The sequence below is a fragment of the Paenibacillus sp. OAE614 genome (assembly GCF_040546645.1).
In the GTDB taxonomy this organism is placed as follows: Bacteria; Bacillota; Bacilli; order Paenibacillales; family Paenibacillaceae; genus Paenibacillus_AQ; species Paenibacillus_AQ favisporus.
This window is the reverse complement of the sequence record NZ_JBEPOD010000001.1, coordinates 3,588,120-3,703,462: the sequence shown is the minus strand read 5'-3', so window position 1 is coordinate 3,703,462 and position 115,343 is coordinate 3,588,120. Positions and strand designations below refer to the sequence as shown.

Below are 115,343 nucleotides of genomic sequence, written 5' to 3'. Positions count from 1 at the left end.
CTATAAAATTTGATAGGTGATTGCTATGCCGCAAATAGACCGACACAAACATCGTACCGTGAACATTGAGTTTGCCGCTGTGGAGGATCTCAGCATGCTTCCTTATCCTGAGCGTTATACTCTCATTCTCTTCACATCCGGAAGGATGAGCGGAACGTTAAACGAACGGCCGATATCGATCGTAGCACCTGGTATCCTTTGCTTGGCCGAGGATGATGAGATGGAAGTGATAGAAAAACAAAACGTTGCTGCACAATCCTTTCGTTTTCATCCCGAATTTCTTAACACGATCACTCTCTCCGAAACGCGGGGCTACTTCCCGACGGGTCCGAGAATCCAAACAGGCCGTTCCCTTTTTCAAAGGGAGGATGCATATACAGCTGTGCCCCGTATCACCGAGAAAGCATATCCGCTTTTATTTGAATGGTTTTTTATACTCGGCATGGAAGTGCAGGCGCAAAGTGATGCCCGCTGGGTGTGCAGAATCAAGAAATACCTCATCCAGATTTTAGGTTTGCTCGAGGATTTAAACCGAAATGGCGCACATTCCCCTGTCGATTTGGTGCTAGAGTATATTCACACGAACTATTCCAGAAAGATTTCTCTGGAAGATCTGACGAGCTGCGCTCATTTAAACCGAGTGACGCTTAATAAGCTGTTTCAGGAAAGATGCGGTCTTACAGCCATGGGTTACTTGCTGTCATACCGTTTAAAAGTTGCAAGTGAACTTTTAACGCACACCGGGATGAAGCTTGACGAAATTGCTCACGCTGCCGGATTTGAGTATGACACTCACTTGATCAAGCAATTTACGGCTAAAAAAGGTATCTCACCCACAAAATACAGGACCATCTCCCGCAAGTTCTCCACGGTTCAATAAAAGACGGAGAGCCCTTGAGCCTCCATTGACAGTGATCCGCTTAACGATTAAGGTAGTGGAGGATATGAAGTAGAAAGTCTTATTTTTGGAGGATATTTATGAATCAACGCTTTCGAATTACGAGATCGATGCAGCCGGACTCCGGTGATCAAGACATTTCATTGGAAGAATGCAAAGCTTATTTTTCAACCAAGGCTGATTTTACTTACCAAACGGTGCTGACTGTACAAGGGGAAGAAAGTACCATGTCGATCGAAGGGGATTTCTTTATGTGGCAGCATGGAGACGCCCTCATTCCTTTTAGGCACTATATGGGGGAGTTGTATGCAGCCGTCTCTCACCAAGACGTCGTACCCCTTATGATCGAAATTGCAGGAGATTTGCGGGCGGATATCGTGGAAGGGTAATGGACAGCTGAAGGTAGAAAATAAATATACAAACTTAAAGCCGCATTGCTGCGGCTTTTTGCGTTCGAACGGGGATGACTCTAGGCGGAAATTTGTTGTGATGGACTACTCGTGAAATTCCTTAAAATAAGGATAACCAAACTAAGGATTAATGATAGGATTCCCGTTAAAACGACATATTTCGTACCCATTTCAGTTATCAACAGCCCACCTGCGGCTGAGCCCAATGTTGTTCCTACGTTACAGGACGAAATAAATAATCCATTCGCAAAGTCAGGTGCCTCAGGGGCTGAAGATGCAATCAAATATTGATTAATATTGGCCATGATTCCTCCCGCTAATATACCCCAAATGAAAGCAGTCACTGCTGTCGGTAAAGCAAACTGACCTGTGAAAAATAAAATGACATACACCGCGCCCATTAACAAAGGAAACGTTACTACAGATACAGCGGCACGGCGTGTAAGCAGTCTCCCCGCCACTATGTTCCCAATCATATTGGCTCCACCGAAGATGAATAATGTTATAGTGATCCCATTCGGAGACATATCGGTTACAGCTGTCAGATATTCGGTGAGATAACTATACACCCCAAATACAGCTGCGTTCAATAAAATGACGGCCACGATGGATATCCACAGTATTGGTTTTTTGAGTACGGAAAATTGTGTACCGTAAGATAGCTTTTGCTCAACCGGCATAGCGGGTATGAAAAATAAAGTAGCGAGAAATACGATGGCATTAACGACTGCGAAGAAGGCCATTGCCATTTCATACGAAACAGCACTATTGATAAAGCTTGCGATCGGAACGCCGGCAACCATTCCAGCTGATACGCCTATAAACACTTTAGAAACCGCTTTTGGAGCTTCTTCTTTGCTTACCGAGGAAGCTGCGGCTGTAAACGCCAAAGAACAATACACAGGGTGAAAAAGGGCTGGAACAATACGGGCTATTAATAAAACGATAAAGCTGGAAGTCAAAAGGGATACCATGTTTCCGAGAACGAATACGCCCAATACAAGCAGCATGACCTTTTTGCGGTCGAATCCTGAAAACATCAATGGCAAGACCGGTCCTGATAAAGCAATGCCAAGGGCAAACAAGCTTACCAGCAGCCCGGCTTGAGTTACACTGACATGAAAGTGCTCAGCCAGAGAAGGCAATATCCCGATCACGCCCATTTCGGTATTCAATATTCCAAATACGCCGATAGTCAATATAAAAATAAGTAGTTGATTACGTTTAGCCAATTAAGCAACCCCAATCCTTAAAAAAGTAACTACATGCTGAGTAAATAGGTCAGTGCGACGAAAGACTACGATTGATGTTTTCTCGACAACTGTCTATAATTTATATTACTAACATGTTGAATACAAGGGTTGCTACTCGTTAATTTGATCGATTTTATCGTATAAACAACAAATCAAATAAAAATTGTCGAATAACTCTTGGAAGTATGGGGGGATACAAGATTGGCTAAAGTGGATAGAAGAGTTGTCAGAACTCAAGAAGCTATTAAGAAGGCATTTCTTGAATTAATGGCTGAGAAAAACTTTGATAACATAACGATTCAGGATATTTCGGACCGGGCAAATATTAACCGTGCAACGGTGTACCTTCATTACACGGATAAATTTGATCTGCTGGATAAGATCATGGAAGAACATATCAGCAATATGAGCGACTTTTGTGAGTCCGAAGCGGATATGGAATGGATCGAAGCAACTGCACACTGCATGGAATATCTTGAACAAAATTATTTGTTTTTTTCGACGATGCTGGCGAGTGAAGGTGCCCGTTTTTTTCGAACGCGGTTTGTTCAGCATAATATCGAAGAGTTCAGAAAAGAAGTGGATGTAACCCAAGGGAAAAACCTGGGTCAAAACGAAGAGGTAGTTGCCGAGTTTGCAGCCAATGCCTACGTAGGCATTGTAGAATGGTGGCTTAAAAATAAAATGCCTTATTCTCCGAAGGAGATGGCTGAAAAAGTGGGGGACCTGCTGGAGAGGATTATATAGATGTAAGATACCAGCGGTATCTCCATCGTTGTAAATTAGGAGGGGAGACCATGGAAGTTTTTGAAGAATATTTAACTCGGGTTGATAACCCCGAGCATCGTGCCCGGTTGGAAGAAATACTGGGCTGGATCATGAAGACATTCCCGAATTTAACGCCAAAGATTGCGTGGAATCAGCCAATGTTTACCGATCACGGCACATTTATCATTGGTTTCAGCGTTGCCAAACATCATCTGGCTGTAGCCCCTGAAAGGGCGGGAATTCTTCATTTTTTCGATGTAATTGTACAATCTGGCTATGATCACACCAAGGAGTTGGTACGGATCCGGTGGGATCGTCCTGTTGATTACTCCTTACTTGAAAAAATGATCAAATATAACATTTTGGATAAGGCAGACTGCACAACGTTTTGGCGGGCATAGCTTATTCATAAGGCGCAAATCGCAGGATTACGAGAATACACATTAGTTAAAAAAGCCGCAGCAATGCGGCTTTTTTATTTTAATTCCATTTGCAGAAACCAGGCTGATCCAATCGCTGCTTACTTAAACTTTGTTCTTCTTAAAATAGGCTCGCGCATCTTCCCGGGTTTCCTTGGGCAAGGTGCGCTCCAGTTCCTCGTTCATCCACTGCAATGTCCGGCTTCGCAGAGAATTCCGCATTTTCTCCTCCGCATCCAGCATGACCATATTGATCAAGCAATCCGAAGGCGTACAGGAAGCGCACGCATCGTTGTTTTCCTTGCTCCGGTAGAAATAATTTTTATCTTTAATGTTCTGGCATTGAAAAATGGGCTGATCTCCTTCGACTGCCGTTACGACGTCCCAGAAAGTTATCGCATCCGGGGATTTGGCCAGCTTGTAGCCGCCCTTCACCCCTGGTACCGAATCCACAATACCCGCTTTGGACAGCTTCCCGAAAATTTTGGACAGATACGTCTCCGACAAACCTTGGTAGGCGGAAAGTTCTTTGATCCCGATCGGACTGTCCACCGGGAGATCAATCAAATATACGAGGCAATGCAAAGCATATTCGACCCCAATACTATACTGCATGCAAGCCACCTGCCTCCCGACAAATTCACTAACCATAATGTTAAAAGCAAACATTTTTGATGTCAAACGTAACGCGATTGACAAACGGAATGATTGCAAGTTATAATGTCGACAGAATTAATCGACGATTAATGTTATCGACAATTATAAATGAGTAGGAGAGGAAGCATCATGAATAAAATGCTGGTTCTAAATGCCCATCCGGACGTAGAATCCACCACCTCGGTGACTTTAAACGTGCTCGAGTCTTTTTTACAGCGTTACAGAGAGCTTGTCCCGGATGGTGAGGTCGAACAACTCAATCTTTATCGTGACGAGGTACCACTGCTGGATCATGTTGCTCTATCGGCCCGCAGCAAGTCCGCAGCAGGAGAATTGCTTACACCGGAGGAGCGGGCCGTTACGGACCGGACGAACGAACTGCTGCGGCAGTTCAAAGGTGCGAAGAACATCGTCATTGCGATGCCAATGCATAATTTCAATATCCCGTCCAAACTCAAAGACTACATGGACGCCATTCTCATTCCGCGGGAAACGTACACGTTTACCCATTCGGGATCCGTAGGCTTGCTCAAAGACGGACGGAGCGTCCTCGTTATTCAGGGAAGCGGATCGATATACACCAATAACGACTGGTACACGGAAGTGGAATATTCCCATCGATATCTACGATCGATGTTTACCTTTATGGGATTTGACAGCTACGAGATCATTCGCGCGCAGGGAAACGCTGTTTTACCGAAAGAGAACGTACTGGAGCAGGCCAAGCAGGAGGCCCTTCAGGCGGCCGAACGTTTCGCACATCGCATGTCTGGCAGCGTGACGAGATAAGGGCTCGTATTAAAGATCGTGTTGGGGGATACGATAAAGATCAACTCGGATCTGAAACCCCGCCATCTTTAGGCCAGGAAGGAAAACTGTCATGGAATGCGTCATTTTCACTGGGATACAGGCTTCCGGAAAATCAACATTTTATAAGGAAAGGTTCTTTGCAACTCATATGAGGATTAATCTTGATGTGTTGAGAACAAGACACCGGGAGAATGTTTTTCTGGAAGCATCCGTCCGAACTATGCAATCCTTTGTGGTAGACAATACGAATCCCACCGTGGAGGATCGAAAAAAATATATCGATTTCGTGAAAAAACATCATTATAAGGTTATAGGGTATTATTTCGAACCTGACTATGAATTATCCCTTAACCGTAACAACAAGAGGGAAGGGAAAGAAAAGGTTCCTGAGATCGGAATAATTAGCACTTTGAAGAAGCTGCAACGGCCGTCTTATAGTGAGGGTTTTAATGAGCTGTATATAGTCAAGTCACTAAACGATGCGTTTGAGATTCAAAAATTACCTTTATGAAGGATAACGCAATCTTACCGTGCGCCGTTAGGCGACACGGTTTTTTGCTAATCCCTTCCGGTCAACAGTCGTCTTCCCAGCTGCAGCCTCGCTTCAAGCTCGATCCTGCTTTTGCAATCCTCGCAGTAATACATTCCGTTTCTGTTACGTTTCGCGCGGTCATATGCTGGAGTGCCCTCGAAGGCGTTAAATGCCCTTTTGCACCCATAACAGATCAGTTGCACACGAAATCCATTAGATTGCTCCTGCACAGAATTCCTCCTACTGTAATTGATAAAAAGTCCAGCTCCCTTGACTTGGTAACCACGGCACGGTATAACTGAAAAATGAAATAACACACTGTGCTATTTATTATAATACAGTGTGTTAAAATAAAATCAAGGGGCGTTTTCACCGTGCCAAAAATTGTGGACCATGACCAAAAAAGAAAACGGATCGCCGAGTCGGCATGGAAAATTATTGAAACAAAGGGGATTGAGCATGCGTCTATCCGTGCCGTCGCCGCTGCGGCAGGTGTGTCGCCTGGAGCCTTACGGCATTATTTTTCAACGCAGGACGAGCTGCTGCTATTTATCGTGGATTATTATTTGACGAGGGGAGCCGACAGAGCAAAAGGAATCGAGATAAGCCGTATTCCGATGAAAGCCGCGCTGGAAGTGGTATTAGAGCTTCTCCCCATGGATTCGGACAAACGAACGGCAGCCGGCGTCTGGTGGGTATTCGCCATCCGTTCCCTTACGAGCTTGGCGTTACAAGATAAAAAGGATGAACTCACGGACGGGCTTCATTACCTGACCAGAACCGTCCTAGATCTTCTGGCTAAGGCAGAGCTTCTTCCCTCATCAATCGACATGGAGCTCGAAAGCTTGAGATTGGCCGCGGTGATTGAAGGCTTGACGGTCCTCGCATTGCTTCGGCCGGAAATCTACGCGCCGGAGACCATTGAACGGATCATCGTCCGCCACCTTCAGCAGCTGTGCGGGCACGAAATCGATCAATAATCTAAAAAGTGAGTTCATCAAATTCAACATAGCAAAGGAAAAGAAATTGTAGTATTTTCTATGTGGTAATATACGGATGAGCTTATTGCGTCATTCAAACGGGTTTTGCAGCATTATTCCACGGATGAAGGAGATGTGCGAGATGAAGGTCAATAAAATAGATCATGTAAGTATAAACGTAAATGATCTCTCGGCCGCAAAAGCGTTTTTTCTCGATATAGGCTTTGAAGTGCGAGCGGAATGGGAGATGGAAGGCGAGCTATTGGATCGGGTCCTAGGGCTCCGCGACGCAAAAACAGCCTGCGTAGCATTGGGGGCACCAGAGAGCCAGGCATGGATCGAGCTGGTCAAATATTATCATCCGTCAGATGAAACCGAAATTCAGCAGTCTTATCCCTATACGCTCGGTATCCGGCATATGGCCATTGAGGTTGAAGACATTGAAGCCATCGTATCCAAACTGAAACAGAAGGGCACGGAAACCTTCAGTGAGATCCAGCAATATGAACAAAGTTACAAGTTATGCTATGTTCGTGGGCCGGAAGGAATCATTTTGGAGTTGGCAGAGAAGGTCAAATGACAGGAGATCAAGTCTCTGACGTACGGAAGGTTGGATGCGCAGACAACCAGGGTTACTCGAATTTCGAAGGAGGCACGTTGTAGTATTTTTTGAAGGCTTTTGAAAAGGTAAACGGATCAGGATACCCGAGAAAGCCTGCGATCTGTTGGATCGTGTATTTTTTGGCGTAGAGATAGTCTCGTGCCCGGTTCATTTTGATTTGGGAAATGTACTGTCCCGGTGTAATGCCTACGCTTTTCTTGAAATAGGAGATAAAATACTTTTCAGAGACGCCGACAAGCGCAGCGAGCTCATTCATCCGAACGGAACGGTGCAGGTTTGCATCCACGTATTGAAATACGTCCTGCAGTACACTTAGACTTCCTTCGGTTTTACCCGGTTTCCTGCCGTTGAGGAATGTGCCGGTGTAGGCGCCTTGCCCGTGAAGCTCAAGGATCTTTGCAATGAAAGCGAGGAGGCAGGCTTTCAAGTAAAGCTGGTTCCCCGGTGTGCCGCTGACCTGTTTCAACCGGCGATAGGCCTGTGTGAACAATACCGCTTCCTCCTGGATCAGGCCGCTGGGCACGATTCCAGGGAGTTCGAACTCACCTAGTATTCGCTGTTGTTCGCCGATACCGAAATTGAAATGAATGTAAATGAATCGGCAGCCGTCCTCGGACGTCGTAGCGATATAGGGCATATCGGGATAAAAAAACACCGCATCTCCCGGACCCGCCGTATGTTCGGACGCGCCGATCGTCACCCTCACGGAGCCCGATTGAATGAACCACAGATCGTAATCGGGATGAGACTTGTGCTCGATCCAATTTTTATCGTGAGCTTGTTCTAAATAAGAGCTTATGCCGAGCGTGACATACTCCGAGAGTTCGTTGAGAATACTCATGTTTGCATTCATCGGGTTGCTTGGCCCCCTCTACCGCATGACATCTGTGGTTTTAAACTTAGTATAACAAAGGGTTTACGAGTTGTTAATTATAATACTTTTTGACATGTACTTGAAACTATCTCACATTCCGTTTTCCGGTCATCCTCCTATAATGGACTTATATCATACGAGGAGGGTTATTTGTGAACGGTGTGAACATGCAGCAGCCGAAGGTCGTCGTCATTGGAGCAGGCAGTCTGTTTTTCGGTCGTCAGTCCATTTGGCAGATGGTCCATTCTCCATACTTGAATCAGGGAACGCTTGCTTTGGTGGATACGGACGAAGAACGATTATCGAAAATGGTCAAACTGGCGGAGATGGTGGCCCGGGAGAACAACGTATCTTTGAAGGTGGAGGGCTCGACGGACCGAAGACAGCTGCTTCCGGGGGCTGACTTTGTCGTACTCAGCTTTGCGGAGCAATCGGTCAAATACCGGGGCATCGACTGCCAAGTGTCATTAAAATACGGCATTCGCATGTGCTCCGGGGATACAATCGGTCCAGGCGGTATATTTCGGGCGATGCGGGAGCTGCCGGTCATTATGGAATGTGCCAGAGATATTGAAGAAATGTGCCCCGACGCCTGGGTGATCAACTATATTAACCCGTCTACCGTACACGGGATCGCTTTACACCGGTATGCGCCGAAGCTGAAATCTTTCGCGCTGTGCGACAGCCACCATATGCCGCATAAAAAGGCCTATTACGCAGTACGGGCTGGAATTATTGAGGACAGAAGCGGGTTCAACGAGGAGATCGACCGGAAGTTTGACTTCCGCGTCGCCGGCGTCAACCATTTCACGTGGCTGCTGAAAGCGGAGTTCGAAGGCAAGGATGTCATGCCTACGATCGCGGAAGCGATGCGCAAAGCGGCTGGCGAGGAGAACAACGGGGGAGACCATGGGGCAAAGGCGCTTCATAACGACGCCATTACGTATGAGCTGTACGATATTTTCGGGTATATCCCTACGTGTACGGCCCATACCAAGGAATACGTCCGTTATTGGCAAGGTCACGGCAAGACGCCGGACGCCATTCCGCCGTTATCGATATGGGAGACGGAGGATCGGTATCAGCGTCACGCCGAGATGTGGCGGCAGGTCGACGACTTCCTCACAGGAAATATTCCGATTGTCGATTACATGAGTACCTTCGGCCCGGATCATGCGACGGACATTATCGAAAATATGGTGGGCAACTTGGGCAAACGGTTCTTCATCAATACGCTGAATCGCGGCGCGGTCACAAATATGAGCGACGACTCGTTCCTGGAACTGCTGTGCGACGTGAGCATGGACGGGGCGAAGCCGGTTCACGTAGGCGAGATGCCGCGGGGAATTCGGGGCATGCAGGAGCTTGTGCTGGATACGCATGAGCTTACGGCGGAGGCCGTCGTGGAGCAGAGCTACGAGAAGTTAAGGAGAGCGATGCTGACGGATCCGCTTGTGAACTCGATCAGCGACGCAGACCAGATCATCAAAGAACTGCTAACACTTGAGCGAGAGATGATCCCTGATGCCTGGTACCAACACTTGTCTTAACCAGGTTTGGCGTCATGAAGCATCAGTATATAGGCGAAAAAAGCCGCATGGTTGCGGCTTTTTGTATTTTCTTAAACGACCCTTGCTGTTCCAAATGCATAATGATGCCATAAAATATCTTCCACCGTATCAGCCTGCTCCTCCTCGCACTCAATCAAGAGGATCACTTCCGAATTTTTGCCCCGTAACAGACGCCGCTGCTTTTTAATGACTTTGTAGTAGAACAAGTCGATGCAAACCCCAAGGATAAAACCAACTGACGTGCCAATCAGGCCGCAGTAGATCGGCCCCCAAGCCAGCTTAAAACCGACACTGGCACCAATGACGGCAAACGCCGTTCCAAGCGCAGCTCCTGTGCTGATCAATGAAATGCCGTCCGCGTTGTGAATGCTGTCAAACAATCGCCGCTCTGTTTTGCGATTCGTTAAAGGTACAGCGAAAATGTTCTCTTTGTTGATTCCGTTTTTCTCCAGAACCGTGATCGCTAATTCCAAATTGGTGGAATGCTCAAACGTTGAAAATATTTGTACCATTTAGTTTATTTCACTACCTTTCCCTTTTTTACTTGAAACGAAGGGCTTTGGTAATGCTTGATCAGGTAGCTCTTCTGCTCGTTGTTAAACAGCTTGTTGTTTTCCACGGTGTTTGCATATGAATCGTACGCTGCAAATCCCCACATGGAAGGCATGAACAGCAGCCATTGTTTGTCAAGCACGGCCGTTGACTCCGTTAATTGACCAAGGAACAGGTACTGGACGGACAGAAGCAGTTTGGAGAAATATAAAAATACGATCGTCCAAGCAAGTGCGAAAAACGCGGTGACGATGCGGTGAATGTGCAGCTGTCCAAGCCCTGGCATAAATAAGGACCAGATGACCGACATGACGGGTTGCCGTTTATCCAAATAATTAATCTCCATCGCTCCGATGGTAAAAGAGTTAAATGGCGCATTTTCTTTTTCAGCGAGCAAATAAACTTTGTTCATATCGACGGATGTTCGGTAACTATCCCATATGCCAAACAAATAAACCGGAATATACATGAGCATCCACCTTGGTTCCAGGACCTCTTTCGCTGCCTCAATATTCCCGCAAAACGAATGTACCATCGCCAGATTAATCTTTGCGTTGTAATTGACAATCACTTCCCACATAAACAAGGTGAGCCCACGTAAATATTTGCTTAACAGGAGGTGCCCAAAACCCGGAAATGCCGCAGACCACCAAGCAATGATATACGGATTGCGGATATGAAACTGGGTGGTGCCGGCAATGGAAATAAGGGCTTTGTAGCGGCGGAATTTGTTTTCGACATTCCTGTAATTATCCACGAACTTTCCTCCATAAATACACTTAACGATTGGCTGTTTGCCTTCTCACGAGTTTCAGATTACACACAAGAATTAAGAATATAAAGGGATATAATACAGCTGAATACCACAGCTTCCAACCGTTGTAATAAAAAAAGTCAGTCTGTAAGGTTAGCCATTCAAAGCTGATCGAAAATGCGGACCACACTAAAATATATATGATTTTGGACCACATTCTCTTATGAAAAGGGAAAAAATTCAAGAACAGAAAGCTGACGGACGGGAAATACATGATAATCGCCAACATAGACAGCCACTGGAAACCTGGCAACAGATAACCATAGAGATCATAGTGCAGGTCAAACACCACATCCGTTGTAAGACCGAATGCGTAGGCAAAAAAGGAAGTCGCATAAACCTCAATCCTGCTTAAATTTTTGGGGACAGAAAAAGAGACAATGTCGAGTAATAAAAAAAATAATAATACATAGACCATGCTTATTGACCACATCCCGTTTTGATCCGGCGCAGTTTCTGTGCCTGATTAGCATTATTGGATGATTGAGATGATAATAAACCCCCTTCTTTGAAGAGATACAAAAGCCCAAGGACTTATCCGATTTATCATCGGTGAAGCCATTGTGATACGATTTCTGTTGTGCAATATTAGTCTCCTAAGAAGATCATACTTTTGGCCGGGTCGTGTTTCTACCCAAGCACTACCATAGGGACAGCATACATTAATAGAGTCAACTTATGATGATTAAGGAGGAGATTTGATGGGGAACAACAATATTCACGGCTGTCCCGCTCCACAGAATATTACATTGGTGCAGCGCTTGCAGGCGCTTGTGGGACGAACGGTTACGGTGTTCCAGCCCGGGTTTCCGAGATTAACCAAAACGACAGGCAAGCTCTCCAATGTGACCAAGTCCTCGTTTACAGTTGGCAAGACTGTAGTCGCAATCCAAACCTCCTTCTATATCGTCACGAACGAAAGGGTTATACGGACGAAACCCTTTGACTTGACGGCCACCGCAGAAGATATCGGCGAACTGAACGGGATTTTAATCCGCGTGGGCCGGGGGTTTGTCGAGTTTGTCCAGACCCCGGGCCGAAGAGTGCCTACCATTTTTCCATTAAATATATTTACTGAAGTGATTTGCGAAAGCGAAGAGGAATAAGAACCGAACCAAAGCGAAAACCTTCAATCCGTTGTGACATGGATTGAAGGTTTTTTGGAGTTTAGACGCTACTATTTTATTGTAAGATGCAATGCAGTTTTTTTACCCTTCTTCCGTCGAGTACGTCTTCAGGTTCCGAAGAACAGGGAAAAGCCAATACATCCAGATTACGGCAACAGCTAAGGTGCCAACGCCGCCGATGATGGTTGCCGGCACGGCGCCGACCAACCCGGCCATCGTACCGGATTCAAATTCGCCGAGCTGATTGGAGGTGCCGATGAAGAGCGAGTTAACGGCATTGACCCGGCCCTGCATCTCTTGGGGCGTGTTCACCTGTACAAGCGTCGAACGGATCACGACGCTGACGACGTCGGCTGCGCCGGTGAGAAACAACGCGAAGAGCGAAAGCCAGATGCTGCGGGAGATGCCAAACAGGATGGTCGCCAAGGCGAACACCACGAGCGATGCAAACAGCGTTTTGCCAATGGCTTTCTCAATCGAAATTCGCGTGAGAATCAGCGAAACAACGATCGCGCCGACAGCTGGCGCTGCGCGAAGCAGGCCGAGACCGGTGGGACCGGTTTTCAGGATTTCGTCGGCAAAGATGGGCAGCAATGCCGTCGCGCCGCCGAGCAGAACGGCGAACAGATCGAGCGAGATGGTGCCCAGGATGATTTTACGGGCGAATACGAACCGCAGACCGCTGAAAAAGGTGTCGATCCCGACGGCATCCAGCTTTTTAACGAAATGAACGGTCTTCACGAAGAAAATCAATACGACGGATATAAGGAGCGCGACCAGCGTTGTGATGTAGGCCGTAGAGATGCCCCAGATCACGAGTACGCCTCCGAGCGACGGGCCAACGATCATCGCCGTTTGCATCCCCGAGGCGGACCAGGCGGCCGCCTGCGGCAGCTGCTCGCGGTCGACGATATCCGGCACGAGGGCGGCAGAAGCCGGGCCCTCGAAGGTACGACAAGCGCCAAGAATGGCAGCGGCGATCAACAAATGGACAGAGGTGATCCAGCCCTCAATGCTGCTGATGACGAGAAAGACGACGACAGCGCACTCCATGAGTTGGCAAATATAAACGATGGTACGGCGATCATAGCGGTCCGCCGTCTGCCCGGCCGGCAGCGTCAGCAGCAGCATAGGCAGGAACTGGGCCAGCCCGACAAAGCCGAGCTGAAAGGCGCTGTCCGTCAGTGCGTACATCTGCCAACCAATGACGACGGACAAAATTTGAAACGCGCTGGCCGAGAAAATCCGCGCGATCCATAAGTGCAAAAATGAGCGGTTATGGAGCACGGACGAAGTGTTCACATTCAATGCAAGTCATCCTTTCTCGATGTGAAAAAAATGCCGAACGTATAGTTTCGGTAAAGCGAAACTATGTATTTGCTTACATAGTGCTAATTCATTTTATATGAAATGAAAAAAAGAAGGAAGGGAGGGGAAGAAAAACATTCTCAGAACCGCCAAGGCTGTCTTATACTTGGAGGCCACTGGAGATGTAATGCATACGTTACTTGGACGATTCAATGTTTAGGGGTTGTTAAAGTAAACCGGATCTTAAGTAACGGCGAACTATAATGTGAAGATTACAAGGAAGCCCCTCACGATAATGATCGAGAGGGGCTTGCTTATTATTCGTGCTATTTCCGAAAGTTACCTTTTCCCCAGGGACTATTGCAATGGAGCAGAAATCATAGCTTTCAGGCTGTCTTCCGGGAGTTTGTCCATTCCCCAGAAAACGGCAGTATAATAAATATCGTCCTCCTTCCATAAGTAATAAGGAAGTTTTATTTTATCGTCTGATGATAAGTAGACATGATTTTTGTCTTCATAAGCCGAAATTTCGATGCCGTCCATCTCCATTGTCCGGGTGAGCGAGAGTTGGGACGCGTCGAAAAGCGGCTCTTTGCTCTGATATAGCGAGACAACGGTTGAGGAATCGGAAGGTCCGTGATAAGTTGTCCATAGTGCGTCCGCCGCTTGTCTGAAACCATACCTGGTATTCTGGTCGCCGGCTCTAAGCAGTACCGAACCGCTCAGTTTATGTTCGGGCAATTCCTGAGGGATTTTCACCTTAAAGCCGAGAATGTTCTTCGCCGCAAGCAAATCTTTCTCATCATACAGGGGAAATGAGTTTCCAGCTCCGTCGTAGCGGACATGCTGTACTTCCTTCGGCATAACAAAAGATTGCACCATTTTGGTGAGATCTTCCTGCGACATATACTCGCTATAATAATTGATTTCGTACCATACGTGGTCATCCTGCCAGTAGAAGCTTCTGCCGGTTTCCGGCCTTTTCTTGTCGCGTCTCATATCCGTGAATAACGTGCCTTTGACATTGCCGATCGTGACAGCTTCCTGTCGGTATTCAAGCGGCTTGTTCGGATTTGGGGGAATCTGAGAATAAGGAGCTCCCTGCAATTCACCTTCCTCCAACAAATTTCCCTTGCCCTTAGAAGCCTTGACCTCTATGGTTTGTTCATTTTTTTGGCCAAAGTTAGATACAAAAGTAATGGATACTCCGTCGATAATAGGATCGGTATCATGAATGTTGGTGACGTTCTTAAAATATATGATATCCTCCAATTGATAACCTTCAGGAAGATAGTCAGGTACTTTATAGTTATATTTTGGGAAATCGAGTGCCCGATCCAGACTATGAAACCATCTGAATCTGTCGTTGTATGTTGGATAAAGATTCAAACCAGTGTTTACGGATGGTTCCTCCATATCCAACTTAGTATCCTTCCCGGCATCCGACGCATTGGTGAGCAAGATGGCTCCCAAGACCATAACCAAAAGAATCGCAGCGGCGGATAGCTTATACGAACCTTCCTTAAACTTGGTAATCATCTTCATTCTCCGTTTCGCTTCATATTTGCTGTCCCCAAAATGCGACAGGTTGATGCCAGGAGGAGGTTGATGGGAAAATGAACGCGATAGCATGAGTAACGTCTTGCCATATGGCAAAGCTTCGCGCACTCCCAGTGTTTCAAGAACTTTTGCGTCGCAGGCCACCTCCTGATCGGCCTTCATCTTTCTTATGGAAAGCCACACCAAAGGGTTGTACCAATGCATCCCGACGGAAAGAGCCCACAGGGAATTGAACCATAGGTCCTTACGTTTGTAGTGCACCAGCTCGTGCATCAGGATATGCGTCAGCTGGTTTGGGTCGGCGATCGTGCAAATATCTTCAGGCAAATAGATCCTTGGCTTCCATAAGCCATAAAGACAAGGACTGCGAAGATGGCTTGTTTCATAGGCGTATATTCGTTTTTTTATGTTCAGCTTTCGTTTACACGCTTCAAGAACGTTGAGTACTTTAGTTTCCTCAATCTTTAGGGAGTTTCCAACTCTTTTTCTGAAAATGAGCGTGCTCAGCAGGTAATATCCTCCCAAGCATAGAAGCCCTACAAGCCATACCAGTGAGCCGATCGATAGCCAAGTCAGTCCATTCGTAGTGCCTGTGGAATGATCTTGAGAAGAACGTGTTACGAAGGAAGACCCAAGTTCCTCCGCCGGATATGGAGTGAGTTCAGGAAGCTGTTTTTTTACATCAGTTTCATTGTATTGAATTTCCGTGCTTGATCCGTTCTCACTTTGATGAGTAGGTTGTATACTATCCGAATTCCATTCCATCGGGAACGTTTGCGGCAGCACATTAAACAGGCTCACCGGACTCTGCGGAGCAATGGGAACCAGAAGCTTAATTAACACAATAAACCACAATATATAAACAACTCTAGGTTTAAGATGCTTTTGGAACAGCTTCCGGATTATAAGCAATAACAGTAGGATTACCGTCGATGCCACTGACGCTGCGAACAGAAGAGAGAAGGCCGTTTCCAGATACTTCATGACTTCTTCTTGTTCTCCAAGATTTGTTGAAGCTCCTCAATATCTTTCTCCGAAAGTGTCTCTTCTTCGAGAAATTTTGCGCACAGCATCCCTACAGCTCCTTTATAAACTCTATTCAGGAATGAGCGATTCTCGGCTTTCAAGTATTCATCATGCGAAACCAGCGGATAGTAGAGGTAATTCCGGCCGGACTTTTCAAATCGAATGGCCTTTTTCTTGTGAAGCCTATTCAGGAAGGTTTTAACTGTCTGGTCTGACCATTGCATTTGCTGGGTTAATTCGGAAATGATCTCGCTGGCGGACATAGGCTCCTTTTGCCAGAGAAGCTTCATCACTTCGCTTTCGGCTTCGGTAATGTGCGGGGATTCGTGCATGGTATTCACCTTTCTTGGTTTTTTGTTTACAGCTGTAGACGATATTTAAAGTTTACAAATGTAAACGTAACGTGTCAAGCGCAAATCGAGCCCCCTGAAGGCAACAAAATACTCATACTTTTAACGCCCGCATCCTTGACAACGGCATACAGTTGACGATTAATCTTTGCAAATGTTATTTTGTAATAATACCCATTTTATGGGTCACAAATTAAGGGGTGCTTGGAATGAAGTTACCTTTACACGATCGATTCATTAAACAAGCAATTGAACATGTAAGCAAAGATCAACGTTTTATGGGCCTGCTCGCGGGCGGATCTATGATGCATGGAGAAATGGATGAGTATAGTGATCTGGATTTAATTATCGTCTACGACGATGCTTTTCAAAAAGAGATCATGGAACAACGCATCCAATTTGCCGAAAGGCTTGGTCATTTACTTTCTGCATTCACAGGCGAGCATGTTGGGGAACCCCGATTGCTTATTTGTTTATATGGACCAGCCCCTCTCCATGTCGATTTAAAATTTGTTCATTTGGAAGAGCTCGAATCCCGGGTCGAGAACCCACTGATTCTTTGGGAGAGAGGTAGTGGAATTTCAACAAAACTCAATAATACAAGTGCATCTTTCCCCTCCCCTCAGCCTCAATGGATCGAAGATCGCTTCTGGGTATGGGTTCATTACTGTGCTGCAAAATTAGGGAGAGGCGAATTTTTCGAAGTGATCGATACGATAACATTTATGCGGAATACAGTGTTAGGACCATTGGTACTCATCCACAACGGTCGTTCCCCGAGAGGAGTCCGAAAGCTCGAAAAGTATGCCCTCAAGGAAATGGAGGAATTACAAGGAACGATCCCTATCCATAGCTTTGAAAGCTGCTATCATGCGTTAAAAAATACGATCAAGATGTATCAGCGTCTGCGCCAAGGTTCGGAAATTGTGCCAAGGAACGAAGCAGAACGCGTTTCCATCGAGTTTCTTGACTGTATATATTCAGAAAATTCCAATGGCAGCTCGTTCAACGAACGGAAACTATAGCGCAGCATAACACAACAGCAGCCGATCCAACTGATCGGCTGCTGTTGTTACTATAACTAGGGTTTGTTAAGTTAGGTGTTATGAGCTCAATGATCTATTCATTTACGCGAATCGCCAACAGGCGTTTTAGGTTGTCATCAATAAATTGATTATCTGGAGGATTGATTCCGCGGCCGGCAAAATGGCCCCAGATCGACTCGATCGGTTTAAAAACCGCATGAGGTATAAGCTTAGCCTCATATTCATTATCGTCCGCCGGACAGAAGAGATCCGTACTTCCCGGCATGATGCAGGCATGTGCCTTAATGCTTCCCAGCGCCTTATCGAAATCCCCGTTATAAGCGGGGTTTGCACTGATATCCGCATGTTGGCCGGTCCATAACATGGCCAGCACGTTGTGCGGATCCATCTTCATAAAGCTATCTTCCCAGACGCCAGCCATAAAATCTGCCAAAGAGCTGAATCCCATCTCACGATAAATTTCCTCTCTGTAAAAGGCTTGAGATACGCCCCATCCTGCATAGACATGGCCAACGGCGCGCATGTCAGCAGAAGTCAACACGTCAAGTTTACTGGAATCGAATCGGACTGCAGCCATGAGCGCGGCTTTCATTCCGCCGAGGACCACATACGTTTGGGGCCAAGTCTTTGCAACTCCGGCGAAAGGTGCGATTCGTTCCACCATGTCGGGATAGCTTGCCCCCCATTGGAAGGCTTGAATGCCTCCCATGGACCAACCGACAACGAGAGCAATCTTCTCAATGCCGAATTTTTCGGTCACCAGCCGATGCTGGAATGTAACGTTGTCATAGATAGTTACTTGCGGAAAATTCGCCCGGTCGAAAGGCGGAGGCGTGTTACTGGGAGAGGAGGATAATCCGTTGCCCAGCAGATTGGGAACGATGATGAAATATTCTCGCGGATCCAGTGCCATGCCGCTGCCGATCAACCATTCATTTTGAACATGCTGGTCGCCAAAAGCCGTTGGATAGACGATGACATTATCTTTTTTCTCATTCAATCGGCCATAAGTCTTATAAGCAAGAAATGCGCTCGGTAACGTTACTCCCGATTGCAAGGTTACGTCACCCAAATCAAAAATTTCATAATCCATCACATCGTTTGCTCCTTTCAAAATGAAACCAATAGATTGTATTGCTTGTTGTCAGTATAGTTCTGTGTTACTCTCAATAAAAGTGAATAGAATTCAAAGCAGTGTTCAATATTTTTGAAAATGAAAGGGGAGCGTGTGATGGAATTGCGCCAGCTGAATACGTTCCGTACGGTTGCATCCACATTGAATTTCAGTCGGGCTGCGGAAGTGCTAAACTACGTCCCCTCCAACGTCACGATGCAAATAAAAGCATTGGAAGATGAGCTTGGGGTTCGTCTCTTTGACCGCTTGGGCAAGCAGCTTGTTCTCACGACGGCGGGGAAACGCTTTTTAACTCACATTCAAGGTGTTCTGGACAAGCTGGACGAAGCTCGCGGTGCCGTTCATGACAATGAAGATTTAACCGGCACCCTGACGATCAGTGCCAATGAGGTCGTGTGCGCCTATCGGCTCCCAGCTGTCTTTCAACGATTTCGCTCGCAGCATCCGGGGGTTCGTCTGATCTTCCGCTCCGTTCCAAATCTAGAGCTCAAGCAAGCACTATTTGAGGGAACTGCCGACGTCGTCTTTATGCTGGACGAACCCATTCGCTCGAGCGGACTTGCCGTGGAGCCGTTGGTGGAAGAGAGGTTCCGCCTTTTTGCTGCTCCTGACCATCCTCTCGCCAAAAGAAATCTGCTGCAGCTGGAAGATTTTCACGGAGAAGTGTTCCTGACGAATGAAAAGGGTTGTCCTTACAGAACCATGTTCGACCGGTCATTTGAGAAAGAGGGGATAGATAGTATTACGTATCTAGAGTTTCAAAGTGCTGAAGCTATTAAACAATGCGCCGTTTCGGGAATCGGTATTGCCTTTCTTCCTGAAATCGTAACGGAAGCTGAAGTTGAACGGGGCGACCTTGTTGCTCTTCCATGGGAAATTCCGGATCTGCACGTGTATACCCAGATGTCCTGGCATAAAGACAAGTGGCTTTCACCAATTATAGAATCTTTTATAGAAACGGCAGGGGAAGTACTTGCAAATTCCCCTATTCATGCCGTGTAGTTCGCGGAACGATTCATTTAACAAAAAAACCAGTTCTCGTCTTTATCGACAGACGAGAACTGGTCTGGTTAAGATGAATCGTGGGGGAACGTATCTTATGGCTAAAAGGGCTCGTCTAGAGGCATAAGGTGCCTTCCTTACAGCCGCTTGTAGTCCTGGACGATGGTGTCCACCACATGCTTTCCCCAATCAGCAGCTTCCGAGCCCTTTTCATTCCAATCATAGGTGATGAGCCCTTTCCAGAGGGCCCAGCCGCGAGCGCGATGAATGGTGTCCTCATCAAAATCCATCCGTTTCAGGAATAGGTCGCGGCTGGCTTCATCAAAAAAGTTCCAGGCCATCACAAGGTCGCTCGAAGGATCGCCTACGCCCATCGTTCCGAAATCAATAACGCCGCACAGTCGTCCATCCCTCACCAGCAAATTGCCTACGGCAACATCACCATGCAGCCATAGCGGTTCTGATTGGTATCTTGTTGCAAGGGCAAGCTCCCATATTTCCGTTAGCAGCTTGTGATCGTATTGACCGGATAGCTTTTCGATGATCGTTCTTGTCTCATCATCATATACCGCAAGATTTCCCCCTCGATGAAAGTTCTGGACCCCTGCCGGGACGCCGCGGCTTGCGTCGATCGCCTCCAACTCTTGTAAAAAACGGGCGAGGTCTTCGGCAAATTGGTTGTGATCGGCTATGTTGTTGTGCGTGACCGTGTCGCCTTCAATCCAACGGTTAACGGACCAGGGAAGTGGATATTCGTCCGTGGGCGCTCCTTTTGCAACCGGAACCGGAATGGGGACGGAAAGAAGCGGCTTGAAAACGGGAAGCCAGGTCAGTTCTTTTTCAACAGCCGAGGCGTAGCGTTCATGGCTTGGTAAACGGACGGTCATTTCACTGCCCAGCCGGAAGGTACGGTTATCGTGGCCGCTTTTTTCTACAGGCTTTATCTCTAAATTCGCCCATTCCGGAAATTGGCTATCGACTAATCGGCGTACCAGCTCACAGGTAATCTCCATCTTCTCACCGCTTTCTAAAAAATGGTAATCAAATTATAACCTTTCATCTGCATCACCTCAAGGGTTGGAGAGACCGAGAAATAAGAACGTAAAAAACCGGGACATGTATAGCCCGGCTATCGCTATTTTTGATCATGTCTCTATGAAATCAGACCAGTCACCCAGGGGCAGAGCAATGTTATAATCAACTCAATCCTTTAAAAGTTGAAGAAAATAAGATTTTAAATCGACGACCCGCAGTGACTCCGGTTTATGGTCTGATCCGGCAATAATTAGAGGAACGAGCGACTCCGCTTGACTTATACCCCCGTGCCCTGCGCCCCCTATATGGGTGGGTGAACTGCCGTACTTCAATTCATATCCCGGCTTTGCGGTTACGACCATGTACTCCCCATGATGTGAATGTAAGGCAGCGGACAATCGCCGGAGAACATCGGGATAATGTCCATAGTCCACCGTGTTCTTTTGGGTATTGATTTGTAAATCAAGCACTTCGGGATCTTCGGCCAATGTCCATGATTGACGATAGGGATCAACCAAGTCTCCTTGTGACCGATAGGCGAATTTCTTGGATGATCCTGATCGAACAACGCGAATCCAATCATCATCTTTCCATGCCAATATATCGATTCTCGGGTCAGCCTTCAATACCTCTGATATTTGCTCAAAAGAATATTGTGAGGTTAGCTTATACAGATAAGCCATTCTATCATTGATGGCAAGAATAAGCTCGGTCTGGTCCGTGACAGTGCCTCCCTGCCGTAAAATGCGGTATCCGTTCAAGATTTGCCCTAAATCAATTACCGGTTGGCGATTTTTCGGGTGGACGTGAGCCATTCCGTTATCCCCCATAATGATGATTACGGCTTTTTTCAGAGCCTCTTCCGGTGAACCAAATGCCTGCAGCAAGGTCTTCAATTGGTGATCGGTGCGGATCACGCCATCCAAATTCGACGGCCCTTTTTTATGTATTTTTTGGTCCAGATCGGGGAAATAGACATATAGAAAATCAGGCAATTGCTCGTTTTGAATAAGATGCGTCACCATTTGGAGCGCATATTCATTGTTAAAGCCGAACTTACCGATGGGGCCCACCGGCAAACTTTTCACGCTTTTCAGCGGATTTGAAAATGCTCCATAGGCAAACAAATCCGGACCTTTGACCGTGATATTTTTAGGTAATGCTGTCGGCATATGAAGCCAAAAAGGAAAATTCAGCTGGTGATCCGCGCTTCCCCGATAGATCAAACCATTAACGGACCCCGATTGTAACCCCATACGGTCCAATTCTTCATAAATGGTCGGTATTTGCGGATTCAGGTGGTCGCCGTTCATACGGATTAAGGCATCATTCAAATATTGGTTGATTCCGTTCCTGTAGATTTCCCAAAATCCGCTGCCATAATTAATGACTTTTTTGTCTTGTGCTGAGTACCAGACCAGTCCCGGTACACGATGTTCATCCGGATACGTTCCCGTCAGCAGAGTGCAGTCAATCGACACGGACATGGTGGGGAATGAGGTAACGACATTCCTGTAGTATTGACCATGTTCCATCAAGAACTGAAAAGTTGGAAGTTTGTTTTGCTCGATTCCCTTATCAATCGACTGACTCATTAACGTATCGACACAAATGAAGATAATGTGCTGCAACCTGTTCACCTGCCAATTTTTTCTGCAAGCCTATTCTTAAGCCACATTATTTGCTTTCAGTATTCAAAATATTCGGCAAGCGGAATGTCATGTAGGATGACATCAGTATAGAAGGGGGAGTAGAAGTGAGCGATCGTGCGGATTTGGCGCTGCCATTGGATAAGCTTTTTGAACAGTTTAATATTAAAGTGGCCTCTCCATTGGGTGGGAGACTCAACCAGCATTGGCTGGTAAATTTCAAGAACGACCACCTTGTATTACGGCGCTGGTACAAAGAAACTCATTTGGATGAGATCGATTATGAGGTGAAATTGCTTAAAAGCATAGCTGAGCTTGGATGGCCTGTGGCAGCTGTTATTGAAGGGCCGTTCGAGATGGATGGGTATATCTGGGGGGGTGTTCCCTTATCTTTACGGTGAACCGCCATCTGTCGACAACCGGGCAGCCGAACAGCGTGCAAGGGGGCGGCTTATGGCTCAGTTTCACTCAGACCTTGGCAAACTCGGTGGAATCGGTCAGCGTAAGGATTGGCGGCGGTGCGAAGAGATTCTATTTGACTCCGAGTTAGATCGATTGCTGTCACGAAATGAAAAGCTGTTCCCTGAGGAAATACGAATTCTGCGGTGGCATTTGGAGCGTGCCCGCAGGCGGGTGGAGGAGCTGAAACTTCATTCCAGACCCGGGATCGTGATCCACGGGGATTTTACACCCTGGAACCTGCGATTCCAGGATGGGAAGCTCTCCGGCATACTCGATTTTGAGCTTGCTCACTGGGATCATCGAGTAGGCGACTTTGCTCTTTCTTGGCGGGGAAAGTACGACGAGGTCATTTATGGGTATGATGAAGTATCACCTCTTGAGCTTGAGGAGTGGGAACTGATCACACCCATGTGGTGGGCGGGGCTGATTGAGAATGCATGCAGGCACCTGAAGGAAGGAACTTGGGACGACGGCTGGATTGTCAGGAAATTGTTAGAGCGTTCACCGTTGATGGGACAGGACGCCGTCCCGTTCCGTTAAATGCGGCTGTTAGACTTCAGGATGATAAACTTTAATTTGTTTGGTTCGTTTGAAAAAGCACTTCGAACATCGCTTTCCCTTTCTTCTCCAGCCAAGTGTCAAAATCCATGAGACCAGGGTGTAGGCTGCGCAATGTTGGGAAATCGACTTCGTAGCCGTCTCCGTTTAACCATTCATAGATCCGGGCCAATGTTTCGTTGTGCTGACGTATCGTTTCAATAGGAATTTGGACATAGCTTATCGGGCGGCCTGTCGCACGAGTGATGGCTGCGGCAATGCTAGGCGGAGTCGGTGCATCACCGGCAATTTCGATCGTCTTGCCCAGAAATTTGCCGGGATGTTTGAAGGCCAGCTTGACGAATGCACCGATGTCATCCACAGCTATGCAATGTACAGGCACGTCCGGATTGGTGGCTTCAGCCAAAGTCCCATGCTGAATACCATAAAACGGACTGGCGTAACTTTCCATAAATCCCGACGGGCGCAAGATCGTTACAGGAAGGCCAAGCGTCTTAATGTATTGTTCAGTTTCCCACTTGGCAAAATAACGAAAGCGGGACTGTAAGTCAGCACCGCTATTCGATGAATAAACGAAATGCTGAACCCCGGCATTTTTCGCCGCATCGGCTGCATTTTTACCCCAACGAATTTCTTCGGCCGTTCTTGCATCGCTTGGCTCCCATGTAGGTGGTTGAACACTGAAGATTCCGTGTACTCCTTGCATGGCAGCATCCAGCGATGCGCGATCTCCCAAATCCCCCCGGAACAATTGAGCACCCGCTTGAGCAAGGGTTTGGGCTGCCTTACTTGAAGGATCACGGGTGAAAGCACGCACCTGCCAGCCATCAGCAAGCAGATGTGACGCTACCGCACCCCCTTGCTGGCCTGTAGCTCCTAGAACCAAAATCGTCTTCTGAAGTGTAGTCATATGCTTCCTCCTTCAAGGTAATGGAATAACTAATTGAAAGTGTAAATCATATATTATTTCTTTGTAAGGAGACACTTTGTTGAGTTATACTTACGAATAGTAAGTAATTTGTGAGGAAGTGATTGCTTGAACCCAAGTGATGAACAAAAATGCCTATCCGCGGTTAACGAAGCGTTACAAGTGATAGGCAGCAAATGGGCTTTCCTGGTAATCTCTCAATTGTATTATGGACCTCAGCGCTTTAATCAGCTGCGCCGAAATTTGAGCACCATCAGCATCAAATCTTTAACCGATATCCTGCGGCATTTAGAACATTATAAAATCGTAAATCGTCAGGTTTACCCAACAAATCCTATTAGCGTCGAGTACTCTTTGACGGAAAAAGGCAGGGAGTATAGGGAAGTACTTTTTCAAATGCGCCAATGGGGAGAAAAATGGGGTTCCACCCCAAATGAATAAAAGCTGATCACCCTTAAATCCGAGGATCCCATGTAATAAAAAAATGAGCACCGCCCCTTACGGACAATACTCATACCTGGAATAGCCGTTTTCTTTTGACTCATTCTTCTTCCGGATGGAATCCCATCGCCATCGACAGTCGGTTCCAACTATTGATCATCATGATTAACATCGTCAGATGGATGTACTGAGTTTCCGAAAAGTACTTCCTGACCTTATGATATACAGCATCCGGCACTTTAAGCGAGGGCAGCAACGTTATATGCTCTGTAAGCTCTAACGCTGCCTTCTCCATTTCCGTGTAAAGCTTGCTTTCTTCCCATTCACTGAGACAATACAACCTCATTTCGGATTCCCCTAATTTCCGGGCATCAGCTGCATGATAGGAAAGGCATCCAAGAACCGCTCACCGATGTCATACCCGCTTCTTGCCCGAGTGTATCGTCCTCATTACCAACTAGTCTAAGAGGTTTCATGTTAAAATATGGTATTAATGAAAAAAATCTGCTGTTAGGAGAACCGCATTATGACCAAAATATATAACTGCCCAGTAGAAGTAACATTAGATGTTGTAGGGGGGAAATGGAAGACTGTAATTCTACGTTATTTGTCCAAGCAAACTCTGCGTTACAGCCAGCTTCAGCATAAGATGCCAAACATTACGCAGCGGATTCTGACCCTTCAACTGAAGGAGTTGGAGCAGGATGGGCTCATTCAGAGATCCGTTTATGATGAACGTCTAAGGAAAGTGGAATATTCGCTTACCGAGTACGGTAAAAGCATCGAGCCGATTCTTGAGCTGATGTGTGAGTGGGGGAAAAGGCGCAGCCGGGAATACGACTTGCAAGTAAGAGACATGCATGTATTCGACGAACCGTAAGCAGCTGATAAGAGTAACGAACAAAAATGTGCCTTATTGTAAGATATTTAATGCTCCCGTATTATTCTTTTATAGAAAAAATTTACAAAGGAGGAGCATTCTTATATGGTAGTTGAAATCATTCGTTATCATATCCCACCAGAGTCATCAGAGCATTTTATACAGGCGTATAAGGAGGCAGGGGCTTTTCTCAAAAATTCGGAGCATTGCTTATCTTACGAAGTGATCCGAGGTGTTGAGGAACCCAATCACTTTATCGTCAGAATCGAGTGGGACTCCGTAGAGGGACACATGGAGGGATTCCGGACGAGTCCGGATTTTCAAAAATTTTTTGCATTGGTTAAACCTTATTTCAGTGCGATCTTAGAGATGAAACATTATCGCATGATTAACAGGGAGGTTTGAGTGATGAATATTGGTGTCATTGGGGCAGGGAATGTGGGAAGAGCGTTAGGAAATGCATTTCAGGTTGCAGGACATCACGTAGTTTACGGTGTTCGCAACCCTGAGAACACCCGCTACCAGGATTTGCGCGAATCAGGAAACACGCAGCTTACCAACATAGAAAAAGCAGTAAAGGACACCACGGTGACTTTATTGGCTGTACCTTGGCAAGCAGTAAAGGAAACGGTGGAATTGATCCCTGACTGGGATGGGAAGATTTTAATAGACTGCACAAACCCAATCAAACTTGATTTTAGTGGACTGGATTTTGAACAGGGCCATTCGGGAGCAGAACAAATCGCCATATGGGCGAATGGGGCACGCGTCGTAAAATGTTTTAATCAAACCGGTGCAGACAATATGATTCATCCTCATTATCAAACCTCAAAAACGCTGATGTTTGCAGCGGGGGACGAACAAGAAGCGGTCGAAACGGCTATCAAATTGGCCAGGGAAATTGGATTCGATGCAGTAAGTGCCGGCAAGCTGCATATTTCTCGGCAGCTCGAGGAGTTGGCATGGTTATGGATCCATCTCGCTATAAAAGAAGGCTGGGGCCATTCGTTTGCATTTGCACTGATGAAACGATAAAACGGGTGCGTCAGCCATTTCGTGTAAGACGACAAGAAAGCCCACTTACAGAAGCTGCGCACCTGCGGCTTTTTCGTTTTTTTTACCATAGGTGCTTTGAAGAGGCAGGGGAGGACAGTAATATAAAAACCCGATTAACCTAATGTTAGTCGGGCTTTATGCGCCTACTAGCTTTTATAGATTACATTTCAGGACAGAGTACATATGTCCATCAGGGTCAATAAATCCAAAGAAGCGGCCAATGTTTTCATTGCGGATGGGTGTAACCGGAACGCCTTTTGCACGCAGAAAGCGATAGAGCTTATCGATTTGATGAGTCTCAAGTCCGATCATAGGAACAGCTTTTCCTTCCATGTTTATTTTTCCATTGGATGACCTGTTATCAGATCTGGTAAGAATTAATCCTGGACCGCGCTCCAAACGTAATATTCCGATATCGTCATTTTTATATTGAACATCAAATCCGAGAAAGGATTGATACCATTCAAGCGAATACTCCAGATTTGATACAGGGATATCATTAAAACGGATTTGATTCAGGTAGCTGGTCATGCGGATCAACCCCTTTGCTCCGAAGCACGGACAGCTTTTTCGGGCTGCCGATGCTGTCCTGCTTTCATCAGGAAGATGAGCAGAAACGCATAGATTACCGACAAGATTAAAACAAATTCCAGCCCGATGGTAAAGGCGTGTGCGTAACGGGCGTGCGCGTCAGGCATGGCTGGAATATCCAAAGCACGATAGAAGAAGATTCCGACAAAACATACGCCTAACGCGGTGCTGAGCTGGGTCGCAGTCGTCAAAACTCCGGATGCCGCCCCGATATTCTCCTGACGGACCTTGGACAGGATGGTTCCGATGAGCGGCGCCGCGCAGGTGCCTTGCCCAATGCCAATTACGAACAAGCTCGGCCAAAGCGCCATCCAAACCAGATGACCGCCGTGATGATGGACAATTTCCAAAGTGTAACCAATGCCGCCTGCCGTAATTATAGCTCCGACTAACAGAACAGCCGGTCCGAACCTGCTCACGAGCTTAGGTGATGCCAGTGAAGCGAGGAAGAAGCCGATTCCCAAGGGCAAATAAGTTAACCCCGACGTTAAAGCAGAATAGCCGAATCCCTGCTGGAGCATAACGGCCAACGTAAAGAACAATGCCGAAGCGATCGCATAAAAGACGAGTATGAGCGATATGCCAAGGCTAAAGGAACGATCCCGGAAAAGTGAAGGGGAGAGCAGTGGCGATTTTCCATTTTCAAGCATTTTGCGCTCATATATAATAAACATTGTCAAACCTACCGGAAAGCAGGCAAGCAAGATGAACGACCATACGGGCCATCCAGCCTCACGGCCTTGAACAAGAGGAAATGCTAGCGCCAGCAGGCTTGCCGTTAAAATGATTACGCCTGCCAGATCAAGCCGTTTGGCTGAAGGGTTGCGCGACTCTTGAAGCAGCGGGATTCCGGCCAGTAACGCAGCTGCACCAATCGGAACGTTCACAAGAAACACGGAACGCCATCCCAAGCCAAACAGATTTTGGCTGATGAGGTAACCTCCGAGCAGCTGCCCGGATACGGTGGCGATGCCGATGGTCGCACCATATAAGCTGATGGCTTTCGCTTTTTCATGCTCGGGAAAACTCACTTGGATCATAGCAAGCACTTGCGGCATCATGGCCGCCGCAGTTATGCCCTGAAGCACGCGAAACAGGATCAGGTACAACGCGGAGGGAGCCGCGCCGCATAGTGCCGAGGCGACTACGAATCCCGACATCCCCATAAGGAACAAACGTTTTCGCCCAAACATATCGCCGAGCCGGCTCCCGGTAATCAGCAGAACGGCATAAGCCAGCGTATAGCCCGCTAAAATAAACTGAATGTCTGAGGCGCTTGCCCGTAAATCGGATTGGATGGAAGGAATCGCAACGTTAACGATAAAAGAATCAAGCAAAGCCATAAATGTTGCTGCCAACACCACCGCCAAAGCCCACCATCTGCGAGAATCAATGCGCCCTCCATTTGATTTGGTCATTTCAATCACCTTTCTCCAACAAGATATATCCCTATCCTAGATGAAAAAGGTTTTTTCGTAAGAATACCGTTTATACGATTATAAAAAATAATACCTAGCAAGAATGCACGTGAAAAATGATTTCATATGTAGATAGAGCGGAGGGAAGAGAATGGACGAAGATTTGAAACGCCGCAAAGAGTTAGGGGCATTCTTGAAATCGCGCCGAACGCGTATATCCCCGACTGACCTTGGTATCCAAAGCGCACCGCATCGGCGGACCAAGGGTCTTCGTCGTGAAGAAGTGGCGGACATCGCCGGGGTCAGCAACATTTGGTATACGTGGCTGGAACAGGGGCGGGACGTCCGGCCTTCTGCACAGGTTCTTGACAGTTTGGGCAAAGCGCTCCAATTGAACCGGTATGAGCTGCTGCATTTGTATACGCTTGCGGAACACCGTCCGCCCGCCACGGATTGGATGTCCGACATTCACATGGATCCGTCCCTGCAGCGTATGCTGGATAAACTAGAGCCTTTTCCCGCTTACATAAGAGGACCCAGATGGGACACGCTTGCTTGGAATCATGCGGCTTGCGAGCTGTTTGGCGACTTTAACCGAATGAACGTTCTGGAAAGAAACAGTTTGTGGCGAATGTTTGCCCGTCCCGATTACCCCGATTTGCTTCCGGACTGGCCGCATGTAGCCCAGAGCCTCTTGGCCCAATTTCGGACCAGCTACGGACAGCATATTGGCGATCCTTCATTCGAAGAGTTGGTTGATCTGCTCAAGAAGACGAGCGAAATGTTCAATCAATGGTGGGATCATCATGAAGTGCTCGGTATCCCGCTGGGACTAAAAAGGTTCAATCACCCAAGGCTCGGTGAACTTGCGTTCGAGCACCAGTCGCTTACGGTTGCCGATTGCCCCGACTTAAAAATGACTGTATATATCCCGGTTCAAGCGGATACATGATAACCTTCAATCAAGATCCTTCAATGGTTTGAATGTCAGCAAGTATGGACTTCAGCTGTTCCCTGGCGGATGGATCCAGTGGCAGCAAGGGGAGGGGTAGACTCGGACTTGAAACCAGGTCACTGATTTCCAAGTTGGAGTTGTTCAGTGGACTCATCATAGCCGCATTGTTGCGGCTTTTTGTGTTTTAAAGATATAGGCTTATGTCACACTCGTTTAGTAAAACAACCTTGGTTAACCATAATTTAATTATGTAAACCAAATACTTTGATCGGGAGTGTTTTAATAAATTAATTACCTTGACAGTCACAGTAGTGTATTGTATTATGCAGATATGGAGGTGATTGTATGAGTGACAACAAAATCACATCCGACCTGCTGCGAGGCCATACCGACACGATGATTTTACGATTATTATCCGAAGCGGACCGCTACGGTTATGAAATTGTCAAGCTGATTGCCGAACGTTCGGGAGGTGAGTACGAACTAAAGGAAGCCACGATGTATTCCAGCGTCCGGAGGCTTGAAGGGGACGGAGATATCGAGTGGTATTGGGGCGATGAATCGCAGGGCGGACGGCGCAAATATTTTCGAATTACCGAGAAGGGCAAGGAAACGTACGAGCGCAACAAAAGCAACTGGGAGTACGCCAAGCGTGTGCTTGAAAACTTGTTATAAGGGGAGTCGATGGGATGAACGAGAAATTGACGAACTATCTGAATGGGGTTTTTGCACCGTACGACGGGGTGAAGAGCGTCAGCGAATTAAAGGCGGACCTGCACTCCGATTTACAGGAGCGGTTCCGTGAATTGAAAGCCGAGGGGAAGGACGATGAAACGGCATTTGAAATGACCATCGACAGCATCGGCGACATTGAACAAACCGTACTGGAGGTGGCAAACCTCTCCCGGTCGCTCGAGCGGAAGGTGCTGACGAACCTCAGTGCGAGCAACTTGAAGGATAGCGACTTTGCGGGTGTTACCGCCCATCAGGGTAATTTTACAGCAAGTGCGCTCCGGGGCTCCGACTTTACGAACGCGGACTTGACCGGCAGTTCTTTTAAGAACAGCGACGTGAGAGAAGCCCGTTTCGACGGCGCCAATCTGACTGACTGCAACTTATCCACCCTGGACCTTGCGAATGCAAGCTTCAATAAATCCATCCTCGTGCGTACGAACTTCAGCAAATCATGGCTGGCCGGAGCAAAATTCACAGGCGTTCATCTGACTGACGTCAACCTGACGATGACGCCTCTCACCAAAACCGTTTTTGAAAACTGTGTTTTCGACGGGGTGGACTTCACGTCCTCCGATCTGACAGGGCAGCGCTTCGATGGTCAAATCTTCGTCGGCGTCAAGTTCGATAAAGCTGGATTGAAAGAAGTTTCATTCAAGGGCGCGACGCTCAAGAATGTATCTTTCCAAGGATCTATGTTGACCAAGAAATATTACCGCGCGATCAAAACCGTTTGTTTTGACGGGGCGACGATGGATAAGCTGACCTTTGCCGCACTCAAAGGCTTCGATGCCAATTTGTCCAAGGTTACGGTGATCTAGTACATATCTCGATTGGATACCCGGAACAGGAGGTGAGCCATCTTTTACTTGCCGATATTTCGTCTCGTTGATGCAGCTAATATACCTTTTTGACAAATGGCTTTAAAGCATGAATGACAAGAGAGAATCATAGGGCTGATAAAAAGTAAAGAGAGGTCATCCAAATGGAAAAGATGATATCGGGAAAAAGCAGCAGCGGCTTTTCCGAAACCGGGCTGCAAAGAATGCGCGACGTGCTGGCGCGGCATGTTGAAACGGGGAAAATTCCCGGGCTCGTCGCCCTGGTCAGCCGGAACGGTGAAACGCACGTCGAAGCGATCGGCACGATGCGCCATGACGGTGGCGTACCGATGCGCCGGGATACGATCTTCCGGATGGCGTCCACTTCCAAGCCGGTCACGATGGCTGCGGCGATGGTCTTGCTTGACGAGTGCAGGCTGCGGCTGGACGATGTGGTAGATCCGTGGCTGCCCGAACTCGCCGACCGGCGGGTGCTGAAGAGAGCCGACGGCCCGCTGGACGATACCGTGCCGGCGCGGCGTCCGATCACCGTAAGGGACATTTTGACCTCCACATTCGGGCTTGGTATGGATATGACGTCGCTGGGCACGCCGATCATGAACTCCATTTTCGAGCAGGGGCTCACGCCAGATCTGCCGGAACCGATGCCCGAGCCGGATGAGTGGATGCGCCGCCTGGGTGCGCTTCCGCTGATGCACCAGCCCGGAGAGCGCTGGCAGTACCACATCAGCAACGATCTGCTCGGCGTACTCGTAGCCAGGGTCACGGGCCAGTCGTTTGAGACATTTCTGCGCGAACGCATCTTCGATCCCCTCGGCATGAAAGACACCAGCTTCCATGTGCCCGCCGACAAGATCGACCGTCTGCCGCCCCTTTATGCCCCCAACCCGCAGACCGGTGAGTTCAACGTGTGGGACGAAGCCGAAGGGGGACGCTACAGCCAGCCTCCGGCGTTCCAGGGCGGCGGAGGTGGACTTTGTTCCACTGTTGATGACTACCACGCGTACTTTCAGATGCTGCTGAATCAGGGGATGCACGGGAACCAACGGATCCTGTCCCGGCCCGCCGTTGAGCTGATGACCACCAACCGCCTTACGCCCGAGCAGCAAGCCGCCCGACACGCCATGGCCACCAACAATGTCCACGTGTCATTCGGTCAAGGGCAGCACGGCGGCTGGGGCTTCGGGATGGCGGTGCGCACCTACCGTGGTGACTACGCGCCCATCGGCCAATTCGGCTGGGACGGCGGAAGCGGCACCTCGACCTACGCCGACCCGCACAACCAGCTCACGGGTATTCTTCTCACCCAGGTCGGGATGTCTACCCCGGATTCAGCACGGCTTATTCACGACTTCTGGACAATGGTCTATCAGGCCATCGAAGACTGACACCTGGGTAACATTAGCCTCGATGTACCGCCTCAAGAAAGGGCACAGAGCCTTTCGGAAAATTTTCCATCCATTTGAGATTCTGGGAATCGATCAGCATATTTAATCATGAAGCAGGTTTGAAGGCGGCCGTCATTATGATCGGCTGTCTTTTTATTTGCATGAACGTCTCACGCTTGCATGCCGCAAAGATGATGGATCAAAGCAGGAAAGTGCATGAAGAAAGAGGAATACATAGACAAATCATCAAGCTAAGGAGGTCTTGAATTGGCGTTTCCGACACATATAGTATCTGCAGGCGGTATTGTAGAAGATGGAAAGGGAAATATCCTATTAGTAAAAGCGCATGACGACGGTTGGGTGTATCCTGGGGGAATCACTGAAGTTGGCGAAAACCTGATGGATGGCGTGATCCGTGAAATCAAAGAGGAAAGTGGAATAGACGCCACGGTTAGCCATTTAATCAGTGTTGTTTCAAATACAGCGATCCATAAGTGGTATGACGGTGTAACCGATGTTCCCACGAAGGTTATGTTTGATTTCGTGTGTACAGCTGTGGGAGGAGAGTTAGCGACGTCTGAGGAGACGAGCGAATGCAGGTGGGTTCCAAAAGAAAATGTTCTGAATTTGATTACCTTACCCGCAATCCGCATGCGCTACGAAGCTTATTTGAACTTTAACGGCTCTGTGAATTATATGGAGTACGTCACTGCAACAACTTCTGAATGTCAGGTTAAACTTCAAAGAAACATTTAGTTGTACGTGCCATTAAATCCTTTCATTTACGGGATACTTTTATTTCAGGGTCATCCAGCAGCAGATTTTCACTGTAAATTTAGACAAGCACATATCCTCTGAATAGCCGCATTATTGCGGCTTTTTGAAGTTCTCCTCATATTGTGCCGGCGCGGCGGCTAAGAACTCAAGGCTAATGTTGAAAAAAGCATCCTACTGTTCTACATTCCGGAATAATAGGATTTAAACTGTGAAGGCGTCATATTCATATAGAACCTGAACCACTTGGAAAAATAACTGACATGCTGATAGCCAGACTCCAGAGCAGCCTCAAGCACATTGTACGATCCTGTGCTCAGCAAGTTAGCAGCTTTGTTGATGCGGATAAAATTCAGAAATTCCATCGGCCGCATCCCGGTCTGCGTCTTGAAAAATTTGCAAAAATGGGAGCGACTGAGAGAAACTACGCCAGCCAACTGATCCAATGCTAGCTTTTCGTGAGAATGCTCTTCCATAAAAGCCAGCACTTTTTTAATTTGCTGGTTAAATTCGTTTCTGGTGTTGTTTCGCTGCTCCTCACTTTGTTCCATCATTCCGAACTGGCACATATCTGCAATCAGTTGAAGGAGAAGGCCCTTCAAGCTCAGCTCGTAAGCGGGTGAACGGTTTTCGTAACGAATAAGGATCTGTTTTATATAGCCCAACAATTCGGGAGGCGAGCCGCCTGAAACCGATAATAAGTCGGGAAGTCGGAGTTCCCCAAGCAGGATTGGCCCAAGGAACAGCTCCTGGATTCGATCCGCTTGGAGCGAAGACAACCAGGATAACTTAAATACGATCGAGTAATAGCATATCCCCATGTCTTGATTGTTAATTCCCGAATGGAGTTCGCCCGGGTGAACGACGAGCGCTTCTCCTTCACGGATAGCAAACTCCCGGCTTTCGATTCGGAATGTGGCCGTTCCCTTGGACAAATAAATGATTTCCATCTCATTATGCCAATGGACGGGCAGAATCGTGCGGACCCCGGCTTGATGCTCCACCTTGTATATATACAGAGGGAAGCCGGGAACCCCATGCAGCTTGTTTTCTCGGTACCGGTGCTCGTACATTTGGGCTCTCCTAAGAATCGTAATATAGTGACGATAGTACGTAATTAAATGCTAGATAATCCAAAAACAACAATAATATCATTATATTAAATCACATCCTTAGGGAAAGGAGTAGTGTTATCCATAAAAATCCGGGTCTCATACATTTATATGGTATGGATCATACTCGATGGAATAGAGGTGACCGGTTTGTTTACCAACTTTCGCCTTGATGAAGTGAGGTTGACAGACAGTTCCTTTGCATTTCGCAGACAACTTGTAAAAAAGTATATTGTTGAATTTGATATGAACCGGCTTTTGCACACGTTTAAAATGAATGCTGGGCTTCCGTCCTACGCGGAGCCTTTAGGCGGGTGGGAAAGCGAAGATTGCGGTCTCAGAGGACATTTCGTCGGGCATTATCTGTCCGCTTGTTCCAAATTCGCTTTTGCCGATCAGGATGACGGTCTGAAGTCAAAAGCTTACGAAATCGTGGAAATGATGGAGTTATGCGCTAAGCCTAACGGATATTTGAGCGCTTTCGAAGAGGAGAAGCTCGATACGCTCGAATTCGAGGAAAATCGAAATGTATGGGCGCCGTACTACACCCTGCACAAGATTATCCAGGGGTTGGTCGATTGCTATGCGTATCTCGGCAGTGAAAAAGCCCTGGCTCTTTCCGTAAACCTGGCCCACTACATTCACGGACGTTTTGAAAAGCTCTCCTTCTGGAAAATCGATGGGATTCTCCGTTGTACGAAGGTGAACCCTGTAAATGAGTACGGAGGGATCGGCGATACCCTGTACACCTTGTATGACATTACCGGCGATGCCAAAATACTTGAGCTGGCCCAACTCTTCGACAGGGATTATTTCCTGGATCATCTTGCAGACGGCAAGGATGTGCTTGAAAATCTGCACGCCAACACTCACTTGCCGATGATTATAGCGGCAATGCACCGGTTTGACCTTACGGGCGAGGAGAAATATCGAACAGCGGCCTTGAATTTTTATGATTACTTAAAGGGAAGAACTTTTGCCAATGGAAACAACAGCTCAAAGGCTACCCATTTTATCCAAGGCGGAGTTTCCGAAGAATCGGAGCACTGGGGAGGCTACGGACAACTGGCAGATGCACTGACCGGCGGCGAAAGTGAGAGTTGCTGCGCGCATAATACGGAAAGGATTCTGAAGCGGTTGTTTGAATGGTCCGGGGCGGTTGAGTATCTGGATCATATGGAATCGCTGAAATACAATGCGGTGTTGAATAGCGCCAGCGATGAAACGGGCCTTTCGCAATACCACCAGCCGATGGGCAGCTGCGCGACCAAAAAATTCAGCGATCCGTACGATTCCTTCTGGTGTTGTACCGCCTCAGGCATCGAGGCAATGAGCGAGCTGCAGAAGAATATCTGGTTTAAAAGCAGGGATGCTCTGTTGATGAATGCCTTTATTCCATCTGCTGTGGTTTGGAAAGAAAAGCATGTCACAATCACACAGCATACGGAATTCCCCGATGGGCTTACGTCCACGCTCGTGGTTGATGCAGCCGAACCGTCAGCTTTCAAACTAATGCTCAAGGAAAAAGCAGTCAAAGCTGTAAAAATCAATTCCGCTCCGATCGAGCTTCTCAGGGAAAACGGGTACGTCGGGATTCAACGTGTTTTTCAGGATCAGGATACGATCGAAATTGAAATAGAGGCTTCCCTGCATTTGGTTCCGCTCCAAGGTTCAGACCGTTTGGCGGCGGTGATGTTTGGCACCGTGTTACTGGCTCAGATCGGGCAAGGTTCGCTTTTGCAAGGGATGTCAAATGCAAATATCAACGAAAGATTCGTCAGGGCGGAAAAGAAGCAACTGGAGTTTGCCCTTGACGATGACCCGGTCAAACAAGCGAAATTCATACCGCTATTCAGAGTTGAGGAAGAAGCGTATTCCGTATATTTGGACTTAGAAGAGGATTCCAGCCTCAACCGCCGTTTTTCCTTTGCTAAAGATGGCAGCTCGGCGTATGAAGAAGCGTGAAGGCATATTTAAAGGAGTGAACGTTTATGATGAAAAAACAAGGGCTAAACCCCTATCTCCCATCGTGGGAATACATACCTGACGGAGAACCATACGTTTTTAACGACAGAGTTTATGTATTTGGCTCGCATGACCGCTTTAACGGACATGTGTTTTGTTTAAACGACTACGCTTGCTGGTCGGCACCCGTGAATGATCTAGGCGACTGGCGGTACGAGGGCGTGATCTACACCAAAACGGATGACCCGCTAAATCCTGATGGCAGGATGTGTCTTTATGCGCCGGACGTCACCGTCGGACCGGATGGTCGTTATTATCTTTATTATGTCCTGGATAAGGTTCCGGTTGTTTCAGTTGCCGTCAGCGATACACCTGCTGGAAGGTATGCATTTTACGGATATGTAAGGTACGCGGACGGTACACGCTTGGGCGAAAGAGAAGGAGACGAGCCCCAGTTTGATCCGGGTGTGTTGACAGAAGGGAATAAGACCTACTTATATACCGGCTTTTGTGCACCCAAGGATAAATCCAGACATGGCGCAATGGCCACGGTGCTTGGTGAAGATATGCTTACCATTGTGGAGGAACCTGTATTTGTCGCCCCAAGTGAACCTTACAGTACGGGAAGCGGGTTTGAAGGGCATGAATTTTTTGAGGCTCCCTCCATCCGTAAGAAGGGTGATACCTATTATCTTGTCTATTCATCTATTGTCATGCATGAATTATGTTATGCCACCAGTAAATTTCCGACAAAAGGCTTCATTTATCAGGGCGTCATCATAAGCAACAATGATCTTCACATCGATTCCTACAAACCGGCGGATAAACCGATGTATTATGGCGGTAATAACCATGGCAGCATTGTGGAAATTAACGAAAAATGGTTCATTTTTTATCATCGCCATACCAACGGTACGGCTTTTAGCCGGCAGGGCTGCATCGAACCGATCGTCATTCGGGAGGCTGGAACGATTCCTCAAGTGGAAATGACCTCTTGCGGTCCCAATGACGGCCCGCTTGTGGGTCGCGGTGAATACCACGCCTACTTGGCATGTAATCTGTTCTGTAAAGACGAAGAATTGTATACAGGCGGTTTCGGACGCTCAGGGGCATGGATGGACAGCCGTTTTGCGAATATCACGCAGGAGGGAAGAGACGGAGACGAAGAGATCGGATACATCGCGAACATGACAGACTCCGCTACTGCTGGTTTCAAGTATTTCGACTGCCAAGGAATCCGGAAGGTGAAAATCAAGGTGCGTGGTTATTGCCAGGGCAACTTTGAAATTAAAACGGCTTGGGACGGCCCGGCTCTCGGAAAAATACCCGTTAACTTCACGAATATATGGACGGAATATTCAACGGATCTCGTCATTCCGGATGGCATACAGGCTCTATATTTTACGTACACAGGCAGCGGAAGCGCGGATCTGGCTTCGTTTATTTTAGAGTAAGCCGCCCGCCCGGGAACCAGCTTCCCATAAAAAATACGCAAGCAGTTCCGAGCATTTTCCGGAACTGCTTTTTGGTTTGTATGATCTTTTAATGATAAATGGGGGCCGAGTATTAAAAAATGACAACGCTTTCTTAAGATTGTTGGCTTACGAGCAGATGGGTCAAGAGGATAGACTAGCAATAAAGGAGGAGCGCATATGGATTTGGATGCACAGTTTACGAGAACTGCGGATCATGGCAGTCAGCAGCACCAATTATGGAAGCGGTTCAAAAAGCAAAAAGTACTGCATGTATTTGTAGGGCTGGGTATGATCTTTCTGCTGATTTTCTCGTACACGCCGATGTTCGGTATTCTTATGGCGTTTAAAGACTACAGTATTTCAAATGGCATCAAGGGGATCTTTACCAGCGAGTGGGTCGGTTTGAAATATTTCGATGAATTCATCCATGATTATCAGTTTGCCAAGATTGTTCGCAACACGCTTGTTTTGAGCTTACTGAAGGTCATCTTTGCTTTTCCCGCTCCGATTCTGCTGGCGATCCTGTTAAACGAAGTCAAAAACATGGCGTTCAAACGATTCGTGCAGACGATCAGCTACCTGCCGCATTTTATTTCCTGGGTTGTTGTCGTCGGCGTATCCTACGCCTTCCTGTCCGCGGATGTTGGCATGGTAAACAGGGCCCTGGTCGAAGCAGGTTTTATTGACAAACCGCTCAACATTTTGACGAGTCCGAACTATTTCTGGGGACTTGCTGCCGGTAGTGCAATTTGGAAGGAAATGGGCTGGTGGACGATCATCTTCTTGGCTGCCATAACGGGAATTAATCCTTCGCTTTATGAAGCCGCTGAGATCGACGGGGCTGGGAGGCTGGCCCGCATCCGCCATATCACACTGCCGGGAATGAAGGGGACCATCGTCGTTGTGCTGGTTTTAACCATTGGCAGTATTCTCGGAGGCGGCCTGGTTGGCTCCAACTTCGAACAAGCCTACTTATACGGTAACAGTATCAACAATCCGACATCGGAAATTGTCCAGACGTACGCATTCAAGGTTGGTCTGAGTGACGGGCGATTTTCCTACGCGGCAGCAATCGATCTCATTCAGTCTGTTATCTCGGTCATTTTGATTTTTTCAAGTAACTTTATCGCCAAGCGGGTGTCGGGATCAAGCTTATTCTAAAAAGGAGGGCTGGTGGTGCTTAAGAGCCAAAGACAGAAGGATGTTATTTTTGATAGCTTTATTTACATCATGTTGTTTATATTGATGCTCATCATGCTGTATCCATTCTATTATGTATTCATCGCCTCGTTCAACAAAGGCTCCGATACGCTCCTGGGTGGCGTATATTTGTGGCCCCGAAACGTAACTCTGGAAAATTACAAAATTTTTCTGGAAGATCCGAAGTGGTATCGAGCCTTTTTGGTCACGGTTGCCCGGACGATTTCGGGTACGGCATTGGGACTGCTGCTGACAAGCCTGGTCGCTTACGCCCTTTCGCACCGTGATTTGTTGTTCAGCAAAACGTATTTTACGGTCATCATTTTCGCGATGTACTTTTCCGGCGGATTGATTCCTTATTATGTTGTGCTGCGCTCGATCGGATTGCTTAATTCATTTGCAGTGTACATCGTGCCGTCCATGCTCAACACGTTTTTCCTGCTCATTGCCATCTCGTTCTTCCGCGAAATCCCGGGCGAACTAAAAGAATCTGCGCATATCGACGGCGCTGGCGAACTCAAGATCTTTTTTCGGATCATCCTGCCGGTCTCGACGCCGGTACTCGCCACGATGGCGTTATTTATGGGTGTTGGCCAATGGAATTCATGGCTGGACTCCGCCTATTTCGTGCAATCGGAAAACTTGCGGACGCTTACCTTCCGGATGATGGAAGTGATCAACAAGAGCAACACGCCGCTGGATTCCATCGCTGTAGCAAACAGCGCCTCGGCTTCGGCCGGAGTGACGAGTTTCTCGCTGCAGGTGACGGCGATGGTTATCTCCATCGTGCCGATCATATGCGTATACCCGTTTTTGCAAAAATATTTTGTGCATGGAATTATGTTAGGATCTGTGAAAGGGTAAATCTTTGTTTCTATATTTAACCGCTTACATTAAAATACCAGTATATCCATTGGAGGGGTACACTTGAAAACAATCAAGAGCTATAAGTTGCTCGCTGCGGCACTGTCTGCGGTGCTTGCCTTTACAATGCTGTCCGCCTGCGGCGGCAACGGTAACGGCGAGGGCTCGGCCGCGAAGCAGGACGGTAATTCGTCGGCAGCATCAGGCGGCGTGAAGGAATTGTCGCTGTTTATCGATGAGCCATGGTATCCGGTTAAGGAATGGAAAGGCCCGGTAGCAGAGAAAATCACCGAAAAGACAGGTGTCAAGCTGAACGTAACTGTCGCAACGGACGATAAGCAGCTGCCGCTGATGATTGCCTCCGGAGATTTGCCGGACCTCGTCTTCACGAATGCTAACATTGATCGGATGTCGGATTCGAAGCTGTCCTATCCCTGGAATGAGCTGATCGAGAAATATGCCCCGGATTTCAAAATCGATAAAACGAGAATTGCGATCCATACGATGGACGACGGCAACTTCTATACGGTGCGAAATTCCTTCGCGACGCAAGAGGAGATGGCTCAAAGTAAATATTCGATTGGCAGCGACGGCAATCCCGGCCTTGCCGTCCGGGAAGATATTCTGAAGGAACTCGGCAATCCGCCGATCCAATCGCTGGACGATTTCGTAAAGGTTTTAGGCATGGTCAAGAAGAAGCATCCCGATATGGTCCCACTGGTCCTGGATAAGAATTGGATTGAGCAGTACTTTATGCAGCAGTTCGGCACGGAAGCTCTCATCGACGGCTGGTATGAGCGAGACGGAAAAGTCGATTATGCGATCAGACAGCCGAAGATGTTGGAGTATTTCAAGTTTATGAACAGCTTATATCGCAATGGATTCATTCTCGCGGAAAATTTTGCTTTTGCGAATGACCAGATTGACGATCAATACGTGACAAGCGGCAAAGCCTTTGCTCACGGTTATACCGTTTCCGCGGCGGAAGCGGACAACAATAAAATCAAGAGTAACGGGGGCGCCTTTACGCTGAAAATGCTTCCGAGCGCTTTGTCGAAGGATGCCAAAGCCGTGAGTACGGGCCTGGGATTTGCCGGTACGTTCATCACGAAGAAAAATAAGGATCCGGAAGCATCCATCAAGTTTATTCAGTACCTGGCAAGCGACGAAGGCAAAAAACTGACCATGTTTGGTGTCGAAGGCGAACATTGGACATGGAATGAAGCGGGTTATCCAAATCTGAAATACGATCCGTCCGATGCCGATTTCGTTAACGGCAATGGAATAAAATGGTGGTACCTGTATAATGATGGGGTCACCGAAGGCATGCTGTCCTATGTTCCGGGAACGCAGAAGACACAGGCTTTAATGGAGACTAAGGCTATTACGACTTACAAGCCGGCGATCGGTCTTATTCAAACGCAGCCGGATTCCAAAGAAAGAACGCTCAAGACCAAGATCGACGAGATGATCAAGAATGAGAAGGTCAAGATTTACCTGGCGAAATCCGAAGAAGAGGCGGTTGCCAACTACGAGAACATGGTGAAGACCGCCGAGAGTATGGGCTTGCAGGAGCTTGTAGATTGGGCAAATGAGACATACCAGAAGAAGAAAAGTTTGTTTGAGTAACACGATGCCATTAAACCGGTAGGGACGTAAAATCTCTACCGGATTTTGCTTGCTCATGGTACGTTTAGTAGAAATAAACCGGCAGCGGGGGGATTCAAGACCGTGAGTATCGTGCGCAAAATTATTATCGGATATATTTTCTTTGTCTTTATCCCGGTCGTTACGTTTGGATATTACTACTACGTACAAATATACGGCAATCTGACCCAGCAATTCGTAGAAAGCCGGCAAAAGATCCTGGAGCAGGCCAAGGCAAATATGAAAGCGGATCTGACCCGCATCGAATCCGTCCATCGCTTGCTGCAATATAACCCGTATGTCACGGACTACCTGGGCGGAGTTTATGGATCCGACGCTGACAGCATTTATGCCTACAACCGTTATATCAGTCCGATCATGACACAGTCGCTATTTGCCAATCCGGAAATCGAGTCGCTTCGAATCTATAAAACCAAGAAACAAGCGCTTCGAATTACCGACCGGTTTCTCGATATGTCATCTCTTGATGCACAGGGCAAGAAGATAGCAAGTTCATTAAAACCCGGTCAAGGAGGATGGATTGTCCAAGGTCCGGAAGCTCAGGAACCGCGGCTTGCTTTTTATCAGAACATTTATAACCCTGAGTTTACCGAAATTGTCGGGCTTCTAGAGCTGCGCATTGGCGGCAGTCTGATGCAGAAATTTTACAAGGCTATCGGCATAGAAGGTGATTGGGAAGCGATCCTGTTACCGTTTGGTGAGAAGGCAACTGAGGACACGGCTTCCGGAGTGGATGAGGAGACGCTCAAACTGCTCGGCGGAAGTGACAATAAGCCCTATTTCATTAACCGGAAAACGATCGTGAATCAGCTCTCCTTTGAGGAGCTTGGGGTCAGAGTTGTTGTGATTGGAAAGGTAGACGTCGTGTTTCACGCGATCAAGCGCAAGGAGATGATTCTGATCTCAACCGTCATCGTTTTTTTGGCGGCATTGTCGCTAGCGTATTATGTACTCGCTTCCACAATCACCAAGCGCATTCTTCGCCTGGCTAGACACATGCGTAACCTGGACGACAACAATATGAGACCGTACATCAGCAAGCACGACAGTCCGAACCGTCAGGATGAGATTGGCTTTCTGATCATGACTTACAATTCGATGATTCAGCGGATGGACGAATTGATTAACAATGTCCACCGGGCCGAGCTGCGAAATAAAGAAGCGGCCTATAAAGTGCTTCAGGCTCAAATCAAACCGCATTTTCTTTATAATACGCTCGAAACGATCAGAATGCTGGCCGAGTCCAATAACGATAAGGAGGTAGCCGATATTTCCTTTTGGTTCGGGAAGCTGATGCGTTACAGCTTGTCCTCCAAGGAGGATCATACGGTTCTCGCCCAGGAAATCGAGACGGTCATCTTCTATCTTAAGATTCACAAGATGCGGCTCCGAAACAGACTGAGCTACGAGCTGGACATCGATGTGGATGCAGATCGGATCGATTGTCCCCGGTTCATGCTCCAGCCCTTGATCGAGAACAGCATCGTCCACGGAGCTGCAGCAACACTTCGGCCCGTCCATATCAGGCTGCGTGCGTATGAAACGGCTGACGAAGTTCGGATCTCCATATCTGACAGTGGGGCAGGCATGCCGGAGGACAAGATGTCAAGGCTCCGTACACTGCTCATGGGGGATAGTGACAAGTATTCCAGCAGAGAGACCGAGGGCGGTGGTGTTGGCCTGATTAACGTCAGCGAACGGGTGAAGTCCTTTTTCGGCGGTGCTTCACGGCTGGTTCTTGATAGTGAGCAGGGACTAGGAACATGTCTCACAATCATCATAACGAAAGGGGCGGCGGTTAACGATGAAACTATTGATTGTAGATGATGAGCCGATTATTCTTGAGGGATTAGTCAAGGTCATCAAGGACGCGGCTCCGCTCGGTACTGAGGTGCGAGAGGCAGGCAACGCTTTTGAGGCTCTTGAAGTCATGAAGGGTTTTATGCCGGATGTCACGGTGACGGATCTTCATATGCCGGAAAAAAACGGTTTCGAGTTGATGGAGGAGGCGAAAGGGAACGGACTGTGTAAGCGGTTTATTATTCTGACTGGCTATGACGAATTTGAATACGTAAGAAGAGCACTGCGCAGCGGTGTCGTGGATTATTTACTTAAACCGCTGGACAAAGACGAAATTGCTAAGCTGCTGGCACTTATCGATGAAGAGCTGCCTTCCGAAGCCGATTCCGACTGTGAACGGCACACGAAACGTATTCTTGCTTATACGCAAACGAATTTTATGAACGATCTTTCCTTGGATCACCTTGCCGATTTGATGAACCTTCATCCGAATTACATCAGCAGCCTGTTCAAGAAGGTGACAGGAGACACGTTTGTTAATTATTTGAACGCATTTCGGATCAAGGAAGCGCAGAAATTGCTGAGGACGCATCGGCATCTTTCCGTAAGCGAGGTCGGTCGGCGGGCGGGGTTTGAAAATAAACATTATTTCACCAAAGTTTTCAAAAAGTATACAGGGATCACACCGGGTGCCTACCGCGAAACAGATGATTTGGATAATATAGAGGTGGATTCTAAGGAAAGTTGCTAAACTGGGAGATGACTCATAGTCATTAAACCGTTGATTGAACTGGATTGAACACACCATTTTTTCGCCTGTGAGGCGGATTGGAGGAAAAGCATGACGAATATGAATCCCACTGAGACCGTGGAACAGAAACAGCGATTATGGTACCTCAAGCCTGCCGCAGAGTGGAACGAGGCACTGCCGATTGGGAACGGCCGGCTCGGCGCCATGATCTTTGGTGGAATAACCGAGGAGAAGCTGCAGCTGAACGAAGATTCTGTATGGTATGGCGGTCCGCGTGATCGCAATAACGAAGACGCCCTGCCGCATCTGCAGGAAATCCGCAAACTGATTATGGAGGGACGCCTGAAGGAGGCGGAGGCACTTGCGGGGATGACGATGGCGGGGCTGCCCGAATCGCAGAGGCACTACTTGCCGCTCGGCGATCTTCTGATTTCGTTCGATCATCATGAGAAGGCCGGGGATTACGAAAGGGAGCTGGATTTGGAACGCGGCGTTTCCCGGGTCAGCTACCGGATCGGAGATATCCAGTATATCCGTGAGCTGTTTGTCAGTTACCCGGATCAGGCGATCATGATGCGGATTTCCGCTGACAAAAAGGGGGCGCTTTCCTTAAAGGCAAGGTTTAACCGCCGAAACTGGAGATACATGGAGAAGACAGAAAAATGGGGACAGCAGGGACTTGTAATGCAAGGGGAATGCGGCGGCAAAGGAGGCAGCTCGTTCTGCGCCATCGTGAAGGCGCTTCCAGAAGGCGGAGTGTGCAAGACCATAGGCGAATATTTATTGGTTGAAAATGCGGATGCGGTTACGCTGCTGCTTGCCGCGGGTACCACCTTCCGGCATCCCGATCCGGTGCTTTACTGCAAACGACAGTTAGAGGAATTGAGCCAGGTTTCTTATGCCGAGCTGCTTGCCCGACATGTGAAGGATTACTTTGAATTGTTCGGGCGGGTTACCCTGAGGCTGCCGGAAAGCCCAGGCAAAAACGCGCTGCCGACCGATGAAAGACTGAAGCGGTTCCGGGAGGGCGAAGAGGATAATGGGCTGCTAGAAACGTATTTTCAATTTGGCCGATACTTGCTTATTTCCTCCAGCCGGCCGGGTTCCCTGCCTGCGAACCTTCAAGGGATCTGGAACGATAGCTTTACTCCGCCTTGGGACAGTAAATTCACGATCAATATTAACACGCAGATGAACTACTGGCCGGCGGAAAACTGCAATCTGTCCGAATGCCATGAGCCATTGTTCGATTTGATCGAAAGGATGCGTGAGCCCGGGCGGGTCACGGCCAGCGTCATGTATGGCTGCCGGGGATTCACGGCGCATCACAATACGGATATTTGGGCGGATACGGCGCCGCAGGACACATATCTTCCGGCATCATTCTGGCCAATGGGCGCTGCCTGGCTGTGCCTTCATTTGTGGGAGCATTATCGCTTCAGCCAGGATCGTTATTTTCTAGCGCGTGCCTATGAGACGATGAAAGAGGCAGCGTTGTTCCTGCTCGATTATTTAATCGAGGACAACGAGGGACGCCTGATGACTTGTCCGTCTGTCTCCCCGGAGAACAGCTACAGACTGCCCAATGGCGAAACAGGAGTTCTCTGCGCAGGGGCCACCATGGATTTTCAGATTATCGAAGCGCTGTTTGACGCTTGCATCCGCAGCGGGGAAATCATTGAAAGAGATGAGGCGTTCCGAGAGGAGCTCGCTGCCGCCTTGAAGCGGCTGCCCAAACCGCAAATCGGCAAACATGGACAAATTCAGGAGTGGATGGAGGATTACGAGGAGGTGGAGCCGGGACACCGCCATATCTCCCATCTATTCGGGCTTTATCCGGGCGAAGGCATTAACGTGGATTCCACACCGGAGCTGGCTGCAGCGGCTCGTACGACGTTGGAGCGCAGGCTGGCTAATGGCGGCGGACACACCGGCTGGAGCCGGGCGTGGATCATCAACTTCTGGGCCCGGCTGCTGGATGCGGACAAAGCCTATGAAAATGTAAGAGCGATGCTCCGTCATTCTACGCTGCCTAACCTGTTCGACAATCATCCGCCGTTCCAGATCGATGGCAATTTCGGCGGCACGGCGGGCATAGCCGAGATGCTGCTGCAAAGCCACGCCGGTTTGATCCGGCTGCTGCCCGCTTTGCCTGACAGCTGGAGCGACGGGGAAGTCAGAGGGCTGAGGGCCCGAGGCGGCTTCACCGTGAATTTCACCTGGACGAAGGGCCAGGTTACTGAATCGGTCGTAACCTGCGCGGTTTCCGGTCCATGCCGTCTGGAAGCACCTGGTCTTGATCCCGTTTCGTTTGAGGGAGAAGCCGGCCGTTCCTACACGTTCACCAAACGATTGAGTAATGAAGTAACACATTAATTGCTTGTGACTGTTTGAAAACTTATGACCGGATCATAGAGGAAGCCGATTATAGGATATCGTTAATGAGTTACTGATCCGGCTCATAAGCTAAAGGCTGCTGCTGGACTTGGTTTCGGTACTCGCTGGGAGCCATCCCCGTCCACCGCTTGAACTGGCGGCTGAAATGCGAATTGGTTTTATATCCGAGAATCATGGCGATGTGATCGATCCCCAAATCGGTTTGCAGCAGCAAGCGCTGTGCCTCGTTCAGCAGCGTTTCGGACATAAACTTACGCGGGGCTTTCCCGTAGATCTGCTTAAAGATGCGGTTCACTTGCGAAGGACTCATATGAACCGACTTGGCAATGTCCTGAATCCAGGTTCGTTCGTTTTCCCGAATCTCTCCATGAAGGAGAATGTATTTTACGGAATCTTCTATTTGCTCGGCGATCTGCTGGGCAAGTGATTCCTTTTTGGATCTGGCGACGGTTGCAGTCTCTGACAGTTGGCCAACCAGGGATCCAAGAAGCTCGAAGACAGCCGCATGGACCTTCATCTGTTTGGATGTTGGGAGCGGGCTGCGCAGGTGCTCTGCCGCAAGACGATACAGCGTCGATAAAGACGGAGACAGCCCTTGGACCAATGGCGAGTCTGACGGATAATAAAATTCCTTGCAGCGGTTGAGCTCCTTGCAAAAGGATGTATCGTCCACGCTGAAGTGAACGGAAAAGTAGGTGAAACCCTGGGATCCGGCACGGGTGCAGGAATGCGTCATGCCCGGATGGATGAACAGCAGGTCCCCCCGGGACTGCCGGTATTTTCGCCCATTAATCACCATGTCCATTTCTCCCTCCACGACCCAGTGGATCTCGTACATGGGATGCTCGTGGGAAGGATAGGTCCAGCGGGAATCCACTTTTCGCGCATGCAAGCCCAACAGCTGAAATGACATGCGGACATCGGGAAGACGGCCAACATAGACTCCGGGAAGCTCGGTCACGGCGATACCCTCCTCTGTATGGTACAAGTTTAGTTATCAATTTGTTACGATTATAGCTTGATCCTTCCGGAAAAGAAATGCGTGAAAAGGGTAAATCGAAGTGAAGATTAGCGTATCGTCAAGGTTCATAGGCGATGATATGGTAGTATTATCAACCCTTATAGGGAGAAATTGGGGGGCAATATTGAATGCGAATTATTCGATATTTGGACGGACGGCAGACGAGGCTCGCGGCGGTTACGGATGATGAGAGGGCTTATCCATTGCCTCACTCTGATTTGAAGTCGTTGATCGATGAGGCCAGGGAGAAAGGCGTTTCACCTGTCCGAGTTGTTGAAAGCGCTATTACACCGCAAAATGAGCTGACTGCCGCATGGCCGTCATTGCAGCTGCTTACTCCAGTAGATGCGCCGGAGGTCTGGGCAGCCGGCGTCACCTATCAGCGCAGCCGGGAGGCAAGGAATTATGAAGCCACTGGCGGAAGAATGGATGCGGAGACGTTCTACGACAAAGTCTATGACGCCGTGAGACCTGAAATATTTTTGAAATCCACGGCAGCACGCACGGTCGGACCGAATCAGGATGTAACGCTGCGCAGCGATTCGGTATGGCAAATCCCCGAGCCGGAACTTGGCTTGGTGCTTGCCGGAGACGGGACCATCGTGGGATACACGGCTGGCAATGACATGAGCTGCCGCGATATCGAGGGGGAGAACCCGCTTTATCTGCCGCAAGCAAAAATATGGCGGAAGTCCTGCTCGATCGGGCCCGCGATCCGGCTCGCAGATACCGTGGAAGACCCCTACGATTTCAGAATCGTCTGTCAGATTTACCGCGAAGGCCTCGTTGTGGTTGAAAGTGAGGCAAGCACAAGTCAGTTAAACCGCAAGCTGGATGAGCTGGTCCGCTTCCTGACGGCGGACAACGATTTGTTTGACGGTACCGTTCTGTTGACGGGCACAGCTATTGTGCCGCCGGCCGACTTCACGCTTGCTCCCGGCGACCGCATCGAGATTTCAATTAGCGGGATCGGGACGTTGGTGAACCACGTTATATCAAACTAGGTATTTGGGGAGGAAATTGTAATGACAGCATTCCAGGGAGAACAGATTTATCGCAATTTCATCAATGGAGAATGGACGGCGGCTTCCACCGGACAAACGGAGCCCAGCATCAACCCCGCCAATCGCCATGAAGTGGTCGGGTATGTACCGGTTTCCACAGAAGAGGATGTAAACCGTGCCGTTGCAGCAGCTACAGCAGCCCGTCGGGCTTGGCGCAGCCTGCCCGGGTCGGAACGCGGCAATATCCTGTTTCGTGCGGCCAGCGTATTGGAACGGCGGGTAGATGAGGTTGCCGAGGCAATGACAAGGGAAATGGGCAAGACGCTGGCGGAGGCCAAGGGGGAGACGATGCGCGGGGTCGCTATCTTGCGGTACTACGCCGGTGAGGGGATGCGCAAGTCCGGTGACGTGATACCTTCGACGGACAGCGAGGCGCTGATGTTCACGACCCGGGTGCCGCTAGGGGTTGTCGGTGTGATCGCCCCGTGGAATTTCCCCGTAGCCATCCCCCTCTGGAAGACTGCGCCAGCTCTGATATACGGCAACACCGTTGTGTTGAAACCGGCCCAGGAAACGGCGGTGACCGCAGCCAAATTGGCCGAATGCTTCGAGGAGGCGGGAATTCCTGCGGGTGTCTTCAATCTTGTATGCGGCAGCGGTTCGGTGGTCGGTTCGGCGCTTGTGGAGCATCCGGACGTGGGCGGAATCACTTTCACGGGCTCCAACGAAGTCGGGAAGCGCGTCGGCGCGGCCGCACTGGCCCGAGGAGCCAAGTACCAGCTCGAGATGGGCGGCAAAAACCCGATTATTGTCGCCGGGGATGCGAACCTGGATTTGGCGGTCGAAGCGACGATCAGCGGCGGCTTGAAATCCACCGGCCAAAAGTGCACGGCGACCAGCCGGGTGATCGTTGTACGCGAAGTGTATGAAGCCTTTAAAGCGAAGCTGCTGTCCCAAGTCGAGGGCATTCGGCTTGGTGACGGCATGTTGCCCGAGACCTGGATGGGGCCCTGCGCTAATGAAAGACAGCTGGAAACTGTGTTGCACTACATCCAAAAAGGGCTGGATGAAGGAGCCGTATTGCTGACCGGAGGGGCAAGGGCGAGCGGCCCGGCACTTGAGGACGGGTTCTATGTCCAGCCGACCGTATTTGACGGGGTGACTCCTCAAATGTCCATTGCCAGGGAGGAAATTTTCGGTCCGGTGCTTGCCCTGATTGCCGTGGATAGCCTTGAAGAAGCGATAGCGACGGCCAACAATAGCGATTATGGCTTGAGTGCCTCCATCTATACGCAAAATATAAGCGCCATGCTGTCCTTTATTCAGGACATGGATGCCGGGCTGGTACGGGTGAACGCGGAAACAGCGGGTGTTGAGCTGCAGGCCCCGTTCGGCGGGATGAAAATGTCGAGCTCGCACTCCAGGGAACAGGGGCAGGCGGCCATTGAATTTTTCACTTCCATCAAAACGGTTTTCGTGAAGCCATAATCTTGGGGAGGGTGCCATGCACAATTCGATCAAGTCGATCATGGGGAAGGATGACCTGGCAAGCGGTGACATTACAACGCATGCCCCCGGGGTACAGGGAAGGCTGCCATTAACAGATGATCTGCTGAGAAATGCTCCAAGCGGAGACCTGTTTGGCATGTCCCAAAACGTCGGGATGGGCTGGAAGCCGGGAGAACTGAACGGAAAGCAGTTTCTGATTCTGAGCACACAGGGAGGGATTCGCCAAGAGGACGGCAGTCCCGTAGCCCTGGGATATCACACAGGACACTGGGAGGTTGGCTTGCTGATGAAGGCTGCGGCGGAGGAAATTTCCGGCCGCGGTGGTATCCCGTTCGCCGGCTACGTGAGCGACCCCTGTGACGGCAGGTCACAGGGAACGTCGGGTATGTTCGATTCGCTCCCCTACCGGAACGACGCAGCCCTCGTGTTTCGCCGGCTTATCCGCTCGTTGCCTACGCGAAAAGGTGTTATTGGCGTTGCCACCTGTGATAAGGGGCTGCCTGCCATGATGCTTGCGCTTGCGGGCATGCCGCAGCTTCCGGGAATTATCGTTCCCGGAGGGGTAACGCTTCCGCCGACCGAAGGGGAGGATGCCGGCAAAATTCAAACGATCGGCGCCAGGTACTCAAGCGGCGAACTCACGCTGGAAGCAGCGGCGGAACTTGGCTGCCGGGCCTGCGCGACGCCTGGTGGGGGATGCCAGTTTCTCGGTACGGCGGCAACGGCCCAAGTTGTCGCCGAGGCGCTTGGCATGACGGTTCCTCATGCCGCGCTCGCGCCTTCGGGCCAGCCCATCTGGGAGGAAATGGCTCGTCAATCCTCCCGTGCGCTGATGGCGATGGAGTCTCAAGGACTGCGGATGGGTGACATCCTCACAGATGCGGCAGTACGAAATGCCATGGTCGTTCATGCTGCGTTCGGAGGCTCGACCAATCTGCTGCTCCACATCCCAGCGATCGCCCACGCAGCCGGATTACAGGTGCCGGCGGTCCAGGATTGGATCCAAGTCAACCGGGATGTACCGCGCATCGTCAGCGTACTACCGAACGGCCCGGTTTTTCACCCGACCGTTCGGGTATTTCTGGCCGGAGGCGTGCCGGAGGTGATGCTGCACCTCAGACGTCTCGGCGTACTGGATGAATCGGTGCTTACAGTAACGGGCTCCTCACTGGGAGAAGTTCTTGATTGGTGGGAATCGTCGGAGCGTCGTCATCGGCTGCGCAAGCAGCTTAAGGAAAAGGACGGAATCGATCCGGACAGTGTCATTATGAGCCCGGAACAATCGAGGCTCCTTGGCATCACTTCTACCGTCACGTTTCCAACCGGGAATATCGCTCCGGAAGGCTCTGTGATCAAATCCACATCGATAGACCCTTCCGTCCTGAATGAGGAAGGCATATATCATCATAAAGGCAGGGCCAAGGTGTTTACAACCGAACGCGACGCGATCCGTGCGATTAAGAACGGGGGTATTCAGGCAGGGGATATCATGGTTCTCATTGGCCGGGGACCGTCCGGAACGGGCATGGAGGAAACGTATCAGCTCACGTCCGCGCTTAAGCACCTGTCCTTCGGTAAATATGTGTCGCTTATCACTGATGCCCGTTTTTCAGGCGTTTCAACCGGCGCGTGCATCGGTCATGTCGGCCCTGAAGCGCTGGCAGGCGGACCGATCGGCAAGCTCAAGGACGGCGATTTGATTGAAATTGTCGTTGACCGGAACCGGCTGGAAGGGCGGGTTGATTTTATCGGAGAAGGGGACCAGGAGATAACGCCGGATGAAGGGGCCCGATTGTTGGCCCAGAGGCCATTCCACCCAGGAATGCGTCCCGATGATGACCTCCCGGACGACACGAAGCTATGGGCTGCTCTGCAAGCCGTCAGCGGAGGCACATGGAAAGGCAATGTTTATGATGTGGAGCGAATCGTCACAGCTATCGAAGCCGGAAAAAAGGCGCTCGGTTGGAACTAAAACCTAGTAAACCTGATCAAAATTCTGTAAGGAAATTATGGGATGGTCATTGCTTTCATATCAATAGAAGGACTGCTGATTATTTCGGTGGTCCTTTTGTTATTGAAGTAAAGGGCTGTTATTCAAGACAGGGACATCAAGCTTAACGGAGGTATGGAACAACAGAGATATGCATAGGGGAATAAGAGCTGGCCGAGATAGCTTCTGGTAGAGCGGCTCTTGTGGGTTAAGCGTAATTTGCCCGTTGAGCTTGTTACCAATTATTACATACCGTATAATTTCAATGTGCGGCCAAGTGTGCACAATGCGGTAAAGAACAAATTTAATAAGATAAGGAAGTCACTCATGAGAAAATGGTTAGTATGCACATTGGCGATCATGCTGAGCTTAGGTGCATTTTCCCCCGCGATCTACGCTTCTGAAGTCCGTGTATCCGTGGATGGGCGTGAAGTACAATTCCCAGACGGACACCCCTATGTCGATCAAAAATCCAGCCTTACGATGGTTCCGCTTGCTTTTGTATCCGACAAGCTCGGAGCGACAACGAAATGGAACGGAAGTTTAAAACAAATCACGATCTCGCTTAACCGTGACATCATTATTTTGGTGATTGGCCATAGTTATGCACTGGTGAATGGGAAAAGGGTGGACTTTGCAGGGTCGGCGGTGCTTAAAAATGGCCGCACGATGGTTCCGCTGCGCTTTATTAGTGAAGCTCTACACTCCAACGTGGATTGGCAGCCTTCGAGCAATCTGGTGAGCATCATGTCTTCGGTGGCCCGGGTTCCGAAAGGAACATGGATATGGGACAGTCACATCCTCAAACAGGATCAAGATCAAATCATAAATTTCGCAAAAGTAAAAGGTGTAACATCCATTTACCTTCAAATCGACAGAGATCTAGATCCGGCAATATATGAAGGCTTCATCCGGAAAGCGAAGATGGAAGGAATTCAAGTGGAGGCACTTGAGGGCCGTCCCGAATGGGCCAAAAAGTCTGCGCAGGGGGATATTCAAAAATTTATAGCGTGGGTGAAAGCCTATAATTCCTCTGTTGGCCCGGAAGCAGGCTTCACAGGATTGCATTTCGATATTGAGCCTTATGGTCTTAGCGAATGGACCACGGACAATAAGACCATTCTTGAAAGCTGGATGGACAATTTGAGACTGATTGAGAAAGAAAGCAAAGGAAGCGGCTTGAACATTGCGATCGACGTTCCGTATTGGCTGAATACGATTAAATTACCGGGAAAGGATTACAGCATGAGCGCATGGATGCTGGAGAAGTTCGATTCCCTTGTCATCATGAATTATCGGAATCATGCGTTGGGCGGTAATGGCATTGTGGAAAATGCACAGGCCATGCTGAGGGAAGCTTCCACGCTGAACAAGAAGATTGTTATTGCTGTCGAAACGGTCAAAAGCAATGAGGGTCCGCGAGTCTCATTCTATTCCATGAGCAGCGATATGATGGATAAAGAGCTGCAGTCCGCCCATAATCAATTGGCTCATTATGCAAGCTATGCCGGCTTCGCCATCCACGATTTCAAAAGCTGGCAGGACATGAAGTAAGAAGCCAATCCATTACAAAGTACACCTTATAGCTGCTGGAAAGAGAAAGGGAGCCGTTGACGGGGGGCGTTCAATGAAACTATAATGGTTTTATTGAAAGGGGATGCCGAAAATGGCTATCGTAAGCCGCTACACCGTTGCACTTCATATATTGACTTGGCTGGCTTATTGGTCGGAGAAGGACGAATTTTTTCCTTCCGACCGGATTGCAAACAGCGTGGGAACGAGCCCGGTTTTTCTGAGACGGATTCTCGGCCAGCTCGCGAAAGCAGGCCTGGTTCTTGTGCAGCACGGAGGGACAGGGGCTGGATGGAAACTGGCGCGCCTTCCGGAGGAGATCAGCCTGCTGGACGTGTACGAAGCCGTTGTGCAGACGCCACTATTCGAGCTGCATCACAGCCAGCCGAACCCGAGCTGTATTATCGGCCATGGCATTCAGCCGGCTCTGCAATCGGTTTATGAGGACAGCGAGGAAGCGTTGAAGCGCCGGCTGGCACAGGAATCGATCCGTGATCTGGTCGCCTCGTCGCTGGAGCAAGGGAAGCGGTGATGCCGCCGCAAGGGTAGGCATTCTTCGAGAACCGCTTGCCGGAGTGGGCTAGATTAACGGCCAGCAGCTGCTGGATCCGAGATTCCGGCCTCCGGAGACCCCGGGTGAGAAATCTGTCACGCCGTTTGACAGACCCGCGTTTTTTTGCTCTTCAATGTAACTGATTCAGTTTCAATGAAAGGAGGTGGCAGGCGACTGCTCACTTTCATGTGAGGATGGAAGTGGGGAAAAGGTTGTGTTGAGAAATAACAGCAGCCTGATCGCGGGCGCGAGTGAGAAGCAGGTATGATATTAGATTATCCTTCAGCTGGCGCCTTGTCCGAGGTATGTATCGAATCGGCTGGATGTGGGCTCATTACGGTGTTCAGTGTAACCGATTCGGTTGTATTGATGACGAGAAGAATTTTAGATGTAACCGAAATTGAGCTTTTTTTGCTTCTCAATGCAACTGATTCAGTTCTATTGACAAGACGAATCTAAATAAGGAGAGGGATTTCATGGACAAACGGATTTTTTGGCTGGCGCTTGGGGCGTTTGCGGTCGGCACGGAAGGGTATATGATCGGCGGGCTGCTGCCAACACTGGCGGCGGCGATGCATGTGTCGACGGCGCTTGCTGGACAACTGGTGACGGCGTTCGCGCTAGTATACGCTTTTTCGTCGCCGCTGTTGACGACTCTGACAGGGAGGATGGAACGCAGGAAACTGCTGTTCGGTTCGCTGCTGCTGCTCACTGTCGGAAACGTGCTGTGCGGGTTCGCCTCTTCATATGGCCTGATGATGACCGGGCGGATTGTCGCCGCGCTGGGGGCAGGCCTGTTCTCGCCGGGGGCCGTCGCTGTCGCCTCCACGCTGGCCGCGCCTGAGAAAAGAGGGCGCGCGGTGTCGATCGTCATTGCCGGGCAGACCGTCTCCCTGATCCTGGGCGTCCCCTTCGGGATGTGGGTCGCCCTGACGTTCGACTGGCGTACGACGTTCTGGATCGTTGGCGGGGTTGCGCTGCTCGCCGCGCTAGCCATCCGGCTGCTGTTCCCGAAGGTGGCGCCGGGCGCGGCGATCGGCATACGGGAACGCCTATCGTATCTGAAGAAGCCGGAGCTGCTATCCGCCTTGTTGATTACGCTTGCTTGGGCTACCGGTATTTTTGCGCTCTTTACGTATGTTTCCGAACTCTTTTCCGGCTATGGTGCCGGAGGCCGGACGATCAGCATGGTGCTGTGCCTCTCCGGTATCGCCAGCTTCATCGGGGTGCGGACAGGCGGCTTGGCTGCGGACCGGATCGGACCGAACCGGGCGATTCCGCTGGCGCTTACCCTGCTCACAGCCGCGCTTATCTTGATGTCCGCATTATACGGCTTTGCCGGCCGGCCTGGTATTCTCGCCATGGCGGTGGCTGCTATGGCACTGTTCGGCTTCAGCGGTTACATGTTCAATCCTGCGCAGCAGCACCGTCTGATCGGGCTGTCGGGGCCTTCGTCCGGCATCGTCCTGTCGCTGCAGTCTTCCGTCCTGTACGTCGGCAGTGCCTTGGGCGCATCGGCCGGAGGAGCTGTCGTGCGCTTCGCTACCGTCGGTGAAATAGGCTATTTCGCAGGCGCTATGACGGCGCTGTCGCTCGTCTTGTTTGCGGTTAGCCTGCGTCTGGAGCGGCGCATGAAACGGCGGGCAGCCGTAACGGGGCACGCGCACGCTGCAGACGAGTCGGGTGCCGCCGGCTAAGCTCAGCTGGCTTTTACATCCGTCCGCATTATGTAATTACGATGTGTCAATGGTGACAAGATGCTGTCATATTTTGAATGCTACGATTGAGAGGTGATCAGAAAATTTCGATAGGAGTGAGAAGGTTTGTTCACACACCGGGAAGTACGTGTCAAAGAAGTCCCGATCCATGTAGTCGAAGCTGGTTCCATATCAAAACCGACTGTGTTTTTTATTCATGGTTGGCCGACCTGTTGGCTGGAATTTGAAGGCGTGATGCACAGGCTTGCCGAAGAGTATCATGTTATCGCCATCGACATCCCCGGGATCGGGAATTCAGTCATTCCTTTGCAGTCATACAGCAAACGCAATATAGCCGAGTATGTTCGAGGAATTATGGATCATATGAATTTGCAAGATGTGACGTTGGTAGGGTGTGATGCTGGGGGCCAGGTGACGTATGCTTTTCTGAAAAGCTTTCCTGACAGGTTATCGCGCGCGGTAATTATGAATGTCGCCATTCCTGGAGTTGATCCGTGGAACGAGGTGAAAAGTAATCCTTACATCTGGCATTTTGGTTTTCATAACGTGCCTGAATTGCCCGAGATACTGGTTTCAGGCAAAGAACTTCCTTATTTCTCCTTTTTCTATGACGTGCTGGCCGGAAAGGGCAAGCGAATGAGTGATGCCCGCAGAACATTATATGCCGAAGCCTATTCCCGTTTAGACGCATTGAAAGCAGGATTTGATTTATACAGAAGATTTCATGAAGATGAACAGGATAATGCCGCTTCAAAACATGTTACCGTGTCAACGCCAGTTCTGTACTTGCGAGGATCGGATGAAAACGCGGATATTGAAAAATACCTTGCCGGATTTAGAGAAAATGGCCTGCAACATATCAAAGCCACAACCATCGAAAATTGCGGTCATTTTTCAGCAGAAGAACAGCCTGAACGAGTTGCAATGGCCATAAAGGAGTTTATCCTTAGTTCTTTGTAACGTTAAATGGCTTGGCTAGCAGTACGATGGTACATGGCAAAGTTGTAAGACAACCAGAACAAAAAATCACTTAAGAGCCGCATTGTTGCGGCTTTTTATCATTTCTCGGCCTGTGATCTTGCCAAAACCGGAGGCAATCTCAAACGACCCTTTCAATAGCTTATTGACCTTAACGTTACGTCAACCCTTAAAATGATCACAAAAGGGCGATTCAAGTTTTCAGGGATCTGTGTTCACGAAGGGAAGGTGAGTTCTATGCAAAATATAGAGCGACAAGCCCAGAAAAAGGGGATTGAGTTGAAGGATTACGGCAGATGCCAATTTTGCGGGTCGAATACTAGGGGTGGAGTGTTTGAATGCTTTGATGTTTTCAACGATCTGGCAATGAACTTTATGGAAGGGAATAATCTATTCACATTTATATATGCCGATGCACATTGTTTGCAGCATTCGGAGGTTCATGGGGGATGGAACAACAATTTGCATCTCACCAGACAGTATTTAATCCTTGAACAAGCTATAGCATGGGAGTATGCAAAGACAAGCCAGTTGAGCAATATTCTGGATCAATACAAACGGTCACACCCGGATATTTTGATTCCTGCATTGCCGCTGCAGCAAAGAGGACATTTAACGGTTACAGACTTAATCGGGCTAAAGCAGAAAGAACTCGAATTCATGGTATTCAAATGGGCATATGATGTCTACCATTCATATGATCGGTACCATACAAATGCAAAAGTTGTGGGAGATCTATATATCAACAAATATGAACGATAACAATGGGGGAAGGCGAGATGAATGTAATAAATATCGGCTACGGTTCGACCAATTATTATGCGATCGGCTTCCAGGAAAAGTACCTTCTCATTGATGTGGGGTTACCCGGTACGTTGGGGAAGATGGCCAGTCAATTGCGAAAATATAACATCCAATGGAGTGACATTCACTATTTGATGGTTACGCATTTTCACCCTGATCATTGCGGAATCGCACAAGAGATACAATCCATGGGTGTAGAGCTTATTATCAGCCGAACGCAGTCGGATTTTCTTGAAAGTGCAAACGAGACCATGAAAAAGTTCTCCAGTTTTAAAGAAATAAAGGTGGAAGCCCATAATATTATCAATGAACATGATCAGGCCGTCCTCACTAAAAAAATGGGCATTCCAGGATATATTCTTCATACACCCGGTCACTCAGATGATTCCATTAGTATTGTTATCAAGGGGCTGGGTATTTTTACAGGGGATTTACCCTATAACCACCATATGAGTATGGAAACGAATGAAAAGGTTAATCAAAGCTGGTCACGGTTAAGAAATACAAACGAACACAAGGTATTCCCTGGGCACGGCCAACCCCTCATGCTTTGAATGACAGTTAGTCTCAGTTCCAGACATTTACATGAAGTGGAGAAATCAGTAAAATAAACATATTATCAATTGTAATCTTTGGTATTGATCAGACACCGATCATTTTTTTGAAAGTGAGGTCTCGAATGATGAGAAAATCTACGATCAGCTCCATGCAAAGTCTTGTACTATAAACAACGGCGGTTGTTTGTATGGAGCTCAGAATTCATTTTTACCGCCTGAATATCAGCGTTCATGATAGTTGTTTATAGGATAGGCTTTGCAACCTTAAATTTTAATAAATTTTAAGGAGCAGAGCTATCATGAAGTATGTAAACGCAGATATCATTTTTCCGGAAGAGCTTTTAAAGGAAATACAGAAATATATCCACGGAAGCATGGTTTACATCCCAACCCCTGAAGGACAACGGAAGAAATGGGGAGAAAATTCAGGAAGCCGAAAACATTTGAGCCTCAGAAACGAAACCATACGTCAGCAATATATCGATGGTGCAACGATCGATGAACTTTCTGATCAATTCTGCCTTTCCATCGACAGTATTAAAAAAATCATTTATTCCAAAATATAAGCCGTAGAAATCACATCATAGGTTATGATGTGATTTTTTGTGTAACAAATGATTCTGAAAGATCTTTTATATATTTCTAAACGGGATCCTTTGCTACGTTTGAAGAAACACCATTCAGAGAGGGGCATTTGGATGTCATTACAAGTTCGTCCATATCGTTCTGAATTTGAGGAAACGGTAAAAAACTTAAGTCACAAAGCATGGATCCTTTTTAAATATAATCAAGATTACGATCATCAGAGGATGAGCTGCGTATTTAACGAGGACGGGAATTTAATATGTGTGGGATATTTACGACACGGAATTGCGGATAATCATGATGTATTCGAAATCGAAATGCCCACGAATGAATTAGCTTTAAACCGCATGGATGAAGTGAGGGCAGCTCTTTTCCCTACTTTTATGGATACCTGCCAAAAGCTGCGTAATCCAAACAAGAAAACGAAGCTGGTTGCGTGGAAGGACTTTTATGGTGACAGAGCGTTTTACGAAGAGAAGGGCTTTAGCCCTTTTCAAACCTATTACATAGCACGGCGTTCCCTTGAAGAAGCTGTACCTGAAGTCAGAACGCCTGTTGGAGTGAATGTCAAATATCACCCGATGGAATCCAGAGAAGAAAGAATCCAATATACCGAGCTGGAAAATCAATTTTATCAAGGTGTAGTATACCGAAGTGTAAATATGTTGGAATGGATGATGGGTGGTCCGGAGTTACATACCATTTCTGCCTTTGAAGGTGATGAGCTGGTTGGCAGCGTAATGTGTTGGCAAACCGGGGCAGTCGAGAGGTTATTCGTCATTCCTCGATGGCGTAATAAAGGGCTGGGTAGGCTTCTCATCACGAAGGGATTTGAGTATCACCTGAAGAACGGCCGAAACGAAGTGGAGACGCTGGTTCATGAACAGAATAAGGAAGCTATGTCGTTGTTAGAGTCAATGGGGTATACCTTTCCTGTAAAATTAGTACTTATGTCAATGGATATTTAGAAAAAAGAATCTGCAGCGCCCCTGGGAATATTCGAATGTCTTAAGGGGATACTGGAAATAGGTAGGAGATCATTCATTTGGTCGATAATGATCATAGAAACACCCGCATTGATCTCCATTCCATGAAACCCTAGTATTAGCTTAACGACATAAATAGGGGGCGCTTAGCGATGTCCATGTCAATCGCAGATATCCAAATACCTGATAGCAAACTGGCCAAGGAAGCGGCCGAATTACTCCGGGAACATGGCGATGATTTGCTGTGGAACCATTCAAACCGTGTATTTCTTTTCGCAGCATTCAAAGGCAACCTGAATCAATTGAAGTATGATCCGGAATTGCTCTATATCAGTTCTCTTTTCCACGATTTAGGCCTTACGCCTGCATTCCGCAGTCCTGACAAGCGCTTTGAAGTCGACGGCGCGAATGCCGCTCGAGATTTCCTGCAAAGCCGTGGCGTGCCGGAAGAATCAATCCGATTGGTGTGGGATGCCGTCGCTCTGCATACTACGATCGGAATCGTCGAATATAAAGAAAATGAAGCGGCCCTGATGAATTTTGGCGTCGGTTACGACGTCGTGGGGAAAAACTTCGAACTGATCTCGGAAGAAATTCGCCGGCAAATCGTTGATGCGTTCCCGCGAAACCGGTTTAAGCACAACATTCTGCGCGCCTTCTTTGAAGGCTTTAAGCATAAACCGGAAACGACCTACGGCACGATTAACGCCGACATATGCGAGCTGTTTCTGCCGGGCTATAAACGGCCTAATTTTTGCCATCACGTGCTTCATTCCAGATGGGAAGAGTAACAGCGCACGTTCAATCAGCCTAAGCCATGAACCTGGACAAGAGCATACACAATTCATAGCCGCGTAACTGCGGCTTTTTGTGTTTTAAGATGAATTGATGCTAAAGTATGATGCAACAAATTGGAAATTTTTAACGTCTAAGCAGTGATGATTAGGATAGGAGGGGCTGGACATGAAGAGGATTGCCATGCTGATCATTTTGGCTTTTTCGTATATGACTTTAGTTGGCTGTTCGAGCACATTAACAAGCGGTAAGGACGTAGTCGTTGAAAAACAATTAACGGGGGAACCAGAACAAGAACCAGAAAAGCAACCAGAGAGAAAATCAGATTTAAAGAAACCTCCTAAGGCTGACATTGTGATAGGGGTAAGGGTATATCCGACTAAACTCGGCACCTATTGCTGGACCTCAACCAATCAAGGTATATGTGTGGATACCGCTGGACCGGTTGAACTTTTAAAAGATGAAGTTCCTGTTTCCGTACAGCCCGGTGAAGTCGTGAAGTTTGCAATGAATGTTGAGCCCAAGCCCAACAAATATCACGTCACGCAAATGACGGCGGAGGGAAGTTCAATAGACGTTGCGGTGAAAGAGAATAGTTTTCATGCCCCCGCACAAAAAGGGACTTATTATTACTCTTACGGCGTATGGTGGATGGACGAGCTTATTGAAGATCGATCGAATGGCGACGCTTTTTATTGTTTTGTCTTAAAAGTCATTTAAAGAAACAGGAGACAATCGTAATCTGTGTTAAGACTCCCAAATATGAATCATCGAGGAGAGAGAACAAATGAATATGAAACTGATTGATATTTTCCGTATGCAATTTGACTTTGTTTGGGATACGGAGACCTGGTTTTTACCCTTAGAATCTGCTCTTGCAGGCTTAAATTCGACCGATGCAAGCTGGCAGCCCCCTGGAGGAGGGAATACCATTTGGCAAACGGTAAACCATCTAAATTATTACAACGCCCTGCTTGTCAGACAACTCCATGACACAACGCCTGGAACAGAGGCATCTGCACACAAGCCTACATATGGAGATATCGGAGAACCCCCTGATTCTAAATGGGAGGCCGTTTTGGCGGAAGATACATTTGGAGGGCCTGGAGTCCCGGCGGATTCTGACAAGTGGGCGGCAACCGTGGCAGAAACCCGCCTGATTTGTGAAGATTTGCGTCAATCGCTGGCACAAATGAACGACAGTCAGCTGGATGAGGAGCGTGTTGGGAGGCTGGCCCGTCAAATGCTGCACAACGTATACCACATCGGGCAAATCGTATTCATTCGCAAACAACAAGGTTCTTGGCCAAAGGAACGGGAATAATTTGTATATTCGCTTATAGGTCCTATAATGAAGTGCCAAAGCCTAATTTCTCACCGAATGCCGAGAAATTAGGCTTTTTCACGCTTAATAGTCATAGATGGTGAAGAACAAATGGAAAGTAGGGTGTATTAAAGAAGCTGTTGGTAATTCCGATGATAATACCTATGGGTACTATAGAATATTGCTCTGGGCTTAAGTGCAAAGCGATTCACATACAGTTCATAAATTTACTTTACAATAAGCTGAATCGTTTGTGAGGGCCCTGAATTTACGACAAGTTGATGAATACAGATCGATCATGGAGGTAAGATTCGTTTGGAATTGTTTGAATTTATATTGCTAATGCTGGCGGCGGTCTCTTTATCCAATTTAGTGAACCGGTTTATCCCCTCGGTCTCCGTGCCTATGATTCAAATCGTGCTGGGGATATTGATCACTTGGCTGCCGTTACACTTTGAACTGAAATTAAATCCAGAGCTGTTTTTGCTCCTGTTCATTGCCCCGTTGCTGTTCAATGATGGCAGGCATGCGGATAAGGAAGCACTCTGGAAGCTGAAGAAACCAATCCTTTTGCTGGCACTGGGTCTGGTGTTCGTCACGGTAGCCGTGGTTGGTTATTTCCTGAATTGGCTCCTTCCGGTGATTCCGCTGGCGGCATCTTTTGCACTGGCGGCTGCATTAGCGCCTACCGATGCTGTGGCCGTGGGTGCACTGGAGCAGAAAGTAAAAATCCCTCATCAGACGATGCAAATTCTGGAGGGAGAATCCTTAATCAATGACGCATCGGGGCTGGTGTCATTTCAGTTTGCCGTTGCCGCAATGATCACCGGTGTGTTCTCTTTCAAAACGGCCAGCATCAGCTTTATTTCCATCTCACTTGGTGGTGTGGTGCTGGGCCTGCTGCTCACACTTGCCAAATATGGGGTGGTGAAATGGCTGCGCAGATTGGGGATGGAAAATGTTACGCTTCACATGCTGATTGAGATTCTGACCCCCTTTGTGATTTTCATGACGGCTGAGGAATTAGGGGTCAACGGCATCCTGGCCGTAGTCGCCGCCGGAGTCGCCCATTCTTTCGGTTACAAGAAAATGAATCCCGAGGTAGCCAAGCTGCGGGTTGTATCCAAGAGCACCTGGTCGGTCATTGTTTTTGTTCTGAACGGACTGGTTTTCCTGCTGCTTGGCACACAGCTTCCAGATATTATTCAGACGATTTGGAACAGCGCGGAAATCGGAAATCTGAAAGTCATCATGTACACACTGTTATTGACCGCAGCTGTGCTTGGCCTGCGCTTCATCTGGGCGATTCTGATGGATATGGTCGAAGGGACCAAACCGCGCGACCCTTGGCGGCTCAGGGTCAAGAAGGCGCTGATCCTCAGCCTATCCGGCGTCCGGGGAACGATCACACTGGCGAGTACGATGTCACTTCCATTATTTCTTAGTGATGGCACCGCGTTTCCGGCGAGGGATCTGATCATTTTCCTTGCGGCTGGAGTTATCGTGTGGACCCTTCTTGCGTCCAACTATCTGCTGCCGCTTTTATTGGGGAAAGAAACGCAAACGGAGCAGGAAGAGGAAGAGGTTCAGGCAAAAATTGAAATTCTGAGGAATGTGGTGAACGGATTAAACGAACTGACCACGGATCAGAACCGGCTGGTGACTGCCCAGATCATCAATACGTATACTTCCAGAATCAAATCGCTCAGAAAAGAGGACAAGAACGATAAAGTGCAGCGGGCCTTGGGCCTGTCTATCCTGAAATGGGAAAGGGAGAACACGCTGCACGCGGTTCAGAAGAAAGAAGTGAATCCAGTCACAGCGTACCGTTACCTTAAAAGAATAAACCAGCTGTTATTTATGCACACAGGAGATCTCCGTTATAAAAAAGAGCTTTTCCCTGTGAAGCAATGGATTGAAGTGTTCGGAATGTTGCATCCGGCCCGCCTGAGTATCCGAGAGAGACGCGCCGAATCGGCCAAGCTCAGAATTCTAAATACTGCTTACGTCATAAAGGAGCTGAATGCGCTGCTTGCAAAAGGGGAGACGGATATGGAGTCGGTCAGCTCGCTGATTTTGCAATATGAACGTACGCTGCTTCTTCTGACCAGAAACGAATCGGACACCTACAACCGGGAAGAGTTCGACATCATGATGCAGGAGCTCGCACGGGTCGGGATTCAGCTGGAGAGAGACAACATCCAAACCATGTTCGAGACCGGACGGATATCCAGACAGGGCATGAAGGAAATGAAACGTGATATTCTCTTCATGGAGCATGATTTGAGGGAAGAGATGGGTTAAGAATCATCCTATTGATTTATGCTGCCTGTTAACGCGTTTGTAGACGCCGATGACGATTTTTTATTCAATTTTCTTACCGAGACTAGACTGCTTGCAAGCAGCACAAATGCACCAAAAAGATAAGGCAAGTCGATATGGATTTCATATAATATCCCTGCGAGTAACGGTCCAAAGATCGTACCAAGGCTCGTATACGCATTATTCATCCCTGCGACGAATCCTTGGTCCTCTCCGGCTTCTTTGGATAGGAGGGTGTTGATGGTTGGACGCAAAATATTATTGAATGAAAAAAATAGCATGGTGATGATCATGACATAATAGTAATTGCCTGAGAAAAGCAACGATGCGAGCGTGAAAGCGGATAGCAAAAGCATGGCGACGATAACCCGCTTTTCCCCGAACCTGCGGGTGATCCGGTCGGTCAAGAGCACTTGGTTCAGCGTGCCGATCAAAGAGCACACGGTAAGTAAAATGGCGATTTGCTGCGTGGTGAAGCCATAACCCTGAACGACAAAAAGCGGGAAAATGGCTTCAAAGTGCGTCAGACCAAACGTCATGGCGAAAACAATAAGCAGCAAGATAAAATAACGGGATTTTACGGAAAGGCCAATTTGACGAAAGATATTGTCTTTCTTGTCCTGCACAGATTGGCGAAGCCGGCGGATCTCATGCGACAGCGGCTCGGGGAGCATCCACATACTGCATATCATAGCCAGCAGACCAACGGATGCGGAAGCGAAGAAAGGCATTGTGATGCCCCATTCCGCAAGCAATCCTCCTACACCCGGCCCGATAATAAACCCTGAAGTCATCGATGCGCCTAACCATGACATGGCCTTGCTGCGCTGAGCATCTGCTGTAATATCTGCAACGTAAGCAATAATCGCAGGGACCAAGGCGGCTGACCCGATTCCGCCGATCAGTCTCGACACGAATAATAAGGTTAAATCGCCTGCAAACGCCGCCAGTAAATTAGAAATGGCAAACAAAATCAACCCTGTAATGATCATCGGTTTACGACCGTACCGGTCGGACAAATTTCCTGCGAATGGTGAGAATAGAAACTGTGTCAAACCGAAGCAAGAGACGAGATAGCCGGCGGCTTGGCCGCTTGCTGAAAACATCTCGAGCAATTCCGGCACGATCGGTATGACGAGGCCCATGCTCAGATTGGCGAGAAACATATTCAATAAAAGTAATGGAAATGCGGACCTTGGTAACATCAATGATCTCCTCTGTAGTCAATATATAACGATGGAAACAGGATAAACGGAACTTTTCATTTATGTTAGCATGCATCAATCCACTTGAATAATATGAATAATATTTGCGACAGGAATCATTTTAATATAGATGGGTATCCGTATCCGATGAACAGAGAGGCATAACAAGCGTATAACGATAACCTTTACTGAAAATAAAAAGGGTGTCCCCAGCCAATTAAGGCTTGGGACACCCTCCTTTTTTAGGCGAAATAATGTCCTTCTTCGAGATCGGCGATGAGTCCGGGCTGCATCGGTTTCCAGCCAAGAAGCTCCCGTGTTGCCTGACTCGCTTGCGCAGTGTTATACAAGCTTGTAATGTCGAGTGCCGCAATGGCACCTAGAAAGCCGAAATGGGCGGCAGCTTCTTCAGATGTGATGCTGACCGCCGGCACGTTCAATTGCCGTCCGATGACTTCGGCGATCTCGCGGAGCGGAATGCCTTCATCGCCGGCGCCAAGCAGCCGTGAGCCCGCCGGGGCGGATTCCAGCGCCAGACGGTACAGAACTGCCGCGTCCAGGCGGTGAACCGCCGGCCAGCGGTTCGTTCCATCACCGATGTAGGCGGCAAAGCCTTTCGACCGGGCGATGCTGATCATCATCGGGACAAAGCCCTTATCGCCTTCGCCGTGTACGGACGGTGCAAGCGAGACGATCGATGCCCGGATATCCCGCTTCGCCATCGCGAGCACGGCTTCATCCACGGCATGGCCATTGGCGTGTGCCGTAGTTATGAACGGCTTTCCCGAGCCTTCGAGCGCCGCTCCCATGACTTCCACGGCCCGCAAATCCAGAGCCAGCGCACCTTCAAAGTCGGAAAAATCGTTGGTGAACGCCAGATGAATCACGCCGTCCGCAGCCGCGGCGGCGCTGCTGAGCGTATCGAGATCGTCCAGCGTGCCGTACAGCGGTTCGGCTCCCGCTGCCTTTAATCCCGCGGCCTTCTCTTCTGAGCGGCAAAGACCCGATACGGTGTGTCCTTCACCGATCAGTTCCTTGACAACCGCGGAGCCGACATACCCTGTTGCTCCTGTAACAAAAACATGCATCTTGATATCCTCCTTCATGAGTTGACTGCTTGAACATGTTAAGCATAAACTATGAAGTGAACTCTAGGGCAAGCGGTCCAAAGGAGAAATGACGATGAAAATTCAGGAACTGGCGGATAAGATGGGATTAACGATTCATACGATCCGCTATTATGAAAAGGAAGGCTTGCTGGATGATCGGCATGTCCGCCGAGAAAGCAACAATTACCGCAACTATTCGGATGAGGCTGTCGAGCGGTTGAAGCTCATCAAGAAGTTCCAGTCCATCGGCTGTTCACTGGCTGAACTGAAGGAAGTGCTGCAGGACCACGACGCCAACACGCACACGAACCAGCAGATTATCGATTGGATTCGTGGCAAGAAAAAGGAGATCGAAGGCAAGAAGGAAGAATATGACCAAATGCTGGTCACTCTTAACTGGATGCTGGAGTATCGGACTCTACTCATGGACGATCCGCAAAAAGCACAAGAGATGCTAAAGGCTTGGCATGCCGGCTCATCCGATTGAGCTGCTGATGCGTTTCGTCTCCTTTTGGCGGCCATTTAGGAATATTGATTCACCATTTCAAGCAAATAATTTCGAAATTGTTCAGCATACGATGGGGGCTCCACGACTTTAAGGTTTGTGCCGAAGCTTGCTAAAAATTGAAATCCGATATGGCTTTGAGGAACGTGGATGGTTGCCAAGAATAAGTCAGAACTATAGTTTTCAATACTTTTACGGCCATACCTTTCAATGAATTGATCCTTTACGCTGGGAGAAATCAACGCTCTTACAGCGACCAGTTCCGGTTGGTAACTTGACTCATATTCATGATCTAAGGAATAATCTCTAGGGTTAAACGTTTTTTCATCCACTTGAAGCTGGTCGATCCTGGATAATTTAAACGTTCTATACCTCATGCGATGCAGACAGAATCCTCTCAAATACCAACTCGTTTCGCTAAAATGAAGCTGATACGGCTCGACCATTCTGTCCGTGATCACGCCGTTTTTATCAATATACTCAAATGAAATCAACCTTCTTGCTAATATTGCTTCTTGACACTTCTTCAAAGTTTGACGAATTTCAGACCTGCCCTCCCAATCATAAAAAGACAGTTGAACTGAACTTTTCGGAGACAACGGGCTAACCATGGCCTCTATTTTTTTTATAGTCACATCCACTTCCTCGCTGATTAGAATTTGTTCCAATCCACTGAGTGCCGTTAAAATATTCTCCAGATCGGAGCTGCTTAAAAGGCGTTTATCAACCTTGTATTCGTCCATAATACCGTAACCGCCATGAACTCCGTTGACGGAATAGATGGGGATGTTGGATACACTCAATGTTTCCATATCACGCAGAATCGTTCTTTTGGTAACGTTGAACAATTGTGCGAATTCTGTGGTTGAAACGACATCCTTTTTCAGCAGGATCATGATGATCGATATTAATCTCTCAACCTTTTCCATATGTACTCCTTCTTTTATATCCTTGATTTATAAATGGTGACATCATGCTGTCACCTCTTCGTCATTATACTATATTTAGAACAAGAAGGAGGTTTTACTACATGTCGGCGATTGTCTATTATTGACAAAAAAATGGAGCAAAGGAAAATTAAAAGATCAGAACGGATCAGGCCATCCAAAGTGGACAGCCCTTATCCGAGGTTTATAATTTAAGCGTTAATTAAACTGTCTTTTAAAAAATCCGAAAAATTTACTGGGGATCTGCCAATCAGATGTTCCAATGCGGGATTGGTTTGCGAAAAATCTCCGAGTCGACTGGCCTGAAACATCCCCGTAAGCATGTCGACCATCGCTTTCGGCAGTCCCCGGGACACCAAGTGGATCCGATATTCATCATCCGACACGACAATTCGCCGAATGGGTCGATCCAAAGCCTTGGAAGCTATCGATGCGATTCTACTCATGTCCAACGCTTCAGAAGCCGTAAGGGGAGGAGTGATACCGTCATATCTCTGCTCTGTCAGGATGACCGCTGCGGCTTCAGCCAGGTCGGAATGGGTGGTCCAGGCGACTGGACCATCTTCAGGAGCAATCAATTCGCCCGTTTCCAAGGCATCACCCATCCACATGATCGCTGATGCGGCATAAAATCCGTTTCGGAGCGACGTGAATGCCATTCCTGAAGATTGAAGCATCTCTTCTGTAGCAGCATGAACGTTCATGGGAGAAAAGTGTGATGTTGCCGATGAAAACATTTGGCTTGTATACAGCAGTCGACCAACTCCAGCCTTCTTTGCCGCGTCGATTGCGGTTTGATGCTGACGAACAGCAGCTTCTCCCAGGGAGTGGGATGAGATCATGAGAACTTGAGATGCTTCCTCAAAAGCGTAAAGAAGACTTTCGGAATCATCGAAATTTCCTTGCCGAACACGGACTCCGCGTTCATGTAGATCACGAACCTTGTCCACATCCCGGACACTGACACCAACATCCCCGGCAGGAAGACGCTTCAGAAGTTCCTCTACGACCTTCCGGCCCAGTTTTCCATTTGCTCCAGTAACGACAATCATTTCTAACTCATCCTTTCGTCTGCAAATCAGATTAAGCGTTTCTTGCCATACGATTTTGCATGTGCGATCATAATCGTATAAGTTTAGTTAAAAGGAATGTGCCCGCGCGAACAACCTGCAAATCGCTGTTTTTGTCCTGTTCCCAACATAGTTGTCTTTTTGTCTGTTATTTGAGTTCAAGAGAAAGAGGGGGTACACATGTCTGTAAATCCCGAAGATCCGCGTGTTATAAGGACCCGTCAATTGTTCGTTCAGGCATTTAACGATTTGGTTGAGAAAAAGAGAAACCTCTATTCCATATCTGTGCAAGATATCACGAAACAAGCAGCTGTAAATCGAACAACATTTTATGCGCATTTTCAGGACAAATATGACTTTCTTGAATATTGGATGAAGGATAAATTCCAAATGGCAATTAGTGATAGACTCCCTGAAGAAACAAGATGCAATGCGAACAATTTGCGAACCCTTCTTCAAACCCTATTCGAGTTTCTTTTGCGGTTTCAACAATGTAGTACGCCGGGAGACAAACCGTTTGAAGCGATGTTTGAAAATGTCATACACAAGGATCTTCATCGACACCTGCTTAAACGGGTCAATGAAATGGATACACAGGGCTTTTCGCCAGAAAAATTAGAAGCTGCAGCACTCGTTATCAGTTGGGGCATGTTCGGAACGGTTTTGCTGTGGAGCCGGAACCCTCAAGATCACTCCGTGGAAACGATGTTCGAAGAGGTTGTTGAGGTTTTATCAGTCAATTTGGCTCCATTTTGGGAACAGACAGCCAGCTGAAGAGAACCAAAAAGTCATAATCACATCATTGTGTTTATGACTTTTTAGCGTATAGGGGGGGATGGAAATGATTCTATCGTCAAAATGGAGACGGCTTAGTAGAGAATATTTGGACTTTTATAGGAGGGGAAGAGTATTTTCCATTTGCCATCAAACTTTTTCAGCGTGAAAGTAATATCTCTGGGGCTTGGTTTATTTTGCTCGGTTAATGCAACTAAGGCAACGTAACTATCTTTTCCTAAAACAAAGAACTTTTTAATGGAGTAGCTCACGATTTGGTTTGAAATCGCATTTCGTTTATAACTTTCGAATGGCTCAGCAAATCCATTTTCAAAAACAATACATTGATAAGCTTCTTCGATATGTAATTGTTTTAGACTTCTAAGGTAGAAATCTAGGGTCTTTTCTGGATTAGACTTATGAATATAATCAAAGAATATAAACGCTATTGCAATAACAATGATGACTCCAATGACTCTTTTAGTTGTCACAACCACCTCCGTTTCAGTTATATCGCCCCATGTGATTATACATAATTTCTTGCATAACTTGTATAAATCTAGGACCAGTTAATGCAGTCATTATTTTTCCATTAGTATTCTGGATAGTGTATTATTTGTGGACACATTAGAAAATAGTTACATCAAACAAGCCTAGATGAAAGGAGATCATCATGCTTAACAGTAAGCAGGAAGAAAGTTTAAGTAAATTCATGAGCAAAATCTTGAGACATACGCCTGCACAGTTTGGAATCCAATTGGATCACGAGGGATACTGCCATATCCAGGATCTGATTGATGGGATAAGTACAGAAAACAAATGGGCTAAAATCAGCGAGGCAGACATCGTTCAGGTCGTAGAGAATTGCCCTAAAAAGAGATATGCGATGGTTAACGGGTACATACGAGCAAATTATGGTCACAGTGCAGGGAGATTGGAATATAAGGTGGCTGTTCCACCGCCGGTTCTTTATCATGGGACGAATACAAAAGTGAGCGATAAGATTATGGAAACGGGTATCAAGCCAATGGGCAGAAAATATGTGCATCTATCAGAAGGCTTGGAATTTGCAGTTCTTGCTGGAAAAAGGCGCGGCGAGCTTGTCATTCTAGAAGTGGATACAGCAGCGGCACGATCTGATGATGTGAAATTTTATGCAGCCAACAACGGTGTATGGCTTGCAGATTTTATTCCCCCACAATATCTAAAGGCCATTGAATAAATCAAAATTTGACACATGCTTATTAGCCGCATTGTTGCGGCTTTTTGTGTTTAAATACTTTGCTCAAATAGACTAGAACTTAGTCACTTAGCCGATTTAAATAACGTATAACATGGACTCTTGAAATTTTTGTGCGTATCCGATGTCACAAATCAGAGCCTTACATCGTTCTTTGTGCAAAATGCAAAAGGAGCTGAGGAATGATGAAGGACTTGACCTGTGTCATCATTGGAGGAGGATATGCAGGGCTTCAAGCGCTCAAATCGATACAGAAAAAAACACGGGGCATAGCGAACGGACGGAGGATTCGGTTTGTTCTCATCGACAAGCAGCCCGGTCATTTGCGCAAATTGAGAATGTTCCGTCCAACCGCGACCGAGGAAGAGATTATGATCCCCTGGAATCAGTTAACTCTTAAGGATGTCGATTTCGTGCAAGGCTCGGTTGCGTCTGTGGAAAGTACCGAGAAACGGGTTCGATATACAGACTCACAAGGAAATGATGCCCGAATGCGTTATGACCTTCTAGTCGTGGCAGTGGGCAGCATCGTTCGGGAACCGGATCCTGATCAAGGCGGCATCGCTTTGACCGGCCCACAAGCTGCGGAAGACATCCGGGAGAGCTGGCGCGCGAACCTTCAGAAGGCTGCCCGCGAGATGAACCCTGAGGAACGCAAGAGACTGATGACCATCGCGGTTGCAGGAGCTGGGATCAGCGGCATTGAGACGTCGGCCGAGCTTGCGCTCGCCATGAGGAAGGAAGCCATGGCGTTAGGGCTTAACCCATCCGAGGTCTCCGTCTATATGCTGAACGCAAAGGAACGATTGCTCCCGGATGTGTCGGGGAAACTTAGACGGAAGCTGGAGCAGCAGCTTATCGAATGCGGAGTAACGGTGCTTCACAATCGTAAGGCGCTTCGGGAGGAAGCAGGATCGTTGGCACTCAATAACGGCATGTGTCTGCCGGTTGGCTTGTGTATTTGGACTTTAGGCTTGATACCCAATCCGGGACTGAAGGGTATGGGGCTGCCCCTTACGCTTGAGGGGAAGGTAATGGTGGATGAATGCTATCGCGTCAAAGGGATGCCGAACGTTTACAGCATTGGCGACTGTTCAGGAATTGTGGATCCGAAAGACGGCAGAGCTACCCAGATGACGTGCTTTGAAGCGGGGGAGCAGGGGCTTCGGCTGGGGTCAATCGTGAGGGCGGATTTAGAGGGCCGTCCGGCTCCAAGTCATCATTCCGCCAAATCGAATATGGATGCGTTCACCATCGCACTGGGGCAAAGAGGAGTGTTCTGGATACGTAAATGGGGGCTCGATATGGTTATGACCGGAAAACTTCCGGGAAGAATCAAAAAGCTGGTAGAAGATACCGCCAGTATGCTTAGATAGAAATGATCGGAGGGACGGCGATTGGAAGAACTGTACGGTCAATATAAATCACTGCTGTTCATATTGGCTTATCAGCTGACAGGTTCTGCGGCGGATGCGGAAGATGCGGTACAGGACGTGTTTATGAAGGCTTACGATGTACATGTAGAGTGTTTGGAGGAGCCTAAGGCGTATTTGTGTAAAATGGTAACCAATCGCTGCCTTGATCTGCAGAAATCAGCGCGGAGGAGGAGGGAGATGTACGTTGGTCCATGGCTCCCCGAACCTTTTCGTACGCCGGAAGTGGATACGCTCGAGACGACGGTTGTCCGCCGGGATATGCTATCCTACGCCATGCTCGTTATGCTCGAGAGACTGACGCCGACAGAGCGAGTGGTTTTCGTCCTGCGTGAGGCGCTGGGTTTTGAATATCCCGAAATTGCCGAGCTGCTAGGTAAGCAGGAGGCGAATTGCCGAAAGCTAATGAGCCGGGCAAAAAGCAAGATGGGAATATCCGAAGGGGAACAGGTTACGGCCGAAGCGACCGAAAGGGAGTGGGTTAGCCGGTTCCTCACATCCTTTGAGCAAGGTAACATCGATGAAATCCTTTCCCTTCTGACCGAAGATGTCATGCTCGTCTCGGATGGGGGCGGAAAAGTACTTGCCTTTACACGACCGATCCAAGCGCGCGATCAAGTGGCCCGAATCCTTGCCGGTGCGTTCGAGGGCATAAAGCCCTACTACCAGGGAAGTCTTCGCTCCGAGTTTGTCCTTTTGAACGGGGAGACCAGCATCGTGCTCCGCTCAGGGGACGAAACTGTGGCGGCTATATTTTTACAACGCCGTTACGGAAAGCTTGCCGGAATCTACATCGTAAGAAACCCGGATAAGCTTACTCGGGTATAGGTAGTTTTAATTGCAGGTTTTCAGCGGGGGCTGCGGCTCCCCTCTTATCGTGTATCGAGGCATTTTTAATCGGGAAACGATTTTTTTGCAGTATCTTTTTGACTGGTAAAGTTTAAGTGTAAAAGTAAAGCAACAAAACTGTTGGACCGTTCCCGCATCCAGCTAAGACATTCAACAGGCAAGGGCAGGCAATTGGAGCATGGTGTAACATCGGTTAAACCTGTACCCCAAGCATGGTTTCCTGAGCTTCATGAAAAAAAGTGCTGTGCCTTGCTTCTGGCGGAGGACAGCAAGGGCCGATACTCGCAGCAGCAGGCGCGGGCGGATGTAACCGTATTGGACTTTTCGAAATCGCAATTGGAACAGGATGATCTGGGTGCGAAACGCGATAAATTATCGAGCCGAACCGTCCTTGGCTCAATGACAGATTTGAGTATATTTGCCATGGATAGCTTTGATTTAATTGTACATCCGATATCCAATTTGTATGTACCTGAAATCCAGCCGGTCTGGCAAGAAGCATCTCGTGTCTTGAACCCCGGATGTTGTTTAACTCAGCGGACTTTTGAATCCCGTTTCTTATTTATTTGATTGGGAGCTTCAAGAGGAGGGGGTCCTCCAAGTGAAACATTCCATCACTTATTCGTAGCTCGATTATTACGGAAGAATAGATTGCAAAGAATGGAATACCACTTGAATACGGTCACACGTCCGGAACTGCAATTGCAGGGTCAAACAGCTTTATTGCAACAAGGGCTGTAAAACCTAAAGAATAATGGATGTTTTGCGATGTTGTTATAGGGCCAATCGTTGAGCTTTGTTTACGATTACAAGAACCGGATTCTCGTAGGGATCCGGTTCTTTTCTTTTTGTATTTCCTTGTATTTGCGATCATTCAAACTCTATCTTTTCCGAATTTTTAACCGGACGAATTCCTTGCCGTTTATTTTGCGTGCCCAGTAAAAACAGTCCAAGCAGGATGGCAAGTGCAAGAAAGGCTGCGAACAACCGAAAACCAACATGAGTCGCATGAATAAGGGCATCCCTTGATGAACTCATGTCATGATTCTGGGCCCCCGACAACAAATGAGAAGCAACATCAGACTTTGCCACCCATTGAATAATGACCAGAACAAGCGCTTGGCTGATCGCACGGCACATATTGTAAACGGTCCAGAACACTCCTGATGCAGGTCCGGCTTGATTTTGAGGAGCAGCTGAAAGCACAGCTTTAGCAAGCGATGGCCAGGAGAGCCCGGTTGCTGCAGATATAATCAATAGCGGAATGATGACAGCTGCACTCGACATCTCGGGGCCGAGCTGTCCGAGCAATAGGATCGCGAGACCGATTAGAAACGAACCAAGCAATATCATTCTTGCCGGGCCGAAACGATCCGCAAGTTTGCCTCCTAATGGAGCCGTGAACAGTTGGGGTACGGATAAAGGGATCAACATGAGCCCTGCTTCCAAGGGGCTGAGGTGTTGAGCACCTTGCAAATACAGTGTCAATAGAATGGAAACAGCGAAATAACCGATGCAATAACTCGCCGTGATTCCAAGCCCTATTGTATAATCCCGATAACCGAGGAGACCTAGATCAAACAAAGGGTGTCGGACTTTTTTCTCAATGAAAACGAATGCGGTCCAAAGGAGAATTCCAAGCGCGAGCAGCCCAAGCGTTATAATCGTTGTCCAACCCCAGGACTGCGCTTCGGACAAGACAATGAGAAAAGCGGTTAATCCTGTCCCATAAGTAAGTAAGCCTGGCCAGTCCGTCCTGGCTTTTTGCAATTCCGCAGATTCTCTTAAAATAAAAAATCCGGCGATCAAGCCCAAGATTCCGAGCGGAACGATAACGAAGAACATGGAGCGCCAGCCGAACCCGCCGATGAGTGCCCCTCCGACAACAGGGCCGAGAAGAGAACCGGTCACCCATGCGATGTTGTTGATGCCAAGGGCTCTTCCAAGTTCTTGGGGAGGAAAGGTCCGCATCAGAATCGGGGTGGATGCTGCCATCGCCATAGCGGCCCCTGCTCCTTGCAGCAGACGAGCGAGGATCAACACCGTACCGGAACCTGCCATACCACAAAGAGCGGTAGCTACAGTGAATAAAGCAAATCCCCATAGAAAAATCCGTTTCGTTCCAAACATGTCTGACCAACGGCCGGAAGGAAGCAAGAATACAGTACTTGTGATGTAGAACGAGGTAAGCGTCCACATTCCCAGTTCAAGCGAAAGATGCAAATCATCCATGAGTGGAGGGAGACCATTGACCACAATCGTCGCATCCAGATTCGTGATAAAGGACACCAGCGTGACGACAAACAATACGGACCATTTACCCGATTTCCTACGTGTGATCATAAAGGCACCTCCTCGTTGGAATTGTTTCTCCCATGGTCCAGCAGCCAGGATTTTTTTCGATTAGCACCTGATCATACGTATGTTTCAAGTCAGCCGATATCATGCTACTCCTCCTAAACGCTTTTTTCATCTTGCTTGAGGCTTTGCACAATTTTAACACTTCAGAAAATGAATGCCGCCGAAAATGGAGCATCTATTTTTGAGCTGTCTACACGCATTAGCTATTGACTCTCTCGCAAGGTGAAGGTTTATGATTACGGAGAAGGAAGAAGTCAGCTGCATCTAATAATATGATTTGAAAAAATAAGGATTAGAAAGACGTTTAACATTAAGGGGTTATTAATGCGAGTGGATGAGGAGAAAAATACATGCCGAATACTTGTGTTTTATGCAACGCCGTTCTGCCTCAGGGGATCACCTGCGAATCGATTTTCAACGAATTTTTGGCACTTGAATTCAACGATCCCAGCTATGGACGGGTTCACTTTCTCTCCGTTGCCTCCTACATGGTCCAACACCAAGGTTATAGCGATGAGATGTACGCTTGGGTCCAATCCGCATTACAGAAGCATTTGGAGGAAGGCTACGCTACGGAGTTGATTCGCCAAGATATGGCCAAAGGACCTGGAAGTACGAAGGGGATTCGAAGGCCATTGGATGCGCAGCCTCTCCCCAAAATATATTGGACCATGACGATCGCTGACGTGGCGGCGCAGATGTATGACGCCGAAAGCTATTGCAAGCTCATCGAGCAGTGGGGACGTACTACGCTGAAAGAGATGGGACCCCTTGTTTTGAAAAAGATTTAAAACTTTTAATCATGAGCTAAGGAAAACATCTAATTGTCGACATATCTTTTCCCTGTCCAGGACAGCTCCTGTCAGTACCTGAGCGTATTTACGCCTGACTTGAAGGACGGCTCGGTGGAGCGTCTGGCTATCTTGGCGGATCAGTCGCTGAAGCAAACATCTGCCGTCTTGAAAGGGTAGGAATTGACCGAAAAGAACTTTCATGGTACTGCAAAGTTTTAAGTGAGCCTGAGAACGATAAATTGCTTTTTAAGATCAGGGTATGAAGAAAGACCAGTTCACAGTTCACGCTGTGAAACTGGTTTTTTTGTTCTGTGATTGCAGGCTTAAGTGAGCAGTATCAGAGGACAAGAGCATGTTGCTGGTTATCTGAAATCAACATATTAAAAATTTATCAACTTTTTAAATAAAAATGTTTAATAAGTGTTTGAAATCATATAATCTGTATACAAGGAAAGCAAATGAATTCAAAAATGGAGGCGTTCTCATGAATGGTTGGATTCAGGCGGGTTCGGTAGAAGAGCTTCGAAATCAAGGGCCGAAGTTGATCAAAGGGGGCATCGTCGTTTTTTATCACGAGGATCAAGTGCATGCGCTTGATAACCGATGTCCACACCTCGGTTTTCCTCTCCACATGGGCAGTTTGTGCAATGGAATTTTGACATGCCATTGGCATCATGCAAGGTTTGATGTATGCAGCGGGGGAACGCTCGACCCTTGGGCGGACGATGTTCCTGTACATGATCTTACCGTTCATGACGGATTGATTTGGGTCAATCCAAGTTCCCGAAACGGCAATCAAGTACAACGGTATAAGGATCGGCTTCTAAGCGGACTTGAGCAAAATATCGGTCTTGTCATCGCTAAGGCCATCGTCGGATTAATGGAGGCGGGCGTTCCCGGGAAGGAAATCGCGGCGGTCGGGATCGAATTTGGAGTCAAACAGCGCAGGGAAGGGTGGGGCTCCGGATTAACGATTCTGACTGCGATGACCAACATTCTGCCTAAGCTGGATAAGCAGGGCCAGATCCTTGCGTTGTTTCAAGGATTGCTGCACACGGCGCGCGATTCAGCCGGAAGCGGAACGCGCTTCTTGCTCGATCCGCTTCCGAATACAGACGTCACCATAGAACGGTTAACGGAGTGGTACCGCGAGTGCATCGAGGTTCGGGATACGCGCGGCGCGGAACGGGTGCTTCTGACCGCCGTTCAGGCGGGGGCGGATGAGAGCCGGTTATTCTCCATGATGAGCATGGCGGCAACGGACCATTTTTATATTAATGGAGGCCACACACTGGATTTCCACAATAAAGCTTTTGAGAGCTTGAAGTATGTCGGACACGAACAGCGTACGGATGTCCTCGCTTCGCTCGTTCCGATGTTTGGGAACGCATCGCGCAGCGAGGAGCTTCATAGCTGGCAATCTCCAGTCAATTTGGTTCAGCCGTTGAAGGAAGCGTTCGAGGAGTTATCCAGTAAGGGAATTTCATCTGAAAAAGGGGGCCCCGGCATTGACGAAGAGGATCTGCTTCAAGCGCTGCTCGGAGACGATCCGCTTCGGACGGTTCGCTTGTTAAAGGAGGCTTTGCTCGGTGGCGCCTCTCCGGTGCGTATTTCACAAATTGCCGCATTGGCCGCGGCTGAACGGATCGTCCGCTTCCATATCCATAACGATTTCGGAGACTGGATTTCGGTACTGCACACGTTCACGCATGCTCACGCGGTTCATGAAGGCTTGATTCGTTCCGCCGATCCAGGGCTGGTTCGGGGGATTTTTCATACGGCGGTTACCATTTACCTCGACCGGTTTTTGAATATCCCGGCTGCCCCGAGACCAAGTGCAGTTAGCGCGAGCGAAGAAGTACCGCAGCCCTCGGAACTGCTGGAGATTCTCGATAAGCAGCAGCAAGTGGCGCCGGCTGCGGCATGGGTGATACGTTACCTGCGCAGCGGCGGTAAGCCGGAGCCATTATTCAACGTCCTGGGTCATGCACTGCTGCAAGAGGATGCGGAATTCCACTCCTTCCAGATGTACGAGGCAGCCGTAGCGGAATATGACCGCTGGGCATCCGAATCTGGGCCGTTTGCTGAGAAGGCGTGCGAAACGCTAATCCTTGCAGTTACACGTTATTTGGCAGCGCATGCTCCGACTTCCCGTGAGCTGCCTCATACAGCGAAAATTGCATGGCGGCTCCATCGCGGAGAGAAATTGTTCGAGGAAGAATAGGTGATTCGGTGACGATGTCATTCCTGTGATGTAAAATGAATTGTGCTGAAAATGGGCTGTCGATATGATCGGTGGCCTATTTTCTTTTGTATAGGAAAGAGATCATGTACTATTGAGAGCTGATTTAAGCTGTAAAAGATATAGCGATGTAATTACATCATATTTTTTTGTAATGTACGTGGCTTTTTGGCTCCCTCTGGTGTCTAATTCATTGTAAATCAAGAGGAGGTTCTCATCATGTCAGGAGCTCACGACACAAAACCTGTTTATCCGGATGAACAGGCGATCATCACAAGCTTTGAAAAAGCGTATGAGCAGTATCGTCAAAGAATCCGCAACTACTTCTCGCTGAAATTAAACCCGATGGTGGCGGATGACTTGACTCAACAGGTATTTTTGAAAGCTGTCGAAAACATTCAGAGTTTTAAAGGCAGCTCTAATTTATTCACGTGGATATTTAAGATTGCTCAGAATACAGTCAAAAACGAATACCGGAGGTTGTCACGAAAAAAAGAATCTCCTTTTGATTTTACAGATTATGAGTCACAGTCGATCTCCCTTGAGTTTACAAAATTTGTTGATTTTCGATTGGATATTGGAGCTGCACTAAAAGAATTAGATGAGGTTGACCAAGAAATTATTGCATTACGTTTTTTTGTGGATTGCACCTTATCTGAAATCTCCAACATCGTTGGGATGCGTGAGAGTGCCGTAAAGAACAAATTGTACAGATCACTGGAAAGACTAAAAAAAGAATTGAAAGAATGGGGGGAAATTACCATCATGTCTATTCAAGATTTGATTTCAATTGTAGATAAGGGTGGCAGTGAGAGCACGAGCAAACGTTTGAAAAAGGTTCAACAAGATTTGTTTGCTGAACTCAGCAATAATGTAGAGCGTATCTCGACAAAATACAACCACCATCCATCACAAAAGGTAGTGATTGAAATATACCCGGATCTTCCAACGTTTCATCGCGCTGTAGGCGAAGCAGATGCACCCAATTGGTTTATGGGCACATATGAAGGACATATTCTTAAAATCGTATCACCGTTGAATCCAGGACCTGAGCATACGTATCAATCCATCCTGAAAAGCACGGTCCATCTGTTCACCATGTGGTTAATCAATGAAATTAATCCAGCGGCTCCGAAATGGATAAGGCAGGGGATAGGCGGATACGAAGCGAAACAAATGACTCAAGACTTTATTAAAGGCTCGACAGAAGATGCAATCCGCAATTTGGCGATCCCGTCATTTGATGAGTTAAATAACGATACTTGGGATTTTGAAACGATGAAAGGATTCCAGTTCTCCTATATGTTCGTCGAATTTGTTGTTGAGCAATATGGAATGGATATATTAAACAAAGTGATCCGTAATCCGCATGATTTTAACGGAATCTTTCAATGTTCTGAATTGGAACTGCATAAAAAAATGGTTAAGTATATAAGTGGATGATTGCCTGTATAAGGGTACCATCTGGGGTTGAAAATCACCGGCACGTATGCCGGTGATTTTTTTGTTGTACGTTCTATTTTACAAACCATTAAAGCGCTTAAGCATCTGAATAAAAGCCTCCAGACTGGAGTCGTCCCAGCCCGAAATACGGTCATAAAATTCAGCTCCTTTTTCATTCATGGCCAGAACGGCTTTGTCGCGTCCCAAATCAGTTACAGACAGCACGACGCCGCGGCGATCATGGGGGTCAGGTTCACTATGAACATAACCTGCTTTTTTGAGCTGGGCGACGAGTCTGCTTACGGAGCTGCGGTCCATAGCCAAGGAATCAGCCAATGAGGTAGCGCTGGACGGACCGTAGGCTAGAAGCCATCGAACCAGCAGGAACGCAGCGGGCTGCAAATTCGGATCAAATACAGCCGCCGTTTTTACGTGAAGGGCATGGGATGCGCTTAACAGGGCATTTAACTGCTGACCAAGATGAAGTTCCAGCTGCGCTCTCCCGGTTTCGTGATTGTTGTTGTCCATAATAAACTCCCATCGATTCCAAATTAGTTGACATATATCAAATAAATAAATATAGTTGAGATATATCAATTATATGAAAGGAATAAGCACTCATCAAGTTCAATGCATCCAAGTAAGGAATCGGGGAGGAATCTATCATGTCAGATCCCATTATTGCGATAACAGGGGCGACGAGAGGCTTAGGACAATTGGCAGCCATTAGCCTGGCTAAACAAGGCGCCCATCTCATATTAACGGCGAGGAGCGAAAGGGCAGCGGAAATAACGAGAGATATACTTAGCCAGCATGCCCCCAACGCAAAGGTGGACTTTTTTTTCGGTGATCTTTCACTCATGGACCAAGTCAGACAGGTAGGGGATGAAATACGCTCGGCTTATCCTAAAATTGATGTATTGGTAAACAATGCGGGCTTGCATGGTTTTGAGCAACGTATTACCAAGGATGGATACCCGGAGATGGTAGCGGTCAACTATTTGGCGCCTTGGCTGCTGACGCATCTGCTGCTTCCTTCACTGAAAAATGCTGAGCAAGCAAGAATTATTAATGTAGCTTCCGAAGCCTCCCGCCATTACGGGGAACTTAAGCTGCCCCAAGACCTTATTGACACAAAGGAGTTTTCGCGATGGGGTTCCTCCAAAGTCTATGGAAAGACGAAGCTGTTTAATATCATGTTTACGGGTGAAATGTCGCGGCGGTTGGACGGAACAAGCATCACGGTGAATGCGCTTAATCCCGGTTTCAACGTAACGGGTCTGGGACGTGAGCTAGCGTTTTCGTCGATTCTCGAGAAAGCATTGCGATTTTTAAAAATTGGGGATCCGCGGAGAGGTGCGGGGATCATCGTTCAATTGGTCACGGATTCAAGGTATCGGGGCGTTACTGGTGGGTATTTTAATGTCGGTTCCGGGAAAGCGATCACTCCAGTGCATCCCGGCGGGGATTCCAACACGCAAAGTCTGTTATGGAATGCCACTGAATCATTGTTAAAGCCCTATTTATAAAAAACTTTGAGATCATCTTGCTGAGATGGTGCGTTTTACAATTACGATGAAAAGGGGAAGGGCGATCATTAAGAAAGACGAATACCCTGCCGGCTAAGTGCTGGCAGGGTTTTGTCTATTTTCATAGAAGCGGCAGTCTTTATTTCCGGAATAGAGAATCTAATTCTTCTGTTCAGTCAATATGATCGGTCCATCCGCAGTTATGGCGATCGTATGCTCGTACTGCGCAGAAAGTGAGCCGTCGGCGGTTCTTGCAGTCCATCCGTCGGCATCAACCGTCATGAATGCTTTTCCGGCATTGATCATCGGCTCAATCGTCATAACCATTCCTTCCTTCAAGCGGAACCCTTTGCCCGGCTTCCCGACATGGGGGTAATTAGGTTCCTCATGCATCTCACGTCCCACGCCGTGACCGAGCAGATCCCGCACCACCGAGTATCCGTTGCGCTCCGCATGGCTTTGAACCGCGTGCATCACATCGCCGATCCGGTTTCCGACGACGGCTTTTTCGATACCAAGGTATAAGCATTCCTTCGTTACCCGCATTAAATTACGGGCTTCTTCCGACACCTCGCCAACTGCATAGCTCCAAGCTGAATCGCCGATCCAGCCATCCGCTTCCGCGACAATATCGATGGTGACGATGTCGCCTTCCTTGAGCGGCTTAGGGCTCGGAAAACCGTGCGCAATGACGTCGTTGACAGACGCACAAGTCGCATACGGATATCCGTTGTAGCCGACCGTATAAGCCCTGGCGTTATTCTCCTTCAGGAACCGCACAGCGAACAACTCAATGTCGAGCGTTGTGACTCCCGGCCGGATCATTCCTGCGATGGCTTGATGAAAAGCAGCGACAATTCGGCCGGCTTTTCTCATTTGTTCAATTTCCGCTTTCGATTTCAGGGTGATCATTCCGATTATCTCTCCTTTGCCTGTATGCCTGAAAAAATCACGTCAACGATGCCTTCGACATCCATCTCGTTGCGCATATTGTGGTGGATGTTCAATGCTGCACAGCCAACCAGCGAGCCAAATATCAGATTAGCTGTCTTCTCCGGTGATTTAGAACCGGTTCCATCACGAATCATTTCCACAAACGGCATATAGATCCGATCCTGAAAATGGTCTGACAGCTTGATAAACCGGTTGCCCGGGAAGTGATGAAAGTTATCCGCGACCGTTTTAAGCAATATAAATACGGTGGGATCTTGGATGCATTCCTTCAGAAGCAGCCTGGAGAACGACTCCGCTGTATGCAAACTGCCGCCGTCTCCGGTCAAAGCAGATTGTACTGCTGACTCCGTCCGATACAGGGCATCCCACAATAAATCTTCCAAAAGCATGTGCTTATTTTTGTAGTAATGATACACGGTTCCGTAGCCGAGCTCTGCCTTGACCGCAACATCGCGTATTTCCAATTGGATACCCTTCTCCAAATATACTTCCGCCGCTGCCTGCATGATTTGGTTCATCCGCATCTCCCGGATCGCGTCATTCTGTTCTTTGGTACGAGGTGACATGGCTCCTCCTTTTTTAGACCTGCAGTAATGTCAATGTAAAAACAATATACATCATGCGACGGGTTTCCGCAATCAGAAAGAAATACAGAAATGAAATTGCCTTACATGCGATATTGACTTTGAACATTACTTGGCGACGAGCCACATCTGGTTCGACTTCTCATTGCTTGTGCTCGGTCTGCTTCTCTTTTTGGCGGCATGGATCTGCGGCAAACTGGGAGCCTTGAAGAATAACTAGGCGTAATAATCTGTCCGAAGGACTTCGTTTATATGTTGGATACTCAGGCCCAAATGTTTATCCTGAAATGAGATGGCCATAGATATTCGCATCATCTCATGGTACATTGTAAGACGTCGAGAACATAAAAAGCGACGCAAGCAGGAGGTCAGCATGTGATTATTTTAATTGATTCCTACACGGAAGAAAAACTAGCGCAAAGTTTGGCAGGACGTCCCGGTTTTTTTAAGCTTTTTTATGATACCGAGGATTGCGGGTGCAACGGGGTGTTGGCCATCGAGATTCTTGAGCAGCCGCTTGACACCGATATTAAGGTTACAGTAGAAACATTTACTTTTCTGATTGACAGGCAGCAGGAAAGCTTATTCGACAACGTGTTGAAGCTGGAAGCGGACCGAGCCTATCCGTCGTTCAAGGTGACCAGTGATTCGTCATTATACAGCACCAATGTCAGAATCAAAGACGTCAGGCAGCATATACACTGAAAAGCCGCATAGCAGCGGCTTTTTTTTTAGACAAACGGCATGTTAGGTTTCCCAAAAACGGAGAGGGAACAGAATTGCCCTAGTCGATGATGGAAATGACCTATTTTTTATAAATCATGCACCATTTAGACTTATTCCTTGTAAGCGTTTCCTGAAATGTGATTAAAGTTCATTGAGGATTGGTATAGACACACTCGAGATGAGGTGCCTCGACGTCACAGACGTAGGCATCTTTGTTCTTTCGGGGCTGGCATCGTGTCATTCCAAATGATGACGAAAAAGGTGTAAAGCAGATGCAGAGAAAAGGGAGATTCTTTTTTAAGTTCCTGATGTCCTACATTGTCGTCCTTATCATTCCTATGCTCGTTGGAATTTACGCTTATGATCAGACTTTAGATGTATCACGGGATGATGCGACCCAAATGAATCTTGCCGTTCTGCGGCAGAGCGATGCCAACATGAACCGCTTGCTCCAAGAAATGCGGGATGTGGTGACGCAATTATCGCTGGATTCGGACCTTCTGCGGCTCATGTTTACAGCTGATGGAGCGTGGTCACCTCAAACCCTGTACCAGTTTTCGCTTCAACGGAAAGAGCTCGACAAGCTGGCGACGAATCGACTGATATCCAAACTCTACGTCCATCTGGACCGCAGCAAGACGGTTTTGTCGCCTGATCTGATTGCCCGTGAGAACGAGCTTCCTTTGCAAATTGGTAATCATGCATTTGACGAATGGTTACATGAAATGAAGCAGAAGGATCAATTAAATCGTTTTGTCTATTTATCGGATGTCACTGACGGGACGGTTACAACCAATTACTTGGCATATGTCAGCTCACTCCCTGTGGGAAGCGGGGGAGGATCTGAAGCGACAGCTATCCTATTGATTGACGAGCAATCGATTACAAATATGCTGGGACCACTACTCGTTCACAGCCATTCTTTCGCGTACATCGCGGATGGCAGCAGCAACATTGTTGCTTCGGCATCTGCAGACGGAAAACCCGTTACACCGATCAATCTGCCTGTTCAAGCGAGCAGCAACTACTTCTTCGAAGACCGTGATGGTCGGCCAATGCTTATTACCTATACAAGGTCTATAGAAAATGACTGGACTTTTATCTCCGGCTTGCCAGCCAGCGTCGTCTTCTCCAAGGCAGAGTTTATTAAACGGATCAATTGGGCGATTGCTTTGACCGCTGTCATGATGACGGCGTTTATTGCCTTACTGTTCGCGTATCGCAACAGCAAGCCGCTGCTCGAGTTGGTGGATACATTGAGAGAATCAGCAGGGAGCACAGACCTCCGGCATAGCGAGATGGATGTGCTGAAATATGGGGTACAGCAAATAATTCATAGAAACCGCAGCATGCATGTCCGAATGAACCGACAGCTGCCTATTCTTCAGGCCGCCTATCTGGAACGGCTGCTGAAGGACGGGTTTCATCATGAAACCGAGCGTATTCAGCATCTGAAAGAAGCTCAAATTGAAATATTCGAGGATCATGTCATTGCGGCTGTCATTCAAATTTACGGGTTGGATTTTGTCTCAAGAGAAGCTCTTGAGGGACAGCTGGACCAAACGGTGGATGTTATTACTGCATTAAATCAATTGTTTCAACCAGGATGCTACGTCCATCAGGTCAAAAGAGACCAGTATGTCTACGTATTCTCCTGGGCAGAGGAAGCTGAAGAACCATCGATGATGTCCTTATTGACCGGGAAGCTGAGCCGGATGCAGCAAGAGCTGCGGCAGCAGAAAAATATCGTAACCGGCATCGGTATTGGGCAGTGCTATCCAAGTTCTTCAGAATTATGGCGTTCATTCCATGAGGCCGTACAGGCACTGGAACGGATTGAGCCCGATTCTCCGTCCCCGTTGCTTGCGTTCCACATGATCCAACATCAGAATGATCAATACTATTATCCGCTCGAGATGGAATTAAAACTTATGAATACGGTCCGGACAGGGGATCTGCAGGGGCTGGAACAGGTGTTTGAACATATAGAGACACAGAATTTCCAACTCAGGAAGCTGAATACGAGTGTCAAGTTAAAACTGCTGGTTGAACTGGAAGGAACATTATATAAGCTGGCCGGTCTAATGAGATATACGCTAAGTGATTCGATATTCAGCGCCGATCCGATGAAGGCTATGCATGGGAATGACAAAGACCAGATCTATCCGCTTTTGAAATCCATAATTGCATCCATGTGCAGCGCTGCACGTCAGAAGCAAGATCATCAGCATAAAAGCATGCTAAGTGAGATCGTAACGCTTATTCACGAGCAGTTCACGGACAGCAATCTGAATCTACGCCGTCTGGCGAGTGATTATAAACAGACAGAAAGCGCTCTTTCGAGTTCTTTCAAAGATCATCTGGGCGTCACGTTCTCGGAATATGTTGAGAACCTTCGGCTGGATAAAGCTTGTAAGCTGCTGACGGCATCCGATTTGGCGATCCAGGAGGTCGCATTGCAATCGGGATACAACAGTGACAAATCATTTCGGCGAGCCTTTAAGCGGGTATATGGCATACTGCCTACGGATTATCGTAAGGCATCTCAAGCCTCTTCTCAGGGGACGTAGAAAAATGGCGTGTATTCGAAAAAAGGTATGTCGGTATCCCGCTCAGCAAAAATCAGCGCTCCTGAAAAGATGGTGTGCCCGCAAAGAAGTGTCCCTTTACGAACTCCAAAAATGTACACTATGGTGTTGTTGAGAGCGCTGTCATGTCAAGGACTCAAGTACAGTAACCGAATGTAAAGGGGGGAACGCCTTGTTAGAGAACGCAGCGATGAAACCTAAACGGGCATCTGTGCGTGTAGGCAAATGGAGGCGGGGATGGGCGAAGGTCCGTAAACAAAAAATGCTGCTGATCCTTCTAATTCCCGCGATTTTGTATTACTTCATCTTCAATTACGTTCCGATGTACGGTGTATTGATTGCATTTAAAAATTTCAAAATGGAAGCCGGTGACAGCTTTTTATCCACGGTCATCCATTCGCCTTGGGCCGGCAGATTTGGACTCGATCATTTTAAAGAATTTATGGAAGGCCCATATTTTTTGAAGCTGCTCAGAAACACCTTCCTGCTAGGCTTCTATTCACTCCTTTTTGGCTTTCCCATTCCCATTATTTTCGCCCTGCTGCTCAATGAACTAAGAAACAGATACTATAAAAGCTTTGTACAAACCATCAGCTATATGCCTTATTTCCTGTCTGTCGTTGCGGTCGTAGGGATGATGAAAATGGTGCTTTCACCCAGCACAGGCATCGTGAATGTCCTGCTGACCAAGATGGGGCTGCAGCCGATTTATTTTATGGCGCTGCCAGAGTGGTTCCGGTTTCTGTTTGTCAGTTCAAGCATTTGGGCCGGGCTTGGCATGGGGGCTGTGATCTACCTTGCCGCATTGTCCAAAGTGGATGACGAGCAGTATGAGTCGGCCGTTATAGATGGCGCTTCACGTTTGCGGCAGATGTGGCATATCACCCTTCCGGCTATCAAACCGGTGATCGTGATTACGCTGATTTTGAATATGTCAGGCATTCTGAGTGTCGGCTCTGAGAAGATCATTCTGATGTATAACCCGCTTACGTATGATACCGCAGACGTATTCTCTACTTTCGTCTATCGAAGAGGCTTGGTCGAGTTGGATTTCAGCTTCGGCATAGCCGTCGATCTATTCAATGCGGTAGTGAATGTTATCTTCCTTGTCACAGCGAATTACATCGCCCGAAAGGTGGCTGATGAGAGTTTATGGTAAGGGATACGTCGTTCAGCTCCCGGATCATCAGTGTCGTTGTGCACACGGTTATGCTCGTCATGATCTTGGTTACGCTTTTTCCCCTGATTCATATTGTTGCAACATCGCTAAGTGATCCAAAGGATATTGCCAAAGGCTTGGTGAGTTTATGGCCCTCCCATATCAATGTGAGCGCTTATAAGACGATTCTCTTTGAAAATGCACATATTCCTCGCTCGTTCCTTAACTCCATCATCATCACGTGTGTAGGGTCCATCTTAAGCGTTGTTGTCACGACCATTACGGCATATGCCCTATCGAAAAATGATTTGATTTTTCGTCCGTTCCTTCTAACGTATTGTATCATTCCGATGTTTTTCACCGGGGGACTAATCCCGCAATTCCTGCTCGTCAAATCACTGGGGATGATGAATACGATCTGGTCGTTAACGATTCCCGGATTGATCAGTACGTGGTGGCTGATGGTCATGATCTCATTCTTTAAAAACTTTCCGGTGGAAATTGAGGAAGCCGCCAAGCTGGATGGCTGTGGCGATTTTCAGACTCTGCTTCGTATTGTCCTGCCTTTGTCAATGGCCGGAGTGGCCACCATTTCTCTGTTCTATGCGGTTTCGTTATGGAATTCGTATTTCACCGCCATGCTCTATATGAACAATTATAACGATTATCCGCTTCAGCTGATTCTACGTGAAATTGTGCTGCAGAGCACTTTAGCCAGTCAGATGGCGGAAGAGGGGAATGCGGTGCTTGCCGAGGACTTGAGCTCAAATCTTACGCCGGAGAGTGTGCAGTACGCTACGCTGTTCATTTCCATTATGCCAATGTTAATCGTTTACCCGTTTATTCAGAAGTATTTTGTACGGGGCATCATGTTAGGCTCACTTAAGGGTTAGTAAATGATGATCAGGGGGTAGAACAATGGGAAAAAGGAAATGGTCGATCGTTCTGTTAAACGTGCTTCTGGCGGGTACGTTGGTGATGTCTGGTTGTTCACAGCAGAAGAGCGCGGACAGTGATGGTAGGGATCCATCACAGAGCAAGATTACGGTCGCGAGTATGTCGAAATACGCACCGAATAAAGTACCTAACCTTTATGTGGAGGAAGTTGAGAAACGGTTCCATATGGATTGGGATTACCAGGCGATTCCGCTCTCCGCTGGCGTGGAGAAGTACAACGTGATGTTCGCCTCGGGGGATTATCCGGACTTTATTCCGAACATGAACAATCCAACCAGTGTGACGAAGTGGGCGAATTCCGGATATCTGCTTCCAATCAGTGATTATATGGATCAGCTGCCGAACTACCGCAAGCTGTTCACGGATGACGAATGGAGCATGATGCTCGATTTCTCCACGGTCAATGGGAAGCTGTACCATCTGCCAAACAAGGTTGTCAGTGATCCAAAGACTTGGATTTATCGTAAGGATTCATTTGACAAAGCGGGCATTACGGCATTCCCTAAAACATTGGATGAGCTGTATGAAGCTTTGAAGAAATTGAAAAAGCTCTACCCCGAATCCGTAGGGATCGGCGTTCGCGGTGGAACGGGGAACGGCGGCATTATTAATCTAATGGACGGCTTCAGGCAGGCGTTTCGTAATCCGGCAAGTCCCGAGGATGGATTCTGGCAGGACCCCGATATGAATAACGAAGTCGTGTATAGCCTTGCAACGGATAAGCAGCGTAGTATGCTGAGCTTTCTGGCGAAATTGTACAAAGAAGGGCTCATTGAGCCGGAATTCGCTACCTTGACTGAAGATCAATGGAAAGCGAAGCGGCTGACAGGCAAAGTGCTGATTGATTTCCAATGGTCCAGTCATACGGTAGATCCTAACTATGCCCTAAATGATATTCCGGGGGGACAATGGGACTATAGCCGCTTTTTGCCTGCCGCTTCCCCGGATCAGCCTGCGTTAGAGTTCAAGCCAATGAGCTTTGCTTCTTTTGGACCTGTGTTCAGCAGCAAGCTGGCGGATGAGCCGGAGAAGCGGAACAGTCTGTTTCAATATGTGGAGTGGAGCGCGACGGAAGAGGGGCAGTTATTCCATACGATGGGACTGGAAGGAGTGACCTATGAGAAAACAGCGGACGGTAACATTGAGTACAAGGATGGGTTGAATCGTAAAAAGGTGGCCGAACAATACGGCTTCGACTATATCTTGAAACAGAGTGATGCCGCACTGGCAAGTGATCCTCTATTCCTGAAAAAGCAGGAAGCGATGGAAAACATGAGCGATGTCTATAATGTGACGCCTCGCAGCGTTCATTTGACAGCAGAAGAACAGCAAACGATGAATACACTCGGCAGTGCCTTAAAAGATGTGGCGTACCAGTTTGCGACCAAAGCCGTCATGGGAATTGTGGATGTAAATAGCGACAAGGTGTGGAACGATTATTTGGGTGATTTGGAGAAAGTGGGACTGAGCCAAGCGCTGGATATCTATAAAAAATATTGGAAATAAGCATAAGGCAGGTGAACCAGGGTATGCGGTTAAAGGATAAGGTTGCTCTCATTACCGGGTCCGGGGCGGGAATCGGCAAAGCCATTGCACAACGTTTTGCAGTGGAAGGGGCAACAGTCATTATCAACGATGTTTCGGAAGAAGGGGCAAAGGTAGAAGCGGATATTGTTGAAGCAGGCGGTAGAGCATATTTTATGCAGGCGGACCTGCGCAGTGAGCAGGAGGTTCAATGCATGCTGGAAACGGTTCGCGAACGTTTCGGCCAACTGGATACCTTGATCAATAACGCAGGTGTAAGAGGAACGAGTCATGTTGTAAACACATCCGAGGAGGAATGGGAGCGAATCATCAATACGAATCTTAGAGGTGCGTGGTATTGCTGTAAATATGCGATTCCGCTCATGATCGAAGGTGGCGGAGGCTGTATAGTCAACATGTCCTCGACACATGTCATGCGGACGCAGCAGAATCACTTTCCATATCACGCAGCCAAAGGCGGCATGCACGCGATGACACTCGGCATTTGCATTGACTTTGGGGCGCAGGGCATTCGGGCGAACAATTTGTGTCCCGGTTTTATATGGACTCCCATGTCTGAGAAGTTCTTGAGTCAGTTTCCAGACCGAGCGGATAAAGAGCAGGCGATGCTCGCAACGCATCCGGTCGGTCGTTTTGGAACGCCAGAAGATGTCGCTCAGGCTGCCTTGTTTCTCGCTTCCGATGAATCCGGTTATATATCGGGAACTTCTTTGATTGTGGACGGTGGACGATCTGCGTATCAAAAGGCAGACTGACATCAATAACATACACACTGAAAAGCCGCATGCTTGCGGCTTTTTGTATTCTAACGATAAATGTCCATATCAATCCCCAAGGACTATTTTTAGCTTGTGATGGAAAATCAAATGTAAGCCTATTTTTGATAATGCGACGAGAAACGCCGTTGACAAAACCAGCTACTACGTGTTACTTTATAGCGGTAGTAAGTATTACTTCATACCAGTCTCACAGAATAGCAAGGAGCGATTGTGTTGGAAAATTTAACGGAAATGCTTAAAGGCGTGCTTGAGGGCTGCGTCCTTGAAATCATAAGCCGCCAAGAAACCTACGGCTACGAAATAACGCGGCAGCTGAACGCCCTCGGCTTCACAGATGTTGTGGAAGGAACGGTATACACCATTCTGATCCGGCTTGAAAAAAACAAGTTGGTGGAGATCACCAAGAAACCATCCGACATGGGACCGCCGCGAAAGTTTTTCGCGATCAACGACGCTGGGCGTGAGGAGCTGCGGAGGTTCTGGGAAAAATGGGAGTTTGTATCATCCAAAATAAACGAGTTAAAGGAGAAGGAAAAATGAATTTTTGGGAAAAAATCACCGGCAGCGACATGACCAAAGAAATGAAAGCTTTTGAATCGCGAGCCCAAAAGCTGCCTGCCGATTATCAAGCGGCGTGGAAAAAAATTAATGCCAACCTTTGGGTGCATTCCGACTTCACCGGCCGCAACCTCATGCCGATTCTTGACGGTGTGCTAGGCCTGCTTGAAGAAACGGCGGCGGACGGCCAGCGTGTTCAAGAGGTTTTGGGTGACGATATCCAAGGCTTCTGTTCAGCGCTGGCCGGCGAAGAAGGGGCAAAGTCTTTTCGTGACAAGTGGCGCGAGCAGCTCAACCATAATATCGCCAAAAAATTAGGCAAATAGGAGGAGGATCACATGAGTATACGAGATATCATCGAAGGCAAAAAAGAGTGGCGGGCGCACGTGGCGCGAGTCAAAGCGCTCCCGCGGGATTATCAGATTGTGTATAAGGAGATTCAAAAATATCTCTTTAAAGTAGGCCCTGTTGAGCTAACCGAAGGGACCGGCTTACTCTCGGGAATCGTCGATCTTTTTGAAGAGGGCGCAGCTGTGGGGAAAGGCGTGCTCGAAGTGACGGGAAGAGACGTAGCGGCTTTCTGCGACGATCTCATCAAAGATTCAAAAACTTACGCTGACATCTATCAGGAAGCGGTTGCCCGAGAAAGTAACAAGGCCATAAAAAAGGCAACGGATAAAACAAAGTAAAAGAGGGATACCCGGATGGAAAAACCAATTGAAGTGAAAGGTCTGCGAAAATCTTTTAAGGACACAGAAGTTCTAAAAGGCGTCGATCTTGAAGTGGGGCGAGGTGAGATTTTTGCCCTGCTCGGCTCCAACGGGGCGGGCAAGACGACGATGGTCAGAATCCTCACCACGCTCCTCAAACCGGACGGAGGGACCGCCACCGTAAACGGCTGTGACGTCGCATCAAAGCCCGACCGGGTACGACAAATGATCAGCCTGACTGGGCAGTTTGCCGCCGTGGACGAAATATTGACGGGACGGGAAAATCTGATCATGATCGCCAAGCTGCGGCACCTCAAAAATCCGCGCCAGGTCGCGGATAGTATGCTGCAACGCTTCGGCTTGACGGAGGCCGCTGACCGCAAGGCATCTACTTATTCGGGAGGGATGCGCCGCAGACTCGACATCGCCTTGAGCCTTGTGGGCAATCCGCAGATCATTTTCCTCGACGAGCCGACTACCGGGCTTGACCCCGAGGCCCGAATCGAGGTTTGGAAGACCGTCAAGGAACTTGCCGGCGGCGGCACGACGATCTTCCTGACCACGCAATATTTGGAGGAAGCGGAGCAGCTCGCCGACCGTATAGCCATTCTGCATGAAGGCAGGATTATTGCGAGTGGCACGCTCTCGGAGCTGAAAAAGCTGTTCCCATCCGCAAAGGTGGAGTATGTAGAAAAACAGCCGACATTAGAAGAGATATTCCTCGCAATCGTCGGAAAGAAGGAGGCTATGTAAATGGAGACAGTCAAAAATCACTTTTTTAGCGATATGGGCGTTATGCTTGGACGTTCCATGCGTCATATATTCCGCAGCATGGACACCATCATTACAGTCTGCATCACACCGATTGCGATGATGCTGCTGTTTGTCTATGTGTTTGGCGGCGCAATCCACACCGGAACGGATAACTATGTGAACTACCTGCTGCCCGGCATCCTGCTGATTGCGATTGCGAGCGGGATATCCTATACGGCTTACCGCCTGTTTATGGATAAGCAGCGGGGCATCATTGAGCGGTTCCACTCCATGCCGATTGCGCGTTCCGCCGTGTTATGGGGGCATGTGCTGACATCGCTGGTATCCAACATGATTTCTCTTGTCGTCATCATTCTCGTAGCGCTCCTTATGGGTTTTCGTTCCTCGGCAGGGGTTCTGTCATGGCTCGCTGTAACCGGTATACTCGTGCTGTTTACACTGGCTTTGACATGGGTCGCAGCGATTGCCGGATTGTCCGGAAAAACGGTCGAAGGGGCCAGCGCATTTTCCTATCCGCTGATCTTCCTGCCATTTATCAGCTCGGCCTTTGTGCCGACCGATTCGATGCCGAAGGTCGTTCGGGCTTTTGCCGAAAACCAGCCGGTAACCTCTATTGTAGAAACCATCCGCGCTTTATTGTCAAATCAACCGGTAGGCAATGATATCTGGATTGCTCTAGTATGGTGCGTCGGCATTATGCTCGTAGCTTATGCCTTTGCGATGAGGGCGTACAAAAAGCGGGCGTAGCATGGTCTTCTCCATCCTTCCTGCCGTCTCGAATTCAGCAAACCTTCCATGAGACGGATCATTGCATACATTTTTATTCTCGACTTCTGGGCTGCGGTCTACCGTGCAATCATAGATTACACAGATGGCACTGACGCGGGCTATTAATAAAACAGCAGCAGTCTGGACTATTGTTTTCTCGTCCTTGGCTGCTGCTTATTTATTGGTGACAATAGGGGGATTTTTGCTTGCGCCCAGGCACCACTGCCGGACCTCACTTATCGAACACGGAAGAAAACACCAATATTTTTCTGTTCATTCGGGATGAGGTTTGCCAGTACGGTTCAGACGGTTATGGATTGACTTGATTGTAGGGCTATTGTAAAATTTTGTTATGTACTTACTTACAGGTAAGGGGATGATTCATCAATGATTCATCAGCGTGAATGTCCGATTGAGACCATCATTCATGTATTAAGTGGCAAATGGAAGCCGATGATTTTATGGCTTTTGATTGATTCTACAAAGCGATTCAGCGATCTTGAAAAGCTTATCCCTGATGTTTCGCAAAAAATGCTTGCACAACATCTCCGGGATTTGGAACGAGAAGGCGTAGTCGATCGAACGGTTTACCCGACAGTCCCTCCAAGAGTAGAATATTCCCTTAGTGAATACGGCCAAACCTTGATTCCTGTTGCGGAAGTCATGTGTGCTTGGGGAGAGAATCATAATAAGCGGAAGTATGAAGAGCCGGCGTCATAAAGCGGACTTAATGAACTTGTACACGAATTCAATCAACTCGAAATAAAAGCTGCCACGGGATTCCTGGGCAGCTTTTTGCTTCCCTGCAGTCACACTCCTGAAAAAAGCATTGTATCCCTTTCCGTCATACTTACTTTTAAGTAAGTCCCCTACTTTAAAGTGGGTTCTTAACATCCTTTTGAAGCGATGCTAAGCTTGAGCTAACCAAATATTGGGACCCATGAAGAGGAGGACATAACGATGAGAATCATTGTTTTTGGAGCGACGGGGAATACAGGGAAAAGAGTGTTGGCACAAGGGATACAAATGGGGCATGAAATGACCGCATTTGTTCGAAATGCTGAGAAGCTTTACGATCAGCTGGGTGAGCATTCCGAAAAGCATGTGAAGGTGATCGTGGACGATATGATGGACCAAGTAAGCGTTCGTGAGGCACTTGTGAATCAAGACGCCGCTATTATTGCAGCCGGCCATGCCGGGCAGGGTGAAGAGTTTGTACGTATCGTCGATAACATTATAAGCCAGTGTGAATTGGAGCCTAGTTTCTCCGGGCGGGTATGGGTGATGGGAGGAGCCGGCCTGCTGGATATTCCATATACGGATCTGATCGGCAACAATTTACCCGGCTTTCCGCCTGAGTATAAAAACCACAACCGGAATTTCGAAAGGCTGCAGCGGACGGACCTCGATTGGACCATGATGTGTCCGGGAACCATGACAGATTCGAGAGACCATTCAGATTCTGCTCATTTGCATGTCACAACGGAAATCTTGCCCGTTCCGATGCAGGAGACGATTAAGGACTTTTCCGACGCAGAGATAGCCGGTCACTTGTTCAGCAGATTTCAAGAGCTGAATGTGGCTTATGACGATGTCGTAATGTGTATGTTAGACCATCTTGAACTCGAAGGATCGTTTAAAAGAAAAAGGGTCGGTCTAGCCTATCAAAGCCATATTGCAGTGAGCTGAGGAGGAGGGGATGATGGGTTTATTTGGATTACTGCTCGTTTTGCATATATTGTCTTCGATCGCTTTTATCGGCCCCACTTTCGTAACGCCTATCATTCGGAGATCCGCCAGAACGGTCGGCCAGCTGCATTTTGTTTTAGGTATAACGGCCAAACTGGCCATCATTACTAAAATTGGTGGAACCGGACTTATTCTAACCGGGGTTGGGCTTATGATCATAACCAAGATGGGGTTATCCCAAATGTGGCTGAATGTATCCATTCTCTTAGCGCTTCTCATGGTTGGACTGATCGACGGATGGATCGAGCCGCGTATGAAAAAGATCAGAAAAACTATATCTGAGCGTCAAGACCAAGGTAATGACATACCTGCCGAATTCGGACTGCAGTTAAAAAAGATCGTGCCCATCGAGATGGCAGCCATGCTGCTGATGATTGCCGTATTGGTGCTCATGGTCGTTAAGCCATTTTAAAAGCCGCATAACTGCGGCTTTTTTTATTAACAAAATATGTGTATTCTTCTAATCCTGACCTTTCCAGGGGTAGTCCATAACGATAATCCCTTCAACATATGGGCCAATCGTCTGCAAAAACTCTTGATGCAGGGGATGCTGAATATAGTCCTGGCAAGCCTGTTGATTCTCAAAAGAGACGCGGATTCCCAGCGTATACTCCTGCATATGCTCCTTCTCCTCCGTAACGTTCATTCCAGCGCTAATTTCTGTGATACCCGGAATGTTTCCCTTAAAGTCATACACTTGCATGACGGCTTCTTCTTTTTTTGCAGTCGAAACATCGGGCTTGAATTTCAATAGTACAATATGCTCAAACATCTTTTTCCTCCAGATTCTCGTTTATACTTGACTTTGCAGCTGCTTTAATCGGGATTGTTCCTTTGCCCATTTCACGAAATTCCCGGATACGAGATCCAGGTGCTTAATCGTAGGTTCATCTGTCAACTCACTCTTCTCATTAAATTTCTCATGCACAAGGCCGATGTAAACTTCATTTCCCGGTAACAGCGGCGATGAAATGCCGGAAGCAAACAATATATCACGTAGATGGCCCTGAGCTTTCACCGATCCCAGCAGACCCATGGAAGAGCCTACGATCCAAGAGGGCTTACCGACCATCACTTGGTCAACGCGGGATAACCAGTCAATTGCATTTACCATGACACCTGGAATGGTTGAATTATACTCAGGAGTGACCCATAACACCGCGTCGGCTTCAGCGACTTTGCCCTTGAAATCGATAACCGTCTGCGGCGGAGCGGACTCCATATCCTGATCGTAAAAGGGAAGATCCCGAATATTCAACACATCCAATTGGAAAAGATGCTTATAACGATGTTGAATATAGTAAGCTAGCTTTAAATTAAAAGATTCCTTGCGGATGCTGCCGACAATGGCGGCTACTTTCATTGTCATCACCTCAATCAGATTGGTTCGAATGGAAAAGAACAGGTTGGGGCATTCATCACTGTCTTATCCATTCTTGCTTTTCCTCCTTTGGAGGACATAAACTGAGTTTAATGAAACCTGAAGAGGCTAGGAAGAGATCTGGTTATCGTAGGATTGGGAATCCTACGTTCATGAATATAGTAGGGGGCATGGGGATTATGTCGAAGAGATTGGACCGTTACGAGGAATTATCTCGATTTTTACGCTCACGGCGAGAAAGGATAACACCTAAGCAAGCAGGATTACAGGATTCCGGACGCAGACGTACACCTGGACTTCGCCGAGGTGAGGTGGCTCTGTTGGCAGGTGTGGGATTGGATTGGTATACCTACTTGGAACAGGGGCGTCATATTAACGTATCCGTAGAAATCCTTGATCGGATAGCAGAAGTGCTCCGGCTAGATGAATCGGAACGCAGACATCTGTACCATCTGGCCCGTAAGCAATATCCCTTGGTTGAAACAAAGAAAACATCTAAGGTTACACCGGAACTTCAACGCTTTCTAGATAGCCAAAACCTGTCCGCGGCAAATGTCATGGATGCGCGTATGAACATCATTGCCTGGAATGAAGCTTATTGCGCGTTGAATGGGGAGCTGGCCTCTATGTCAGATCGGGAACGGAATTTCGTATGGATGACGTTTACTTCACCCCGCTTCCGTTACGCTAAGGGAGAACAATGGGAAATGCATGCGCGACGGATTGTCGCTAATTTTCATGCCGGTTATGCGCGTCACGGTGACGACCCATGGTGGTCCGAACAGTTCGACGCCTTGTCCCAAGTTAGCAGGGAGTTTCGGGAGTTTTGGGATGATCATGAAGTACTCGATGCCATAGATGCTCCAAAGACGCTGCACTGTCCGAATCTCGGGAAGTTGAATTTTGATCTTGTTTCGTTTCAGTATTTACATGATCCGAATTTGACCGTCTCCATTCATGTTCCTCATCAAGATGGCACGATGGAAAAAATGCAGCGTTTACTAAGTGATTATCAGAGCAGCAGGCATGCTGAGGCACTTGAAACTTCTCGAAGAGTTTAGTTGTGTTGGCCGGCCAAATTCATAATATTTTGATTGCCGCTGGCCCATACCGCGGTCATGACCAATTCGGTAATCTTCCACTGATCGTGTTCTTTCACGAAGCGGAACATACAGATGAGCTCATTCATTCGCATAAAGTTACAAAGGCAGAAGCTCAAGGGGGACTCCAGGATCCGGCAGTCGAATCTTTTTTTGTTGGAACTGAAGCTCAGTTAAGCAAAAACCCGAATGTGGTTTATCCCCCAGATGTGAATCCCATAAACGATTAAGATGAAGATAATAGCCGCACACCTGCGGCTTTTTGTATTCTAAAGATAGATGTTCCTGTCAAATCCGACGACAACAACAGGTTACGCAGCCGAAGAAAGACAAGGAAACCAACGCGTTTTCGTCTATATTCATTAATATGGTCGATTCAGTTTTATTTTCGCAAGTAGTCGATCTTAATAACGGCAAACCTTTTCTGATTTTGTACGATTTCGGGAGAAACCACCATCCTTTATGCTGAATATGGCAAAAGCACATCTAAAATTGAGGAGGAGCTACGATTTATGCAGATGAGCAGGAAAATAATCAATAAGCTTGCACCTGTTTTATGTTTGGGGCTAGCCGCCATAGCGATGGCCGGCTGCAGCAGTGAGGAGACGGCAAAGGGGAGTACGAAATCCGCAGAGACTACCGAACCTTTGAGCCACTTATCGTATTGGAAAGAGATGCATAAGGACGCAGCGGCCATTATGAAAAGCTATGGAGAGATTACCGCCATTAAAGAAATCGAAAAGAACACCGGTGTCACCATCGATTATCAACACCCGGCCCAAGGCCAAGGTGGGGAACAATTCAACTTGATGATGGCCTCGAAATCGCTGCCGGATGTCGTGGAGTATTCGTGGAATAATTATCCGGGAGGCGCTCAAAAAGCGATTCAGGATGGTAAGATCATTCCATTAAACGACTATTTGGATGATGCTCCTAACTTCAAAAAGCTGCTGGACGAGAATCCGGAATGGAGAAGGCAAGCATCTACTGACAAAGGTGATATTATCGGCTTCCCGTTCATCCGCCCCGTTAGAAAACTGCAAACCCACGACGGCCCGGTTATACGTAAAGATTGGCTGGACAAGTTGGGCTTGCCTATTCCTAAAACGATCGACGAATGGTACACCGTTTTGAAAGCGTTTAAGGAGCAAGATCCCAACGGCAACGGGAAGGCGGATGAAATTCCGATCATGGTCGGAGCAGGCGAGCTTGCTTTTACTGGAGTTTTTGGAATCCCGAACGGCTTTTATCATGAAGGAAATACGGTCAAATATGGCCCCGTTCAACCCGAATATAAGGAATACCTTACAACCATGAACCGTTGGTACAATGAGGGCTTGCTGGACAAAGACTTTGCAGCCAATGACAGCAAAATGTACGATGCCAAAATGACCGGCAATCAGGTCGGCGCGGCTGTTATGGCAGTAGGCGGCGGCTTGGGCAGATTTATGGATTTAATGGAGTCCAAGGAACCGCAATTCAGGCTTGTTGCCACACCTTATCCGACATTGAAGTCCGGCGATAAACCGATATTCGGTCAAATGGACAATCAAATTGTAGGCATATTCACGGCTATTACCGGAAGCAACAAGCACGTAGCAGAAACTGTAAAATTCCTCGATTACTTCTATAGTGAAGAAGGACGAATGATCATGAACTTCGGTAAAGAAGGCGTATCCTATACGATGGATAACGGTTATCCGAAGTATACGGACTCGGTCATGAACAATCCGGATGGATTGCCGCTTGCGCAATCTCTTAAACAGCATGTCTTGTCCGCTGATGCCGGTCCGTTCTTGCAGGATGTACGCTACATGGAGCAATATGCGGCCAGACCGGAGCAGCAAGAGGCTTTAACCGTCTGGGCAGAACCTTCGAATGAAAAGAGAATGCCTCCGATCACTATCGCCAGGGAAGACAACAGCCGATATGCCTCGATCATGAACGATGTCGACACCTACAAAAATGAAATGATCGTTAAATTTATTATGGGCGCAGAATCGCTAAATAAGTTCGATGAGTATGTCGCTACCCTGAAAAGCATGGGGCTCGACGATGCGATCAAAATGCAGCAATCCGGATTGGAACGCTACAACAACCGCTAAAAAGCCTACTAAACTGGAGGCGGAAAGCTTGCGGCTTGCCGTTCTCCCGTGTTCAAAGAAGGAGTAAGCCATGCCTAATGTGCAGGGAAATATGGTGACGACGGCAACAGGGAACCGGGCAGACACGAAATGGAGCATCATTAAAAGGGACATGATCCGAAATCGCTACATTTATCTTATACTGCTGCCTGTCATTGCCTACTATATCGTTTTTCATTACGGACCGATGTATGGTCTGCAGATTGCTTTTAAAGATTACGGGCTTGCAGACGGCATTTGGGGAAGTCCGTGGGTTGGTTTCGACCATTTTAAAAGCTTTTTTCGAAATTACTATTTTTGGAGACTGATTCGGAACACCGTGTTGATCAATATTTATGAATTGCTGTTCGCATTTCCCGCTTCGATTATCCTTGCGTTATTGCTTAATGAAATTCGGAAGGGCTATTTTAAACGGATCGTACAGACGATAAGTTACCTCCCGCACTTTATCTCCATCGTCGTTGTGGTAGGGATGATGATCGATTTCTTTGCCCGAGACGGTCTGGTGAATAACCTTCTCCTCATGATTGGACTTCAACCGATTGCTTTCATGCAGGAGCCGGAATGGTTTCGGTTCATGTACATTTCCTCGGGCATCTGGCAAGGAATCGGATGGGGCTCTATCATCTATCTCGCATCTATTGCCAATATCGATCCGACGCTTTATGATGCGGCCCGGATTGACGGAGCAGGACGATGGAAACAGACCTTGCATATTACCCTAACCGGAATTATGCCAACCATTGTGATCATGTTCATCCTCAATATTGGATCCATGCTTTCCGTCGGGAGCGAGAAAATTATCCTCATGTACAATCCGATAACCTATGAGACGGCCGATGTCATCTCCACCTATGTATACAGAAAAGGTATTCTTGGAGCCGATTTCGGTTATACCGCTGCCGTGGGGCTGTTCAATTCGGTCATCAGCTTCATTCTGATCGTACTCGCCAATTCCATTAGCAAACGAGTGAGTGAACATAAATTATGGTAAAAGGAGAAACGATATGCTTCACAAACGCAGCCTGGGTGAATGGATATTTTCCGGCGTCAACACGTGCTTCATGATTCTGCTTTGCTTCGTCACGCTTTACCCGTTCCTTTACGTATTGTTCGCTTCTTTGAGCGATCCTACAGAAATGGCCCGATTTCGTGGCATGCTGTTTTACCCAAAAGGATTTAACTTGGAGGCATATAAAGCCGTAATGGATAATCCGATGATTCTGACCGGTTACCGAAACACGATTTTTTATGTCGCTGGCGGTACAGCCATCAACTTATTCATGACAACACTTGGAGCCTATGCCCTTTCTCGCCGCAACGTCTATTTCAGCAATTCCATCATGTTCATGATCGTGATCACGATGGTGTTCAATGGGGGGCTCATTCCATCGTTTCTGCTGGTGAACAGTCTCGGTATGCTGGATACGCCTTGGGCACTTCTCTTGCCTGGGGCAGTCAGTTCATTTAATTTGATCATTATGCGGACCGCATTTCAAGCGGTACCTGTGAGTCTGGAGGAATCCGCGCGGATCGACGGAGCGAATGACTGGACCATCATGAGCCGGATCATTGTCCCTCTCTCGATGCCCGTTATAGCCGTCATGATTTTGTGGTACGCCGTCGGACATTGGAATTCGTACTTTAGCGCATTGATTTATTTGCGTGACCGGGAGTTATTTCCCCTACAGCTAGTTCTCCGTGAAATTCTGATCTCGAACAGTACGGACAGCATGACGACCGATGCAGCGGCCTCAGATCGGTTAGACATCGGAATCACGATCAAGTATGCGACAATTATCATTTCCACTCTTCCGATATTATGTCTGTATCCGTTTCTGCAAAAGTATTTTGTGCACGGTGTCCTGATCGGTGCGTTAAAAGAATGATCGTCACACGAATCGGTCATCCAACGAAGGGAGTAAGCTTGCTCTTCCCGAATAATAGGGAGTGAGCAAGCTTTTCTATACTAGGAGGATCGCAATGTTTTCATTCATCCGAAAAAAGAATGCCGGGAGCAAAAGAAGAAGCCTATTCATCAGGATGCTCGTATCCAATTGTCTGCTGCTCCTGCTTCCCATCATCATCTGGTTTGTTTTCTATACCCAGTTTGAACATATCATGAAAGCAAATGCGGAACGTTCCAATCTTGGCATGCTGGAGCAAATGCGTCTCAATATAGACAGCAATCTTAAAGATATTGAACATTTATCCAATCAAATGATACTCAATCCTAAGCTGCGTTATTTATTGGATACGCAGAGCAAAAACTTATCCGAACGATATCATCTGGTACAGTTTTCAAGAGACTATTTAAAAATGTACTCCCACATGACCAACAATTTTGTTTACGATTTCTATATTTTTTTGGACCGAAGTGATTCTGTGATCAAACCGAACCTCGTGACCGATTCGCACAGCTTTTACGATAAATATTATAGCTTTGATCATCTTACCTATGAAGAATGGCGTAAACAGATTATCAGCTACCATAGTCAAACTTACCTGCCGGCCGCAACCTTACAGCGAAATAGCAGCCTGAAGAATGACCCTATGAAAGTAATTACCTTTATGCAATCGCTGCCTGTCGAAGACACCTCCACGATTAAAGGGAGTCTTGTCGTTCTGATCGATGAAGCCAAAATTCACGAAATGACACGAAAAATCGAGTCGGCAAACGGGAGCTCCGTTTATATCGTGGACCAAAATCATGAACTCATCAGCAGTACACCCGGTGCCAGCCCTTTATCAAAATCCATATTGAACGAACTCAAGTCGAATACCGGTCTACTCAATACTAATCTGAACGGTCAAGATGTGATGGTATCATTCACCACCTCGGAACAAGTCGGATGGTACTATATTGATGTGATGCCATTGAATTTATATCTGCATAAATTAAAACAAATGGAGCATCTTGCGCTGTGGCTTCTCTTGTTATGCATCCTTGTAGGGAGCGCAGCAGCGTATGGAATCACATATAGAAATTATTTTCCAATCAAAAGAATTGTAGAGGCGATACCGTCCGGAAAGTTCCATCCCCGGAAAGCGGCTGGTGATGAATTTGACTACATCATGGAAATGATGAAGGTTTCCTGGGACGAGGAGAGAAGTATTAAGAACAAGCTTACCCAGCAGCTGCCCTTGCTTCGTTCAAATTATTTGCATCGTGTGCTTCAAGGCTATTATGAGCCTCCAGAGCAAATGAAACAATCGCTGGAATTTATGGGAATCCAGTTTCCGTTTCCTCATTTTGCCGTCATTCTCGTTCAAGTGGACGACTTGACCCGGTTCGCACCGAACCAAAGTGAAAAACAATGGGCATTGGTCCGATTTATTATCTCCAATTTGGCTGAAGATTCTATCTACGACTTGCATACGATACATACCATAGACCTGGAGAAAAACCGGCTGGCCCTGCTCGTCAATCTATTGCCGGATCAGTTGGTGCATCCGACTTGCCGGGTTAAGGACATCGTCTCTGAATTGCACCGCATTTTGGAGACCCGATTCAAGCTGGAGATCAGTATAGCCATAAGCGGAGTTCATGAGGGGCAGCATCAGATTGGAGAAGCCTATTTGGAGGCGGCTGCCGCCTTGGAGTACAGGATGGTAAATGGGCAGCTGTCCATCTTTTATTATCATGATATCCGCCAGCAAAAGCTGCAATATTATTACCCCGTCGAAACCGAGCTGCAGTTAATCAATTGTGTTCGAAGCGGTGACAAAGAGCAGGTTGTCCTTCTGCTTAAACAGCTGTTCGATATGAATTTTAGCGACGAATCTATCACTCCTGAGCTGGGGAGATGCCTATTATTCAGTCTCGCCAGTACCCTGCTGCGTATCATGACTTCGGATACTCTGGCGTACCGTAGGCTTACAGAGGGCGACATACATCCTGTACGTTTCCTGCTCTCCTGTAAAACAACCGATGAAATGTTTGAAAAAGCGAAGGACCTGTATTTATCGGCTGCCGAATCATTCAAATTGGAACGGAGTGACCACAGTGAACAGCTCCTTCTGCAAATACAGGCTTGTATTCAAGCGAATTACGCCGATCCCAACATGAGCCTAAATTTATTGTCTGAGCATTTGCAAATCACACCGCAATATATCTCACAATTTTTTAAAAGGGTAAGTGGGCAGAACTTAAACGACTACCTGACAGTCGTACGGATGGATCACGCAAAGAAACTGATGTCGGATCCTGGGCTGACCAACGCACAGATCGCCAAGATGGTCGGCTATACAAGTGACAGCGTTTTCATTAGAGTTTTTAAGAAAGTCGAAGGGATTACTCCTGGTAAATATAGAGAGAGTATGTCGAAATGTGACAGACGAATACCCTAGGCTGCTAACCGCGTATAGTTCTTTAATGTGGTGAACTATTTGAATCATTGGGAAATGAAACCGCCGAGTTGATTAAGGAGGGGGATCCTATGAATATTACGGGTATACAATCGGATTGGATCGTGGAAAAAATCGAATTCGCCAAGTTAAGGGGAGAACGATCCAGAAGCGCCGGGGCCAATGGCAGAATCGGCATTCATGGCAAAAGCTGTACAGTCGATATCGCCAGAATTACGATCGATGGACAAACGGGTTACGGCAGCTCGATACATATGACGCCGGAGTGGGCCGAAGGCATCATAGGCCGCAGATTGCTTGACTTATTTGATGACCGGGGCAGACTGCGCGAAGCGTATCGCTTGCCATTGGAATATCCGGTGTTAGATTGGTTAGGGCAGAGACAAGGCAAACCAGTATATGACTTGGTAACGGGTGCCCACTTGGAAAGGGGAGTCCCATTCGTTGTCCCATGTTATGACACCTCTCTATACTTCGACGATTTGCATCTTTCCGATGAGAAGGCAGCCGTCGTATTGATGCAAGAAGAAGCGATACAAGGCTTTGCGAAGGGCCAGCGTCATTTTAAGATTAAGGTTGGCCGAGGCGGACGCCATATGCCGTTTTGGGAAGGGACGAAACGGGATATTGCGATCGTACGCGGGATTGCAGAAGTGGCGGGTCCCACAGGCAAAATTATGATCGATGCAAATAATGCGTATAATTTGAACTTAACCAAAGAGGTATTGGCGGCTTTGACGGATGTGAACCTGTATTGGCTGGAAGAAGCGTTTCATGAGGATGAAGCCTTGTACGAGGACCTGAAGGAATGGCTCCGGCAACGCGGTCAGAATGTGCTCATCGCAGACGGGGAAGGGCTTGCCTCACCGCATCTCGTGGAGTGGGCGATTCGCGGGTGTGTCGATGTGCTTCAGTACGATATCATCTCGCCTGGTTTCACGCATTGGATGGAATTAGGCGAAAAGCTGGATGCCCATGGTTTGCGGTCCGCGCCTCATTGTTACGGCAATGCTTACGGGATTTACGCGTCGGGGCATTTGTCAGCTGCGGTGCAAAACTTCGAATTTGTGGAATATGACGACATTACCATTGAAGGCATGGATGTATCAGGCTATCGAATCGAAAACGGAGAGATTCATATTCCGGCCACCCCTGGTTTTGGAATCGTCTTCGACGAGGAACTTGTCACCAACCTGATCAAGCAATCCGGATGGTCCATTTAAAGTCGATAATAAGCAGAGAATATTTTAATAATGGATATCAAGGAGGCTGCCGATTGGCGGCCTTTTTATGTTATCTTGCGACCTCTTGATTTATAAAACCACGGGTACATGAGTATTATAAGTTAGCGGCAGCCACTCTAGTAATTGAAGGCTGCCGTTAACTATTCATTATTATTTAACTAAAAATTACCACGCATAAGCCTGCGGCGCCTCGCCGCCAGGACCCGGGAAGATTTCGTCGAGACGCTTCAGCGTCGCCTCGTCGAGCTCCAACTCAACTGCGCGCAGCGTGCGATCGAACTGCTCCATTGTGCGCACGCCGGTAATCGGCGCGGTCACTGCCGGGTTGGAGAGCAGCCAGGCGAGGGCGACGACGTCTTCTCTTTCTCCGAGCTCATCGCACAACTTGGCGAATGCTTCGAGCTGCGGCCGGTGCTTGTCCAGCCGAAGGGTATCGCCACTGCGTTTGCTTGAGTTGCCGCGCAGCGCATTGCCCGCAAGAAGCCCACCGTCGAGCGGGCTCCACGGCAAGACGCCAAGTCCGAGGCTTTGCGATGCGGGAAGCACTTCAAGCTCCGGAAGGCGGCATAATAAATTATACTTATGCTGTTCGGATATAAGGCCAAGCATACCGCGACCTTTAGCTTCGCTCTGAGCAACCGCGATATCCCAGCCAGCGAAGTTACTCGATCCGACGTACCCGATTTTGCCTTGGTCAGCAGCGATTTCGAATGCGTTCCACAGTTCGGCCCAGCTTACGTTCCGGTCGATATGGTGCATTTGGTACAGCTCGATATGGTCTGTTTGTAGACGGCGCAGCGAGCCTTCAAGATGGCGGCGGATTTTATATGCAGACAAACCGGCCTCGCGGTTCGGACCGTCGTTGTCGTCATGCATATCATTGTAAACTTTCGTTGCCAGTACAGTGCGCTCACGGCGACCTCCACCTTGTTTGAACCAATTGCCGATAATTTCTTCGGTTCGGCCCAAGGCATATTGGTTTGCCGTGTCAAAGAAGTTGATGCCCGCATCAAGCGCAGCATCCATGATGCGAAAAGCATCTTTCTCTTCCGTATTCCAACCGAAATTCATCGTGCCAAGGCACAGTCGGCTGACCTTTAATCCTGACTTTCCTAAATACGAATATTTCATTATTTTGTTCACCGCTCCTTCATAAAATTAGGACTGATGTGCAATTTGCGGTTCGTACAGAAGAATTATACCTTAAAATGCCTAAACATGTGTCAAAATTGACATATAAAATTGTTGCTAAATCCCTTGAAAAAAATTCCGGGATTTCGACCAAAAATGTTTACAAGTCGGATACAATTCGGAGATAGTTTGGAGATAAAGTCACTTTATAGTTAGGTACATAAGGAACACCCGCCTTAAACAAGATAAACGGGGATATGAAGAAGGTTTGAGCTCTACCAAGGTAAGACATAGCGTTTGCTTCGGCAATAAAACAACAAGGGAGAGAATAATCATGAAAAATCGTGTAAAAGGAACCATTATGGCTGCACTTGTCGTAGGAATGACCGTTTCCGGAGCAGCAGGCGTCTACGCCGGTACCAACTTGCAGAAAATTTCCGCCTACCTCAATCACAACATCAGTTTCAAAATCGATGGAAAAACGTTTGTACCGACGGATGGAAAAGGGAACAAATTGGCTCCAATCGTATACAACGACTCGACTTATCTTCCGGTTCGTGCCCTGTCCGAGGCATTGAAGGCATCGGTTGATTATAATAGCCGTACCGGTGTCATCACCATTGGAACACCTTCTGCGCCCAACAATGGGAATACAGGAAACCAAACAGGAGCCGATCTTGTGGCTGTTACTTATTCGACTTCTCAAATTCAGGCGATTAAGAAAGAATTCGCGAAATTCGACGGCTTTACTACGGCTTATGCGCCAATGCAGGCGGCGAAAAATGATAATCTCCAGAAAGTAGCTGCTGGTGGGGATTCGGTCAAGTTTACGTTTAAGCATATGAGCGTGGAGGTATCGCCACGGGACTACGCTTTCGAATATGATGGTAAAAATGTCACGCTCTCCAATGGGGTGCAGGCTAAATGGTATACACCAAGCGATACCGCGATGCTGACTTTTAAACTCGACGACCGATTTGTTACTCTCTACTCGCAGGATCATTCCCTCTCGAACGCACAGCTGGAGAAGGTAGCCGTATCCGTCGCTAAATTGAAATAATACATCCTTAATTCATGTTGGTTATCGATTTCGCTATACCTTAAAATCAGCAGATCGATTATGAAACAGACTTCCGAAATCATCGGAAGCCTGTTTTTTTGTGTAGGGGAGGTTACAAAGACTAGGGCTAACTTGAAAGAATAGAGGATTACAAATCATTCGATAAAAACTCTGATCGTCAACTCTTCTTGAAAACAAATCGGTATTAGGAGGAGAATATTCTTAAATAAGTCTCTGGATCATAAGTACCGCTGTCTCATCAAAACCAGCTCTAGGCATGGCTGCGACTTCCTTTGCCCGCGCTCCCGCGCAGCGCCTTCTCGGCATCCGCAATTACATGAGCAATAGCTTGCTGTGGACGTTCCAGCATCGGTCCGTGGCCGACCGCCAACAGCGTAGGGTTCAACTCCAGCAGCTTGCGCGCGGAGCTAACCGACGTTTCCTTGCTCCAGGTTGCCATAGCTGGAAACGGGAACAATAGTTTCATCCGGCCCGATACTGCCAGGCCGCCTTTAGACTGAAACGCATCGCCCGCGATCAGTGCGCCGCTTCGCTTATCCAGAAATGACATCGAGCCGGGCGTGTGACCTGGGGAGGAAAAGGCGGCCAGCGATCCGATTCTGTCGTCATCGCGCAGCAGCACATCGGGCTTCGTCATGATTTTTCCTGGCTTCGGAACCCTGCCCTTGATCGGCGTCTGATGCTCCTGCGGCTCCAGTGTTGCATCTCCTTTCAGCAATTTCGCATCCCTTTCCGAAATATAAACCTGCGAGTCAGGAAGCATGGATTTAAGTCCATCCAAAGCACCGATATGGTCGTTATGCGCATGGGTCAGCACGATTCGGGTAATCGGCTTGCCGATTTGAGCCGCCGTGTTCATGATGCCTTTCACGCTATACGGCAGAGCGGTATCGATCAGCGTTAATCCGTCTTCCTCTTCGACGAAATAACAGCTCACTGGGAAAAAATTTGGCATCATAAACGTGAGCTGGTACAGGCCGTTATTTTTTGTCAATCTCATGATCGTGTCTCCCTACAATAGGTATCGTTAGTTTTAAATATTGTTATTAGTTTGCAACCACTTTTCTCAATTTTCGTTCTTTACTGCTCCATGAACATATTTTTCGGGTATGCCAGGTCCCCGACTATAGCAATGGTCACACGCCAGATACAAGTTTTCCCCAAGCGCTCAGAACGGTTCTGTTTACATCCGGAATTTCTTCGCCATACAGATCAATTTGCTCGATCGGTTCGTTCTTATTTTTAATGGCCGATATTCTTCGTCGCGGCTATCCGACTGTACAATTCCTACGATTTCCTACTCAATTAATTTAGTTATGCTCTAATTTGAAAAGACTATGCAAGGATTTGTTTGGAATTAAGTAACGCCAAGAATAAAGGTCCTCCAACAATACACCACACATTTCTAAAATGAAAAGGCTGCCAGCTACTGGCAGCCTTAGTTTCATTTTAATAAGTGACTTCAACTTAGTTCATTTTCGTCGGCACACTTCAATTTGCGCAGAGTTTTGCGATTCGTTGCTATAGTCTGCTTTCCCGATAGAAGAGACGAGCCATATTCCTCTCTAAGAGATAAGAATAACCCGGAGCAAATCTTCAATCATTTGGCGAAGTTCGGAGGAGTCTCTCGCGACTAATTTAAACCCGCGCAATGCGCTTGTTAAAAGATGCGCCAATTTCTCTGAAGATAGGCTGCTTGGGCTGCCGTTGGATTTCGATCGCGATTCCAAAATAGAGGTCAGAATGACTTCTAGCTTGCTGTAGCTCGCATCGAGTGCCTCCTGAGCGAACGAGAAAGAGCTGTCGGTCACTTCTTTTACTTCCGGCGAGTTCAATGATTGATCGAAATTGTTTATAGACCACACTTCAAACGCGTATAACATTTTCTCTTCAGGCGTTTGTTTTGAAGGAAGGCCTTCCAGTATTTCTTCGATGAGATTGTCGCCGTATAGTAGAATGCTCGCGTTAAAAACTTCCTCCTTGTTCTTAAAATAAAGATAGAGACTCGCACGCGAAATACCGGCGGCTTCCGCTATTTCGTTCATTGACACTCGCTTATAGCCATACTTGAAGAAAACGTCCAATGCAACGGATAGTATATGAAGCTTCTTTTTGTCGTCCATAAATTTATTATTATACACTTTACAAACAATGTCTAGTTGTATAGAATGTACACATAGACAAATTACGTTTTTTGTCTAAATATCAAAACAGGGAGAGCTTCTATGATAAAAACAGCCTAAAAAACGAACCTTATGCATTGGAACATTTTCGGATTCTTCAAATAAACTTTCAGCTTTATAAAATTTGAGCATTTAAAAAGGAGATCTTTTATATGACAACTAAGCAGGCACCCATCGGTTCCGGGTTTGGAGCTTCCTCGACAGCAGAAGATGTCATCAAGGGTATCGACCTGTCCGGCAAAATCGCCATCGTTACGGGCGGCTATTCCGGGCTCGGTCTTGAAACCGCGCGTGTGCTAAGTTCTGCTGGAGCCAAGGTTATCGTGCCGACGCGTGACCGCAACAAAGCCGCGGCCGCGCTTGGGGGCATTGATGGTATCGAAATTGAAATGATGGACTTGCTGAACCCTGCCTCAATCGATGCCTTTGCAGAGAAGTTTCTTGCCTCCGGCCGGCCGCTGCACATTCTGGTAAACAGCGCAGGCATTATGGCATCTCCCATGAAACGTGACTCGCGAGGATATGAATCGCAATTCGCGACAAACCATCTGGGACATTTCCAGCTTGTGGCCCGGCTCTGGCCCGCGCTGCGCAAGGCGAACGGAGCACGCGTGGTTTCCGTCTCGTCCTGGGGGCATCACTTTTCCCCTGTCGTGTTCGATGATCCCAATTTCGAACGGCGCGAGTATGATCGTTGGGCGGCCTATGGTCAGTCGAAGACGGCCAACATTCTCTTCGCGGTCGAGCTCGACAAACGCGGCCAGGCCGACGGCGTGCGGGCCTTCTCCCTTCATCCGGGCAGCATCGTTGGTACCGGTCTCGAAAAGCATCTTTCGAGGGAGGAACTTCATGCGTCTGGCGTCATCGACGAGAATGGACAGCCGGTCCTCGATCCGGCGAAAAATCTCAAGACGGTAGGGCAAGGGGCTGCTACCAGTGTATGGTGTGCGACGAGCCCACAGCTTGACAATATGGGCGGCGTCTATTGCGAGAACTGCGATGTTGCTCCTCTGGGACAGGATGCAGAGAATGAATTTCATTTGGACAACAATTCGACATTAACGGATTCCGGCGTGATGTCATATGCGGTCGATCCTAAGGCGGCCGATCGACTCTGGAGCCTCAGTGAACAGCTGGTAGGTTTAACGTTTGCAATATAAATAAAAATTGCTAAGGCGCGGCAGAACGCTCTTACTGCAGAAGGCGTTCTGCCGGTTTACATGTTGTTGTTGTATGAGGCCGATAAAAAAGTGCATATGCAATCTGAGGATTGATTGAGTAGAGGAGGATGAAAATGGAACAGGCAAATCAAGCTGTAACCGAAGCGGGCGTTACTTTCGCGAAGGATCTCGAATGGTTCGATACAATGCCGGGCGAACAAATGGCCATTCGCATTCACAGTAATCAAGTTGGAGGAGCGATTACTGTCGTCGAAGCGCGTGTACCGGCTTTGATTGGTCCCCCAAAGCATATCCATAAGGAACGGGAAGAGATATTCGAGATTCTTGAAGGAACTTTCCGTTTCCAATGCGGGGAGGATGAGTTTGAGGCAACACCCGGAACGAGCGTCGTGGTTCCACGTGGATTACCTCACGCCTGGGCTAACGTCGGACCCGAAATAGGCCGTATTCTTTTTACTTTCGCACCTGGGGGGATTGACGATTTCTTCCGAGAAATCGGCCTGCATTCACTCGAGGAAATTGTGGGACTCGCCGAGCAGAATGACACACTGATTATTGGGCCGCCACTGTTTCAGCAAACGCGTTAATATAGAAACCTGACTGTTGGATTTTATATATCATTAATTAAACAAATAACGGGACAGTCCAGAACCCAATCTGTGCTGTCCCGTTATTTATTAGGACGAACAAAGAAAGGACATGGAATAAACCACTTGCATCTTTCGTATTTTATATATTGAATATATTGATATGAAATGTGGTGATTCGGAGTGAACTCAGCGGACAGAATACCTTTGTATCAGATGGTTCAAGAGTATATACGTGATTTGATTACGTCCCAGGTATTGAAGGTTGGAGACCGTATCCCTACGGAAAAGGAACTTATGGAGCGTTTCGGAGTAAGCAAAATTACTGTTGTTCATGCCTTATCCGGCTTGGTAAATGAACGAATCATTACAAGAGTTCCCGGAAAGGGGTCCTTTGTAAGCGATCCGGAATATGAAATTCCGACGACATCTCCTAAAAGTGCGGTACAGCAAACCAATCAAACCAGCGGAGAAATGCAGACGAGGCTGATCGGTCTGATTATGCCCAGCATTTATGATTATTTTACCATTAGACTTGTCCAGGGGATTCAGCAAGCACTAAATGAAAACGACTACCGTTTCGTGATCTATTTATCGGAGGGCAGCATTGAGAAGGAAAAAGAGGCGATCCAGACATGCAGTAAAATTGGTGTGGAAGGGCTGCTCATTTTCCCCGTTGACGAGGAATTATTCAATGAAGAAATATTAAGCATGAAATTTGCGGGATTTCCGTTTGTTCTCATCGACCGTTACCTTCCAGGGGTGGAGACTCATTATATCGCATCAGACGGTAGGCTTGGCGCTAGCCTGGCCGTCAATTACTTATGGGATCTGGGGCATCGTGAAATCGCCATATGCTCTGATTCGCCTATACAAACCGTTACCGTTCAAGAGCGGATCGATGGATATATGAATGCCTTAAAGGAAAAGGGATCCCTCATTAACCCGGCCCACATCGTAACCGGTTTTGAAATCGGAAGTCTTGAGCAAGCTGAAGCACATCCTCTGTATCGATATATCCAAAATCGAATGGCAACGGCCTATATTACGCTAAACGGAAGTCTTGGCGTAAAAATCCATCAAATGGCACGGCAAGCCGGTTTGAAGGTGCCTGAGGACATTTCCATCATCAGTTTTGACGATCCGACTTCCATCATCGAAGGATACAGCACATTCACACATGTTAAACAGTTTGAACGAGATATGGGCTACCGGGCGGCGAACACGCTGCTTGAGGTCATAAACAATGATGACGGCCAACCCGGAAAATACATTAAAACCCTCGTGGAGCCGGAATTGGTGATTGGCGAGACGACGGGAACATTTCCTTTTTTCTGACCTGAAGATAACTTTTATGCGAATGAAGAAATTATGGAATGAATCCTACACCATATTGAATATATTTGAATCATACAAATGAAACCGCTTGCAATAAAGGAGGGGGAAACCGTGCGATATGCCTTACGCAAAAGTGAGTCCGGAATGTGTGAAATCCATGCGATATAAAGCCTGATATGACGAAGATGTAGGAGGTGTTCGGAGAATGGTACCCAAAGGTGCTGTTATCCCTAGATATGAACGACTAAAAAAGAACAGGAAATTAGTTAAAATATGGCAATTTAGATATATATACTTATTTATTCTTCCTGCGATCCTATGGTTTCTGATTTTTGCCTACTATCCGATGTACGGCATTCTGATCGCGTTCAAAGATTACAAATTCAATCTGGGGATCTTGGGGAGTCCGTGGGCAGGCTTTAAATATTTCGAGCAGTTTTTAAACGATTCCAGCTTTTACGATGTACTCCGAAATACGTTGTCCATTAGTGCCCTTAAGCTTATTTTCGGATTTCCGGCTCCATTGGTCCTGGCCTTGATGCTCAATGGAATTATGCACAAAAAAATCAAAAGGGTTTTTCAAACGATTTCCTATCTGCCGCACTTCGTTTCGTGGGTCGTCGTCGTTACTTTACTTCAAAAAATACTGTCTCCGAACGTAGGTCTCATCAATGATATTCGGTACCAGATGGGGTTGGATCCGATCTTTTTTATGGGGAAGCCGGAATTATTCTATCCATTGGTCATCATTTCCGATATCTGGAAAGGTGTAGGCTGGGGTTCGATCATTTATTTAGCCGCGTTAACGAATATCGATCCGCACTTATATGAGGCAGCCGAAATCGACGGGGCAGGCCGGTGGAGCAAACTGTTTAAGATCACGCTTCCATCCCTTACGCCAACGATAGGCATATTGCTCATATTCTCCCTCAGCGGAATACTGAATGCGGGCTTTGACCAAATCTGGCTGATGCAGTCCCCCGCAACATTAAGCGTCTCGGAGATATTGGACACGTATGTCTTAAAAACGGGCCTGCAGCAAGGGCAATTAGCTTATTCCACGGCCATTGGTTTATTCAAGTCAGCGATCTCGCTGCTTCTCATCGTGGTTGTCAACAAAGTATCCAAACGTGTGAGTGATGTATCGTTGTGGTAATCAGCTGGCGCTGAAGATTGAGGAGGTGTGAGTATGGGGGAGAGAAGGCTGACGCCGGCAGATAAAATGTATGCGACGCTGAACTATTCGGTGCTGCTTTTATTCTGCGCTACGGCACTCTATCCATTTATCTATTTTCTGGCCCTTTCTTTCAATGACGGCTACGACGCGATGAAGGGCGGAATCTATCTTTTTCCTAGAGTGTTTACATTAGAAAACTATGCGAAAGCTTTTAGCAATCCTTTAATCTTAAATTCGTTTTATATTTCCATTTCCCGAACCCTGATCGTAACGGTTGGCTCCGTATTTTTGACGGCGTTATTAGCCTACGCCCTGTCGCGGAAAGGGCTGCCCGGAAGAAAATATATCGTATTCTTCTTTTTCTTCACCACGTTGTTCAGTGGAGGCCTCATTCCGACCTTTATCCTGTACCGGGAATTGCACATCCTGAATACGTTTTGGGTGTTGGTACTGCCGTCCCTGTATAACTTTTTCAATGCAATTATTATGAAAACCTTCTTCGACGGAATCCCGGAAGGTCTGTCGGAATCGGCCCGAATCGACGGAGCAAGTGAGTTGGCTGTATTTGCAAGAATCATCCTGCCTCTATCGATGCCGGTGCTTGCTACCATTGCCTTGTTTGTCGGGGTCGGCGTGTGGAATGACTGGTTTACCGGTCAGTTCTTCATTCAGAATGAAAAACTGCAGCCTGCGGCTACGTTCC

116 protein-coding genes and 1 pseudogene (1 of these 117 only partly in view) are annotated in these 115,343 nt (G+C 47.8%); 84 read left to right on the top strand and 33 right to left on the bottom strand.

Annotated elements, in window-relative coordinates; all coding sequences use genetic code 11:
* The first annotated feature begins 25 nt into the window (after positions 1-25).
* Both ABIE48_RS17000 and ABIE48_RS16995 read left to right on the top strand, forming a co-directional pair.
* On the top strand, positions 26-880 hold the full coding sequence (locus ABIE48_RS17000; RefSeq protein ID WP_192713828.1) for a helix-turn-helix domain-containing protein: 855 nt from the start codon (positions 26-28) through the stop codon (positions 878-880).
* Positions 881-978: 98 nt separating this feature from the next.
* Complete coding sequence (locus ABIE48_RS16995; RefSeq protein ID WP_145018254.1) at positions 979-1,287, top strand: hypothetical protein; 309 nt, start codon at positions 979-981, stop codon at positions 1,285-1,287.
* Between the two features lie 80 nt (positions 1,288-1,367).
* Here the strand turns inward: ABIE48_RS16995 and ABIE48_RS16990 are convergent, their stop codons facing one another.
* Positions 1,368-2,540: an MFS transporter gene (locus tag ABIE48_RS16990; protein WP_192713829.1), complete on the bottom strand. Its 1,173-nt coding sequence runs from the start codon at positions 2,538-2,540 to the stop codon at positions 1,368-1,370.
* 222 nt (positions 2,541-2,762) lie between these two features.
* Here ABIE48_RS16990 and ABIE48_RS16985 point away from each other — a divergent pair, with 222 nt between their 5' ends.
* Both ABIE48_RS16985 and ABIE48_RS16980 read left to right on the top strand, forming a co-directional pair.
* A complete protein-coding gene (locus tag ABIE48_RS16985) occupies positions 2,763-3,308 on the top strand; it encodes a TetR/AcrR family transcriptional regulator (protein WP_192713830.1) in 546 nt (181 codons plus the stop codon).
* A gap of 50 nt (positions 3,309-3,358) precedes the next feature.
* Positions 3,359-3,730, top strand: a complete 372-nt coding sequence (locus ABIE48_RS16980; RefSeq protein ID WP_192713831.1) for an iron chaperone — start codon at positions 3,359-3,361, stop codon at positions 3,728-3,730.
* Between the two features lie 123 nt (positions 3,731-3,853).
* Here ABIE48_RS16980 and ABIE48_RS16975 read toward each other — a convergent pair whose 3' ends face one another.
* A complete protein-coding gene (locus ABIE48_RS16975; RefSeq protein WP_145018266.1) occupies positions 3,854-4,363 on the bottom strand; it encodes an RrF2 family transcriptional regulator in 510 nt (169 codons plus the stop codon).
* Between the two features lie 171 nt (positions 4,364-4,534).
* Between ABIE48_RS16975 and ABIE48_RS16970 the strand changes: the two genes are divergently transcribed.
* The 4 genes from ABIE48_RS16970 (at position 4,535) to ABIE48_RS16955 (ending at position 7,307) form a co-directional block, all read left to right on the top strand.
* Positions 4,535-5,194: an FMN-dependent NADH-azoreductase gene (locus ABIE48_RS16970; protein ID WP_192713832.1), complete on the top strand. Its 660-nt coding sequence runs from the start codon at positions 4,535-4,537 to the stop codon at positions 5,192-5,194.
* 91 nt (positions 5,195-5,285) lie between these two features.
* Positions 5,286-5,726 carry an AAA family ATPase gene (locus tag ABIE48_RS16965; protein WP_145018272.1) on the top strand — a complete coding sequence of 147 codons (441 nt, stop codon included), beginning with the start codon at positions 5,286-5,288 and terminating at the stop codon, positions 5,724-5,726.
* Between the two features lie 395 nt (positions 5,727-6,121).
* The gene (locus ABIE48_RS16960) at positions 6,122-6,727 is read left to right on the top strand and encodes a TetR/AcrR family transcriptional regulator (protein WP_145018278.1); all 606 of its coding nucleotides are present in this window, start codon (positions 6,122-6,124) and stop codon (positions 6,725-6,727) included.
* A gap of 142 nt (positions 6,728-6,869) precedes the next feature.
* The gene (locus tag ABIE48_RS16955) at positions 6,870-7,307 is read left to right on the top strand and encodes a VOC family protein (protein WP_145018281.1); all 438 of its coding nucleotides are present in this window, start codon (positions 6,870-6,872) and stop codon (positions 7,305-7,307) included.
* Between the two features lie 52 nt (positions 7,308-7,359).
* On the opposite strand, the gene ABIE48_RS16950 is transcribed toward ABIE48_RS16955, so the two are convergent.
* A complete protein-coding gene (locus ABIE48_RS16950) occupies positions 7,360-8,202 on the bottom strand; it encodes a helix-turn-helix domain-containing protein (protein ID WP_192713833.1) in 843 nt (280 codons plus the stop codon).
* Positions 8,203-8,375: 173 nt separating this feature from the next.
* On the opposite strand from ABIE48_RS16950, the gene ABIE48_RS16945 reads away from it, so the two are divergent.
* Positions 8,376-9,773, top strand: coding sequence for a family 4 glycosyl hydrolase (locus ABIE48_RS16945; RefSeq protein ID WP_192713834.1), 1,398 nt, complete (start codon positions 8,376-8,378; stop codon positions 9,771-9,773).
* A gap of 71 nt (positions 9,774-9,844) precedes the next feature.
* On the opposite strand, the gene ABIE48_RS16940 is transcribed toward ABIE48_RS16945, so the two are convergent.
* The 3 genes from ABIE48_RS16940 to ABIE48_RS16930 are packed head-to-tail and all read right to left on the bottom strand — an operon-like array spanning position 9,845 to position 11,578.
* Positions 9,845-10,306 carry a hypothetical protein gene (locus tag ABIE48_RS16940; protein WP_145018291.1) on the bottom strand — a complete coding sequence of 154 codons (462 nt, stop codon included), beginning with the start codon at positions 10,304-10,306 and terminating at the stop codon, positions 9,845-9,847.
* A gap of 5 nt (positions 10,307-10,311) precedes the next feature.
* Positions 10,312-11,103, bottom strand: a complete 792-nt coding sequence (locus ABIE48_RS16935; protein ID WP_192713835.1) for a hypothetical protein — start codon at positions 11,101-11,103, stop codon at positions 10,312-10,314.
* A 22-nt stretch (positions 11,104-11,125) separates the two neighbouring features.
* A complete protein-coding gene (locus tag ABIE48_RS16930; protein ID WP_354519334.1) occupies positions 11,126-11,578 on the bottom strand; it encodes a CBO0543 family protein in 453 nt (150 codons plus the stop codon).
* Positions 11,579-11,861: 283 nt separating this feature from the next.
* Here ABIE48_RS16930 and ABIE48_RS16925 point away from each other — a divergent pair, with 283 nt between their 5' ends.
* Entirely contained in the window at positions 11,862-12,266 is a 405-nt protein-coding gene (locus ABIE48_RS16925; RefSeq protein WP_145018297.1) for a hypothetical protein, read from the top strand.
* 102 nt (positions 12,267-12,368) lie between these two features.
* Here ABIE48_RS16925 and ABIE48_RS16920 read toward each other — a convergent pair whose 3' ends face one another.
* From ABIE48_RS16920 to ABIE48_RS16910, 3 genes are all read right to left on the bottom strand, one after another.
* Positions 12,369-13,589, bottom strand: a complete 1,221-nt coding sequence (locus ABIE48_RS16920) for an MFS transporter (RefSeq protein WP_167372861.1) — start codon at positions 13,587-13,589, stop codon at positions 12,369-12,371.
* A gap of 363 nt (positions 13,590-13,952) precedes the next feature.
* The gene (locus ABIE48_RS16915) at positions 13,953-16,139 is read right to left on the bottom strand and encodes a M56 family metallopeptidase (protein WP_192713836.1); all 2,187 of its coding nucleotides are present in this window, start codon (positions 16,137-16,139) and stop codon (positions 13,953-13,955) included.
* Positions 16,136-16,513 (bottom strand): BlaI/MecI/CopY family transcriptional regulator, encoded by a 378-nt coding sequence (locus ABIE48_RS16910; RefSeq protein WP_076164669.1) that lies wholly within the window; start codon positions 16,511-16,513, stop codon positions 16,136-16,138. The genes ABIE48_RS16915 and ABIE48_RS16910 overlap by 4 nt, the downstream gene beginning before the upstream one ends.
* A 227-nt stretch (positions 16,514-16,740) precedes the next feature.
* Here ABIE48_RS16910 and ABIE48_RS16905 point away from each other — a divergent pair, with 227 nt between their 5' ends.
* Positions 16,741-17,556 carry a nucleotidyltransferase family protein gene (locus ABIE48_RS16905; protein ID WP_145018302.1) on the top strand — a complete coding sequence of 272 codons (816 nt, stop codon included), beginning with the start codon at positions 16,741-16,743 and terminating at the stop codon, positions 17,554-17,556.
* A 94-nt stretch (positions 17,557-17,650) separates the two neighbouring features.
* On the opposite strand, the gene ABIE48_RS16900 is transcribed toward ABIE48_RS16905, so the two are convergent.
* A complete protein-coding gene (locus tag ABIE48_RS16900) occupies positions 17,651-18,670 on the bottom strand; it encodes an alpha/beta fold hydrolase (protein ID WP_192713837.1) in 1,020 nt (339 codons plus the stop codon).
* A gap of 138 nt (positions 18,671-18,808) precedes the next feature.
* Between ABIE48_RS16900 and ABIE48_RS16895 the strand changes: the two genes are divergently transcribed.
* The gene (locus ABIE48_RS16895; protein ID WP_116230145.1) at positions 18,809-19,714 is read left to right on the top strand and encodes a LysR family transcriptional regulator; all 906 of its coding nucleotides are present in this window, start codon (positions 18,809-18,811) and stop codon (positions 19,712-19,714) included.
* A 137-nt stretch (positions 19,715-19,851) separates the two neighbouring features.
* On the opposite strand, the gene ABIE48_RS16890 is transcribed toward ABIE48_RS16895, so the two are convergent.
* Both ABIE48_RS16890 and ABIE48_RS16885 read right to left on the bottom strand, forming a co-directional pair.
* Positions 19,852-20,727: an aminoglycoside phosphotransferase family protein gene (locus ABIE48_RS16890; RefSeq protein WP_192713838.1), complete on the bottom strand. Its 876-nt coding sequence runs from the start codon at positions 20,725-20,727 to the stop codon at positions 19,852-19,854.
* A gap of 189 nt (positions 20,728-20,916) precedes the next feature.
* A complete protein-coding gene (locus ABIE48_RS16885; RefSeq protein WP_260869121.1) occupies positions 20,917-22,380 on the bottom strand; it encodes an alkaline phosphatase family protein in 1,464 nt (487 codons plus the stop codon).
* Between the two features lie 125 nt (positions 22,381-22,505).
* On the opposite strand from ABIE48_RS16885, the gene ABIE48_RS16880 reads away from it, so the two are divergent.
* Together ABIE48_RS16880 and ABIE48_RS16875 are read left to right on the top strand one after the other, a co-directional pair.
* Positions 22,506-22,799 carry a protein kinase family protein gene (locus ABIE48_RS16880; protein WP_192713839.1) on the top strand — a complete coding sequence of 98 codons (294 nt, stop codon included), beginning with the start codon at positions 22,506-22,508 and terminating at the stop codon, positions 22,797-22,799.
* Positions 22,759-23,400 (top strand): phosphotransferase enzyme family protein, encoded by a 642-nt coding sequence (locus ABIE48_RS16875; protein ID WP_192713840.1) that lies wholly within the window; start codon positions 22,759-22,761, stop codon positions 23,398-23,400. The genes ABIE48_RS16880 and ABIE48_RS16875 overlap by 41 nt, the downstream gene beginning before the upstream one ends.
* Before the next feature lie 31 nt (positions 23,401-23,431).
* Here the strand turns inward: ABIE48_RS16875 and ABIE48_RS16870 are convergent, their stop codons facing one another.
* Positions 23,432-24,328, bottom strand: coding sequence for an NmrA/HSCARG family protein (locus ABIE48_RS16870; protein WP_192713841.1), 897 nt, complete (start codon positions 24,326-24,328; stop codon positions 23,432-23,434).
* A gap of 126 nt (positions 24,329-24,454) precedes the next feature.
* Between ABIE48_RS16870 and ABIE48_RS16865 the strand changes: the two genes are divergently transcribed.
* Entirely contained in the window at positions 24,455-24,787 is a 333-nt protein-coding gene (locus tag ABIE48_RS16865; protein WP_105442613.1) for a winged helix-turn-helix transcriptional regulator, read from the top strand.
* Between the two features lie 100 nt (positions 24,788-24,887).
* Here ABIE48_RS16865 and ABIE48_RS16860 read toward each other — a convergent pair whose 3' ends face one another.
* Positions 24,888-25,133, bottom strand: coding sequence for a carboxymuconolactone decarboxylase family protein (locus ABIE48_RS16860; protein ID WP_192713842.1), 246 nt, complete (start codon positions 25,131-25,133; stop codon positions 24,888-24,890).
* Positions 25,134-25,313: 180 nt separating this feature from the next.
* On the opposite strand from ABIE48_RS16860, the gene ABIE48_RS16855 reads away from it, so the two are divergent.
* The 3 genes from ABIE48_RS16855 (at position 25,314) to ABIE48_RS16845 (ending at position 26,702) form a co-directional block, all read left to right on the top strand.
* Complete coding sequence (locus ABIE48_RS16855) at positions 25,314-25,667, top strand: winged helix-turn-helix transcriptional regulator (RefSeq protein WP_145018320.1); 354 nt, start codon at positions 25,314-25,316, stop codon at positions 25,665-25,667.
* 105 nt (positions 25,668-25,772) lie between these two features.
* Positions 25,773-26,072: an antibiotic biosynthesis monooxygenase family protein gene (locus ABIE48_RS16850; protein WP_192713843.1), complete on the top strand. Its 300-nt coding sequence runs from the start codon at positions 25,773-25,775 to the stop codon at positions 26,070-26,072.
* Between the two features lie 3 nt (positions 26,073-26,075).
* On the top strand, positions 26,076-26,702 hold the full coding sequence (locus tag ABIE48_RS16845; RefSeq protein ID WP_192713844.1) for an NADPH-dependent F420 reductase: 627 nt from the start codon (positions 26,076-26,078) through the stop codon (positions 26,700-26,702).
* A gap of 174 nt (positions 26,703-26,876) precedes the next feature.
* Here ABIE48_RS16845 and ABIE48_RS16840 read toward each other — a convergent pair whose 3' ends face one another.
* Both ABIE48_RS16840 and ABIE48_RS16835 read right to left on the bottom strand, forming a co-directional pair.
* The gene (locus ABIE48_RS16840) at positions 26,877-27,254 is read right to left on the bottom strand and encodes a VOC family protein (RefSeq protein ID WP_145018354.1); all 378 of its coding nucleotides are present in this window, start codon (positions 27,252-27,254) and stop codon (positions 26,877-26,879) included.
* Positions 27,255-27,259: 5 nt separating this feature from the next.
* Positions 27,260-28,732, bottom strand: coding sequence for an MFS transporter (locus ABIE48_RS16835; RefSeq protein ID WP_192713845.1), 1,473 nt, complete (start codon positions 28,730-28,732; stop codon positions 27,260-27,262).
* Positions 28,733-28,883: 151 nt separating this feature from the next.
* Here ABIE48_RS16835 and ABIE48_RS16830 point away from each other — a divergent pair, with 151 nt between their 5' ends.
* Entirely contained in the window at positions 28,884-29,684 is an 801-nt protein-coding gene (locus ABIE48_RS16830) for a helix-turn-helix transcriptional regulator (protein ID WP_192713846.1), read from the top strand.
* 10 nt (positions 29,685-29,694) lie between these two features.
* Here the strand turns inward: ABIE48_RS16830 and ABIE48_RS34480 are convergent.
* Positions 29,695-29,814, bottom strand: a pseudogene (locus tag ABIE48_RS34480) (dihydrodipicolinate synthase family protein); the annotation flags it as partial.
* Between the two features lie 218 nt (positions 29,815-30,032).
* On the opposite strand from ABIE48_RS34480, the gene ABIE48_RS16825 reads away from it, so the two are divergent.
* The 4 genes from ABIE48_RS16825 to ABIE48_RS16810 all read left to right on the top strand — a co-directional run bounded on the left by ABIE48_RS16825 (position 30,033) and on the right by ABIE48_RS16810 (position 33,405).
* Positions 30,033-30,362, top strand: a complete 330-nt coding sequence (locus ABIE48_RS16825) for a PadR family transcriptional regulator (protein ID WP_076164694.1) — start codon at positions 30,033-30,035, stop codon at positions 30,360-30,362.
* 14 nt (positions 30,363-30,376) lie between these two features.
* On the top strand, positions 30,377-31,240 hold the full coding sequence (locus ABIE48_RS16820) for a pentapeptide repeat-containing protein (RefSeq protein WP_076164696.1): 864 nt from the start codon (positions 30,377-30,379) through the stop codon (positions 31,238-31,240).
* Positions 31,241-31,404: 164 nt separating this feature from the next.
* Positions 31,405-32,649 (top strand): serine hydrolase domain-containing protein, encoded by a 1,245-nt coding sequence (locus ABIE48_RS16815; RefSeq protein WP_483312656.1) that lies wholly within the window; start codon positions 31,405-31,407, stop codon positions 32,647-32,649.
* A 267-nt stretch (positions 32,650-32,916) separates the two neighbouring features.
* A complete protein-coding gene (locus ABIE48_RS16810; RefSeq protein ID WP_145159274.1) occupies positions 32,917-33,405 on the top strand; it encodes an NUDIX hydrolase in 489 nt (162 codons plus the stop codon).
* A gap of 200 nt (positions 33,406-33,605) precedes the next feature.
* On the opposite strand, the gene ABIE48_RS16805 is transcribed toward ABIE48_RS16810, so the two are convergent.
* The gene (locus ABIE48_RS16805) at positions 33,606-34,496 is read right to left on the bottom strand and encodes an AraC family transcriptional regulator (protein WP_192713847.1); all 891 of its coding nucleotides are present in this window, start codon (positions 34,494-34,496) and stop codon (positions 33,606-33,608) included.
* A 180-nt stretch (positions 34,497-34,676) separates the two neighbouring features.
* On the opposite strand from ABIE48_RS16805, the gene ABIE48_RS16800 reads away from it, so the two are divergent.
* The 8 genes from ABIE48_RS16800 to ABIE48_RS16765 all read left to right on the top strand — a co-directional run bounded on the left by ABIE48_RS16800 (position 34,677) and on the right by ABIE48_RS16765 (position 46,634).
* Positions 34,677-36,500: a beta-L-arabinofuranosidase domain-containing protein gene (locus ABIE48_RS16800; RefSeq protein ID WP_354520656.1), complete on the top strand. Its 1,824-nt coding sequence runs from the start codon at positions 34,677-34,679 to the stop codon at positions 36,498-36,500.
* A 29-nt stretch (positions 36,501-36,529) separates the two neighbouring features.
* Positions 36,530-37,954 (top strand): family 43 glycosylhydrolase, encoded by a 1,425-nt coding sequence (locus ABIE48_RS16795; RefSeq protein WP_192715246.1) that lies wholly within the window; start codon positions 36,530-36,532, stop codon positions 37,952-37,954.
* A 198-nt stretch (positions 37,955-38,152) separates the two neighbouring features.
* On the top strand, positions 38,153-39,136 hold the full coding sequence (locus ABIE48_RS16790; protein ID WP_192713849.1) for an ABC transporter permease: 984 nt from the start codon (positions 38,153-38,155) through the stop codon (positions 39,134-39,136).
* A gap of 15 nt (positions 39,137-39,151) precedes the next feature.
* On the top strand, positions 39,152-40,039 hold the full coding sequence (locus ABIE48_RS16785) for a carbohydrate ABC transporter permease (RefSeq protein ID WP_260869122.1): 888 nt from the start codon (positions 39,152-39,154) through the stop codon (positions 40,037-40,039).
* Between the two features lie 63 nt (positions 40,040-40,102).
* Positions 40,103-41,668, top strand: a complete 1,566-nt coding sequence (locus tag ABIE48_RS16780; RefSeq protein WP_192713850.1) for an extracellular solute-binding protein — start codon at positions 40,103-40,105, stop codon at positions 41,666-41,668.
* A gap of 102 nt (positions 41,669-41,770) precedes the next feature.
* Positions 41,771-43,534, top strand: coding sequence for a sensor histidine kinase (locus tag ABIE48_RS16775; RefSeq protein ID WP_192713851.1), 1,764 nt, complete (start codon positions 41,771-41,773; stop codon positions 43,532-43,534).
* On the top strand, positions 43,512-44,258 hold the full coding sequence (locus tag ABIE48_RS16770; RefSeq protein ID WP_145018378.1) for a response regulator transcription factor: 747 nt from the start codon (positions 43,512-43,514) through the stop codon (positions 44,256-44,258). The genes ABIE48_RS16775 and ABIE48_RS16770 overlap by 23 nt, the downstream gene beginning before the upstream one ends.
* A 90-nt stretch (positions 44,259-44,348) precedes the next feature.
* Complete coding sequence (locus tag ABIE48_RS16765) at positions 44,349-46,634, top strand: glycoside hydrolase family 95 protein (protein WP_192713852.1); 2,286 nt, start codon at positions 44,349-44,351, stop codon at positions 46,632-46,634.
* A 70-nt stretch (positions 46,635-46,704) separates the two neighbouring features.
* Here ABIE48_RS16765 and ABIE48_RS16760 read toward each other — a convergent pair whose 3' ends face one another.
* A complete protein-coding gene (locus ABIE48_RS16760; RefSeq protein ID WP_089550251.1) occupies positions 46,705-47,568 on the bottom strand; it encodes an AraC family transcriptional regulator in 864 nt (287 codons plus the stop codon).
* 236 nt (positions 47,569-47,804) lie between these two features.
* On the opposite strand from ABIE48_RS16760, the gene ABIE48_RS16755 reads away from it, so the two are divergent.
* The 15 genes from ABIE48_RS16755 to ABIE48_RS16685 all read left to right on the top strand — a co-directional run bounded on the left by ABIE48_RS16755 (position 47,805) and on the right by ABIE48_RS16685 (position 64,355).
* Positions 47,805-48,680, top strand: coding sequence for a fumarylacetoacetate hydrolase family protein (locus ABIE48_RS16755; RefSeq protein ID WP_192713853.1), 876 nt, complete (start codon positions 47,805-47,807; stop codon positions 48,678-48,680).
* Between the two features lie 21 nt (positions 48,681-48,701).
* Positions 48,702-50,168, top strand: coding sequence for an alpha-ketoglutaric semialdehyde dehydrogenase GucD (gene gucD, locus ABIE48_RS16750; protein WP_192713854.1), 1,467 nt, complete (start codon positions 48,702-48,704; stop codon positions 50,166-50,168).
* A gap of 16 nt (positions 50,169-50,184) precedes the next feature.
* The gene (locus tag ABIE48_RS16745) at positions 50,185-52,161 is read left to right on the top strand and encodes a YjhG/YagF family D-xylonate dehydratase (protein ID WP_192713855.1); all 1,977 of its coding nucleotides are present in this window, start codon (positions 50,185-50,187) and stop codon (positions 52,159-52,161) included.
* 345 nt (positions 52,162-52,506) lie between these two features.
* Positions 52,507-53,733 (top strand): copper amine oxidase N-terminal domain-containing protein, encoded by a 1,227-nt coding sequence (locus ABIE48_RS16740; protein WP_145022869.1) that lies wholly within the window; start codon positions 52,507-52,509, stop codon positions 53,731-53,733.
* 112 nt (positions 53,734-53,845) lie between these two features.
* Entirely contained in the window at positions 53,846-54,283 is a 438-nt protein-coding gene (locus ABIE48_RS16735; RefSeq protein ID WP_145018397.1) for an Rrf2 family transcriptional regulator, read from the top strand.
* A 497-nt stretch (positions 54,284-54,780) separates the two neighbouring features.
* Positions 54,781-56,001 (top strand): MFS transporter, encoded by a 1,221-nt coding sequence (locus ABIE48_RS16730; protein WP_192713856.1) that lies wholly within the window; start codon positions 54,781-54,783, stop codon positions 55,999-56,001.
* Positions 56,002-56,127: 126 nt separating this feature from the next.
* Entirely contained in the window at positions 56,128-56,982 is an 855-nt protein-coding gene (locus tag ABIE48_RS16725; protein WP_192713857.1) for an alpha/beta fold hydrolase, read from the top strand.
* 255 nt (positions 56,983-57,237) lie between these two features.
* Positions 57,238-57,762: a DUF5946 family protein gene (locus ABIE48_RS16720; protein WP_192713858.1), complete on the top strand. Its 525-nt coding sequence runs from the start codon at positions 57,238-57,240 to the stop codon at positions 57,760-57,762.
* Between the two features lie 17 nt (positions 57,763-57,779).
* On the top strand, positions 57,780-58,358 hold the full coding sequence (locus ABIE48_RS16715) for an MBL fold metallo-hydrolase (protein ID WP_192713859.1): 579 nt from the start codon (positions 57,780-57,782) through the stop codon (positions 58,356-58,358).
* A 302-nt stretch (positions 58,359-58,660) separates the two neighbouring features.
* Positions 58,661-58,927, top strand: a complete 267-nt coding sequence (locus tag ABIE48_RS16710; RefSeq protein WP_145018408.1) for a CD3324 family protein — start codon at positions 58,661-58,663, stop codon at positions 58,925-58,927.
* 132 nt (positions 58,928-59,059) lie between these two features.
* Positions 59,060-59,914, top strand: a complete 855-nt coding sequence (locus ABIE48_RS16705) for a GNAT family N-acetyltransferase (protein ID WP_192713860.1) — start codon at positions 59,060-59,062, stop codon at positions 59,912-59,914.
* Between the two features lie 170 nt (positions 59,915-60,084).
* Positions 60,085-60,723 carry an HD domain-containing protein gene (locus ABIE48_RS16700; RefSeq protein WP_145018414.1) on the top strand — a complete coding sequence of 213 codons (639 nt, stop codon included), beginning with the start codon at positions 60,085-60,087 and terminating at the stop codon, positions 60,721-60,723.
* A 172-nt stretch (positions 60,724-60,895) separates the two neighbouring features.
* The gene (locus ABIE48_RS16695) at positions 60,896-61,447 is read left to right on the top strand and encodes a hypothetical protein (RefSeq protein ID WP_260869123.1); all 552 of its coding nucleotides are present in this window, start codon (positions 60,896-60,898) and stop codon (positions 61,445-61,447) included.
* A 67-nt stretch (positions 61,448-61,514) separates the two neighbouring features.
* Complete coding sequence (locus ABIE48_RS16690) at positions 61,515-62,051, top strand: DinB family protein (protein WP_192713861.1); 537 nt, start codon at positions 61,515-61,517, stop codon at positions 62,049-62,051.
* 315 nt (positions 62,052-62,366) lie between these two features.
* On the top strand, positions 62,367-64,355 hold the full coding sequence (locus ABIE48_RS16685; RefSeq protein WP_192713862.1) for a Na+/H+ antiporter: 1,989 nt from the start codon (positions 62,367-62,369) through the stop codon (positions 64,353-64,355).
* An 8-nt stretch (positions 64,356-64,363) separates the two neighbouring features.
* Here ABIE48_RS16685 and ABIE48_RS16680 read toward each other — a convergent pair whose 3' ends face one another.
* Positions 64,364-65,578, bottom strand: a complete 1,215-nt coding sequence (locus ABIE48_RS16680; RefSeq protein WP_192713863.1) for an MFS transporter — start codon at positions 65,576-65,578, stop codon at positions 64,364-64,366.
* Positions 65,579-65,820: 242 nt separating this feature from the next.
* Positions 65,821-66,666, bottom strand: coding sequence for an SDR family oxidoreductase (locus tag ABIE48_RS16675; RefSeq protein ID WP_145018426.1), 846 nt, complete (start codon positions 66,664-66,666; stop codon positions 65,821-65,823).
* A gap of 94 nt (positions 66,667-66,760) precedes the next feature.
* Here ABIE48_RS16675 and ABIE48_RS16670 point away from each other — a divergent pair, with 94 nt between their 5' ends.
* A complete protein-coding gene (locus tag ABIE48_RS16670) occupies positions 66,761-67,174 on the top strand; it encodes a MerR family transcriptional regulator (protein ID WP_076164757.1) in 414 nt (137 codons plus the stop codon).
* A gap of 35 nt (positions 67,175-67,209) precedes the next feature.
* Here ABIE48_RS16670 and ABIE48_RS16665 read toward each other — a convergent pair whose 3' ends face one another.
* A complete protein-coding gene (locus tag ABIE48_RS16665) occupies positions 67,210-68,121 on the bottom strand; it encodes a helix-turn-helix transcriptional regulator (protein ID WP_192713864.1) in 912 nt (303 codons plus the stop codon).
* 209 nt (positions 68,122-68,330) lie between these two features.
* Positions 68,331-69,191, bottom strand: coding sequence for an SDR family oxidoreductase (locus ABIE48_RS16660; RefSeq protein WP_145018432.1), 861 nt, complete (start codon positions 69,189-69,191; stop codon positions 68,331-68,333).
* A 198-nt stretch (positions 69,192-69,389) separates the two neighbouring features.
* On the opposite strand from ABIE48_RS16660, the gene ABIE48_RS16655 reads away from it, so the two are divergent.
* Positions 69,390-69,983, top strand: coding sequence for a TetR family transcriptional regulator (locus tag ABIE48_RS16655; protein ID WP_192713865.1), 594 nt, complete (start codon positions 69,390-69,392; stop codon positions 69,981-69,983).
* 95 nt (positions 69,984-70,078) lie between these two features.
* Here the strand turns inward: ABIE48_RS16655 and ABIE48_RS16650 are convergent, their stop codons facing one another.
* Complete coding sequence (locus ABIE48_RS16650; RefSeq protein WP_192713866.1) at positions 70,079-70,474, bottom strand: hypothetical protein; 396 nt, start codon at positions 70,472-70,474, stop codon at positions 70,079-70,081.
* A 182-nt stretch (positions 70,475-70,656) separates the two neighbouring features.
* Here ABIE48_RS16650 and ABIE48_RS16645 point away from each other — a divergent pair, with 182 nt between their 5' ends.
* The 4 genes from ABIE48_RS16645 to ABIE48_RS16630 all read left to right on the top strand — a co-directional run bounded on the left by ABIE48_RS16645 (position 70,657) and on the right by ABIE48_RS16630 (position 74,075).
* A complete protein-coding gene (locus ABIE48_RS16645) occupies positions 70,657-71,205 on the top strand; it encodes an RNA 2'-phosphotransferase (RefSeq protein ID WP_192713867.1) in 549 nt (182 codons plus the stop codon).
* A gap of 200 nt (positions 71,206-71,405) precedes the next feature.
* A complete protein-coding gene (locus tag ABIE48_RS16640; RefSeq protein ID WP_354519316.1) occupies positions 71,406-72,599 on the top strand; it encodes an NAD(P)/FAD-dependent oxidoreductase in 1,194 nt (397 codons plus the stop codon).
* Between the two features lie 21 nt (positions 72,600-72,620).
* Positions 72,621-73,484: an RNA polymerase sigma factor SigJ gene (sigJ, locus tag ABIE48_RS16635; protein WP_116230182.1), complete on the top strand. Its 864-nt coding sequence runs from the start codon at positions 72,621-72,623 to the stop codon at positions 73,482-73,484.
* 192 nt (positions 73,485-73,676) lie between these two features.
* Entirely contained in the window at positions 73,677-74,075 is a 399-nt protein-coding gene (locus ABIE48_RS16630) for a class I SAM-dependent methyltransferase (protein ID WP_354519314.1), read from the top strand.
* A gap of 300 nt (positions 74,076-74,375) precedes the next feature.
* On the opposite strand, the gene ABIE48_RS16625 is transcribed toward ABIE48_RS16630, so the two are convergent.
* Complete coding sequence (locus tag ABIE48_RS16625; protein ID WP_192713869.1) at positions 74,376-75,848, bottom strand: MFS transporter; 1,473 nt, start codon at positions 75,846-75,848, stop codon at positions 74,376-74,378.
* A 368-nt stretch (positions 75,849-76,216) separates the two neighbouring features.
* Between ABIE48_RS16625 and ABIE48_RS16620 the strand changes: the two genes are divergently transcribed.
* From ABIE48_RS16620 to ABIE48_RS16605, 4 genes are all read left to right on the top strand, one after another.
* Positions 76,217-76,657: a DUF5946 family protein gene (locus tag ABIE48_RS16620; protein WP_192713870.1), complete on the top strand. Its 441-nt coding sequence runs from the start codon at positions 76,217-76,219 to the stop codon at positions 76,655-76,657.
* Positions 76,658-76,690: 33 nt separating this feature from the next.
* The gene (locus ABIE48_RS16615; RefSeq protein ID WP_186325787.1) at positions 76,691-76,837 is read left to right on the top strand and encodes a hypothetical protein; all 147 of its coding nucleotides are present in this window, start codon (positions 76,691-76,693) and stop codon (positions 76,835-76,837) included.
* A 307-nt stretch (positions 76,838-77,144) separates the two neighbouring features.
* Positions 77,145-78,884 (top strand): Rieske (2Fe-2S) protein, encoded by a 1,740-nt coding sequence (locus ABIE48_RS16610; RefSeq protein WP_192713871.1) that lies wholly within the window; start codon positions 77,145-77,147, stop codon positions 78,882-78,884.
* Positions 78,885-79,121: 237 nt separating this feature from the next.
* Positions 79,122-80,345 (top strand): RNA polymerase sigma factor, encoded by a 1,224-nt coding sequence (locus ABIE48_RS16605; RefSeq protein ID WP_192713872.1) that lies wholly within the window; start codon positions 79,122-79,124, stop codon positions 80,343-80,345.
* Between the two features lie 78 nt (positions 80,346-80,423).
* Here ABIE48_RS16605 and ABIE48_RS16600 read toward each other — a convergent pair whose 3' ends face one another.
* On the bottom strand, positions 80,424-80,873 hold the full coding sequence (locus ABIE48_RS16600) for a MarR family winged helix-turn-helix transcriptional regulator (protein ID WP_076164774.1): 450 nt from the start codon (positions 80,871-80,873) through the stop codon (positions 80,424-80,426).
* 134 nt (positions 80,874-81,007) lie between these two features.
* Between ABIE48_RS16600 and ABIE48_RS16595 the strand changes: the two genes are divergently transcribed.
* Positions 81,008-81,874 (top strand): SDR family NAD(P)-dependent oxidoreductase, encoded by an 867-nt coding sequence (locus ABIE48_RS16595; RefSeq protein ID WP_483312690.1) that lies wholly within the window; start codon positions 81,008-81,010, stop codon positions 81,872-81,874.
* Between the two features lie 159 nt (positions 81,875-82,033).
* Here ABIE48_RS16595 and map read toward each other — a convergent pair whose 3' ends face one another.
* The gene (map, locus tag ABIE48_RS16590; protein ID WP_192713874.1) at positions 82,034-82,786 is read right to left on the bottom strand and encodes a type I methionyl aminopeptidase; all 753 of its coding nucleotides are present in this window, start codon (positions 82,784-82,786) and stop codon (positions 82,034-82,036) included.
* Between the two features lie 5 nt (positions 82,787-82,791).
* Positions 82,792-83,394, bottom strand: a complete 603-nt coding sequence (locus ABIE48_RS16585) for a TetR/AcrR family transcriptional regulator (protein ID WP_192713875.1) — start codon at positions 83,392-83,394, stop codon at positions 82,792-82,794.
* Positions 83,395-83,787: 393 nt separating this feature from the next.
* Here ABIE48_RS16585 and ABIE48_RS16580 point away from each other — a divergent pair, with 393 nt between their 5' ends.
* The 14 genes from ABIE48_RS16580 to ABIE48_RS16515 all read left to right on the top strand — a co-directional run bounded on the left by ABIE48_RS16580 (position 83,788) and on the right by ABIE48_RS16515 (position 96,137).
* Complete coding sequence (locus ABIE48_RS16580; protein WP_192713876.1) at positions 83,788-84,117, top strand: iron-sulfur cluster biosynthesis family protein; 330 nt, start codon at positions 83,788-83,790, stop codon at positions 84,115-84,117.
* 293 nt (positions 84,118-84,410) lie between these two features.
* On the top strand, positions 84,411-86,708 hold the full coding sequence (locus ABIE48_RS16575; protein ID WP_354519308.1) for a helix-turn-helix domain-containing protein: 2,298 nt from the start codon (positions 84,411-84,413) through the stop codon (positions 86,706-86,708).
* Between the two features lie 190 nt (positions 86,709-86,898).
* Positions 86,899-87,885, top strand: coding sequence for an ABC transporter permease (locus ABIE48_RS16570; protein ID WP_260869126.1), 987 nt, complete (start codon positions 86,899-86,901; stop codon positions 87,883-87,885).
* A 59-nt stretch (positions 87,886-87,944) separates the two neighbouring features.
* The gene (locus ABIE48_RS16565; protein ID WP_186325789.1) at positions 87,945-88,778 is read left to right on the top strand and encodes a carbohydrate ABC transporter permease; all 834 of its coding nucleotides are present in this window, start codon (positions 87,945-87,947) and stop codon (positions 88,776-88,778) included.
* A gap of 25 nt (positions 88,779-88,803) precedes the next feature.
* Entirely contained in the window at positions 88,804-90,348 is a 1,545-nt protein-coding gene (locus tag ABIE48_RS16560) for an extracellular solute-binding protein (protein ID WP_145018481.1), read from the top strand.
* Positions 90,349-90,371: 23 nt separating this feature from the next.
* A complete protein-coding gene (locus ABIE48_RS16555; RefSeq protein ID WP_145018485.1) occupies positions 90,372-91,142 on the top strand; it encodes an SDR family NAD(P)-dependent oxidoreductase in 771 nt (256 codons plus the stop codon).
* A gap of 255 nt (positions 91,143-91,397) precedes the next feature.
* Complete coding sequence (locus tag ABIE48_RS16550; protein WP_313958198.1) at positions 91,398-91,706, top strand: PadR family transcriptional regulator; 309 nt, start codon at positions 91,398-91,400, stop codon at positions 91,704-91,706.
* Positions 91,703-92,050, top strand: a complete 348-nt coding sequence (locus tag ABIE48_RS16545; protein ID WP_192713879.1) for a DUF1048 domain-containing protein — start codon at positions 91,703-91,705, stop codon at positions 92,048-92,050. The genes ABIE48_RS16550 and ABIE48_RS16545 overlap by 4 nt, the downstream gene beginning before the upstream one ends.
* 12 nt (positions 92,051-92,062) lie before the next feature.
* The gene (locus ABIE48_RS16540; RefSeq protein ID WP_076164788.1) at positions 92,063-92,413 is read left to right on the top strand and encodes a DUF1048 domain-containing protein; all 351 of its coding nucleotides are present in this window, start codon (positions 92,063-92,065) and stop codon (positions 92,411-92,413) included.
* A gap of 15 nt (positions 92,414-92,428) precedes the next feature.
* Positions 92,429-93,187, top strand: coding sequence for an ABC transporter ATP-binding protein (locus ABIE48_RS16535; protein ID WP_192713880.1), 759 nt, complete (start codon positions 92,429-92,431; stop codon positions 93,185-93,187).
* Positions 93,188-93,955: an ABC transporter permease gene (locus ABIE48_RS16530; RefSeq protein WP_192713881.1), complete on the top strand. Its 768-nt coding sequence runs from the start codon at positions 93,188-93,190 to the stop codon at positions 93,953-93,955. It abuts the gene before it with no gap.
* Between the two features lie 408 nt (positions 93,956-94,363).
* Entirely contained in the window at positions 94,364-94,696 is a 333-nt protein-coding gene (locus ABIE48_RS16525; RefSeq protein WP_089547588.1) for a winged helix-turn-helix transcriptional regulator, read from the top strand.
* A gap of 240 nt (positions 94,697-94,936) precedes the next feature.
* Positions 94,937-95,665 (top strand): NAD(P)-dependent oxidoreductase, encoded by a 729-nt coding sequence (locus ABIE48_RS16520; RefSeq protein WP_192713882.1) that lies wholly within the window; start codon positions 94,937-94,939, stop codon positions 95,663-95,665.
* Positions 95,666-95,678: 13 nt separating this feature from the next.
* Entirely contained in the window at positions 95,679-96,137 is a 459-nt protein-coding gene (locus tag ABIE48_RS16515; protein ID WP_192713883.1) for a DUF2269 family protein, read from the top strand.
* A 48-nt stretch (positions 96,138-96,185) separates the two neighbouring features.
* Here ABIE48_RS16515 and ABIE48_RS16510 read toward each other — a convergent pair whose 3' ends face one another.
* The gene (locus ABIE48_RS16510) at positions 96,186-96,497 is read right to left on the bottom strand and encodes a Dabb family protein (RefSeq protein WP_192713884.1); all 312 of its coding nucleotides are present in this window, start codon (positions 96,495-96,497) and stop codon (positions 96,186-96,188) included.
* Positions 96,498-96,518: 21 nt separating this feature from the next.
* A complete protein-coding gene (locus ABIE48_RS16505) occupies positions 96,519-97,088 on the bottom strand; it encodes an NADPH-dependent FMN reductase (protein WP_192715247.1) in 570 nt (189 codons plus the stop codon).
* A gap of 197 nt (positions 97,089-97,285) precedes the next feature.
* On the opposite strand from ABIE48_RS16505, the gene ABIE48_RS16500 reads away from it, so the two are divergent.
* The 7 genes from ABIE48_RS16500 to ABIE48_RS16470 all read left to right on the top strand — a co-directional run bounded on the left by ABIE48_RS16500 (position 97,286) and on the right by ABIE48_RS16470 (position 105,941).
* Positions 97,286-98,167, top strand: a complete 882-nt coding sequence (locus ABIE48_RS16500; RefSeq protein ID WP_145018515.1) for a helix-turn-helix transcriptional regulator — start codon at positions 97,286-97,288, stop codon at positions 98,165-98,167.
* Positions 98,168-98,172: 5 nt separating this feature from the next.
* On the top strand, positions 98,173-98,436 hold the full coding sequence (locus ABIE48_RS16495) for a hypothetical protein (protein WP_186325790.1): 264 nt from the start codon (positions 98,173-98,175) through the stop codon (positions 98,434-98,436).
* 282 nt (positions 98,437-98,718) lie between these two features.
* On the top strand, positions 98,719-100,311 hold the full coding sequence (locus tag ABIE48_RS16490; protein ID WP_192713885.1) for an extracellular solute-binding protein: 1,593 nt from the start codon (positions 98,719-98,721) through the stop codon (positions 100,309-100,311).
* 70 nt (positions 100,312-100,381) lie between these two features.
* Positions 100,382-101,344 (top strand): ABC transporter permease, encoded by a 963-nt coding sequence (locus tag ABIE48_RS16485; RefSeq protein ID WP_192713886.1) that lies wholly within the window; start codon positions 100,382-100,384, stop codon positions 101,342-101,344.
* Between the two features lie 13 nt (positions 101,345-101,357).
* Entirely contained in the window at positions 101,358-102,239 is an 882-nt protein-coding gene (locus tag ABIE48_RS16480; protein WP_076164814.1) for a carbohydrate ABC transporter permease, read from the top strand.
* Between the two features lie 94 nt (positions 102,240-102,333).
* A complete protein-coding gene (locus ABIE48_RS16475; RefSeq protein ID WP_192713887.1) occupies positions 102,334-104,700 on the top strand; it encodes a helix-turn-helix domain-containing protein in 2,367 nt (788 codons plus the stop codon).
* Positions 104,701-104,789: 89 nt separating this feature from the next.
* On the top strand, positions 104,790-105,941 hold the full coding sequence (locus ABIE48_RS16470) for an enolase C-terminal domain-like protein (RefSeq protein WP_192713888.1): 1,152 nt from the start codon (positions 104,790-104,792) through the stop codon (positions 105,939-105,941).
* A gap of 186 nt (positions 105,942-106,127) precedes the next feature.
* On the opposite strand, the gene ABIE48_RS16465 is transcribed toward ABIE48_RS16470, so the two are convergent.
* Positions 106,128-107,093, bottom strand: coding sequence for an aldo/keto reductase (locus ABIE48_RS16465; protein WP_145022875.1), 966 nt, complete (start codon positions 107,091-107,093; stop codon positions 106,128-106,130).
* A 334-nt stretch (positions 107,094-107,427) separates the two neighbouring features.
* Here ABIE48_RS16465 and ABIE48_RS16460 point away from each other — a divergent pair, with 334 nt between their 5' ends.
* A complete protein-coding gene (locus ABIE48_RS16460; protein ID WP_192713889.1) occupies positions 107,428-108,153 on the top strand; it encodes a stalk domain-containing protein in 726 nt (241 codons plus the stop codon).
* A gap of 271 nt (positions 108,154-108,424) precedes the next feature.
* On the opposite strand, the gene ABIE48_RS16455 is transcribed toward ABIE48_RS16460, so the two are convergent.
* Both ABIE48_RS16455 and ABIE48_RS16450 read right to left on the bottom strand, forming a co-directional pair.
* Positions 108,425-109,174 carry an MBL fold metallo-hydrolase gene (locus tag ABIE48_RS16455; RefSeq protein WP_145018531.1) on the bottom strand — a complete coding sequence of 250 codons (750 nt, stop codon included), beginning with the start codon at positions 109,172-109,174 and terminating at the stop codon, positions 108,425-108,427.
* Between the two features lie 565 nt (positions 109,175-109,739).
* On the bottom strand, positions 109,740-110,297 hold the full coding sequence (locus ABIE48_RS16450) for a TetR/AcrR family transcriptional regulator (RefSeq protein WP_192713890.1): 558 nt from the start codon (positions 110,295-110,297) through the stop codon (positions 109,740-109,742).
* A 212-nt stretch (positions 110,298-110,509) separates the two neighbouring features.
* On the opposite strand from ABIE48_RS16450, the gene ABIE48_RS16445 reads away from it, so the two are divergent.
* The 5 genes from ABIE48_RS16445 to ABIE48_RS16425 all read left to right on the top strand — a co-directional run.
* The gene (locus ABIE48_RS16445; RefSeq protein WP_192713891.1) at positions 110,510-111,517 is read left to right on the top strand and encodes an oxidoreductase; all 1,008 of its coding nucleotides are present in this window, start codon (positions 110,510-110,512) and stop codon (positions 111,515-111,517) included.
* 134 nt (positions 111,518-111,651) lie between these two features.
* Positions 111,652-112,125 (top strand): cupin domain-containing protein, encoded by a 474-nt coding sequence (locus ABIE48_RS16440; protein ID WP_192713892.1) that lies wholly within the window; start codon positions 111,652-111,654, stop codon positions 112,123-112,125.
* A gap of 216 nt (positions 112,126-112,341) precedes the next feature.
* The gene (locus ABIE48_RS16435; RefSeq protein WP_192715248.1) at positions 112,342-113,463 is read left to right on the top strand and encodes a substrate-binding domain-containing protein; all 1,122 of its coding nucleotides are present in this window, start codon (positions 112,342-112,344) and stop codon (positions 113,461-113,463) included.
* 205 nt (positions 113,464-113,668) lie between these two features.
* On the top strand, positions 113,669-114,619 hold the full coding sequence (locus ABIE48_RS16430; RefSeq protein ID WP_116230209.1) for an ABC transporter permease: 951 nt from the start codon (positions 113,669-113,671) through the stop codon (positions 114,617-114,619).
* 33 nt (positions 114,620-114,652) lie between these two features.
* A protein-coding gene (locus ABIE48_RS16425) for a carbohydrate ABC transporter permease (RefSeq protein ID WP_116230210.1) crosses the window boundary here: on the top strand, positions 114,653-115,343 show its 5' portion. 230 nt of this gene lie beyond the right edge of the window; the window shows 691 of its 921 coding nt (coding positions 1-691); its start codon is at positions 114,653-114,655; the stop codon falls past the right edge of the window.

Excerpts from the sequence above, each read along its gene's own strand:
- ABIE48_RS17000 (WP_192713828.1), top strand. The coding sequence starts at position 26 with ATGCCGCAAATAGACCGACACAAACATCGTACCGTGAACATTGAGTTT.
- ABIE48_RS16995 (WP_145018254.1), top strand. The coding sequence starts at position 979 with ATGAATCAACGCTTTCGAATTACGAGATCGATGCAGCCGGACTCCGGT.
- ABIE48_RS16980 (WP_192713831.1), top strand. The coding sequence starts at position 3,359 with ATGGAAGTTTTTGAAGAATATTTAACTCGGGTTGATAACCCCGAGCAT.
- ABIE48_RS16975 (WP_145018266.1), bottom strand. The coding sequence starts at position 4,363 with ATGCAGTATAGTATTGGGGTCGAATATGCTTTGCATTGCCTCGTATAT.
- ABIE48_RS16970 (WP_192713832.1), top strand. The coding sequence starts at position 4,535 with ATGAATAAAATGCTGGTTCTAAATGCCCATCCGGACGTAGAATCCACC.
- ABIE48_RS16965 (WP_145018272.1), top strand. The coding sequence starts at position 5,286 with ATGGAATGCGTCATTTTCACTGGGATACAGGCTTCCGGAAAATCAACA.
- ABIE48_RS16955 (WP_145018281.1), top strand. The coding sequence starts at position 6,870 with ATGAAGGTCAATAAAATAGATCATGTAAGTATAAACGTAAATGATCTC.
- ABIE48_RS16950 (WP_192713833.1), bottom strand. The coding sequence starts at position 8,202 with ATGAATGCAAACATGAGTATTCTCAACGAACTCTCGGAGTATGTCACG.
- ABIE48_RS16940 (WP_145018291.1), bottom strand. The coding sequence starts at position 10,306 with ATGGTACAAATATTTTCAACGTTTGAGCATTCCACCAATTTGGAATTA.
- ABIE48_RS16930 (WP_354519334.1), bottom strand. The coding sequence starts at position 11,578 with ATGGTCTATGTATTATTATTTTTTTTATTACTCGACATTGTCTCTTTT.
- ABIE48_RS16925 (WP_145018297.1), top strand. The coding sequence starts at position 11,862 with ATGGGGAACAACAATATTCACGGCTGTCCCGCTCCACAGAATATTACA.
- ABIE48_RS16915 (WP_192713836.1), bottom strand. The coding sequence starts at position 16,139 with ATGAAGTATCTGGAAACGGCCTTCTCTCTTCTGTTCGCAGCGTCAGTG.
- ABIE48_RS16910 (WP_076164669.1), bottom strand. The coding sequence starts at position 16,513 with ATGCACGAATCCCCGCACATTACCGAAGCCGAAAGCGAAGTGATGAAG.
- ABIE48_RS16905 (WP_145018302.1), top strand. The coding sequence starts at position 16,741 with ATGAAGTTACCTTTACACGATCGATTCATTAAACAAGCAATTGAACAT.
- ABIE48_RS16900 (WP_192713837.1), bottom strand. The coding sequence starts at position 18,670 with ATGGATTATGAAATTTTTGATTTGGGTGACGTAACCTTGCAATCGGGA.
- ABIE48_RS16895 (WP_116230145.1), top strand. The coding sequence starts at position 18,809 with ATGGAATTGCGCCAGCTGAATACGTTCCGTACGGTTGCATCCACATTG.
- ABIE48_RS16890 (WP_192713838.1), bottom strand. The coding sequence starts at position 20,727 with ATGGAGATTACCTGTGAGCTGGTACGCCGATTAGTCGATAGCCAATTT.
- ABIE48_RS16875 (WP_192713840.1), top strand. The coding sequence starts at position 22,759 with ATGGGTATATCTGGGGGGGTGTTCCCTTATCTTTACGGTGAACCGCCA.
- ABIE48_RS16870 (WP_192713841.1), bottom strand. The coding sequence starts at position 24,328 with ATGACTACACTTCAGAAGACGATTTTGGTTCTAGGAGCTACAGGCCAG.
- ABIE48_RS16860 (WP_192713842.1), bottom strand. The coding sequence starts at position 25,133 with ATGAGGTTGTATTGTCTCAGTGAATGGGAAGAAAGCAAGCTTTACACG.
- ABIE48_RS16855 (WP_145018320.1), top strand. The coding sequence starts at position 25,314 with ATGACCAAAATATATAACTGCCCAGTAGAAGTAACATTAGATGTTGTA.
- ABIE48_RS16850 (WP_192713843.1), top strand. The coding sequence starts at position 25,773 with ATGGTAGTTGAAATCATTCGTTATCATATCCCACCAGAGTCATCAGAG.
- ABIE48_RS16845 (WP_192713844.1), top strand. The coding sequence starts at position 26,076 with ATGAATATTGGTGTCATTGGGGCAGGGAATGTGGGAAGAGCGTTAGGA.
- ABIE48_RS16840 (WP_145018354.1), bottom strand. The coding sequence starts at position 27,254 with ATGACCAGCTACCTGAATCAAATCCGTTTTAATGATATCCCTGTATCA.
- ABIE48_RS16835 (WP_192713845.1), bottom strand. The coding sequence starts at position 28,732 with ATGACCAAATCAAATGGAGGGCGCATTGATTCTCGCAGATGGTGGGCT.
- ABIE48_RS16830 (WP_192713846.1), top strand. The coding sequence starts at position 28,884 with ATGGACGAAGATTTGAAACGCCGCAAAGAGTTAGGGGCATTCTTGAAA.
- ABIE48_RS16825 (WP_076164694.1), top strand. The coding sequence starts at position 30,033 with ATGAGTGACAACAAAATCACATCCGACCTGCTGCGAGGCCATACCGAC.
- ABIE48_RS16820 (WP_076164696.1), top strand. The coding sequence starts at position 30,377 with ATGAACGAGAAATTGACGAACTATCTGAATGGGGTTTTTGCACCGTAC.
- ABIE48_RS16815 (WP_483312656.1), top strand. The coding sequence starts at position 31,405 with ATGGAAAAGATGATATCGGGAAAAAGCAGCAGCGGCTTTTCCGAAACC.
- ABIE48_RS16805 (WP_192713847.1), bottom strand. The coding sequence starts at position 34,496 with ATGTACGAGCACCGGTACCGAGAAAACAAGCTGCATGGGGTTCCCGGC.
- ABIE48_RS16795 (WP_192715246.1), top strand. The coding sequence starts at position 36,530 with ATGAAAAAACAAGGGCTAAACCCCTATCTCCCATCGTGGGAATACATA.
- ABIE48_RS16790 (WP_192713849.1), top strand. The coding sequence starts at position 38,153 with ATGGATTTGGATGCACAGTTTACGAGAACTGCGGATCATGGCAGTCAG.
- ABIE48_RS16770 (WP_145018378.1), top strand. The coding sequence starts at position 43,512 with ATGAAACTATTGATTGTAGATGATGAGCCGATTATTCTTGAGGGATTA.
- ABIE48_RS16765 (WP_192713852.1), top strand. The coding sequence starts at position 44,349 with ATGACGAATATGAATCCCACTGAGACCGTGGAACAGAAACAGCGATTA.
- ABIE48_RS16760 (WP_089550251.1), bottom strand. The coding sequence starts at position 47,568 with ATGTCATTTCAGCTGTTGGGCTTGCATGCGCGAAAAGTGGATTCCCGC.
- ABIE48_RS16755 (WP_192713853.1), top strand. The coding sequence starts at position 47,805 with ATGCGAATTATTCGATATTTGGACGGACGGCAGACGAGGCTCGCGGCG.
- gucD (WP_192713854.1), top strand. The coding sequence starts at position 48,702 with ATGACAGCATTCCAGGGAGAACAGATTTATCGCAATTTCATCAATGGA.
- ABIE48_RS16745 (WP_192713855.1), top strand. The coding sequence starts at position 50,185 with ATGCACAATTCGATCAAGTCGATCATGGGGAAGGATGACCTGGCAAGC.
- ABIE48_RS16740 (WP_145022869.1), top strand. The coding sequence starts at position 52,507 with ATGAGAAAATGGTTAGTATGCACATTGGCGATCATGCTGAGCTTAGGT.
- ABIE48_RS16735 (WP_145018397.1), top strand. The coding sequence starts at position 53,846 with ATGGCTATCGTAAGCCGCTACACCGTTGCACTTCATATATTGACTTGG.
- ABIE48_RS16730 (WP_192713856.1), top strand. The coding sequence starts at position 54,781 with ATGGACAAACGGATTTTTTGGCTGGCGCTTGGGGCGTTTGCGGTCGGC.
- ABIE48_RS16720 (WP_192713858.1), top strand. The coding sequence starts at position 57,238 with ATGCAAAATATAGAGCGACAAGCCCAGAAAAAGGGGATTGAGTTGAAG.
- ABIE48_RS16715 (WP_192713859.1), top strand. The coding sequence starts at position 57,780 with ATGAATGTAATAAATATCGGCTACGGTTCGACCAATTATTATGCGATC.
- ABIE48_RS16710 (WP_145018408.1), top strand. The coding sequence starts at position 58,661 with ATGAAGTATGTAAACGCAGATATCATTTTTCCGGAAGAGCTTTTAAAG.
- ABIE48_RS16705 (WP_192713860.1), top strand. The coding sequence starts at position 59,060 with ATGTCATTACAAGTTCGTCCATATCGTTCTGAATTTGAGGAAACGGTA.
- ABIE48_RS16700 (WP_145018414.1), top strand. The coding sequence starts at position 60,085 with ATGTCCATGTCAATCGCAGATATCCAAATACCTGATAGCAAACTGGCC.
- ABIE48_RS16695 (WP_260869123.1), top strand. The coding sequence starts at position 60,896 with ATGAAGAGGATTGCCATGCTGATCATTTTGGCTTTTTCGTATATGACT.
- ABIE48_RS16690 (WP_192713861.1), top strand. The coding sequence starts at position 61,515 with ATGAATATGAAACTGATTGATATTTTCCGTATGCAATTTGACTTTGTT.
- ABIE48_RS16680 (WP_192713863.1), bottom strand. The coding sequence starts at position 65,578 with ATGTTACCAAGGTCCGCATTTCCATTACTTTTATTGAATATGTTTCTC.
- ABIE48_RS16675 (WP_145018426.1), bottom strand. The coding sequence starts at position 66,666 with ATGCATGTTTTTGTTACAGGAGCAACAGGGTATGTCGGCTCCGCGGTT.
- ABIE48_RS16670 (WP_076164757.1), top strand. The coding sequence starts at position 66,761 with ATGAAAATTCAGGAACTGGCGGATAAGATGGGATTAACGATTCATACG.
- ABIE48_RS16665 (WP_192713864.1), bottom strand. The coding sequence starts at position 68,121 with ATGGAAAAGGTTGAGAGATTAATATCGATCATCATGATCCTGCTGAAA.
- ABIE48_RS16660 (WP_145018432.1), bottom strand. The coding sequence starts at position 69,191 with ATGATTGTCGTTACTGGAGCAAATGGAAAACTGGGCCGGAAGGTCGTA.
- ABIE48_RS16655 (WP_192713865.1), top strand. The coding sequence starts at position 69,390 with ATGTCTGTAAATCCCGAAGATCCGCGTGTTATAAGGACCCGTCAATTG.
- ABIE48_RS16645 (WP_192713867.1), top strand. The coding sequence starts at position 70,657 with ATGCTTAACAGTAAGCAGGAAGAAAGTTTAAGTAAATTCATGAGCAAA.
- ABIE48_RS16640 (WP_354519316.1), top strand. The coding sequence starts at position 71,406 with ATGATGAAGGACTTGACCTGTGTCATCATTGGAGGAGGATATGCAGGG.
- ABIE48_RS16625 (WP_192713869.1), bottom strand. The coding sequence starts at position 75,848 with ATGATCACACGTAGGAAATCGGGTAAATGGTCCGTATTGTTTGTCGTC.
- ABIE48_RS16620 (WP_192713870.1), top strand. The coding sequence starts at position 76,217 with ATGCCGAATACTTGTGTTTTATGCAACGCCGTTCTGCCTCAGGGGATC.
- ABIE48_RS16610 (WP_192713871.1), top strand. The coding sequence starts at position 77,145 with ATGAATGGTTGGATTCAGGCGGGTTCGGTAGAAGAGCTTCGAAATCAA.
- ABIE48_RS16605 (WP_192713872.1), top strand. The coding sequence starts at position 79,122 with ATGTCAGGAGCTCACGACACAAAACCTGTTTATCCGGATGAACAGGCG.
- ABIE48_RS16600 (WP_076164774.1), bottom strand. The coding sequence starts at position 80,873 with ATGGACAACAACAATCACGAAACCGGGAGAGCGCAGCTGGAACTTCAT.
- map (WP_192713874.1), bottom strand. The coding sequence starts at position 82,786 with ATGATCACCCTGAAATCGAAAGCGGAAATTGAACAAATGAGAAAAGCC.
- ABIE48_RS16585 (WP_192713875.1), bottom strand. The coding sequence starts at position 83,394 with ATGTCACCTCGTACCAAAGAACAGAATGACGCGATCCGGGAGATGCGG.
- ABIE48_RS16575 (WP_354519308.1), top strand. The coding sequence starts at position 84,411 with ATGCAGAGAAAAGGGAGATTCTTTTTTAAGTTCCTGATGTCCTACATT.
- ABIE48_RS16565 (WP_186325789.1), top strand. The coding sequence starts at position 87,945 with ATGATCTTGGTTACGCTTTTTCCCCTGATTCATATTGTTGCAACATCG.
- ABIE48_RS16560 (WP_145018481.1), top strand. The coding sequence starts at position 88,804 with ATGGGAAAAAGGAAATGGTCGATCGTTCTGTTAAACGTGCTTCTGGCG.
- ABIE48_RS16555 (WP_145018485.1), top strand. The coding sequence starts at position 90,372 with ATGCGGTTAAAGGATAAGGTTGCTCTCATTACCGGGTCCGGGGCGGGA.
- ABIE48_RS16550 (WP_313958198.1), top strand. The coding sequence starts at position 91,398 with ATGCTTAAAGGCGTGCTTGAGGGCTGCGTCCTTGAAATCATAAGCCGC.
- ABIE48_RS16545 (WP_192713879.1), top strand. The coding sequence starts at position 91,703 with ATGAATTTTTGGGAAAAAATCACCGGCAGCGACATGACCAAAGAAATG.
- ABIE48_RS16540 (WP_076164788.1), top strand. The coding sequence starts at position 92,063 with ATGAGTATACGAGATATCATCGAAGGCAAAAAAGAGTGGCGGGCGCAC.
- ABIE48_RS16535 (WP_192713880.1), top strand. The coding sequence starts at position 92,429 with ATGGAAAAACCAATTGAAGTGAAAGGTCTGCGAAAATCTTTTAAGGAC.
- ABIE48_RS16530 (WP_192713881.1), top strand. The coding sequence starts at position 93,188 with ATGGAGACAGTCAAAAATCACTTTTTTAGCGATATGGGCGTTATGCTT.
- ABIE48_RS16525 (WP_089547588.1), top strand. The coding sequence starts at position 94,364 with ATGATTCATCAGCGTGAATGTCCGATTGAGACCATCATTCATGTATTA.
- ABIE48_RS16520 (WP_192713882.1), top strand. The coding sequence starts at position 94,937 with ATGAGAATCATTGTTTTTGGAGCGACGGGGAATACAGGGAAAAGAGTG.
- ABIE48_RS16515 (WP_192713883.1), top strand. The coding sequence starts at position 95,679 with ATGGGTTTATTTGGATTACTGCTCGTTTTGCATATATTGTCTTCGATC.
- ABIE48_RS16510 (WP_192713884.1), bottom strand. The coding sequence starts at position 96,497 with ATGTTTGAGCATATTGTACTATTGAAATTCAAGCCCGATGTTTCGACT.
- ABIE48_RS16505 (WP_192715247.1), bottom strand. The coding sequence starts at position 97,088 with ATGAAAGTAGCCGCCATTGTCGGCAGCATCCGCAAGGAATCTTTTAAT.
- ABIE48_RS16500 (WP_145018515.1), top strand. The coding sequence starts at position 97,286 with ATGTCGAAGAGATTGGACCGTTACGAGGAATTATCTCGATTTTTACGC.
- ABIE48_RS16490 (WP_192713885.1), top strand. The coding sequence starts at position 98,719 with ATGCAGATGAGCAGGAAAATAATCAATAAGCTTGCACCTGTTTTATGT.
- ABIE48_RS16485 (WP_192713886.1), top strand. The coding sequence starts at position 100,382 with ATGCCTAATGTGCAGGGAAATATGGTGACGACGGCAACAGGGAACCGG.
- ABIE48_RS16480 (WP_076164814.1), top strand. The coding sequence starts at position 101,358 with ATGCTTCACAAACGCAGCCTGGGTGAATGGATATTTTCCGGCGTCAAC.
- ABIE48_RS16475 (WP_192713887.1), top strand. The coding sequence starts at position 102,334 with ATGTTTTCATTCATCCGAAAAAAGAATGCCGGGAGCAAAAGAAGAAGC.
- ABIE48_RS16470 (WP_192713888.1), top strand. The coding sequence starts at position 104,790 with ATGAATATTACGGGTATACAATCGGATTGGATCGTGGAAAAAATCGAA.
- ABIE48_RS16465 (WP_145022875.1), bottom strand. The coding sequence starts at position 107,093 with ATGAAATATTCGTATTTAGGAAAGTCAGGATTAAAGGTCAGCCGACTG.
- ABIE48_RS16460 (WP_192713889.1), top strand. The coding sequence starts at position 107,428 with ATGAAAAATCGTGTAAAAGGAACCATTATGGCTGCACTTGTCGTAGGA.
- ABIE48_RS16455 (WP_145018531.1), bottom strand. The coding sequence starts at position 109,174 with ATGAGATTGACAAAAAATAACGGCCTGTACCAGCTCACGTTTATGATG.
- ABIE48_RS16450 (WP_192713890.1), bottom strand. The coding sequence starts at position 110,297 with ATGGACGACAAAAAGAAGCTTCATATACTATCCGTTGCATTGGACGTT.
- ABIE48_RS16445 (WP_192713891.1), top strand. The coding sequence starts at position 110,510 with ATGACAACTAAGCAGGCACCCATCGGTTCCGGGTTTGGAGCTTCCTCG.
- ABIE48_RS16440 (WP_192713892.1), top strand. The coding sequence starts at position 111,652 with ATGGAACAGGCAAATCAAGCTGTAACCGAAGCGGGCGTTACTTTCGCG.
- ABIE48_RS16435 (WP_192715248.1), top strand. The coding sequence starts at position 112,342 with ATGGTTCAAGAGTATATACGTGATTTGATTACGTCCCAGGTATTGAAG.
- ABIE48_RS16430 (WP_116230209.1), top strand. The coding sequence starts at position 113,669 with ATGGTACCCAAAGGTGCTGTTATCCCTAGATATGAACGACTAAAAAAG.